The sequence below is a fragment of the Flavobacterium sp. 38-13 genome (assembly GCF_001899155.1).
GTDB lineage: Bacteria > Bacteroidota > Bacteroidia > Flavobacteriales > Flavobacteriaceae > Flavobacterium > Flavobacterium lindanitolerans.
In genome coordinates this window covers 115343-230685 of the sequence record NZ_MKVG01000007.1, presented here as the reverse complement: position 1 = coordinate 230685, position 115343 = coordinate 115343, and the positions used below count along the sequence as shown (strand labels likewise).

101 protein-coding genes, 5 tRNA genes and 1 pseudogene (2 of these 107 running past the window's edge) are annotated in these 115343 nt (G+C 37.8%); 56 read left to right on the top strand and 51 right to left on the bottom strand.

All coding sequences use genetic code 11. The annotated features are described in order from the left end of the window. On the bottom strand, positions 1 to 869 hold the 5' portion of the coding sequence (locus BGO88_RS03900) for a hypothetical protein (protein ID WP_286706032.1). It extends 124 nt beyond the left edge of the window; the window shows 869 of its 993 coding nt (coding positions 1-869); the start codon lies at positions 867 to 869; its stop codon lies beyond the left edge, outside the window. Between the two features lie 128 nt (positions 870 to 997). Between BGO88_RS03900 and BGO88_RS03895 the strand changes: the two genes are divergently transcribed. The 12 genes from BGO88_RS03895 to BGO88_RS03840 all read left to right on the top strand — a co-directional run bounded on the left by BGO88_RS03895 (position 998) and on the right by BGO88_RS03840 (position 21840). Next, positions 998 to 3751, top strand: coding sequence for a LuxR C-terminal-related transcriptional regulator (locus tag BGO88_RS03895; RefSeq protein ID WP_286706031.1), 2754 nt, complete (start codon positions 998 to 1000; stop codon positions 3749 to 3751). Positions 3752 to 4004: 253 nt separating this feature from the next. Next, positions 4005 to 7082 (top strand): SusC/RagA family TonB-linked outer membrane protein, encoded by a 3078-nt coding sequence (locus BGO88_RS03890; RefSeq protein WP_273238722.1) that lies wholly within the window; start codon positions 4005 to 4007, stop codon positions 7080 to 7082. A gap of 11 nt (positions 7083 to 7093) precedes the next feature. Next, a complete protein-coding gene (locus BGO88_RS03885; protein ID WP_286706030.1) occupies positions 7094 to 8518 on the top strand; it encodes a RagB/SusD family nutrient uptake outer membrane protein in 1425 nt (474 codons plus the stop codon). Between the two features lie 12 nt (positions 8519 to 8530). Next, positions 8531 to 9901, top strand: coding sequence for a glucoamylase family protein (locus BGO88_RS03880; RefSeq protein ID WP_286706029.1), 1371 nt, complete (start codon positions 8531 to 8533; stop codon positions 9899 to 9901). Position 9902: 1 nt separating this feature from the next. Then, positions 9903 to 10601: a carboxylesterase family protein gene (locus tag BGO88_RS03875; protein ID WP_056070840.1), complete on the top strand. Its 699-nt coding sequence runs from the start codon at positions 9903 to 9905 to the stop codon at positions 10599 to 10601. A 26-nt stretch (positions 10602 to 10627) separates the two neighbouring features. Next, complete coding sequence (gene bglX / locus BGO88_RS03870) at positions 10628 to 12871, top strand: beta-glucosidase BglX (RefSeq protein ID WP_056070843.1); 2244 nt, start codon at positions 10628 to 10630, stop codon at positions 12869 to 12871. Positions 12872 to 12962: 91 nt separating this feature from the next. Continuing rightward, positions 12963 to 15050 carry a glycoside hydrolase family 97 protein gene (locus BGO88_RS03865; RefSeq protein ID WP_286706028.1) on the top strand — a complete coding sequence of 696 codons (2088 nt, stop codon included), beginning with the start codon at positions 12963 to 12965 and terminating at the stop codon, positions 15048 to 15050. Positions 15051 to 15059: 9 nt separating this feature from the next. Continuing rightward, complete coding sequence (locus BGO88_RS03860) at positions 15060 to 16850, top strand: discoidin domain-containing protein (protein ID WP_286706027.1); 1791 nt, start codon at positions 15060 to 15062, stop codon at positions 16848 to 16850. Between the two features lie 193 nt (positions 16851 to 17043). Further along, entirely contained in the window at positions 17044 to 18879 is a 1836-nt protein-coding gene (locus tag BGO88_RS03855; protein ID WP_101471833.1) for an MFS transporter, read from the top strand. Positions 18880 to 18956: 77 nt separating this feature from the next. Continuing rightward, entirely contained in the window at positions 18957 to 19868 is a 912-nt protein-coding gene (locus tag BGO88_RS03850; protein ID WP_286706026.1) for an EamA family transporter, read from the top strand. Positions 19869 to 19895: 27 nt separating this feature from the next. Next, positions 19896 to 21020 carry a cysteine desulfurase family protein gene (locus BGO88_RS03845; RefSeq protein ID WP_286706025.1) on the top strand — a complete coding sequence of 375 codons (1125 nt, stop codon included), beginning with the start codon at positions 19896 to 19898 and terminating at the stop codon, positions 21018 to 21020. A gap of 184 nt (positions 21021 to 21204) precedes the next feature. Then, positions 21205 to 21840, top strand: a complete 636-nt coding sequence (locus BGO88_RS03840; RefSeq protein ID WP_286706024.1) for a porin family protein — start codon at positions 21205 to 21207, stop codon at positions 21838 to 21840. A gap of 169 nt (positions 21841 to 22009) precedes the next feature. On the opposite strand, the gene lpdA is transcribed toward BGO88_RS03840, so the two are convergent. The 4 genes from lpdA to truA all read right to left on the bottom strand — a co-directional run bounded on the left by lpdA (position 22010) and on the right by truA (position 26320). Then, complete coding sequence (lpdA, locus tag BGO88_RS03835) at positions 22010 to 23398, bottom strand: dihydrolipoyl dehydrogenase (RefSeq protein ID WP_286706023.1); 1389 nt, start codon at positions 23396 to 23398, stop codon at positions 22010 to 22012. Positions 23399 to 23500: 102 nt separating this feature from the next. After that, positions 23501 to 23785, bottom strand: coding sequence for a hypothetical protein (locus BGO88_RS03830; protein ID WP_101471838.1), 285 nt, complete (start codon positions 23783 to 23785; stop codon positions 23501 to 23503). Positions 23786 to 23795: 10 nt separating this feature from the next. Next, the gene (locus BGO88_RS03825; protein ID WP_273238724.1) at positions 23796 to 25544 is read right to left on the bottom strand and encodes an ABC transporter ATP-binding protein; all 1749 of its coding nucleotides are present in this window, start codon (positions 25542 to 25544) and stop codon (positions 23796 to 23798) included. A 14-nt stretch (positions 25545 to 25558) separates the two neighbouring features. Next, the gene (gene truA, locus BGO88_RS03820; protein WP_286706022.1) at positions 25559 to 26320 is read right to left on the bottom strand and encodes a tRNA pseudouridine(38-40) synthase TruA; all 762 of its coding nucleotides are present in this window, start codon (positions 26318 to 26320) and stop codon (positions 25559 to 25561) included. Between the two features lie 168 nt (positions 26321 to 26488). Between truA and BGO88_RS03815 the strand changes: the two genes are divergently transcribed. Further along, positions 26489 to 26986 (top strand): metallophosphoesterase family protein, encoded by a 498-nt coding sequence (locus tag BGO88_RS03815; protein WP_286706021.1) that lies wholly within the window; start codon positions 26489 to 26491, stop codon positions 26984 to 26986. 17 nt (positions 26987 to 27003) lie between these two features. Here BGO88_RS03815 and BGO88_RS03810 read toward each other — a convergent pair whose 3' ends face one another. The 4 genes from BGO88_RS03810 to BGO88_RS03795 form a co-directional block, all read right to left on the bottom strand. After that, positions 27004 to 28782, bottom strand: a complete 1779-nt coding sequence (locus BGO88_RS03810; protein WP_286706020.1) for an ATP-binding protein — start codon at positions 28780 to 28782, stop codon at positions 27004 to 27006. After that, the gene (locus BGO88_RS03805; protein ID WP_056070883.1) at positions 28763 to 29077 is read right to left on the bottom strand and encodes a hypothetical protein; all 315 of its coding nucleotides are present in this window, start codon (positions 29075 to 29077) and stop codon (positions 28763 to 28765) included. Before BGO88_RS03805 ends, BGO88_RS03810 begins: the two co-directional genes overlap by 20 nt. Positions 29078 to 29094: 17 nt before the next feature. Then, positions 29095 to 29754, bottom strand: a complete 660-nt coding sequence (locus BGO88_RS03800) for a response regulator (RefSeq protein ID WP_286706019.1) — start codon at positions 29752 to 29754, stop codon at positions 29095 to 29097. Positions 29755 to 29916: 162 nt separating this feature from the next. Continuing rightward, a complete protein-coding gene (locus BGO88_RS03795; protein ID WP_286706018.1) occupies positions 29917 to 30327 on the bottom strand; it encodes a DUF4293 domain-containing protein in 411 nt (136 codons plus the stop codon). Positions 30328 to 30513: 186 nt separating this feature from the next. Here BGO88_RS03795 and rho point away from each other — a divergent pair, with 186 nt between their 5' ends. Further along, positions 30514 to 32340 carry a transcription termination factor Rho gene (gene rho / locus BGO88_RS03790; protein ID WP_286706017.1) on the top strand — a complete coding sequence of 609 codons (1827 nt, stop codon included), beginning with the start codon at positions 30514 to 30516 and terminating at the stop codon, positions 32338 to 32340. A 59-nt stretch (positions 32341 to 32399) separates the two neighbouring features. On the opposite strand, the gene BGO88_RS03785 is transcribed toward rho, so the two are convergent. The 8 genes from BGO88_RS03785 to BGO88_RS03750 all read right to left on the bottom strand — a co-directional run bounded on the left by BGO88_RS03785 (position 32400) and on the right by BGO88_RS03750 (position 40858). Further along, positions 32400 to 33194, bottom strand: coding sequence for a class I SAM-dependent methyltransferase (locus tag BGO88_RS03785; protein WP_286706016.1), 795 nt, complete (start codon positions 33192 to 33194; stop codon positions 32400 to 32402). Between the two features lie 176 nt (positions 33195 to 33370). Continuing rightward, positions 33371 to 34141 (bottom strand): alpha/beta hydrolase, encoded by a 771-nt coding sequence (locus BGO88_RS03780; protein WP_286706015.1) that lies wholly within the window; start codon positions 34139 to 34141, stop codon positions 33371 to 33373. Positions 34142 to 34224: 83 nt separating this feature from the next. Continuing rightward, positions 34225 to 34812 (bottom strand): Crp/Fnr family transcriptional regulator, encoded by a 588-nt coding sequence (locus BGO88_RS03775; protein ID WP_277015858.1) that lies wholly within the window; start codon positions 34810 to 34812, stop codon positions 34225 to 34227. 201 nt (positions 34813 to 35013) lie between these two features. Continuing rightward, the gene (locus BGO88_RS03770) at positions 35014 to 36105 is read right to left on the bottom strand and encodes an endonuclease (RefSeq protein ID WP_286706014.1); all 1092 of its coding nucleotides are present in this window, start codon (positions 36103 to 36105) and stop codon (positions 35014 to 35016) included. Positions 36106 to 36241: 136 nt separating this feature from the next. After that, entirely contained in the window at positions 36242 to 37330 is a 1089-nt protein-coding gene (locus BGO88_RS03765; RefSeq protein WP_273238339.1) for an endonuclease, read from the bottom strand. Between the two features lie 4 nt (positions 37331 to 37334). Beyond that, positions 37335 to 38558, bottom strand: coding sequence for an RsmB/NOP family class I SAM-dependent RNA methyltransferase (locus tag BGO88_RS03760; protein WP_056070901.1), 1224 nt, complete (start codon positions 38556 to 38558; stop codon positions 37335 to 37337). 115 nt (positions 38559 to 38673) lie between these two features. Next, positions 38674 to 39897 carry a hypothetical protein gene (locus BGO88_RS03755; RefSeq protein ID WP_286706013.1) on the bottom strand — a complete coding sequence of 408 codons (1224 nt, stop codon included), beginning with the start codon at positions 39895 to 39897 and terminating at the stop codon, positions 38674 to 38676. Positions 39898 to 39985: 88 nt separating this feature from the next. After that, positions 39986 to 40858 (bottom strand): helix-turn-helix domain-containing protein, encoded by an 873-nt coding sequence (locus BGO88_RS03750; RefSeq protein WP_286706012.1) that lies wholly within the window; start codon positions 40856 to 40858, stop codon positions 39986 to 39988. Between the two features lie 117 nt (positions 40859 to 40975). Here BGO88_RS03750 and BGO88_RS03745 point away from each other — a divergent pair, with 117 nt between their 5' ends. After that, positions 40976 to 41335, top strand: coding sequence for a DUF983 domain-containing protein (locus BGO88_RS03745; RefSeq protein WP_286706011.1), 360 nt, complete (start codon positions 40976 to 40978; stop codon positions 41333 to 41335). Positions 41336 to 41559: 224 nt separating this feature from the next. Here the strand turns inward: BGO88_RS03745 and BGO88_RS03740 are convergent, their stop codons facing one another. Genes BGO88_RS03740 through BGO88_RS03730 form a run of 3 tightly spaced genes read right to left on the bottom strand, consistent with a single transcriptional unit; the run spans position 41560 to position 46257 of the window. Further along, the gene (locus tag BGO88_RS03740) at positions 41560 to 42732 is read right to left on the bottom strand and encodes a PepSY-associated TM helix domain-containing protein (protein WP_286706010.1); all 1173 of its coding nucleotides are present in this window, start codon (positions 42730 to 42732) and stop codon (positions 41560 to 41562) included. Between the two features lie 3 nt (positions 42733 to 42735). Beyond that, complete coding sequence (locus BGO88_RS03735; RefSeq protein ID WP_286706009.1) at positions 42736 to 43836, bottom strand: PepSY-associated TM helix domain-containing protein; 1101 nt, start codon at positions 43834 to 43836, stop codon at positions 42736 to 42738. Next, positions 43837 to 46257, bottom strand: coding sequence for a TonB-dependent receptor (locus tag BGO88_RS03730; RefSeq protein ID WP_286706008.1), 2421 nt, complete (start codon positions 46255 to 46257; stop codon positions 43837 to 43839). A gap of 364 nt (positions 46258 to 46621) precedes the next feature. Between BGO88_RS03730 and BGO88_RS03725 the strand changes: the two genes are divergently transcribed. Further along, positions 46622 to 47677 carry a WD40/YVTN/BNR-like repeat-containing protein gene (locus BGO88_RS03725; RefSeq protein WP_286706007.1) on the top strand — a complete coding sequence of 352 codons (1056 nt, stop codon included), beginning with the start codon at positions 46622 to 46624 and terminating at the stop codon, positions 47675 to 47677. A gap of 4 nt (positions 47678 to 47681) precedes the next feature. Here BGO88_RS03725 and BGO88_RS03720 read toward each other — a convergent pair whose 3' ends face one another. The 4 genes from BGO88_RS03720 to BGO88_RS03705 all read right to left on the bottom strand — a co-directional run bounded on the left by BGO88_RS03720 (position 47682) and on the right by BGO88_RS03705 (position 50363). Then, positions 47682 to 48113, bottom strand: a complete 432-nt coding sequence (locus tag BGO88_RS03720) for a hypothetical protein (protein WP_056070920.1) — start codon at positions 48111 to 48113, stop codon at positions 47682 to 47684. A gap of 2 nt (positions 48114 to 48115) precedes the next feature. After that, positions 48116 to 48526: a hypothetical protein gene (locus tag BGO88_RS03715; protein ID WP_286706006.1), complete on the bottom strand. Its 411-nt coding sequence runs from the start codon at positions 48524 to 48526 to the stop codon at positions 48116 to 48118. A gap of 30 nt (positions 48527 to 48556) precedes the next feature. Then, a complete protein-coding gene (locus BGO88_RS03710) occupies positions 48557 to 49099 on the bottom strand; it encodes an RNA polymerase sigma factor (protein WP_286706005.1) in 543 nt (180 codons plus the stop codon). 112 nt (positions 49100 to 49211) lie between these two features. Beyond that, entirely contained in the window at positions 49212 to 50363 is a 1152-nt protein-coding gene (locus tag BGO88_RS03705) for an SRPBCC family protein (protein ID WP_286706004.1), read from the bottom strand. A gap of 131 nt (positions 50364 to 50494) precedes the next feature. On the opposite strand from BGO88_RS03705, the gene BGO88_RS03700 reads away from it, so the two are divergent. Further along, positions 50495 to 52528: a dipeptidyl-peptidase 3 family protein gene (locus tag BGO88_RS03700; RefSeq protein ID WP_286706003.1), complete on the top strand. Its 2034-nt coding sequence runs from the start codon at positions 50495 to 50497 to the stop codon at positions 52526 to 52528. Positions 52529 to 52577: 49 nt separating this feature from the next. On the opposite strand, the gene BGO88_RS03695 is transcribed toward BGO88_RS03700, so the two are convergent. Beyond that, entirely contained in the window at positions 52578 to 52766 is a 189-nt protein-coding gene (locus tag BGO88_RS03695; RefSeq protein WP_273238326.1) for a hypothetical protein, read from the bottom strand. A gap of 80 nt (positions 52767 to 52846) precedes the next feature. Here BGO88_RS03695 and BGO88_RS03690 point away from each other — a divergent pair, with 80 nt between their 5' ends. Then, complete coding sequence (locus BGO88_RS03690) at positions 52847 to 53230, top strand: pyrophosphohydrolase domain-containing protein (RefSeq protein ID WP_101471860.1); 384 nt, start codon at positions 52847 to 52849, stop codon at positions 53228 to 53230. A 224-nt stretch (positions 53231 to 53454) separates the two neighbouring features. Here the strand turns inward: BGO88_RS03690 and BGO88_RS03685 are convergent, their stop codons facing one another. Continuing rightward, positions 53455 to 54522: a branched-chain amino acid aminotransferase gene (locus tag BGO88_RS03685; RefSeq protein WP_056070939.1), complete on the bottom strand. Its 1068-nt coding sequence runs from the start codon at positions 54520 to 54522 to the stop codon at positions 53455 to 53457. Between the two features lie 289 nt (positions 54523 to 54811). On the opposite strand from BGO88_RS03685, the gene BGO88_RS03680 reads away from it, so the two are divergent. The 4 genes from BGO88_RS03680 (at position 54812) to BGO88_RS03665 (ending at position 56934) form a co-directional block, all read left to right on the top strand. Further along, entirely contained in the window at positions 54812 to 55450 is a 639-nt protein-coding gene (locus BGO88_RS03680; RefSeq protein WP_082482207.1) for a DUF4920 domain-containing protein, read from the top strand. Beyond that, on the top strand, positions 55450 to 55905 hold the full coding sequence (locus BGO88_RS03675; RefSeq protein WP_273238325.1) for a hypothetical protein: 456 nt from the start codon (positions 55450 to 55452) through the stop codon (positions 55903 to 55905). The genes BGO88_RS03680 and BGO88_RS03675 overlap by 1 nt, the downstream gene beginning before the upstream one ends. An 18-nt stretch (positions 55906 to 55923) precedes the next feature. After that, on the top strand, positions 55924 to 56583 hold the full coding sequence (mnmC2, locus tag BGO88_RS03670; protein WP_286706002.1) for a tRNA (5-methylaminomethyl-2-thiouridine)(34)-methyltransferase MnmC2: 660 nt from the start codon (positions 55924 to 55926) through the stop codon (positions 56581 to 56583). Positions 56584 to 56736: 153 nt separating this feature from the next. Beyond that, positions 56737 to 56934, top strand: a complete 198-nt coding sequence (locus BGO88_RS03665) for a hypothetical protein (protein WP_056070947.1) — start codon at positions 56737 to 56739, stop codon at positions 56932 to 56934. Between the two features lie 40 nt (positions 56935 to 56974). On the opposite strand, the gene BGO88_RS03660 is transcribed toward BGO88_RS03665, so the two are convergent. Next, the gene (locus BGO88_RS03660; RefSeq protein WP_286706001.1) at positions 56975 to 57922 is read right to left on the bottom strand and encodes a hydrogen peroxide-inducible genes activator; all 948 of its coding nucleotides are present in this window, start codon (positions 57920 to 57922) and stop codon (positions 56975 to 56977) included. A 119-nt stretch (positions 57923 to 58041) separates the two neighbouring features. Here BGO88_RS03660 and BGO88_RS03655 point away from each other — a divergent pair, with 119 nt between their 5' ends. The 4 genes from BGO88_RS03655 to can all read left to right on the top strand — a co-directional run bounded on the left by BGO88_RS03655 (position 58042) and on the right by can (position 61423). Further along, a complete protein-coding gene (locus BGO88_RS03655; protein ID WP_056070953.1) occupies positions 58042 to 58521 on the top strand; it encodes a Dps family protein in 480 nt (159 codons plus the stop codon). A 154-nt stretch (positions 58522 to 58675) separates the two neighbouring features. Beyond that, positions 58676 to 58969 carry a hypothetical protein gene (locus BGO88_RS03650; RefSeq protein WP_056070956.1) on the top strand — a complete coding sequence of 98 codons (294 nt, stop codon included), beginning with the start codon at positions 58676 to 58678 and terminating at the stop codon, positions 58967 to 58969. An 84-nt stretch (positions 58970 to 59053) separates the two neighbouring features. Continuing rightward, a complete protein-coding gene (locus BGO88_RS03645) occupies positions 59054 to 60727 on the top strand; it encodes a SulP family inorganic anion transporter (RefSeq protein ID WP_286706000.1) in 1674 nt (557 codons plus the stop codon). 60 nt (positions 60728 to 60787) lie between these two features. Then, positions 60788 to 61423 carry a carbonate dehydratase gene (gene can, locus BGO88_RS03640; protein WP_101471866.1) on the top strand — a complete coding sequence of 212 codons (636 nt, stop codon included), beginning with the start codon at positions 60788 to 60790 and terminating at the stop codon, positions 61421 to 61423. A gap of 30 nt (positions 61424 to 61453) precedes the next feature. Here the strand turns inward: can and BGO88_RS03635 are convergent, their stop codons facing one another. Then, the gene (locus tag BGO88_RS03635) at positions 61454 to 62653 is read right to left on the bottom strand and encodes an LETM1-related biofilm-associated protein (protein ID WP_101471867.1); all 1200 of its coding nucleotides are present in this window, start codon (positions 62651 to 62653) and stop codon (positions 61454 to 61456) included. A 219-nt stretch (positions 62654 to 62872) separates the two neighbouring features. Here BGO88_RS03635 and BGO88_RS03630 point away from each other — a divergent pair, with 219 nt between their 5' ends. From BGO88_RS03630 to BGO88_RS03615, 4 genes are all read left to right on the top strand, one after another. Then, on the top strand, positions 62873 to 64075 hold the full coding sequence (locus BGO88_RS03630; protein ID WP_286705999.1) for an NAD(P)/FAD-dependent oxidoreductase: 1203 nt from the start codon (positions 62873 to 62875) through the stop codon (positions 64073 to 64075). Positions 64076 to 64202: 127 nt separating this feature from the next. Then, entirely contained in the window at positions 64203 to 64796 is a 594-nt protein-coding gene (locus tag BGO88_RS03625; protein WP_286705998.1) for a DUF4142 domain-containing protein, read from the top strand. A gap of 27 nt (positions 64797 to 64823) precedes the next feature. Continuing rightward, entirely contained in the window at positions 64824 to 64985 is a 162-nt protein-coding gene (locus BGO88_RS03620) for a lmo0937 family membrane protein (RefSeq protein ID WP_157486158.1), read from the top strand. Positions 64986 to 65031: 46 nt separating this feature from the next. Further along, on the top strand, positions 65032 to 65202 hold the full coding sequence (locus BGO88_RS03615; RefSeq protein ID WP_121366417.1) for a lmo0937 family membrane protein: 171 nt from the start codon (positions 65032 to 65034) through the stop codon (positions 65200 to 65202). A gap of 76 nt (positions 65203 to 65278) precedes the next feature. On the opposite strand, the gene BGO88_RS03610 is transcribed toward BGO88_RS03615, so the two are convergent. The 6 genes from BGO88_RS03610 to BGO88_RS03585 form a co-directional block, all read right to left on the bottom strand. Continuing rightward, positions 65279 to 67084, bottom strand: a complete 1806-nt coding sequence (locus BGO88_RS03610; protein ID WP_101471870.1) for an acyl-CoA dehydrogenase FadE — start codon at positions 67082 to 67084, stop codon at positions 65279 to 65281. 64 nt (positions 67085 to 67148) lie between these two features. Continuing rightward, complete coding sequence (locus BGO88_RS03605; protein ID WP_286705997.1) at positions 67149 to 67517, bottom strand: four helix bundle protein; 369 nt, start codon at positions 67515 to 67517, stop codon at positions 67149 to 67151. 53 nt (positions 67518 to 67570) lie between these two features. Next, entirely contained in the window at positions 67571 to 68752 is a 1182-nt protein-coding gene (locus BGO88_RS03600; protein ID WP_286705996.1) for an acetyl-CoA C-acyltransferase, read from the bottom strand. A 22-nt stretch (positions 68753 to 68774) separates the two neighbouring features. Beyond that, positions 68775 to 71165 carry a 3-hydroxyacyl-CoA dehydrogenase/enoyl-CoA hydratase family protein gene (locus tag BGO88_RS03595; RefSeq protein ID WP_056070980.1) on the bottom strand — a complete coding sequence of 797 codons (2391 nt, stop codon included), beginning with the start codon at positions 71163 to 71165 and terminating at the stop codon, positions 68775 to 68777. A gap of 9 nt (positions 71166 to 71174) precedes the next feature. Further along, positions 71175 to 71648 carry a MarR family winged helix-turn-helix transcriptional regulator gene (locus BGO88_RS03590; RefSeq protein WP_056070982.1) on the bottom strand — a complete coding sequence of 158 codons (474 nt, stop codon included), beginning with the start codon at positions 71646 to 71648 and terminating at the stop codon, positions 71175 to 71177. 215 nt (positions 71649 to 71863) lie between these two features. Continuing rightward, on the bottom strand, positions 71864 to 73435 hold the full coding sequence (locus BGO88_RS03585; protein WP_056070986.1) for a Na+/H+ antiporter: 1572 nt from the start codon (positions 73433 to 73435) through the stop codon (positions 71864 to 71866). A gap of 288 nt (positions 73436 to 73723) precedes the next feature. Here BGO88_RS03585 and BGO88_RS03580 point away from each other — a divergent pair, with 288 nt between their 5' ends. After that, positions 73724 to 74218 (top strand): SRPBCC family protein, encoded by a 495-nt coding sequence (locus tag BGO88_RS03580; protein ID WP_286705995.1) that lies wholly within the window; start codon positions 73724 to 73726, stop codon positions 74216 to 74218. Positions 74219 to 74309: 91 nt separating this feature from the next. Here BGO88_RS03580 and BGO88_RS03575 read toward each other — a convergent pair whose 3' ends face one another. From BGO88_RS03575 to BGO88_RS03560, 4 genes are all read right to left on the bottom strand, one after another. Then, positions 74310 to 75143 (bottom strand): helix-turn-helix domain-containing protein, encoded by an 834-nt coding sequence (locus BGO88_RS03575; protein ID WP_056070991.1) that lies wholly within the window; start codon positions 75141 to 75143, stop codon positions 74310 to 74312. A gap of 47 nt (positions 75144 to 75190) precedes the next feature. Further along, a complete protein-coding gene (locus BGO88_RS03570) occupies positions 75191 to 76213 on the bottom strand; it encodes a helix-turn-helix transcriptional regulator (RefSeq protein WP_286705994.1) in 1023 nt (340 codons plus the stop codon). Positions 76214 to 76596: 383 nt separating this feature from the next. Next, positions 76597 to 76959, bottom strand: coding sequence for a VOC family protein (locus tag BGO88_RS03565; RefSeq protein ID WP_200937034.1), 363 nt, complete (start codon positions 76957 to 76959; stop codon positions 76597 to 76599). A gap of 4 nt (positions 76960 to 76963) precedes the next feature. After that, positions 76964 to 77167, bottom strand: coding sequence for an ArsR family transcriptional regulator (locus BGO88_RS03560; protein ID WP_286705993.1), 204 nt, complete (start codon positions 77165 to 77167; stop codon positions 76964 to 76966). 227 nt (positions 77168 to 77394) lie between these two features. On the opposite strand from BGO88_RS03560, the gene BGO88_RS03555 reads away from it, so the two are divergent. Next, positions 77395 to 78816 carry an RtcB family protein gene (locus tag BGO88_RS03555; RefSeq protein ID WP_286705992.1) on the top strand — a complete coding sequence of 474 codons (1422 nt, stop codon included), beginning with the start codon at positions 77395 to 77397 and terminating at the stop codon, positions 78814 to 78816. A 22-nt stretch (positions 78817 to 78838) separates the two neighbouring features. Here BGO88_RS03555 and BGO88_RS03550 read toward each other — a convergent pair whose 3' ends face one another. Both BGO88_RS03550 and BGO88_RS03545 read right to left on the bottom strand, forming a co-directional pair. Beyond that, positions 78839 to 81166, bottom strand: coding sequence for a BspA family leucine-rich repeat surface protein (locus BGO88_RS03550; RefSeq protein WP_286705991.1), 2328 nt, complete (start codon positions 81164 to 81166; stop codon positions 78839 to 78841). A 41-nt stretch (positions 81167 to 81207) separates the two neighbouring features. Continuing rightward, positions 81208 to 82929, bottom strand: a complete 1722-nt coding sequence (locus tag BGO88_RS03545) for a choice-of-anchor tandem repeat GloVer-containing protein (protein WP_286705990.1) — start codon at positions 82927 to 82929, stop codon at positions 81208 to 81210. Between the two features lie 244 nt (positions 82930 to 83173). On the opposite strand from BGO88_RS03545, the gene BGO88_RS03540 reads away from it, so the two are divergent. The 9 genes and pseudogenes from BGO88_RS03540 (at position 83174) to BGO88_RS03500 (ending at position 88493) form a co-directional block, all read left to right on the top strand. After that, positions 83174 to 83920, top strand: coding sequence for a nucleotidyltransferase domain-containing protein (locus BGO88_RS03540; protein WP_286705989.1), 747 nt, complete (start codon positions 83174 to 83176; stop codon positions 83918 to 83920). Between the two features lie 53 nt (positions 83921 to 83973). Beyond that, a pseudogene (locus tag BGO88_RS03535) lies at positions 83974 to 85031 on the top strand (DNA polymerase beta superfamily protein). A 631-nt stretch (positions 85032 to 85662) separates the two neighbouring features. After that, positions 85663 to 85809: a hypothetical protein gene (locus BGO88_RS03530; protein ID WP_286705988.1), complete on the top strand. Its 147-nt coding sequence runs from the start codon at positions 85663 to 85665 to the stop codon at positions 85807 to 85809. Between the two features lie 95 nt (positions 85810 to 85904). Beyond that, positions 85905 to 85978 (top strand) — tRNA-Arg (locus tag BGO88_RS03525). Positions 85979 to 86077: 99 nt separating this feature from the next. After that, a tRNA-His gene (locus BGO88_RS03520) sits at positions 86078 to 86148 on the top strand. A 9-nt stretch (positions 86149 to 86157) separates the two neighbouring features. Beyond that, positions 86158 to 86229, top strand: a tRNA-Pro gene (locus tag BGO88_RS03515). A 10-nt stretch (positions 86230 to 86239) separates the two neighbouring features. After that, positions 86240 to 86312: transfer RNA gene (locus BGO88_RS03510), tRNA-Leu, on the top strand. Positions 86313 to 86417: 105 nt separating this feature from the next. After that, entirely contained in the window at positions 86418 to 86738 is a 321-nt protein-coding gene (locus BGO88_RS03505; RefSeq protein WP_056071011.1) for a hypothetical protein, read from the top strand. Between the two features lie 657 nt (positions 86739 to 87395). Continuing rightward, complete coding sequence (locus tag BGO88_RS03500) at positions 87396 to 88493, top strand: slipin family protein (RefSeq protein ID WP_286705987.1); 1098 nt, start codon at positions 87396 to 87398, stop codon at positions 88491 to 88493. A 45-nt stretch (positions 88494 to 88538) separates the two neighbouring features. On the opposite strand, the gene BGO88_RS03495 is transcribed toward BGO88_RS03500, so the two are convergent. From BGO88_RS03495 to BGO88_RS03485, 3 genes are all read right to left on the bottom strand, one after another. Further along, positions 88539 to 88988 carry a VOC family protein gene (locus BGO88_RS03495; protein WP_286705986.1) on the bottom strand — a complete coding sequence of 150 codons (450 nt, stop codon included), beginning with the start codon at positions 88986 to 88988 and terminating at the stop codon, positions 88539 to 88541. 105 nt (positions 88989 to 89093) lie between these two features. Next, positions 89094 to 90482, bottom strand: coding sequence for a S41 family peptidase (locus tag BGO88_RS03490; protein ID WP_286705985.1), 1389 nt, complete (start codon positions 90480 to 90482; stop codon positions 89094 to 89096). A gap of 110 nt (positions 90483 to 90592) precedes the next feature. Continuing rightward, on the bottom strand, positions 90593 to 92371 hold the full coding sequence (locus BGO88_RS03485; protein ID WP_286705984.1) for an AMP-dependent synthetase/ligase: 1779 nt from the start codon (positions 92369 to 92371) through the stop codon (positions 90593 to 90595). A gap of 222 nt (positions 92372 to 92593) precedes the next feature. Between BGO88_RS03485 and BGO88_RS03480 the strand changes: the two genes are divergently transcribed. The 3 genes from BGO88_RS03480 (at position 92594) to BGO88_RS03470 (ending at position 95651) form a co-directional block, all read left to right on the top strand. Further along, positions 92594 to 94099, top strand: a complete 1506-nt coding sequence (locus BGO88_RS03480; RefSeq protein ID WP_286705983.1) for an aldehyde dehydrogenase family protein — start codon at positions 92594 to 92596, stop codon at positions 94097 to 94099. A gap of 66 nt (positions 94100 to 94165) precedes the next feature. Beyond that, complete coding sequence (locus BGO88_RS03475) at positions 94166 to 95227, top strand: 2,3-butanediol dehydrogenase (protein ID WP_056071026.1); 1062 nt, start codon at positions 94166 to 94168, stop codon at positions 95225 to 95227. 49 nt (positions 95228 to 95276) lie between these two features. Continuing rightward, positions 95277 to 95651, top strand: a complete 375-nt coding sequence (locus tag BGO88_RS03470) for a DUF779 domain-containing protein (RefSeq protein ID WP_101471884.1) — start codon at positions 95277 to 95279, stop codon at positions 95649 to 95651. Here BGO88_RS03470 and BGO88_RS03465 read toward each other — a convergent pair. Both BGO88_RS03465 and BGO88_RS03460 read right to left on the bottom strand, forming a co-directional pair. Continuing rightward, on the bottom strand, positions 95644 to 96567 hold the full coding sequence (locus tag BGO88_RS03465) for an AraC family transcriptional regulator (RefSeq protein WP_286705982.1): 924 nt from the start codon (positions 96565 to 96567) through the stop codon (positions 95644 to 95646). The two genes, BGO88_RS03470 and BGO88_RS03465, sit on opposite strands and share 8 nt — an antisense overlap. Positions 96568 to 96660: 93 nt before the next feature. Further along, positions 96661 to 97050 carry a ribosomal maturation YjgA family protein gene (locus BGO88_RS03460; RefSeq protein WP_286705981.1) on the bottom strand — a complete coding sequence of 130 codons (390 nt, stop codon included), beginning with the start codon at positions 97048 to 97050 and terminating at the stop codon, positions 96661 to 96663. A gap of 148 nt (positions 97051 to 97198) precedes the next feature. On the opposite strand from BGO88_RS03460, the gene BGO88_RS03455 reads away from it, so the two are divergent. Continuing rightward, positions 97199 to 97486, top strand: a complete 288-nt coding sequence (locus BGO88_RS03455) for a hypothetical protein (protein WP_286705980.1) — start codon at positions 97199 to 97201, stop codon at positions 97484 to 97486. Between the two features lie 45 nt (positions 97487 to 97531). On the opposite strand, the gene purL is transcribed toward BGO88_RS03455, so the two are convergent. The 3 genes from purL to BGO88_RS03440 form a co-directional block, all read right to left on the bottom strand. Beyond that, positions 97532 to 101245: a phosphoribosylformylglycinamidine synthase gene (gene purL / locus BGO88_RS03450; protein ID WP_286705979.1), complete on the bottom strand. Its 3714-nt coding sequence runs from the start codon at positions 101243 to 101245 to the stop codon at positions 97532 to 97534. A gap of 145 nt (positions 101246 to 101390) precedes the next feature. Further along, on the bottom strand, positions 101391 to 102038 hold the full coding sequence (locus BGO88_RS03445; protein ID WP_286705978.1) for a DUF1579 domain-containing protein: 648 nt from the start codon (positions 102036 to 102038) through the stop codon (positions 101391 to 101393). Between the two features lie 85 nt (positions 102039 to 102123). Further along, on the bottom strand, positions 102124 to 103668 hold the full coding sequence (locus BGO88_RS03440) for a hypothetical protein (RefSeq protein ID WP_286705977.1): 1545 nt from the start codon (positions 103666 to 103668) through the stop codon (positions 102124 to 102126). A gap of 190 nt (positions 103669 to 103858) precedes the next feature. Here BGO88_RS03440 and BGO88_RS03435 point away from each other — a divergent pair, with 190 nt between their 5' ends. The 6 genes from BGO88_RS03435 (at position 103859) to BGO88_RS03410 (ending at position 107073) form a co-directional block, all read left to right on the top strand. Beyond that, positions 103859 to 104287 carry a hotdog fold thioesterase gene (locus tag BGO88_RS03435; protein WP_056071051.1) on the top strand — a complete coding sequence of 143 codons (429 nt, stop codon included), beginning with the start codon at positions 103859 to 103861 and terminating at the stop codon, positions 104285 to 104287. Next, positions 104284 to 105345, top strand: a complete 1062-nt coding sequence (locus BGO88_RS03430; RefSeq protein ID WP_353743391.1) for a chorismate-binding protein — start codon at positions 104284 to 104286, stop codon at positions 105343 to 105345. Before BGO88_RS03435 ends, BGO88_RS03430 begins: the two co-directional genes overlap by 4 nt. Positions 105346 to 105387: 42 nt before the next feature. After that, positions 105388 to 106104 (top strand): bacillithiol biosynthesis deacetylase BshB1, encoded by a 717-nt coding sequence (gene bshB1, locus BGO88_RS03425; protein ID WP_056071057.1) that lies wholly within the window; start codon positions 105388 to 105390, stop codon positions 106102 to 106104. 63 nt (positions 106105 to 106167) lie between these two features. Continuing rightward, positions 106168 to 106243: transfer RNA gene (locus BGO88_RS03420), tRNA-His, on the top strand. Between the two features lie 115 nt (positions 106244 to 106358). After that, positions 106359 to 106622 carry a hypothetical protein gene (locus BGO88_RS03415; protein ID WP_056071059.1) on the top strand — a complete coding sequence of 88 codons (264 nt, stop codon included), beginning with the start codon at positions 106359 to 106361 and terminating at the stop codon, positions 106620 to 106622. A 121-nt stretch (positions 106623 to 106743) separates the two neighbouring features. Continuing rightward, positions 106744 to 107073: a YegP family protein gene (locus BGO88_RS03410; RefSeq protein WP_056071062.1), complete on the top strand. Its 330-nt coding sequence runs from the start codon at positions 106744 to 106746 to the stop codon at positions 107071 to 107073. 50 nt (positions 107074 to 107123) lie between these two features. On the opposite strand, the gene BGO88_RS03405 is transcribed toward BGO88_RS03410, so the two are convergent. Beyond that, on the bottom strand, positions 107124 to 108125 hold the full coding sequence (locus BGO88_RS03405; RefSeq protein WP_273238291.1) for a M28 family metallopeptidase: 1002 nt from the start codon (positions 108123 to 108125) through the stop codon (positions 107124 to 107126). A 26-nt stretch (positions 108126 to 108151) separates the two neighbouring features. Then, positions 108152 to 109168, bottom strand: coding sequence for a DUF3667 domain-containing protein (locus BGO88_RS03400; RefSeq protein WP_286705976.1), 1017 nt, complete (start codon positions 109166 to 109168; stop codon positions 108152 to 108154). Between the two features lie 350 nt (positions 109169 to 109518). On the opposite strand from BGO88_RS03400, the gene BGO88_RS03395 reads away from it, so the two are divergent. The 5 genes from BGO88_RS03395 to BGO88_RS03375 all read left to right on the top strand — a co-directional run bounded on the left by BGO88_RS03395 (position 109519) and on the right by BGO88_RS03375 (position 114439). Further along, on the top strand, positions 109519 to 110211 hold the full coding sequence (locus BGO88_RS03395) for a DUF421 domain-containing protein (RefSeq protein WP_101471893.1): 693 nt from the start codon (positions 109519 to 109521) through the stop codon (positions 110209 to 110211). A 5-nt stretch (positions 110212 to 110216) separates the two neighbouring features. Beyond that, positions 110217 to 110708, top strand: a complete 492-nt coding sequence (locus BGO88_RS03390; RefSeq protein ID WP_286705975.1) for a GNAT family N-acetyltransferase — start codon at positions 110217 to 110219, stop codon at positions 110706 to 110708. 101 nt (positions 110709 to 110809) lie between these two features. Next, on the top strand, positions 110810 to 111187 hold the full coding sequence (locus BGO88_RS03385; RefSeq protein ID WP_286705974.1) for a SpoIIAA family protein: 378 nt from the start codon (positions 110810 to 110812) through the stop codon (positions 111185 to 111187). Between the two features lie 19 nt (positions 111188 to 111206). Beyond that, positions 111207 to 111713: a pyridoxamine 5'-phosphate oxidase family protein gene (locus tag BGO88_RS03380; RefSeq protein ID WP_056071076.1), complete on the top strand. Its 507-nt coding sequence runs from the start codon at positions 111207 to 111209 to the stop codon at positions 111711 to 111713. A gap of 224 nt (positions 111714 to 111937) precedes the next feature. Beyond that, entirely contained in the window at positions 111938 to 114439 is a 2502-nt protein-coding gene (locus BGO88_RS03375) for an AsmA family protein (RefSeq protein WP_286705973.1), read from the top strand. Positions 114440 to 114509: 70 nt separating this feature from the next. Here the strand turns inward: BGO88_RS03375 and tamL are convergent, their stop codons facing one another. Continuing rightward, positions 114510 to 115343: the final stretch of a translocation and assembly module lipoprotein TamL gene (tamL, locus tag BGO88_RS03370; protein ID WP_286705972.1), read on the bottom strand. 1476 nt of this gene lie beyond the right edge of the window; only the last 834 of its 2310 coding nucleotides appear in the window; its start codon lies beyond the right edge, outside the window; the stop codon is at positions 114510 to 114512.

The following is a 115343-nucleotide window of genomic DNA, read 5'->3' as shown; positions in this document are numbered from 1 at the left end:
ATAGCAGTATCAATTTTGATGACTCCTGTAGAATTCGCACCATTTGAAACCCCATCTTCAGCTTGCCATTCTTCATAGAGCGGCGGCAATCCTGTTTCTGAGCAAAGTGCAGTAGCAATAACATCACCACCATATAGTCTGTAAGTAATCTGATGGGAGTCGTCTACATAATAAGTTTCAGAACCGGCCGCTTGTTGAAAAACAGAAGGAGGTAAATCAAGAATTATAACTTCATTGAGATTTTGCCTGTTCTCAACATTTCCAACATTGGAATCAAATATTTTAATCAGTTTGCGTTCCGAACATTTTTGGATAGGCACAGAACTAAAAGAAAATTTAATATTCGATTTGGTTTGGTATTTTCCGAAAATATATTCTGTGTAGGTTACAGTTCCCCCAGTCGAATTGGATAAGGTAATTCCTTTAAAAATGATAGTATGGTCGTATTTTGCGTCCAGTATTTCTGTAGTATTATTTACAGGGGTAGTTTTAATTTCAATAGAACCGCTGGATTGGTCGGCCGTACTCCATTCGTCAATAACAACAGGAGTGACAGGAGGAATTACAGAGCAGAAATAAGTTGGGGTAACCTGTCCGTTAAAAACGCGATAGATAATTTTATTTTCGGCAGAAATTGATAAGGTGCTTGTTCCTTCTATATTTCTGAAAGGAAAAACGTTTGTTGGAAATTTGATAACCAGGGCTTCATTGTTGTTTAGCTTAAAAACAGAGTTTAAGACCTCAGGGTTGTTATTTTCACAGTCTGCCGCAGTAACATTGCTAAAATCAAATGAATCAAAAGTCAGGTCACCATCATCGCAGGCGCTCAACAAAAACAAACAAGACATTATTCCTAAGTATTTTTTCATTTCAATAGAATTTAGAGCAAAAATAGTTTTTTTTATTATTTGGAGCAGCAGCATTAATTTTTATTTAAGTTTCCTGCCAATTCAAACATAATATGTTTCTTATATTTGGAAATAAATCCCCTTAAATTGTGAAGCTAAGATTTTTTCAATTTCTATTCTTTTATTCTTTTTCATTGTGTGTCCAGGCGCAGGAATTACTACCTTTTGTAGAGAATTTCACCAAATCGGATTACAATGGAGATAATCAGGTGTGGAATGTAACCCAGGGAGGTGATAATGCCATGTATTTTGCAAATAATCATTATTTCCTTAGATACAATGGTGTGATATGGGAAAAATATGCCCTTCCTAACAAAACGGTTATCCGTTCCATATTTATTGATGATGACAAGATTTATTCCGGTTCCTATAAAGAATTTGGCTACTGGAAAAGAATGAATGGCAAGATGGAATATTTTTCGCTTACCAGAGGTAAGAATATTTTTCAAGGCGGGTCTGATAACGAAGAAATCTGGAAAATTTTTAAATATAAGGACAGGCTGTACTTTCAGACTTTTAATGAAGTCTTTATTTATGATGGAAAAGCGATTAAGAAAATAGAATTCCCTTCCCAAATTTCATATTGCTACCTCATTGACAATGAAATTTATGTGGCGACTGTCCGCGAAGGAATTTATATGATGGAAGGGGAAAAATTTGTTAAGAGAAAGAACTGGAAGATTTTAGAAGAAAATGTCATTCATCATATTGAAAAATACCAGGGCAAGGTTTATATTTTTACAAAAAATAACGGGGTTTTTGTAGTAATAGATGGTAATCTTGTGCCCTGGAGCCATCCGTTGAATGAAGTCATTAAAAAAGAAGTTCTTGTAACGGCCAAGTTTGTTGACGATAATACGCTGGTTATTGGTAGCGGATTACAGGGATTGTATATTATTAATCTTAAAAACGGAACCTACCAGAATCTTAACAGGCAGAATGCACTTAAAAACAATGCCATCCTGTCTATTGGTGTTGACAAGGAAAAAGATTTGTGGTTAGGACTGGACAACGGAATCTGTCATGTTGAAATCAATTCTCCTGTTCAGGTTTTTTCAGACAGTTCCGGTATTTTGGGTTCGGTCTATTCGCTTTCTACTATAGACAACGGCTACCTTTTTGTAACCAATCACGGAATTTTTACGAGTAAAAATAAAATACTGGAGGTACTCCCCAATTCACAGGGACAGGTTTGGGATATATACAAAAGAGGTAACGAATTTATTATAGGCCATAATGACGGAACATTTTTGTATGATGGAAGAACAGCACGATTGCAAAAAGTCAGCCCGATAAATGGCGGATGGAAATTCTTAAAAGGAGAATTTGAAAATGTATATTTTCAGGGCAATTATGCAGGTATTGTAGTCTATGAAGATATCAATGATCTCTCGAAGTACAAACTTTTAGCCGGACTGAAAAAACCTATCAAGAATCTGGCCCAGAACAAACGTGGAGAATTATGGGCGGCAGACAATTACAGAAGTCTTTACAGGATTTTATATGATAAAAATTTCAATGTCAAAAAAATTGAAAATGTTTCACTGCAAAACGGTATAAAGAATGATTATGGCGTGAAGCTTTTTAGCTATAAAAATGAAATCCTGTTCCTGATCGATAATAATTGGTATGTCTATAATTCCATTTCGGGGAAATTAGAAAAGGATAAGATTTTTAATGCTTCTTTTAAAAACACTTCAGATATCATACCTATTAATGATGAAAATTTTATAGTATTAAAAAACGGATTACTCTATGTAGTGTCTCAGGTTAAAGACCGGTTTATTTGGGAACTTATCCCTGAAAAGTATTATGAAGGAAGAATCATTATGGAAAACATTAAGGTTTATCAGGATGGAGACCATTACCTGATGAATCTGGACGACGGATTTATTGCTTTCAAAATCAATAATAAGAAACTCAAAATACGAGGTGTCTATGCCGAAGCCTTCTATCAGGATAAATTGATTGATAAGGATACCCGGGTGAAGTATAATCAGTCGGTTGAAGTGAATGTAATAACAGAATATTTTGGCTACAACCGTCCGGACCTGTTTTATAAGCTGAATGATTCCAATGACTTTGTACCCATAAAAAAAGGAAAGCTGATTTTGAATAACCTAAGCAGCGGTCTTCAGGAACTGGAATTTTATTATAATGACGGAACCAAATACACCAAAGTGGCCACCTATACATTTACGGTCAGCAAGCCATGGTATTTTTCGTTCTGGATGATACTATTCTATATTTTGGTTATTTCGGGTAGTTTCTTCCTGTATTACCGTTGGAACAAAATCCGGTACATTGAAAAAATCAAATTGAAAGAAGAAGAGCTCAAACACCAGAAAGAAATTCTTGAATTGGAACTCAATGCGGAAAACAAACTGAAACTGCAGGAATATGAAAAGCACATTCTTGAAATAGAAGTCCAGAATAAGGCTTATGAAGTTGCCGGGAAATCACTTTCAATAGCCAAACAAAGTGAAATGATTGACAGTATTCAGGAAATTCTTGAAACAGAAAAAGATATCAACCAGATTAAGAGCAAGATTAGAAAATCAATAAAAATTAATGCGCTTAACAAAAATGAATGGGAGAGCTTTGAACACAACCTCATGCAGAGCCATGAAGAATTTGTACATAAGCTGTCGAATAAATTTCCAATGCTTACTTCAAAAGATATCAAGCTATGTATTTATCTTAAAATGAATTTATCATCCAAAGAAATTGCCCCGTTGATGAATATTTCATTCCGTGGGGTAGAGCTACATCGTTATCGTTTGAGAAAAAAATTAGGCCTGACTTCAGATGATAATCTTTCCAAGTTTATGATTAATATATAAATTCGGATTCTTTTTTAATAATAATTAAATATTTTCATAACATTTTTATCAAATAACAATACATCAACACTACATCATCGGCTAATTTAGAGGGTACTCTAAATGTAGTTGTTGTTTTTATAAGTTATTTAAAATCAGGTTTTTATTTTGTATTTATTTTAAAATGATGTGTTTGTGTAGTGAGTTCATTAAGTTTACTACAACGTTGTAATTCGTAATTTGGTAACACTAACTTTTAACAAAATATAAACAAATGAAAAACTTTATTTTCGGAGTATTTGTACTCCTTTTTTTCCATGGGCATCTCTACGCTCAGGATATAAAAGGTAAGGTACTGGATGAAAATGGACTCCCACTCCCTGGAGTCAACATTTTGAGTTCCACATCAAGCTCAGTATCAGATTTTGATGGAAATTTTTCAATTAATGCAAAAGTAGACGAGCCTATTACGTTTACATTTCTGGGGTATGTGACTCTCACGATAAATGCCGCAGAAAACATGAGCGTGACCATGAAAATGTCAAGCACAGACCTTACGGAAGTTGTAGTCGTAGGGTATGGTACTCAAAAAAGGACAGACCTTACGAGTGCCATTTCAACAATCAAATCAGATCAGATTACTAAACAGCCGGCATTTAATGCCCTGCAATCCTTACAAGGTAAGGCGGCAGGTGTAAACATTATTGCCAATGATGCACCAGGTGCAACACCTACAATTATTATCAGAGGTTTGGGAACTGCAGAATCGGGAAGGTCGCCTATGTTTGTGGTAGATGGTGTTATTACCGGAAGTATTGCTAACCTGAACCCAAACGACATCGAATCTTTTGATGTCATGAAAGATGCGGCTTCGGCTGCCATCTATGGTTCTAATGCTGCTAATGGAGTTGTGTTTATTACAACAAAAAAAGGAAAGCTTGGAAAAACCAGCATTAAGATAAACTCTTTTTATGGTGCAAAATCAATACTGAATCCGGTAGAGATGGCCAATTCAAGCCAGTTCGTGACCTACTTTAATGAAAGCCGTGCAGCTATTGGAAATCCGGACAGATTAGCACTTAATCAACCGTATAACACGGATTGGTATGATGCATTGGCAGGAACAAGCTTCTCACAAGGAAATGATGTTTCCTTTTCCGGAGGTTCAGAAAACGTAACTTATTATTTTAGCTTCAACAACTACAAAGAAGACGGACTTTTAGAAGGTCATGAAGTAGCAAGAAATGTTTTAAGGTCTAATAACACATTTAAGGCATTTGACGGGAAATTAAAAATTACTCAAAATGCCAGTGTTGCTTTCACTAAGTCTACACCAAAACCATACAGTTCATTTACAGAAGCTTACAAACAGGCTCCTATAATTCCGGTTTACTATCCTGACGGAAGATATGGTATGTCTTATTGGAACAAGACTACGGGATTGCCTGATTACATCATTGGAGCCGGACAACAGGGAGGCCGATTGAATTCTATTGGAAACCCGGTTGCCAACGTAAACTTCCAGAATGAAAAGAATAAAATGATGGAGCTTCAGGGATTGCTTCAGGCTGATTATACCGTTACAGATTGGCTGACGGCTACAACCCGTTTTGGAGCGACAAAATCGTATTCAAAGACCAGAATTTATAATGATATCCGTGGTCGCTATTTGGCAGCAGACCCGCTCAGAACGCTTACAGATTTTCAAAATGCTCAAAATGGAGCGCCTACTTCTACAGAATTTGCTAACAACTCCTTATCCTATAAAGATGTTGAAAGTTTCAGATACAACTGGGATACCTATTTAACAGCAAGCAAATCCTTTGATAAGCATAATTTTAATGCTACAGTAGGTGTTACAAAAGAAAGAAGAAATGACGTATATGAATCTTTCATAGAAGGTTATGGTGTTCCGGAACAGGAAAATTACTGGAACCTGGATATGGCATCATTAAACTATACTAAAGTAGTGAAGCAATTTTTTCAAACTCCTACCAATGTCCTTTCTTATTTTGGAAGGCTTCAGTATAATTTCGACGAGAAATACTATATTTCCGGAACTATCAGAAGAGACGGGAACAGTAATTTTAAAAAGAATGCAGAGTACTGGGGAACATTCCCTTCCGTTAGCGTAGGTTGGGTATTGACCAACGAAAGCTTCTTAAGCGAAGTTAACAATCTGGATTTCCTTAAGCTAAGAGCAGGCTACGGTGAAGTAGGTAACGCAAACGTACCTTTTAATGCAACTTCTATTATTACAAACCCGGGTAGCGCGAATACGAATTACGTTTTTGGACCAAATCAAGATTTAGTATTTGGAGGTGCAGTAGGGTCACCAGCCACAAACTTGACTTGGGAAGTTACTAAGGAAATTAATGCGGGTGTTGATTTTGAATTACTGGACAGAAGATTGTCAGGTAGTTTCGATTACTATAACAGAATAAATACCAATGCAATATTAAATGTAAAGCCAATTCTAAATTCACCTGCGTCTCAAAATTACTTTGACCATGGAGGAGAGGTAAGAAACCAGGGATATGAAATTGCTTTAAACTGGAAAGATAATATTACTGAAGATTTCTCCTATAGCATAGGTGTTAATTATGCCCACAATAAAAACACCCTGGAGAATGTAAAACCTGCCTACGATGGAATGACAGGAGGTAGTCTTGGTGACGGTCAAATTACAAAAAGATTACAGGAAGGTCAGCCAATATATTCATGGTGGCTGTTAGAAGCTGACGGTGTTTGGCAAACTCAGGCAGAGATTGATGCGAATCCGCACATCGGAACGCCTCAGCCTGGTCAGTTGCGTTATAAAGACCAGAATGGAGATGGTGTAATTGATGACAGAGACAAGAAATTCTATGGTTCTTATATACCAAAATTCTCTTATGGAATCAATGTAAATCTGGCTTACAAAAATTTCGATTTATCTGTTGACGGATTCGGAGCAGGTGGCAACAAAGTGTATAACGGACTTAAAGGAACCCGTGTAGATGCAGGTGAAAATATTGCTGCAGAAACATTCAATAACCGTTGGACAGGACCTGGAACTTCAAATACAAATCCTGGAGCAAACAGAGATGCCCTGTCTTCAAGTTATTATTTAGAAGATGGAGACTACTTCAGAATTAACAACATTACTTTAGGATATACTTTTAAAGATATGTTTAATATTTCCAGACTTAGAATTTACGGAACAGCTCAAAACCCTTTCCTGTTCACTAAATATTCAGGATTCACTCCGGAGTTGAATAATAGTGGAGCACCAAACGAGACTGCCGGTATTGAATTAGCGGCTTATCCGAATATCAAAACTTTCATTTTTGGTGTAAACCTTGAATTTTAAAAAAAAATAGTATGAAAATAAATTATAAAAAAATTGTTTGTCTTTCATTCGCTCTCGGCGTATTAGTTGGATGCGACGATTTTCTTGATGTTGATTCAAGAGAAAAGATTACAGAAGAAGACAGTGGGGAAAATTTAGAACCGATTGCTTTTGTGAATGGAATCTATGGAATGATGACAGAGTGGGATTATGCCTTCTCCTATCTTGGAATTACTGAAATTATTTCTGATAATGCAGACAAAGGAAGTTCGCCTGGTGATCCGGGAGGTGATAAAGGATTACTTGATGGATTGACATTCACAGCTACAGCAGGTTCTGTTGAAGCCATGTGGACTAACTGGTACAAAGCCATTGGACGCGCTACTTATTCTATAGGTTATACAGAAAATTACGAACTTACAGACGAGGCTTACAAAAACAGATTAATTGGAGAAGCCAAATTTCTTAGAGCCTATCACTACTTTTTCTTAGTTAGGGCTTTTGGCGATGTGCCTTTACAACATGTTGACCTAACTGTAAGAGTTCCAAAAGAACAAGTTTATGATTTTATTGAGCAGGATTTGCTGGATGCCATTCAGGTATTGCCGGAAAAGAGTCAATACGCATCTGCTGATTTGGGAAGGGCTACAAAAGGTGCTGCACAAGCGTTGTTAGCAAAGGTTTATCTGTATCAAAAAGATTGGCAGAATGCTTATGATTATGCAGATGATGTAATCACTTCCGGACAATACGGTCTTGAGCCTGATTATGCTCAGATATGGAGAGTCAATACAGAAAATGGTGTGGAATCTATATTTGAAGTTCAGGCCCGAGGAGAATCTATTGCTCACGGTGTACAGCAATATTCAGAAACGCAAGGTGCAAGAGGACCAAGCGGTTGGGGATGGGGATTCAATACGCCATCACAGAATCTTTTAGATGCTTATAATGCTGAAGGCGATGTTATCAGAAGAGACGCGACTATCATCTTCAGAGGTGAAACAATGTATGATGGACGTGTAGTAAGCACTGCCGTAGAAAACCCAATGTATAATGAAAAAGCTTATTCCAGTGCCAATGCAGGTGCAGGAGATGGTGATAAAAACATCAGGGTATTGCGACTTGCAGAAATTTATTTAATTCGTGCAGAAGCTGCAAATGAACTGGGGAACTCAAGCGTAGCATTGTCTTCGTTGAAAGAAGTTCGTGACAGAGTAAACCTTGGAGAAATAACTACAACAGACCAGACTTTATTAAGAAATCTGATTTGGAAAGAAAGAAGGCTGGAACTGGCTTTTGAACATGACAGATGGTTTGACCTGGTTAGAACCGGACAGGCAGCACAAGCCATGCAAGCCAATGGAAAACCTTTTGAAGTAGGCAAACACGAGCTTTTCCCAATCCCGAATGGTCAATTAATACAAACACCAGGTTTGGGCCAAAACCCGAACTGGTAATAAACTCTATTGATGAAATACCTATTTTTTATATTTCTAATATTTGCAAGTTGTGGTTCAAACGAATCGTCTCCAAAAGGAGACGATTCGTCCACACCTGCAACCCCAACACCGTTGACTGATGAACAATTAGTAGATGCGGTTGAAAAACAGACATTTAAATATTTCTGGGATTTTGCCGAGCCAAACTCAAAATTGGCAAGGGAAAGATACCATCCGGATGGTAATTATCCGGAAAATGATTCCAATATTGTTACCACAGGAGGTTCAGGTTTTGGGCTGATGTCAATAATTGCAGCAACTTCCAGAAACTATGTTTCCAGAAGTGAAGCCGTATCCCGATTGAATACAATTGCAGATTTTCTTGCCAGTGCCGACCGTTTTCACGGAGCATGGCCTCATTGGATGGATGGAACTACGGGCAGAGTAAAGCCTTTTGGACAAAAAGACAATGGTGGTGATTTGGTAGAAACGGCTTTTTTATGTCAGGGAATGATTTGCGTACGCGAATTTTTCAAAGATGGTACCGCCGAAGAAAAAGCCCTGGCACAGAAATTCGACAATTTATGGAAAGGTGTTGATTGGAATTGGTACAGAAACAACCAGAATGTTTTGTATTGGCACTGGTCGCCTGATTATGCCTGGGAAATGAACTTTCCTTTGGAAGGCTATAATGAATGCCTGATTACTTATGTTCTTGCAAGCGCGTCGCCAACACATGGCATAACTCCGGAGGCTTATCATAAAGGATGGGCAAGAAACGGAGGAATCGTTTCGTCTGCAACAAAATACGGAATTCCTTTATTACTAAAACATAATGGTGCTGAACAGGCCGGAGGACCTTTGTTCTGGGCACACTATTCTTATTTGGGCTTAGACCCAAGACAGCTAACAGACCAATATGCTAATTATTGGGATGTCAATGTCAATCATTCAAAAATCAATTATAAATATTGTGTTGAAAATCCTGGGAATTTTGCAGGATATGGCCCGAATTATTGGGGATTAACAGCTTCCTATTCCAGAAATCCCGATGGAAGTATTGGCTATAACGCACATATGCCAAGCAACGATTTAGGAATCGTATCGCCTACGGCAGCTATAAGTTCTATAGTATATACTCCAACAGAATCATTAGCAGCGATGCGCAATTTTTATGAAAACTACAGCGGACAGTTATGGGGTCCGGCAGGTTTTTACGATGCCCACAGCAAGCATTACGGATGGACAGCTAACAGATATCTGGCAATTGACCAGGGACCAATGGTGGTCATGCTGGAGAACTACCGTTCAGGATTGCTTTGGAATTTATTTATGAATGCACCGGAAGTGCGACAAGGTTTGGTAAATCTTGGATTCCATTCCGGACAACACGGATTTTAAAATGAAAATAAAACTGGCTTTATTGGGGTTATTGGTGTCCGGTATCTCTTTTGCTCAAAAAGACATTACCGGAGCAATTTCTGTCGAAATTACCCAAAAAAGCGAATTAAATTATGCCCTGCATATCCCCAAAAATACAAAAGGAAAGAAACCGCTCATGGTCTTTCTCCACGGTTCAGGAGAACGAGGTTCAGATATTGAAAAGGTTAAAATACACGGCCCTTTCAAATACCTGAAAAATAATGAATTGGATAGTTACGTTCTCGCGCCACAATGTCCTGACAATGAATATTGGAACGCAGAAGTCTTATATAAATTGATACAAAAAATCCAAAAAGAAAACAATATAGATTCCAACAGAATTTATCTTACAGGTTTGAGTATGGGAGCCTGGGGAGCCTGGAATCTGGCCTTTGCTCATCCCGAAATGTTTGCCGCACTGGTGCCCATTGCAGGATTTGTTGACAGGGTGCCTATGATGGAAAATTGCAAGATTAAGGATATTCCAACACGTATTTTCCATGGACTGGTAGATGATGTTGTAGATGTGAATTATTCGATAGCCATCTACAAAAAACTAAAAACATGTAGCAAAGATATTCATCTGACCATTTTCGATGATGCCAATCACGACAGTTGGAGCAGAGTATATGACAACAAAGAAATTTATGACTGGATGCTGGAACAGCAGAAGCAATAAACAAATTTCCCTAAATAAATATCATAATGAAATTTAAAACAGTAGTACTATTATTATTAGCAGGTTCGCTTACAGCTAATGCCCAAAAGGACAAAAAGAAGAGCGCAATTAAGCCCAAAAAAGAATTTGTTTCAGAGCTGATGGCTAAAATGACAATTGATGAAAAAATTGGCCAGCTTGTACAGTTTACGGCAGACGGAACCATAACCGGACCAGCCGCTGGAGATAATTTTATCGAACAGATCAAAAAAGGGAATGTAGGTTCTATATTGAATGCGACTACCGTAAAATATACAGCCGAACTTCAAAAGATGAATCTCGATAATTCAAGATTGAAAATTCCGTTACTTTTTGGATATGATGTTATCCATGGCTATAAAACTATTTTCCCAATTACTCTGGGTGAATCAGCTACTTGGGATTTGAATGCCGTGGAATTGGCAGCCAAAATTTCTGCTGCAGAAGCTGCCGCAGGAGGCGTTCACTGGACTTTTTCACCAATGGTAGATATTTCCCGTGACCCACGTTGGGGTAGGGTATCAGAAGGTGCCGGAGAAGATACCTATCTGGGTTCTAAATTAGCGATGGCTCGTGTAAGAGGTTATCAGGGAAATGACCTTTCAGCCATCAACACTATTTTGGCATGTACAAAACACTTTGCGGCTTATGGAGCTGCAGAGGCAGGACGTGATTACAATACGGTTGATATGTCAGAAAGAATGCTAAGAGAAGTTTATCTGCCGCCATTCAAGGCTACGGTTGATGCAGGAGTAAGAACTTTTATGACCTCTTTTAATGAAATTTCTGGAGTTCCGGCTACGGGAAATAAATTTTTGGTTAACGGAATACTGAAAGACGAATGGAAATTTGACGGTTTTGTGGTAACCGATTATACCGGAATGAACGAAATGATACCTCATGGTTATGCAAAAGATGAAAAACATGCGGGCGAATTGGCATTAAACGCGGGTGTTGACATGGATATGGTTGGAGGAATCTACATGAAGAACCTTAAAAAATCATTGTCTGAAGGAAAAGTTACCGAGGCGCAGATAAATGATGCCTGCCGAAGAATTTTAGAAGCAAAATACGATTTAGGCCTGTTTGAAGACCCTTACCGATATAATGATGCCAAAAGAGAGAAAGAAGTCACCTATAAAAAAGAATATCTGGAGGCCGCTTTAGATGTGGCGAACAAATCATTGGTACTGCTCAAAAACAGCAATCATACGCTACCGCTGAAAAAAGAACAGAAAGTAGCCTTTGTTGGGCCGCTAATCAGCGATGAATATAATATTATTGGTTCCTGGGCAGCATCAGGCGACAGACACGGATTTGCTGTTAGTGTTGAAGAAGGAGTAAATAAAATTATCACAGACAAAAGCAAAATCAGTTTTGCAAAAGGAGTGGAAATTCTGGATAAGAAAAGAGACATGATGCAGGCTGCCATTGACAATGCTAAAAAAGCAGATGTTATCGTTGCGGTAATGGGAGAATTCGAAAACATGACAGGAGAAGCCGCTTCACGTACCAATATAGACCTGCCTGGAATACAGAAAGAATTTTTGGCAGAATTGAAAAAACTGGGTAAACCTATCGTTTTAGTATTGCTGAATGGAAGACCGCTAACATTAGAATGGGAAGACCAAAACATGGATGCGATTCTTGAAGCCTGGTGGCCTGGAACAAGAGGAGGTGATGCTATTGCACAGACGCTTTACGGTATCAATAACCCAAGCGGGAAATTGCCAATGACTTTTCCTAGAAATGTAGGACAGATTCCATTGTATTACAATCATAAAAACACCGGACGCCCTTATTTAGGAAAAGCAGACAATGAGCAAAAATATAAATCACGCTATATTGATGTTGACAATTCACCTTTGTATGAATTTGGTTATGGACTAAGCTATACAAAATTTACCTATTCTAATTTTAAGCTATCTGCTACCAAAATCAACTTCAATCAAAAATTAAAAGCTACGGTTGAAGTTGCCAATACAGGAAATTATGATGGAGAAGAAGTAGTTCAGCTCTATATCCGGGATAAAGTCGGGTCTGTAACCAGACCGGTAAAAGAACTAAAAGGTTTCCAGAAAATTCTCTTGAAAAAAGGAGAGAAGAAGACTGTTGAATTCGAAATTTCTTCCGAAGATTTGAAGTTCTACGGAATAGATATGCAGTTTGCCGCAGAGCCGGGAGATTTTGAAATCTTTGTTGGCGGTACATCAGCGACAGACATGAAATTGGAGTTTGAGTTAGTTAAATAATTTTTTTTGTGAGTTTTAAAAGGCCCTTTAGGTTTCTCTAAAGGGCTTTTTTCTAAATCCGATTAGCTACCTTTAGCGAAATTTATATAATATGAAAAACATCTTTACCCTGTGCCTTCTCGTATTGACGGGATTTTTAAACGCTCAGACAGTTCAATCTCCATCCAAAGAAATTACTGTAACCTTTAAATTAACTGCCGAAGGTCGTCCTTCCTATTCCGTAAATTATAAAAATAAACCTGTCATAAAAGAAAGTTTGTTAGGGATTGCTTTAAAAGAGACAGAAGCATTGGAAACAGGATTTGAAATAACAAATACACAAAACAAAAGCGTTGATGAAAGTTGGAAACCGGTATTAGGAGAACAATCTGTTATCCGCAATACATACAATCAGGCTGTTTTTTCACTCCTACAGAAAGCTACGGGAAGAAAGCTGGATATCGTTTTTAAAGTATACGACGAAGGTGTTGCTTTCAGGTATGAATTTCCAAAACAGGACAAGCTGAATTATTTTATCATTTCTGATGAAAAAACAGAATTTAATCTGGCAGGAAACCATAAGACATTTTGGATTCCGGGCGATTATGACAGCCAGGAATACGTATACAACGAGACAAAATTATCAGAAATTGATAACGACAAATTAAACCTGAACAATGGTATTGCCGTAAAATCTATTGGTGGCCGCTATGTAGTACAGTCGCCTTTGATGATGAAATCGGCAGAAGGTCTTTATCTTAATATTTTTGAAGCCGCTGTAGTGAATTATCCGGTAATGCACCTGGATGTCAATACTTCAAACTTTAAAATAAAATCACATTTAGTACCTAACGCCATAGGCGATAAGGCATATCTCCAGGCTCCGGCTGTTTCTCCATGGCGTACGATTATGGTAAGCGATGATGCCAGAGATATTGTAGGCTCTAAAATGATTCTAAACCTGAACGAACCGTCCAGAATAGAAGACACCTCATGGATTAAACCTATGAAATATGTAGGGGTTTGGTGGGAAATGCACGTTGGTGTTTCAACCTGGGATTTGAGCGGTACACAAGATGCATCTCAAAAAAGCGTAGGCAAAAAGCCGCACGGAGCAACCACAGAAAACACAAAACGCTATATTGATTTTGCTGCTAAACACGGTTTTGATGGCGTATTGGTTGAAGGCTGGAATGTAGGTTGGGAAGACTGGTTTGGAAACTGGAAAGAAGAAGTTTTTGACTTTGTGACCCCCTATCCTGATTTTGATATACAGCAAATCAGTGACTATGCAAAGTCGAAAAATGTAAAGATGATTATGCATCATGAAACTTCAGGTTCTGTTGCCAATTATGAAAGACGTCTGGACAGAGCATTGAACGTAATGAAAAAATACGGTTATCCGGCAGTAAAAACAGGCTATGTCGGGAAAATTATTCCAAGAGGAGAATTTCACGACGGTCAGAGTATGGTCAACCATTTCAATTATGTTCCGCAAAGAGCGGCAGAATATAAAATTATGGTCAATTCTCACGAATCATCACGTCCAACAGGTGTAAGCAGAACATGGCCAAACTATATTGCTGCCGAAGCAGCAAGAGGAAACGAATTCAACGGATGGAGTAACGGAAATCCGCCAACACATGAAACCATTCTTCCTTTTACACGACTTTTAGGAGGACCGATGGATTATACGCCGGGTGTTTTCGAAATCAAGATGAGCCATTACGATGCCAGTAAGACAGAACAGGTACATACTACACTTGCCAAACAACTGGCCCTGTATGTTACGATGTATTCACCATTGCAAATGGCTTGTGACCTGCCTGAGAATTATGAAAGATATGCTGACGCTTTCCAATTCATTAAAGATGTTGTGGCAGATTGGGATGAAAGCAAATATCTGGAAGCAGAACCGGGCGATTATTTAACGGTTGCCAGAAAAGCCAAAGGAAGTGAAAACTGGTTCGTTGGTGCAATTACCGACGAAAATCCTAGAAACACCACAATTTCACTCGATTTTTTAACTCCGGGAAAAAAATATAAAGCCATTATTTATCAGGACGGAAAGACAGCACACTGGGAGAAAAACCCAATCAATTATGAAATCAAGACAATTGAGGTGACTTCAAAAAGTAAGTTAAAGCTAAATCTGGCTGCTGGTGGCGGAACAGCTATCAGCATTTTTCCGGTAAAGTAAACAATAACAATGATTTTTTTTAAAAGACAAAATTTAAAGAAAGTAACAAAAATAGTAAGTCTTGCAGGAATCTTGCTCTTTTCGGGGAAAGGTTTCTCGCAACAAAAAACCTATTGCAATCCAATTAATATTGATTACGGATATTGCCCGATTCCAAATTTTGTAACACAAGGAAAACATCGCGCAACAGCAGACCCGGTAATCACCAACTTTAAAGGCGAATATTATCTGTTTTCGACCAATCAATGGGGCTATTGGCATAGTTCCGATATGCTCAACTGGAAATTCATATCCAGAAAATTCCTCCGCCCGGAACATAAGGTTTATGACGAACTCTGTGCGCCATCGCTATCATTTGTAAATGATACGCTATTAGTAATCGGTTCGACGCATACTAAGGATTTTCCGCTATGGATGAGCAAAAATCCAAAAACAGACGATTGGAAAGAACTCGTTCATAAATCGGAAGCAGCAGCATGGGACCCGCAAATTTTCTGGGACAAAGAAAAAGATGAAGTCTATATGTATTACGGTTCCAGTAATTTGTATCCGCTGTATGGTGTGAAGTTAAACCGTAAAACCTTTCAACCCGAAGGCGAACGTATTCCGGTTTTGGCACTCAATGACGACGAACATGGCTGGGAACGGTTTGGCGAACACAACGACAATACTTTCCTACAGCCTTTTACTGAAGGTGCTTTTATGACCAAATACAAAAACAAATACTATCTGCAATACGGAGCACCGGGAACTGAATTCAGTGGCTATGCAGATGGCGTTTATGTAGGGTCAAATCCGTTAGGGCCTTTTGAATACCAATCCCATAATCCGTTTTCCTATAAACCCGGAGGATTTGCAAGAGGAGCAGGGCACGGAGCTACCTATCAGGACACCAATAATGACTATTGGCATGTATCTACAATTGTAATTTCAACAAAGAATAATTTTGAAAGACGAATAGGAATCTGGCCCGCCGGTTTTGATGAAGATGGAATACTATATTCCAATACGGCTTATGGCGATTATCCGACTTTTCTTCCTTCACAGAAAAAGAACCATTTACAGGAAAGCTTTTCAGGATGGATGCTTTTAAATTACAATAAGCCGGTTCAGGTTTCTTCTACCCTGGGAGGTTTTCAGCCTAATTTTAGTAATGACGAAGACATTAAGACGTATTGGTCTGCTAAAACGGGAGCTAAAGGCGAATACCTGATTTCTGATTTGGGAGAAAAATCGACAATTCATGCCATACAAATCAACTTTGCAGACCAGGATGTGGAACTGATGGGCAAACCGGAAACTACAACAGGGCATAAGTACATTATCTATTCTTCAAATGATGGTAAAAACTGGAAAATAGCTGTCGATAAAAGCAAAAATACTAAAGACGTGCCTCATGATTATATGGAATTGGAAAAGCCAATTACTGCAAGGTATTTAAAAGTAGAAAACATCCAAATGCCAACAGGGAAATTTGCCATCAGCGGTTTCAGGATATTTGGAAAAGGAACAGGGCAGAAGCCTGATGCGGTACAAAACTTTGCTCCGTTACGTGCCGAAGCCAGAAAAAAAGGAGAGCGAAGAAGTGTCTGGTTCAAATGGCAACAGGAACCTAATGCAGATGGATATGTCATCTATTTCGGAAAATCGCCTGAAAAACTATACGGTTCAATAATGGTATATGGCAAAAATGAATATTATTTCAGCGGATTAGACCGTTCTGATACCTATTATTTTCAGATTGAAGCTTTCAACAGTAACGGGATAGGTCCTAAATCCGAAATAAAAAAATCAGAATAAAAAAAACTTTGTGAAAAAGATTACGCAAACGTTGTATTTTGATTAAAAAACGACTTAAGAAATCGTTTTCGTTAATAACTAAATCGTAATCTGTTGCAAGGTGTTTTCATATAAATGTATATTTATCAAAAATTAATTGTTTTTATTAAATAGAATCCTATTTTTTATTGCTTTAACTAAACTATCTTAATAAATGAGTTCAGAAACTAAAACAAATTATCCTGCGCTGTATACGCTGATTACAGTATTTTTCTTCTGGGGATTTATTGCTGCCGGAAACAGCATTTTTATTCCTTTCTGTAAAAACTATTTTTCGTTAGACCAGTTTCAATCACAGCTGATTGATTTTGCTTTCTATACTGCATATTATCTGGGAGCGTTGCTGCTTTTTATTTTCGGAGCCGTGAACGGGAAAGACCTGGTTGGCAAATGGGGATATAAGAGAAGTATTGTTTACGGATTGCTATTTTCTGCCTTAGGAGCCGGAGCCATGATTGTTGCGGTAGAGGCGAATGTATATGCAGGAATGTTGGTAGGTTTGTTTATAGTTGCCTTAGGATTCTCATTGCAGCAAACAGCAGCAAACCCATTTGCTGTTTTATTGGGTGACCCGAAAACGGGTACCAGCCGTCAAAACCTTGCAGGTGGTATTAACTCTTTCGGAACGACAATCGGGCCAATTGTTGTTGGTTTTGCTTTGTTTGGTACGGCAGCAGCAGTAAGTGATGAACAGATTAAAGGATTAGGTTTGGATAAAGTAATCCTGTTATATGTAGGAGTAGGAATCTTATTCTTGATAGCAGCAAGTGTTTTCTTCTTCTCTAAAAAACTTCCATCCGGAATTTCGGACGAGCCAATGGAAAAAGCAAATAAAGCGATGACTACTCTAATTGTCATGACGGGTCTTTTGGCCATAATGTTTGCGCCCGTTTTCAACAGCTATAATTCACCGGAAGCAAAAAAGATAGTTGAAATTGAAAAGTCAATCGAACCTATAACGAAAGACATCAAAAAATTAAGCGATAATCTGGTAAAGATTAAAAAAGATAAAGTGCTTACTGAAGAAGAAAAAAATACAGCTTCCGAATCAATCAAAAGCGAAATCAAAGTATTGGAATTGAGTGTTGAACCACAGCATAAAGAAATTCAGGAAATCAGACACCCGCTTGAAAAATACAGAATGTATTGGCTGTCTGGCGCTTTATTGGTAATCGTGGGCGGGCTTTTATTCGCAAACCGAAGCGCACAAAAGAAAAACGAAGGCTGGGGTGCCATGAAATACCCGCAGTTGGTTTTAGGAATGTTGGCTATTTTCACCTATGTAGGAGTTGAGGTTGCTGTAGGAAGTAACCTTGGAGAACTATTGAAACTGCCTGAATTTGGAAGTTTCCAATCATCGGAAATCGCACCTTATATCTCAATGTACTGGGGAAGTTTGATGATTGGCCGTTGGGCAGGAGCTATCAGTGTTTTTAACCTGTCTGCAAGCAAAAGAAAACTAGCCCTTATTATTGTTCCATTGATAGCCTTTTCGGTTATTATTGGCGTAAATACATTGGCGCAGCAAGATATGACATCATTATACTATTATGTAATCTGTGTGTTATTGCAGGTTTTGGTTTTCTTCCTAAGCAAGAACAAACCGGCCAGAACATTAATCTTATTTGGACTAATGGGTGTTACTGCCATGCTGATTGGATTATTCTCTACGGGAACCGTTGCAATCTACGCTTTCCTTGCCGGAGGTTTGGCTTGTAGTATTATGTGGCCGTCTATCTTTACATTATCAATTACTGGTCTTGGAAAATACACAGCTCAAGGGTCGGCTTTCCTGGTAATGATGATTTTAGGAGGAGGAATTATCCCGCCAATTCAAGGAAAATTATCAGATATTATCGGAATACACGCTTCGTATGTAATACCGGTAATCTGTTTCTCCTACCTTACATTCTTTGCGATAGCCGTAAAAGGAATACTGAAAAGGCAGAATATTGACGTCGACGCCATTGAAGCCGAAGGAGCCCATTAATTTATTCTTAATGAATTCATAATAACGAATCCGAAGCAGATTGTATTTCCTACATTTGCTTCGGATTTTTACTTCTCATGAGACTTTCAAAATATTATCTGGCAGCCATTACAGCTTTTGTAATCTGGGGATTCTTTAGTTTGGCTTTAAAGCCGTTACACCTATATCCATCACTGGACATTTTATTTTACAGGGTATTCCTATGTGTCGTTCTCATGATGGGAATCAATCTCCTTTTTAGAAAAAAGACTTTAAAGGAAACAAAGGAAAATTTCAGGCTGATGTCTGCAACCCAAAAGAGAAATGTCGTACTCCTGACTTTGGGAGGTTCTTTGCTGTTATCTGCCAACTGGTTTTTCTTTATCTATGTCATGAACCACGTGAGTGTCAAGGCTGCATCTTTTGCCTATCTGGTTTGTCCGATACTCACCACCGTTTTTGCTTATTTTATACTGAAGGAAAAACTAAACAAATGGCAATGGACAGCAGTAGGCTTGAGTATTTTTAGCTGTGTTCTGTTGTCGTTTAATCATTTTATGGATATTTTTTACAGCCTGATAGTAGCTGCTACCTATGCTTTGTATCTGGTTTCGCAACGAAAAAATACAGCAATTGACAAATTTTTATTGCTTACATTACAACTGACAACCACAGCAATTATCCTATTGCCTTTTTATCCGTTTTATAGTTCAGAAGTACCAACGGCCTTTAATTTTTATTTTTATCTGGTTATCATAGTGGTTTTGTTTACTATTATTCCGCTATTCCTGAATTTATACGCACTGAAAGGAGTCAATTCGTCAACAGTCGGAATATTGCTTTATATCAATCCGCTGATTAATTTTTTCCTTGCCATTTTTTATTACAAGGAAGATATTACGACGTTCCAGATTATTGCCTATTCCTTAATCCTGCTGTCGATTATTATTTTTAACAGCAAGCACATCTTTAAACCGAAAACAAAAGAACCACAGCCTAAAGATGTATAATTCATTTTATATCCCGATTTTTGCATCATGAAAAAAGTTTACCTTGATAATGCTTCTACAACAGCGCTACGACCTGAAGTTATTCAGGAAATAACGCATGTCCTGCAGGAAGAATATGGAAATCCGTCTTCGACACACAGTTTTGGTAGGTCGGCTAAAAACATATTGGAATCGTCAAGAAAATTGATTGCAAAGCAATTGAACGCATCAGCACAGGAAATAATTTTTACTTCCGGAGGTACAGAAGCCAATAACTGGATTCTCCGTTCGGCAATAAAAGATTTAAAAGTAAAAAGAATTATCACGAGCAAGATTGAGCATCATGCAGTACTTAATACGGTTTTGGCCTTACAGGCAGAATATGGGGTTGAAGTAGACTTTGTCAATCTGAATTCAAAAGGAGAGGCAGACATCAATCATTTGGTTGAATTGCTTTCTCAGGACAAGCCCACGTTGGTTGCCTTGATGCATGTAAACAATGAAACAGGAACCGTTTTAGATATAGAAAAAGTAGCCCGGTTGTGTAAGCAATACAATGCACTTTTTCATTCAGATACGGTACAGTCTGTTGGCAAGACAGAAATTGACCTTCAAAAAACTGAAGTTGATTTTATTGTTGCCAGCGCCCATAAATTTCATGGGCCAAAAGGTATAGGCTTTGCTTTTATAAGAAAAAATCCGGGCATAAACCCAATGATTTTTGGAGGCGAACAGGAAAAAGGACTTCGCGCCGGAACAGAAGGCGTACATAATATTGCCGGTATGGCAAAAGCACTGGAGATTTCCTATGTAAATTTAGAGGCAGAAAGAAGGCAAATCCAAGACCTAAAAGATTATTTTGTAGAGAAACTGCAAACTAATTTTCCGGATTTTAAAATAAATGGAAACCCGGAAGGTTTCTACAACATCATCAATGTTTTATTGCCATTTTCTGATGAAAAGACCGCTATGATTCTTTTTAATCTTGATATGAAAGGGATAGCTGTTTCCAGAGGTAGTGCCTGTCAATCGGGAAGTATCAAACCATCACATGTATTAAAAGAAATGCTTTCTGAAGAAGATTTGAAAAAACCTAGCCTAAGAATTTCATTTAGTCATTTTAATACGCAGGAAGACATAGACTTACTGATTGAAGCCTTAAAAACGGTTTAATATTGTTAAAAACCAAATCTGAAATCTTATTTTTTACCACAGATTACAGGATTATAAAATTTTTTATTTACGAAGTCCAAAATCTTCAATCTGAAATCTTCAATCTCAAATCTAAAATCCAAAATCTCAAATCTTTAACACCAGATTCTAATTATTTCTCTAAGTTTGTGTAAAAACAAACTTTATGAAACGAGTACTAATTACTTCGATGGCCATTTTGGGCTTTATCGTTACTTCCTCCGCACAAAATAAAGGAAAAATAGAAATTGGACTTAACGCTGGCTTGAATTCATCTAATGCGAGTACAGGATATGATTCTGCTGACCCGAGCATAGGTTTTAATTTTGGAGCTTCAGCCGATTATTACTTTTCTAATAGATGGAGTCTTAAAGCAAAATTAATATACGACAGAAAAGGATGGGATAATGACCTTGTTCGGGTTTCTGACCAATTTGACCCTGTAGTTCGTTATGCAAGTACAGATATTAATTTAGATTATCTTACGGTTCCTTTAATGGCCAGCTGGCATTTTGGTAACAGAAAGAACTGGTACCTGAACTTTGGCCCTTACATAGGCTTTTTAATGAATGCCAAAGAAACAAGGTTTGATTCTGACATCAAGGAAAGTTTTAATAAGGTAGATGGCGGACTTGCTTTTGGACTTGGCGTAAAAATCCCGGTATCAGACAAGTTTAAGGTTTTTATCGAATATGAAGGACAGGGTGGTATGGCAGAGCTATTTAAATATAATGATTATGATGATACTATTATGAACGCCAGAAGCTCCCTTAATGTGGGTATAAACTTTTTGCTTTATTAAGTGAAGCAGTAGGCAGTAAGCAGTAGGCAGTACTCAGAAATCAGAAAACAAATTCATAAAAAAAACCGTTTTGAAATCCAAAACGGTTTTTTTATTATCTAAAATCTGAAATCTAAAATCTAAAATCTGCAACCTGCAATCTTAATTCTAAAATCTCAAATCAAAAATCCTACAAATGTATCACTTCACCATAAGCATCAGCAGCCGCTTCCATAATTGCCTCGCTCATAGTTGGGTGAGGGTGGATAGACTTGATGATTTCATGGCCTGTAGTTTCTAATTTTCTGGCAACAACTGCTTCAGCAATCATATCAGTTACACCGGAACCAATCATGTGGCATCCTAACCATTCTCCATATTTAGCATCAAAAATAACTTTTACGAAACCATCGGGAGTTCCGGCAGCTTTTGCCTTACCTGAAGCAGAGAAAGGAAACTTACCAATTTTCAATTCGTAACCTTTTTCACGTGCCTGTTTTTCTGTTAAACCAACAGAAGCGATTTCAGGTGTAGCATACGTACAACCAGGAACATTTCCATAATCGATTGGCTCTACGTGAAGGCCGGCAATTTTTTCAACACAAAGAATTCCTTCAGCCGAAGCTACGTGTGCCAATGCCTGACCAGGAACTACATCACCAATAGCATAATAGCCAGGAATGTTGGTTTGGTAGTATGGGTTCACTACAATTTTATCTCTGTCTGTTGCGATTCCAACTTCTTCAAGTCCTATGTTTTCAATGTTTGATTTAATTCCAACAGCAGAAAGCACGATATCAGCCTCAAGGATTTCTTCTCCTTTTGAAGTTTTTACGGTAGCTTTTACGCCATTTCCGGAAGTATCCACTTTTTCAACAGAAGCATTTGTCATAATCTTGATACCGGCTTTTTTCAAAGAACGCTCAAATTGTTTTGAGATATCTTCGTCCTCAACCGGAACAATGTTTGACATAAACTCAACAATGGTAACTTCAGTTCCCATAGCATTGTAGAAATGTGCAAACTCAACTCCAATAGCTCCTGAACCAACAACAATCATTGATTTTGGTTGCTCAGACAATGACATAGCCTGACGGTAGCCAATTACTTTTTTACCATCTTGAGGAAGGTTTGGCAATTCGCGGGAACGTGCTCCGGTAGCAATGATAATATGGTCTGCAGAATATTCTGTTGTTTTTCCGTCTTTTCCAACAACATCAATCTTTTTTCCAGGTTTTACTTTTCCGGTACCTTCAATAACATCAATCTTGTTTTTCTTCATCAGGAACTGGATGCCTTTGCTCATTCCGTCAGCAACACCACGCGAACGTGAAATGACAGCATTAAAATCCTTGTCAAATTTTTCAACAGTCAAACCGTAGTCAGAAGCATGTTTTAGGTAATCAAAAACCTGTGCTGATTTTAATAATGCCTTAGTTGGAATACATCCCCAGTTCAAGCAGATACCGCCAAGGTTTTCTTTTTCGATAATGGCAACTTTAAAGCCTAATTGCGCTGCTCTGATGGCTGTTACATAACCTCCGGGACCGCTTCCTAAAACAATGATATCGTATTTCATTAGAGTATAATTTTTTCTTGTTATTTAAGAGTACGAAAATAATTAATTATTTGGTTATGGAAAAGTTTCGCTCTTGCAAAGTTTCCACAACTGCTGTTAGTATCAATTTTTCTTTTTTGTCACAATTCTTATAAAAGCATACAAAGCCAGAGTTTGTAGCGTAACATTTATGAACACGAGCATAAACCCGAAACCCTCGGAGCCAACAGCATAAAACGGATAGGTTTTGTCAATCAGATAAATCGGAAAACTGAGAAAAATAATAATCAGATTGGAGAGATTGACTAAGAACCTGCTTGAAGACTCCTGAATGATATAAGTACAGGAAATACCAATAACTATTTCAAGAATAATGACAATAAAAAGAAGTTTGAAGAATAATTTCATGAGTTGGGTATTAGCTCTCTACTGCAAACTGTGAGTAGTATAGGTTTTTGTAATAACCTTCTGCCTTGTTAATCAGCTCGTAATGTGTTCCCTGTTCTACTACTTTTCCTTTTTCCATGACAATAATCTTATCGGCATTCACAATAGTTGCCAATCGGTGGGCAATCACAATTGAAGTTCTGCCTTTCGTAATGGTTTCCGTAGCCTTTTGAATCAATTCTTCAGAATAGGAATCAATAGACGAAGTAGCCTCATCAAGAATCAGTATACTCGGATTGCTTACAAAAGCCCTTAAGAAAGCAATAAGCTGTCGCTGTCCGGAAGAAAGCATTACACCACGTTCTTTTACATTATAATCATAACCATGCGGCAATGTCATTATAAAATCATGCACGCCAATTTCTTTTGCAGCACGGATGACATCTTCTCTTGAAATATCCGGATGCTCAAGGGTAATATTGTTGTGAATCGTATCGGCAAAAAGAAATACATCCTGAAGCACCACGGCAATCTGGTTTCTAAGGCTTTTTAAAGTAAAATCTTTTATATTGGTACCATCAATCAGTATTTCACCTCCGTTAATTTCATAAAAACGGTTCAGCAGGTTTATAATTGTCGATTTTCCTGCTCCGGTAGCTCCAACTATGGCAATAGTTTCTCCTTCTTTGACATGAATATTGATGCCTTTCAGGACTTCTTCTTTACCGGTATAGCTGAAATGTACATTTTTAAAATCGATGTTGCCTTTAAAAGTAGGAGCCGTAACTTTTCCTTTATCCTGAATATGTCCTTCCATATCCAAAACTTCAAAAACACGGTTCGCAGCAATCATACCCATCTGCATTTCATTGAATTTATCCGCAATCTGGCGTAAAGGATTGTAAAGCATCCCGATAAACATAGTATAAGAGAATAAATCTCCAAAGGTTGTCGTTCCGTTTCCTGCTACGATGTTCATTCCACCATACCAAACAACCAGGCCAAGAGAAATAGACGAAACAATATCTGCAATAGGGAAAAATATAGAGTTGTACCAAACGTTTTTAATCCAGGCTTTTTTATGCTTGTCGTTGATTACTTTGAATTTTTCATATTCGATATCTTCTCTCGAAAATAGCTGTACGATTTTCATTCCGGTAACACGTTCCTGTACAAAAGTGTTGAGGTTAGCAATCTGCGTTCTCACTTCTTCAAAAGCCACCTGCATTTTTTTCTGGAAAACGCGTGTAGCATAAACCAGTACCGGCATAGCGCACATTACAATGATAGTAAGCTTCCAGTTCATATAGAACATAAAAAGCAATACGACTACCATTTTCAGCAGGTCACTTATAATCATAAACAACCCCTGACTAAAGATTTTTGAGATGGATTCAATATCAAAAACGGAACGCGTTACCAGTTTTCCAACCGGCTCATTGTCAAAATATTTCATTTTGAAACTCATCATATGGCCGAAGAGTTTTACACGGATATCTCTGATAATATCTTGTCCGAGCCAATTGGCAAGGAAAACGAAATAAAATTGCGAAACGACCTCAATAATCAAGGCGCCTCCCATTAATAAGATAAAGTATAATAATCCGGTAGCGTCTTCCGGCTGTATGTAACTGTCAACAGTCTGTTTTAGCAAATAAGGGCGGAGTGCAGCAAAAACCGATAAAGTAACCGCAAAGAAAATAACCCAGTAATACCGGGTTTTGTACGGTTTGGTGTACTCCATTATTCGTTTAAATATTTTAGTATCAGATGCTTTCATTTCTTTTTTCGAGGCTAATTTTTGTCAATCGGCTGAGTGCCACAAATATAAGGATATTCCACTTTGGTTAGAAACAGACCCTGGGCCGGGGCAGAAGCTCCGGCTTCATTTCGGTTTTTACTTTCGATTATTTTTCTGAAATCTTCCAGGCTTATCTTGCCCATGCCAACAGCGACTAATGTTCCTACAATGGCACGTACCATATTTCGCAGGAAACGGTCGGCAGCAATTGTAAAGACCAGTTTATGCCCGTCTTGTTTCCAATAGGCTTCCATGATTTTGCATTGGAAAGTTTTTACATCGGTATTCACTTTTGAAAAACACTGAAAATCGCTGAATTCGAAAAGAATTTTTGCGGCCTGGTTCATTTTTTCCATATCAAGAGCCTGATGGCAGTACCAGCTTAAAGGTTCTTCAAAGACATCCTTTACGGTTGTAACATGATATTCGTAAGTTCTTTTCACTGCATCAAACCGGGCATGGGCATCATCCGCAACAGTAAGGATTTTAAGAATGGCAATATCTTTGGGCAGATAAGAATTGAGCCTGTTCTTTAAAATTGTTGCCTCAAAAGAAATTTCCGTATCAAAATGGGCAAACATTTGTTTGGCATGAACGCCGGTATCTGTTCTTCCCGCACCAGTAATTTCAATATCGCTCCGAAGCAGGACAGCAATAGCCTTGCCCAGCGTTTCCTGCACAGAAGGAGCGTTAGGTTGTTGTTGCCAGCCGTGGTAATTTTTGCCGTTATAGGCAAATTCGATGAAATATCTCAAGGTGAAGTAAATCCAAAGTTTTGAAAAACAAAGATAGTCATAAGTTTTATAGGAGTAAGAATGCAGGGTTTCAAATTTTTCTTAAAGTTATGAACTAAAAGAGTTTTGTTTTTTAGATTCAGGACTCCGGAAACTTTGTAATTTTATCCGGCCTAATTTTTAAGACAGATGAAAAAAATTCTTTTACTTTCCGATACTCATGGGCATATAGATGACACGATTTTAAAATATGTCGATCAGGCAGATGAAGTGTGGCATGCGGGAGATATTGGCGACCTGATTGTAACAGATACTTTAAAAAAACACAAACCATTACGGGCTGTTTTCGGAAATATTGACGGTGATAAGGCAAGAATGGAATTCCCGTTGAACAACCGGTTTATGTGTGAAGACGTAGATGTCTGGATTACACATATTGGTGGCTATCCCGGAAAATATAGTCCGGCTGTTAAAAGTGAAATTGCTTTAAATCCGCCAAAACTTTTCATCACAGGACACTCGCACATTCTAAAAGTAATGTTTGATAAAAAACTAAACCTGCTCCATATGAATCCCGGAGCCTGTGGTATTTCCGGTTTCCATCAGGTGAGAACTATGCTTCGTTTTGTTATTGATGGCGATAAAATTAAAGATTTGGAAGTAATTGAAATAGGGAAGAGGCCATAGAGGATTGGTATCTGATTTTATTTCGGAATTTGGAGTTTGATGTAAATCAAGGTTCCGGCATTAATTTTTGAATTGATGGAAATAGTGCCTTTTAAGTGCTTGATTCTGGATTTGATTTGTGTAAGCCCAAAACCGTCACTCAATAATTCCTTGCTGGTGTCAAAGCCTTTACCATCGTCTTCAATAGTAAGCAGAAGCTGTTTGTTATTCTCTTCCAGCGTAATATAGGCTTTAGAAGCTTTACTGTGCTTTATGATATTGTTGAAAAGTTCTGCAGTAATAAAATACACACGCATTTCAAACTCTTCGTTGTAACGTCTTCCTTGTGGAACATAACTGGAATATTCAAATTGAAGTATGGAGTTTGAGTTTTTTTCACAAAGGTCCTGCAAAGCATGAAAGAGTCCAAACTTGGCCAATAATGGCGGAATCAGTTCATGCGATAAATCCCTGACATTATCGTGTGCTTCCTTAAGAATAGCCCGGGTCTTTTGGATTTCTTCAGAATTTTCTGTGGGATTTTTAGCAGCATAGGCTGAAAGATGGAGTCCGGCAGAAGATAATAAAGCACTAATACTATCGTGAAGTATGGTGGCAATGTTTTTTCGTTCAATTTCCTGTCCGTCGATGGTTGCATTGATGATATTTTGCTTAATCTGCCTGTCCAGTTCTATAAATCTGTTTTTTTGTTTCAGCTTTAAGTTCTGGTAGAAGAAATAGAACAGGATAGTACTGAAAGCGAAAAGCGCAATAAAAATCAGGATTATTTTTTGGTTGTTTTTTTGCTTTTCTTCCAGCAGTCGTTGCTTTTCTTTATTCTCGTTCTCGATTTTTTCAATCTTGTATTTTGTCTCTACATCCGAAATGGCTCGTTTGATATTATCTTCATAAATTGTTTCGTTAACATGAAAATATTTATTCATGTAGGTAATGGCATTTTTATAGTCGCCCATCATTTCATAGCCATATGACAGGTTGAGATAAGTATCCCCAACTTCCTGTGAAATGGTGTCTTTTGGGTTTGTTTTTAAAGATTTGAGATATTGCTCAACTCCTTTTTTATAGTTTTTTTCGACTACGAGATAATAATAACCAAGATTACTCAAAGCCGTACAGATTTGTCGGATATTATTTGCCTTTTCTGCATAAAACATGGAAGAATCAAGATATTTTCTAGCCAGAGTAGGTTTTTTGTTCATGATATAATAACTATAGTAGTTGTTATAGCTGAACGCCAATTCATTCGGGTCATCTAATTCTCTTGCACCTTTCATGATTTTTTCCATATAATAGAAAGCACTATCAGAATCGGTCAGGATATGGACTTTAAAAAGCCTTTGGTAGATAAATGAATTTGAATTTAGAAGTTTGTGCTTTCTTCCCAGGGAAAGAGAACGGTAGTAATAATTTTTTGCCCTGTCATAATTCCGGATAGAAGCATACCGGTGCCCGATATCTTCCATAATTTCCATACGTGAGGCAATAATATTATGCTTTTCTGCAATTTTAAGAGCCTTGAATAAAGTCTCGAAGGATTTTTGATTATCATTAAGCATAAAATAGATGTCAGCCTTTTTGAGGCTGACATCGCAATACTTTTTATAATCTTTGTTTTCCAGATAAAATTTTGACTTTTCTCTCGAATATTTCAAACCTTTCAGGTAGTCTTTATTCTCAATATAATAGGATATAGAGTCTGTGGTTTTATCTTGAGCCGTAGCAAATCCGGAAAATAAAATGAATAGTAATAGTATTGTCCAAAATGGCAATTTGAAATTAGTCCATTTTAAGGTCATCTATTCTCAATCTTGGTTTTTTTGTTACAGGGTCTCCATCACCAATTCCACCACTATTTCCATCAGGAAGTTCAAAATCTACATTGATAACATTCTCTATACAAGAAAAGTATTCGTAGTATTCTACAAACTCAGTTGATGGGTCTTTCTCGTACGGTTTTAAAGTAACGGCAATAATATTAACGTCATAAGGGTCTACAAAGGTGGTGTACTCGCAATTGATGGGGATTTGAAAAGCTACTCTAAAAGTATCATCTTCTTTTCCGATACTGTAGTTTTTTAAGAATAATGACATAGTTTCTGATTTATAGATTAATTAATTAAGTTATGTTTTAAGGCGTATTTGACCAATCCGATGGTTGTTTTTACATTAAGTTTTTTGATTAGGTTCTTGCGGTGGGTTTCTACAGTATTGGTACTGATATTCAGCTCTTCGCTAATTTGCGTTCCGCTGTATTCCATTGTGATGAGTTTGAGTACTTCCAGTTCTCTTTCCGTAATTGAGGAAAGCGGCATGGCTTCATTAATGTAACTCTGTTGTGGTATTTTGGAAAATGATTCAAAAATCCGGTCGCGTATGGATTGTGAAAAATATTCTTCTCCATTTGCGACTACATTGATGGCCTCAATGATATTTTCACCGGCGCTTTGCTTGCTAAGATATCCGTTAGCTCCTAGTTTTAGTACTTCTTTTATGATTTTTACATCATCATAGCTGGAAAGTATGATGACCTTACAGCTAAAACCTTTTGTTGCAAATTCACGAAGCACCTCAATACCGTCTTTTATGGGCATATTAATATCCATGACAAGGACATCGGCTTTGCTTTTTTCGACATCTTCGACCAGATTTTCACCATTTAGTGAGTATCCGGCGACTTCAAATTTAGGGTTGGTCTTCAGCATTGAAAGCATGCCGTCAATGAGAACCTGGTGATCGTCAGCGAGATATATTCTAATTTTTGTGTCCATTTATGGGGTAATTGGCTTAACCAAATTTAACTTTTTTTTTGAAGTAATACCACAACAAATTAATTTAACCTTGCGAAATGCGATAAAAATCGATGAACTACAAAAAAAGCCCGAACAAAGTTCGGGCTTTCTCACGCACTAAATAAAACTAAGTTTATAGGTTTATCTCAATCGGTCCACAGATTTTACGAGATCTTCATCCTTTTTTATGGCTTTGTTTGCAAGCACTAGAAAAACGATAGAAAAAATAGGTAGAAACATCCCAATACCCTTCTCAGAGGTCGCCACCTCTCCGGATACGCTTAGTGAATGATATACAAATAATCCTAATAAAATTAAATTTAATATGATATTCAATCTGCCAAGGACAAATTGCAATTGTCTATTCTTAAACAAAAAAATGGCAATCAGTGAAAGAGCAGCACTTAATCCAAACAAAATCATATCCGCAAGATGGTCTGCCGCAAAAGTTTTTATACCGGTTGAAGAAGTTTCCAACGGAAAAACAAAAGGCAGTATGCCCATAATAATAAAGGCAATCAGTAGATAGATGGTCTGGATTCTCTGAATCATTTATTTGTTGATTTGTCCCACAAAAATATATTTTCTTTTTCATAAATACTATTGCATGATTAAAATTTATTCGTATTATTGCATAAGAAATCCGTAAGCACTTCATTTAGCGGATTATCCATTTTCAAAAAAAATAGAATCACATCTACTCTTTCAAAGATTCCAACAATTAATTCAAAAACATTCATGTTTGATATTTCTGTATTAAAAGAAATGAAGCTGTCTGAGCTTCAGGATATTGCTAAAGCAACTAAAAAAATAAAGATTAACGGAGTAAAAAAAGAAGCCCTGATTTATCAAATTTTGGATTATCAGGCAGCAAATCCTGAAGTTATTCCTGCTCCGGCCGCTGAAACTGAAGCCAAACCTAAAAGGGCAAGGATAATCCCGGAGAAAAAACCTAAAGTTGCTGTAGAAAATACAAATACCCTTTTTTCTGAACCGGAACCAACAGCTGTAAGCGAACAGCCAATCCAGGAAAAAAAGAAACCCGTTGCAAAACAACCCGTAAATCCTGCTAAAACGGCAGAAACCAAAAGCCCGGATGCAGTTGCAGCACCAACACAAAAAGATAAAAAGCAACGATTCAATAAAAATAATTTCGAGAAACCTCAGGCTGCCAAAGAAGAAACAGCAGAAAAAAATACAAATGAGGTAGTGGCTCCACAACCGGTTGAAGTAGAATCGGTTTCTTCTCAAAAAGGGCTAGAAAAAACGGCTAAACAACAGCAGCCACAGCAAAATCAGAAGCAGAACCCAAACCAAAAACAGAATCAAAATCAAAACGGTAACGGAAACCAAAATCCGAATCAAAACCAAAACCAAAACAATAATCCCAACGCAAACCCGAATTTCAAAAACAATAAAAAAGCCAATTTCAGAGATGCTGATTTTGAATTTGACGGTATAATTGAAAGTGAGGGTGTTTTAGAAATGATGCCTGACGGTTATGGATTCTTGCGTTCTTCTGATTATAACTATTTAGCATCTCCTGACGATATTTATCTTTCTACATCTCAAATACGACTATTCGGATTAAAGACCGGTGATACTGTAAAAGGAGTTGTACGTCCGCCAAAAGAAGGGGAGAAATATTTTCCTTTGGTAAGAGTATTAAAAATTAACGGACATGACCCGCAGGTTGTGAGAGACCGTGTTTCTTTTGAACACCTGACGCCACTTTTTCCAGATGAAAAATTTAATCTGGCCGGAAAACAAAGCTCTATTTCTACAAGAATTATCGACTTGTTCTCTCCAATAGGAAAAGGACAAAGAGGAATGATTGTGGCACAGCCAAAAACAGGTAAAACGATGCTTTTAAAAGATATCGCCAATACCATAGCAGCAAACCATCCGGAAGTATATCTTATTGTTTTGCTTATTGATGAAAGACCTGAAGAGGTAACAGACATGCAGCGAAGCGTTAGGGGAGAAGTAATTGCCTCAACTTTTGATGAACCTGCAGACAGACACGTAAAAGTAGCCAACATTGTTTTGGAAAAAGCAAAAAGATTGGTAGAATGCGGTCACGACGTGGTTATCCTTCTGGATTCAATTACCCGTTTGGCAAGAGCTTACAATACAGTTCAGCCCGCATCAGGAAAAGTATTGAGTGGTGGTGTGGATGCGAATGCCTTGCAAAAACCAAAACGTTTCTTTGGAGCGGCAAGAAATATTGAAAATGGCGGTTCTTTGAGTATTATCGCAACTGCCCTGACAGAAACAGGTTCTAAAATGGATGAGGTTATTTTTGAAGAGTTTAAAGGAACCGGAAACATGGAATTGCAGCTGGACAGAAAGATTGCCAATAAGCGTATTTTTCCGGCTATCGACCTTACTTCATCAAGTACCCGAAGAGACGACTTGCTTTTAGACGAAGGAACGATACAAAGAATGTGGATTATGAGAAAATACCTGTCTGATATGAATCCGGTTGAAGCCATGGATTTTATTAATGACCGTTTCAAGAAGACCAGAAATAATGAGGAATTCCTGATTTCTATGAACGACTAATCAAACAGAAATAAAAAAAACTCCAATTACTATTACTGAAATTGGAGTTTTTTTATGCCTTATTTTTTTGTTGCAACAATAGAATAGACCATCGGAATTTTATTACCCAGATGCATTATACGGTATTTCCCAGGTTCGAATTCTTCGGTTTTATTAAAGCAATCATAGGGCGAATAGTCATATTCATTAAAAGAATTCAATTCCAGACCATTTATGATAAGGCTGTTAAGGATTTCGCTGGTAGCGTGATTCCAGCTTACTGTTTTTAAAGAAACGGGTGCCTCTTTATCTGCGTAGGTGCCGTTTCCAGTCTCAATAATAGGAGCATCCTTGAAATAATTATAACCGATTCCTTCAAAGTTATCATCGAACATCCAGACAACCGGATGAAAATCTGCCATGATAAATTTACCGCCGGGTTTTAAAAATCGTTGGATAACCTTTGCCCATTTATCCAAATCAGGCAACCAGCCAATTGTTCCGTAACTGGTAAATACAATATCAAATTCTTCGTTAAGATGTTCCGGCAGGCTATATACATCACAATTAATAAAATGGGTATCAAGGTTTAATTGCTGTGCCGTTTCACGTGCCTTATTGATTGCTTTATCAGACAGGTCGACTCCGGTAGTTTTTGCCCCCAGTCGGGACAACGACATCGTATCCTGCCCGAAATGACATTGCAGGTGAAGTATTTTTTTGCCACTGATGTCACCAAGCAAATCCAATTCAATTGGTTTTAGCGTATTGTTTCCTTCCAAAAAACCTTTCTGGTCATAAAATTCAGAATCTACATGGACTTCCGTCTTTTTGTTCCAGGTTTCCCGGTTTATTTCTAAGTAATTATCTTCCATTGTTTTAGATGTTAGCAATAAATTTAGTGACGTTACCCGGATGGATTATATTCCTCTCATTTTGCAACGTTGTGTAAAACTACAGATAAAAATCATACAATTATGAAATTGGTATACTGAGATTGAATTGCTATATGTTTATGGAAGAAACACTACTGCTACTGATTTTTTACGGATTATAATTTTTCATACCAATCCAAAATATCGTCTGCCACTTTTTCCCAGCCCGGTTCGCCGGCTATAAAATGACTTTTACCATCATAGATTTTCAAATCGACTCTACTGTTTTTGTCTTTGTATTTTCCGGCAATGGTTGTGGTCAAAGAGGCGGGAAAAATATGGTCGTTTCCGCCACCAATAAATAAAAGTGGCGTATGGGCTTTTTTGAAATTGATATTAGAATAGGAGTCCAAAACCAACTGTCTGCTTACTGCATAACTTTCAGGAACAGCATATAGGTCAAACATTTTTTCTTTTTCTTTCTCTGGCAAAGTATTGAAAAAGGCATAATCATACCATTTGCGGGAGCCCATAAAATTTTTCTTTCCTGAAAAAAATCCAAAAGCAGGCAAAGCGGTTTTTAATGTTTGGAATGGAGGAAATACGTTTTTAGGAGGAGCACCATCAATGCTAACGGCTGCCGCTACTTTATTTAGGTCCGTTAATTTTAGTACAGCCATTCCTGCCATAGAATGTCCAATTACCAACGGTTTTTCAGGTAATGAATCAATCAGTTTGACAATATTATCTACCACTGCCTTGAAATTGGTTTTTGCCAAATCAGGGTGTTCCGTTTTTCTCAATTCAGCAGGATTGCCTTCATGTCCAGGATTAACAGGAGTATGGACTGTGTAACCTTTTTGTTCATAATAGTTTTTCCAGGCTGTCCAGGTCTGGTTGTTTACGAAATTTCCGTGTATGAGCACGATTGTTTTTGACTTATTCATAATTTGATTATTTAGTTGTTAAATGATGAAGCAAAGTTCCATCATTGCTATGCCAAAAACTTTAACCTGGGTTAAAATCGTAATTATTTGCCAGAAATTCTTTTTCGGATACGGCTGAGAGAAGGTCCCTGAATGCCGAGATAAGAAGAAATCTGGTACAATGGAACAGTATTAAAAATATCGGGATGGTGTTTGATTAAGTCCAAATAACGTTCCTCCGGGGTTTGGAAAAGAAAACTTTCAGTACGGGCAATGGTTATATTGAAAGCTTCCTGAGCCAGTAATCTGCCAAACCGTTCCCAGGCATGTGACTGTCGGTACAATCCTTGCAAATCATTGATATGGATGCATAAAACCTGCGAATCGGTCATGGATTGGGTGTGGTAATCACAAGGACTCTGATTGATAAAGCTTTTAAAAGAAACTACAAACTGGTTGCCGGAATACAAGAATACATTTTTTTCATCGCCTGTTTTAGAATCAACGATATACGACCTGAAAACGCCTTCCGTTACAAAGCCGAGATACTTGCAAACATTTTTGTATTCATTAAAAAAATCCCATTTTTTATAGCTCATTTCCTGCCATAATGGTTCTGACAGCTCAAAATCTTCGTCTGTTAATCCGGCAAATTCTTTTAATGCAAACGATAGGTGTTTGAGTTTATCCATGATTTATCTTAAAAGTTCCGATTTTTCAAAGTAAATATAGATAATTTACAGAAAGCTTTACTATTTAAAAGAGATGATTTTATAGCGCCGACTATACTTTTTAAAATTCTACTTCTAAGATTACCAGTTTGTTAGAAAGCGATAAATACAAAAAAGCCTTTCTGATTTCAGAAAGGCTTTCGCTGACTTTTATCAATAAAATTAGTTCACGATTACTTTTTTAGTAGCCGTTTGGTTTTGTGAACCCAATTTCAGGAAATAAAATCCTGAAGGAAGATTCTCCAAAGTATAAGTATTGTTTTGTGAAGCAGGATTTTTAATTTCCTGAACGATTTGTCCGTTGATATTAATCAATTGGATTTCATCCAAAACGATATCAGACGCAATATTGATTTTACCATTGCTTGCCGGGTTCGGATATACTGAAACAGCAGAAAGCGGATTGACTTCTTGTGTTGAAAGCGACGGCCAACGGTTTTCAGCAGCCGGACCTCCCCAAATCAAAGTGGCCAGGTATGGGTTGTCAATAAAAGGATTTCTGTTTCCTTGTCCGTAAGCATTGTTTGCATTACCTAAATAGGTGTTTCTGTTATCTTCATATTGTGACACCGGATCTTCAGCATTCCACTGAAGGAATAAATCAATCATGTTAGTATCTGACGCTACTGCTGTACCAACCCCAACATTTTTTGGAAGGCATCTGTTACCATATCTAAGGTACATATACATCATCATTCGGGCAACATCGCCTTTCCACTCATCACCAGGATACCAGGTTGATGAAGTAATGTCACGTGAATTTCCGGAACCGGCAGTAAATTTTTCGCTTCCTCTATCACCATTTCTCTGAACATCGGCAGCTCTTAAGTGATGAGCATCAGCACCAGGTCCTGAAGTTCCTAAGTCTGGAGTTCCCAAAGATTTTGCATAGGTATGTTCTCTGTTCCATTGGCAGGTAGCACCTCCACCATCGCTGTTTTTGTTTCTGCGTCTGTGGTCGTTATCGTCTGCCTGAGATGACGGACAGATTGAATTGCTGAAGCCATACAAAAGCAGGACATTCGTGTTTGTAGCATCAGCCGGGTCAAGATCGATAATTTTGATGGCTTCTTCTGCACCATCATAACTTAAATTTCGGGTATGCGTTGATGTAATTTTTTGCGCAAGGGCTGTTTTTAAAGCCATTCCTGTTTGGCTGAAGTCAAATCCGTTGTAATAAGGAGCGGGCGCACCAGCTTGAGCAAAGGCAAAAGATGCACTAAACACCATTGCCAGAGTGTAAAATTTCTTCATTAAATTATAATTAAGGGATGGCAAATGTAATTGGTTTTACCAATAGGATTTTAAAATTTAACGTATTAAATGATGAAAAAATGCCTGATTTTTAAAAATCAGGCATTTTTTGTAAGAATTATATGTAAATGTAACGTTAATTCACTATTACTTTTTTGGTGGCTGACTGGCTGTCAGAAGTCAGTTTTAAGAAATAGAAACCGGATGGTAGATTTTCCAGAGTATAAGTCTTACCTTGTGATGCCGGATTCTTGATTTGTTGCATGATTTGCCCGTTGATGTTAATCAGCTGTATTTCATCCAACTGCAACTCTGTATCGATATTGATTTTGTGGTTGGTGGATGGGTTTGGATATACATTAACAGCGGCAAGCGATTCGTATACCGGAACAGCAAGCGGCGTACCCCAAACCATAGTTACATAAGCATTATTATCAATGTATGGGTTTCTGTTATTCTGACGGGCATAAATAGCATTGTTTCGTGCTATTTCTTTGGCACTTACAGGGTCTTGTTGGTTCCAGGTAAGCAGAATGTTTAAGAAAGTAGGAGAGAACGCTCTGTCGCTCGAACCATCAAACATAGCTTTAGAAGTCGATGAAGACGAAGTGTAAAAACCGGCAAGCAAATTTTCATAACGTGTAGCAAAGTAAAAAAGAAGCCTTGCAAAGTCACCTTTATATTCATCGATAGGTTCAAAAACAGTAGAAGAGTATCCTGCAGAATATCCTGAGTTAAGATTGTTTCCTAATTTAGAACCGTTTTGCGAAGTCCATGTAGCATTTTGCACCACGCCAAAAGGATAATCGTCTCTTCTGGCATTAACTACTTTGTCTGTAGGCAATACGAAGTGTGCATCAGAATACATTGGTGTGGCTCCGTTGCCAAAATAACTTTGTGGAACCGTGTGTTCACGGTTAAAGAAAACACATTCTGTTGCTGCATTGGTTCCGTTATCCTGATTACCGCCTTCTGCCACTGTACCAAAAGTAAAATCGCAATTGGAGTACATATCCCAAACTTTTCCATTGGCTTTTTTATCAGATGTCTGGTAAGTAGTATAAAGACCTGCATAACTTCGGTCATTATGATTTCTGATAATATTATAAAGCTGGGTTTTTAAAGTATATCCCGTACCTGTAGCAGAATTATAATAACCCGCAGGGGCCTGGGCATATCCTATTGTCGCAATAAGCAATAATAGGAAAGAGTAGTTTTTTTTCATTTGATTATTCTTTTTTGTCTTTTCGTTCAAATAACGCCATATAAAATCCATCAAATCCTGATTCTGAAGCCAGGATTTTAACATCTTTTACAAAGGTAAAGTTTTTTCCCGTCTCTGTTGTTAAGAAACGTTTAACTTGCTCCTGATTTTCAGAGGGTAAGATAGAGCAGGTAGCATATACCAATTTTCCTCCCGGCTTTACTATTTTGGAATAGTTCTCCAAAACTTCGGCCTGTACTTTTCGGATATTGTCGATGAATTCTGGTTGCAGTTTCCATTTGGCATCGGGATTTCTTTTGAGTACACCCAAACCACTACATGGGGCATCAATTAATACCCTGTCAGCCTTTTCATGTAATTTTTTAATAACTTTAGTGGTATCGATAATTCGGTATTCAATATTGAAAGCACCATTTCTTTTAGCTCTCAGCTTTAATTGCTTTAATTTGCTTTCATACAAATCCATTGCAATCAGCTGTCCTTTGTTTTCCATCAAAGATGCCAAATGAAGCGTTTTTCCACCGGCACCAGCACAGGTATCAACCACTCTCATTCCCGGTTTTACATCCAGGAACGGAGCAACTAATTGTGAACTGGCGTCCTGAACTTCGAAAAAACCTTCTTTAAAAGCGTCCGTTAAAAATACGTTGGCTCTTTCTTTAAGCACCAAAGCATCCGGTTGGTCTTTTAAAAATTCGGTTTCGATATCCTGGTCCATCAAAATGGCACGAAGTTTTTCTTTGGTAATCTTCAGGGTATTGACTCTTAAAATAACTTTAGCCGGTTGGTTTTGGGCAATGATTTCTTTTGACCAAAGTTCTTCACCCAATTCTTCTATACCTAATTCGTCCATCCAATCCGGTATGGATTCCTTATATTTTCTAATTTTTGAAAGTTCGGCAAAACGGCCTTTTATTTTTCTTTCTGGAGTTCCTTCCAATTGTCTCCAGTCCGGAATAGGGTAGCCTCTTAAAACAGCCCAAACAGCAAAAATTCTCCAAAGATTATCTCTGTCAAAAGGTTCTCTTACTTCTGCAATTTCCATGTAGAGTCTTTTCCAACGAACAATGTCGTAAATGGTTTCTGCTACAAATTTTCTGTCATTGCTTCCCCAACGCTTATCTTTCTTTAAAGCTCTTGCTACAACCTTATCGGCATATTCTCCTTCATTAAAAATAGCATGGAGCGAATCAATGGTCGTATAAACTAAATTTCTGTGTAATCTCATTTTATGTAATTGAGGGGCAAAGGTATCATATTTTTTGCTTGTTTGCCAACAGACATGACTACAATGAAAAAGGCGGTCTGAAAATGACCGCCTTTCTTAAAAATTATATTTTGTTTTAGCCTCTGGAACCGCCGCCTCTTGAGCCTGAATTGCCTCTTGAACCGCCACCGTCATTACCTCTTGACTGTTGTGGAGCACTTTGTCTTGGAGCGGAATTCCCTCTGCTGATGTTTGCGTTGGAAGGAGCACTGCTTCTTGTAGATGATTCAACTCTTGGAGTACTGGCTCTGTTAGGTGTTTCATAACTTCTTGTTGGCGTATTTCGTGTATTTTCTACTCTGGTAGGAGTCTCAATACGGCTGCTTGTAGTTCTTGTAGAATTTGCCCTAACCGTTGTTCCTTCAGAACGTGTTGTGTTTCTTGTGGAAGAAGTAAAGCTACGGTCTGGAGTTCTGGTTCCGGTTGTTCTGGTTTCAGTTATTGTAGGGTCAGAATTTCTATTTGCCGTTACTGAATTCCGTGTTCCTGTAGTTGTGCTTCGGGTTACATTTGAATTTCTGGAACCTGTTGTAGCAGATTGATTTCTTGTTGAACCGCCTCTTGTTTGAACCAATTCATATCGATTGCTGACGTTGTTGTTTCTTTGTGCAAATGACCTGTCAGGATGCTGTCTTTCGTATCCGTTTGAACGTCTTGTGTTATACATTGCCACAGCTCTTGAGCTTCTTCTCGTATTTACATAATAGTAGTTGTTATGCACATTGATATGATTGTGGACATGTCTGTGGTATCTGTAAATAGGATACGGATTCCAGGTATAGTAGTAAGATGGATAGTAACTCCAGTACCATGGAGAGTAATAAGGTCTGTAATAGTTAGTCCAGAAAACATTGAATATTACAGGTCTTGTTACATATATGGGTTCATAGATGTAGTTGGTACCATACATATAAACATCACCTACTACCTGAACCTGCACGTTGTTATTGCTGTCTCGCTCCACTTCAATTGTTGCAACGTCCTGATAGATATCACGTTCCAAAACAGATTGGATGATAATCAGGTGGGTATTGTTTTCTACAGTTTCGATAACCCGTAGATAGTCTACTTTATTATCACCATTCAGGTCAAGATTCGAAATCTGCGTTTTAGGGTCGTTTAACCTTCTTTCAAAGTCTGCCAAATCCTGTGAGTCTCCAAAGATGGAAGCTACGGCTCTAAGGTCGAGGTTGTCACTGATATCACTGCTGTTGGCTGTGACGGTCGTCCTGTCTTGTGCCTGGATTTGTGTCGCAAATAAAAATGCGAATAGGGCAGATGTTATAAATTTTGCTTTCATGATTTCTACTTATTTTAAGTGTTCTTGACTGATAATTTTTTCTTTACAAGCTATTATCCAATATCCGTGCCAAGATTTTACACTACGCTTAGTAGAGTTTAAGAAACCCAGTAGGAGTAAGGCCTGAACTCTTCTTAAATAATTTCGAAAAGTAAGCATAGTCATCATAACCTAAAGATTCGGCTATAGCCGAAAAATTATTTTTGGTATGTAAAAATCGTCTTTTTGCTTCCAGTATAATCCTGTCCGTGATGACCTCAGATGCTGTTTTTCCAATTATAGTTTTTGTAATCCGATTTAGATGTTTCGGACTGATGTTCATCCAGTCTGCATATTGTGAAGGTGATTTTTCTGAGATGTAATTCTTTTCAATCAGGTCTTCAAATTGCTGGAATTTCTCCGAATAAGCACCAGATTTTATGATTTTTGGAGCATTTTCTATCAGATATAACCGCGACAGTTCAATATAAATAATGTCGATATAGCTTATAATAAGCTGTTGCTGAAAATTTTTGGCACTTTCGTATTCATCCAAAAGTTTACGGAATAAGTGTTCTGTTTTTTTGCTGTTTTCACTGTCTAAAGCCAGAAAAGGCGTATTCTGGATGGAATAGAAAAAAGGAAACTGATGCAGTCTGTTGTGGGAATAATGCAAATCGTAAAAATTGGCCGTGTGTGAAAAAATATAACCGTCAATATCTTCAGAAAGTTCCCAGTGGTGCGTTTTTCCGGGAGCAAGAACAAATAGGCTTCCGGGTTTGATTTCATAAGAATTAAAATCAATTTCATGCCTTCCGGAACCTTTCGTAAATAGAATTGTCAGATAGGAATTGTGTTTGTGAGGACGGGTTATCTTGCTGTGATTCTCCGCTATATGTGGAGGAATCCTGTTGACATAAAAATCCTTTTGGCCCTCGCCAAATTTCAACTGACTGATGTCTAAAACGCTAATCATTTCCATAGCATAAAGGTAGGGGAAAAAAATTAAAATGTCCTAATAATACAAATTTTAGCGTAATTAGCCTATTTTTGGAGGGTGTTTTGTTTCGGAACTTTGTCCTAATAAAACAATAGAGTTATGTCATTCTTAAAAAATGTAATTCAGAATAAGTGTCCTCACTGTGGAAAAGGAAAAGTATTTAAAACAAACGGCAATCCATTTTTATTCCAGATGCCCGAAATGCACCCGGAATGTTCAGAATGCGGACATAAGTTTGTAAAAGAACCTGGTTTTTTCTTTGGGGCAATGTATGTGAGCTATGCGCTGGCTGTTGGAGAAATGGTAGCTACTTTTTTTATTTCCAGATTGTTTGTTACAAGTTTAGTACACAGCCTTTTGTTTATCGTTGCGGCAGCATTTCTGTTATGCACGATTAATTTCAGATATTCAAGGCTGTTATGGATTTATATGTTTGACAGCAAGGCTAAAGTCAATTAGTGTAGAATACCAGTAATTTGTAAGGGGTTTTCGCTACAGATTAAAATAATTTTCACAGATTGGATTAGCGGCTTTGCGAGAGAATAGTTGCTCGTAAAGCCGCAAAGTCGCAAAACACTATAGTTTACTAGAATCTTTTTGATGCAAAGTTTCTCATAATTTTTAGAATCATCCTAATCTGTGTAATCTGTGGCATTGAATACCAACAGATTTTAGAAATCACACTAATTAGCCCTCTTGGTTTTTTTCTTGAATTTTCTGCCATACCAGATTAAAAATCCTGTTACAGGTAACATGCCGCAGATAAAGCTTGCGATGAAAGCGATTATTTTTCCGGGAATTCCTAGAATAGCACCAACATGCAGGTCATAGTTGGCCGTAATTAATTTTTCTCCGAAATTTTTTTGGGAATGGTTTCTGTTCAATAGAATCTCTCCGGATTTTTGGTCAAAACGCATTTCATGTGAAACATAATAAGTGTTTTCGTTTTGCTGGACATAAACATCCATAGTTGCTAAAGAATCGGCAGGTTTTCTTAAGCTGAAAGCATCGGCATCGGGATAAGCCAGTTTTGTTTTTTCCAGAATGGCCTCCATTGCATTGGAAATTTTCGGAAGATTTTTATCCGCTTCTTTTGTTACGACTTCCGGCCGTTCAGTTGTGCCGGAACCGGCTACATAAACGGCAGCCTGGAACCATGAAAATGCCCATACCATTCCGGTAAAGGCTATGATCAATGCGATTGTAGCGATATAGAAACCGAAAATATTGTGGATGTCATAATTTTTTCTTCTCCAATTTGTGGTTTCTTTCCATTGGAATTTAAAACGCTGCTTGCGTGCGGCTTTGTTTTTGGGCCACCATAAAATAATTCCGGTAATGAGCATGATGACAAAAATGAATGTGGACCAGCCCACAATCTGTTGTCCAAGACCTACCTCCAGCAAAAGACTCCAATGGATAAATTTCACAATATTGAAAAAGTCCATTTCTTCATCGTAAACCGCCAGAATTTCTCCGGAATAGGGATTTACATAAACCGACTTATAATAGTCAATTGCTCCAAAATAGGTAATTGCATTTTCATTTTTCTTATAGCAGCCAAAAACCCATGTTTTTTCAGGATTGTTAGAAACCTTTACTCTGGAAATTTTAAGATTGTTTCCGATTTTTTTTTGTGTATCGTCCCAAAGCTTTGAAATGGGAATGGGCGCGGATTCCGTTTTGGAAACATACATAACGTCTTTGCGTAGTGCTTCCGTAATCTCGACGCTAAAAACATAAATACAGCCGGTAACGGAAAGCAACAGTACAACCGAGCCTGAAGCCATTCCAAGCCAAAGATGTATTTTTCCAATCCAATGCTTAAAGCCGTATTTGTTTTTCTTCTTTGCCACAGATTATTTTTTTGCCTTTTTGTTTCTTCTTCCCCAGAAAATTATAAATCCGGTAACTGGCAGGGCAGCCGCAAGCAAGCTGAGTATAAAAGCAATTATTTTTCCGGTCAGGCCAAAGTATTGCCCGGTATGTAATCCGTAATTCATTTCCTGTAACTGTGTTCCGGGACTTTTATTTTCGTATAAATCCGTATTCAGGAGTTCTCCGGTTTTTGGATGAAAATACAGATTGGACTGATGGTCAAAATCCAGAGCATCCGGATAAGAACCTGTTATGATTGCTGATTTTTCACCCTGATACCATACAAAAAACATTTCGTCGTTTGGTTTGGCTTTATAAGCTTGTGAAAGGGCAATATCCATTGGATTGGCTTTTGTATTTGGTACCAATGTAGAATCGATTGCCGGTGAAAAGTCATCATTTGGATATTCCTGTCCAAGGTTTCCAACAAAATACATCGTTTTATGCATCCACTCATAAGAAAATGTCAGTCCTGTCAGCGCAATTACCAATACGAATAGCGAGACGTAGAATCCGGTTACATTATGCCAGTCATAATTCACGCGTCGCCATTTGGCTTTCCATTTAATCCTGATTCTGTTTTTTAAGTCCTTACGTTTTTTGGGCCACCATAAAATAATTCCTGAAATAAGCATGATAATAAATACAATTGTCGCTATTCCAACAACATGCTTTCCAATTTCCGGCGGTAGCCAGAGATGCATATGGAGGTCTTCTATAATGGCAAAAAAATCATCTTCTATGCTTTCCTGTTTTAAAAAAGCACCGGAATAAGGATTAAAATATAAATTATAAGGTTTGTTGCCAATAGATGAATAAACAATGGCGGGTCTGTCTTTTCCGTAAAAAACAACCATGTCGGCTGTGGCTTCCGGAAACATTGTTTTGGCTTTCGACTGTAATTCTGAAGCTAAAATATAAGATTTGTCCTCAATGTTTACTTTTCTGTAATCTCTTGTCAGATCTTTGATTTCATCGTGAAAACAGAAAATAGAACCAGTGATACTCACTATAAACACAATAAGCCCGGAGGTGAGTCCGAGCCATTTGTGTAAGAATCTTATATTTTTTTTAAAACCCATTTAGAATTTATACGAAACGCTTCCCATGAAGGTTCTTGGAGCCTGTACGTTGATTGTAGTATAACCGTTAAAATACAATTCATCTGTCAGGTTGTTTATTTTTAGGGAAAGCCTGTATTTTGGCTGGTCATAATACAATGCTGCATTAATAACCGCGTAGGATGGCAAAGAGAATGTCTGTACGTCGGCACTATTTCCTGAACCCGTAGGATTTCTGTTATAAATAAACGTCTTATCCGCATAATTACCTCCAAAACCAAAGCCCAGACCTTTCATTTTGGTTGTCTGCAAACTGTAGCTAATCCAATAGTTAATCATGTTTTCCGGACCTGCAGTTTCTGGTCTAAGGCCGTTTACATTAGGAGCAGCATTGTTGATTTTGCTGTTGTTGAACGCATAGCCAATGATAAAGTTCAATCCCGGAATTGGGTTGGCAGTAATTTCTGCTTCAAAACCTTTGCTGGTCTGGTTACCGTCCTGAACGCTGGTATTGGCTAATTGTCCGGCTCTAAGAATGTCTTTAACTTCAATATTATAATAGCTGAAAGAAGCACTTAGCTTATTTTGGAACGTATTGATTTTTACTCCGGCTTCAAACTGGTTGGCCTGTTCCGGGTCAAAAGCTTTTAGTTGCGGAGTTCCGTTTACATCAGCCAATTGGTAACCAATGTTTTTAAAACTGTTCTGGTAGTTTCCGAAAACAGAAACCTGGTCTTTTACGATTTGATATACGGCACCAAATTTTGGAGACAGTGCATTTTGGGAGAAAGCACCGGATGTTGTATTGGCAGCCGGGTCAAAATTTCCATCGTTGTTATAATGGTCAAAACGTAAGGCTGCTGAAAGAATCAATCTGTCGGTAACATTAATTACATCAGAAATATAGGCACTGTATGTTGTTAGTGAGTTATGGGTCTTGTAATGCGTTCCCTGCGCAAACAAAGCTTCTGTGGCTTGTGGTGTGAAGTTGTAATAATTGTCGTTAGGTCCTGCATAATTTACCGTGTCAAAGTAAAAGAAGGTAGGAAGGTATCCATAACCTACTTTGCTTTCCATACGGTAGATGTCGCCACCAAGCAGGAATCTGTGTTTCATTCCAAAAAGGTCAAATTCTCCGTTGAAGTTCTGTTGGAATTCGATGATGTTGTCTCTACCATCAATATTCCATACGTTTCTTGACATTTCATTATTACCCAACAGGTAGAACCAGGTTTGTGGTCCTACAGACTGATTGGAACTGGTGCTGAATACAGACTGTGATTTCCAGTTGTCAGACATTTGGTAGTTAGCCTCAGCAAAAATATTGGCTGTTTTGGTATTCATCATAAATTCATCGCCTACAAATGAACGTTTCCAGTTCATTTTAATATCAGTGGCACTGTGAAGACCTAAACTGTTTGGAGTTTTGTCAAATGGAATGTAAATTAAAGGCATTGATGAAGCATCAACATTCGATAATTCTGCATCAATAGAGATGGAAAGTTTTTCATTGACCTGGTAAGAGAATGATGGCGCAAAAAAGTAGCTTCTTGTATGGCCATAATCCTGAAAAGTATTGGCATTATTATAAGCTGCATTTACTCTTAGCAAAGCAGTATTGTCATCATTGATTGGTGTATTGACATCCGCAGTAATCCGGTTTAATCCAAAACTTCCTGCCTGGTATGAAATCTCACCGCCAAAGTTGTCATAAGGTTTTTTAGTGACACGGTTAATCAAACCTCCGTAAGAAGTAAGTAAACTACCAAAAAGAGTGGCAGACGGCCCTTTGATACTTTCCAATCTTTCCAGGTTTGAAGCATCGACGTTATTTGTGATTTTTCCGGCAATACCATTTCTTAATAAACTTTGGGTAATGAATCCGCGGGATGAAAAGTAAGAACCTCCATCGCCAACACGGCCGGTTGAAGCCCATAATTGGTATAATCCCGGAATGTTTTTTAGAGCTTCATCCTGATTAACCACCAGCTGGTCTTTCATCAGCTCTTTGGTAACCACACTATACACTTGTGCGTTTTCCAGATTTTTGATTGGCATTTTGGAGACATAATTGCTTTCTGCTTTGGTATATCTGTTAATGTTGCCGGTAATTACCACTTCTGCCAATGTTTCATTCTTGCTGTTCAGTGAAATGTTTTCTAAAGTTGTGGTTGCATTTTCTGTGATAGTGAAAGCTACTTCTTTAGAGGTATATCCAACAAAGGCAATTTTTAAGGTATAATCGCCTGGCTTTATGTTCTGTATTTCGAACTTACCATCAGTACCGGTCTGGGTTCCGAATCTTGTGCCATTTACAGTAACTGTTACAGATTCAAGTGGGGTATTGTCTGTAGAAACAACCCGTCCATTTAATGTTCCGTTTTGCGCAAAGGTTATGGCGCTAAATAAAACAATGGTGAGCGTTATTATAAGCTTATTCATTGTAGTGAGATTTGTTTGAGTTTAAAATTTGGTGCAAAAGTAATTCTCAAAAAACAAGCAAACAAGATTTATTTAGAACAATTAAAAATAAATTTGAAGTTTTATAGTTTATCTAAAATATAAAGAGTATAATTGTGTTACTATTTTTTTTATTCTTTATATGATGCGATTTTTTCAACAATTGTTTTTCTTTCGTGAATAATTGATTTTTACTGTTTTTTATTCTAAAATTTTACAGCATTCTTTCGTTTTGTGTTATAAATGCATTTCAACGAATTTTTTTGCTTTTTGCTGATTGTAAGTGATGATTTTGAGTTTGTTATGAGTTCTTTCGTTTCTTTGCAGCCTATAACCAAAAACAACCATGAAAAAAGTACTGTGTATTTTTTTACTATCCGTTGCATTTACCCAATGCAAGCATGAAATAAAACCTGAAAAAAACCATTATTTTTCAGATGTTATTATTGATACGCTTTGGCAGGATAATTTTAGTATCAGGGCAATTCTGATAGAAAATGATAAGCTATGGTATGCTGCCGATAAGGGAAAATATGGCTACTACGATTTAACTTCTAAAGAGAAATTTCAAAAAACGATTTCAAAAGATACGGTCAATCCTGAGTTTAGAAGTATTGCAAAAAACAGCAGTGCTATTTTTGTGATGAGCGTTGGCACTCCCGGATTGCTTTACAAAATAGCGAAAGATGGCTCAGAAACGAAGCTGGTTTATAAAGACGACAACGAAAAAGCCTTTTATGATTCGATGCAATTTTGGAATGATAAAGAAGGTATAGCCGTGGGCGACCCTATTGGTGACTGCTTTTCTGTGATTATTACTAGAGATTCCGGAAATACATGGCAGAAAATACCTTGTGAGAAACTTCCAAAAATAACCGAAGGGGAAGCTGCTTTCGCAGCCAGCAATACAAACCTTATTGTGAGAAATAATGCGGCATGGATTGTTTCAGGAGGAAAGCGAGCCAGAATTTTTTATACTTCAGATAAAGGAAATTCATGGGAAGTTTCAACTACCCCAATTGTTCAGGGTGAAGCAATGACAGGCATTTTTTCAGCCGATTTCTATGATGAAAATATCGGATTTATTGTGGGTGGGAATTATGAAAAGCCCGAACTGAACTCAAAAAATAAAGCGTTGACCATAAATGGCGGTAAAACCTGGACATTGATAGGAGATAATACAGGGTTTGGTTATGCTTCCTGTGTGCAGTTTGTTCCCGAGTCGGGAGGGAAACAGCTGGTGACGGTTGGTTTTTCCGGATTGCAATATTCTTCAGACAATGGCGCAACCTGGAAGCAATTTTCTAAAGATAAAGATTTATATACGATTCGTTTTATAGACAATAACATGGCAATCGCTGCCGGAAAGAATAAGATTGTCAGGATAAAATTCAAAAAATAAGGTCCTATTTTCTAGGACCTTTGTCTTTGTACTGACGTAATAATTTTCGGTTGAAATCATCTTCCGCCTTTTTCAGTTTTAAGATTTTTACTGGCGAGAGTATTGTTTTCAGGCTGCTGACCAATTTTCTTCTGTTTTGAAACAATTCGTTTTCATAATCTTCCATCTGGTTGATAAGAGCCAAAGCCTCCTTGTCTGTCATCGCATCCATCGCATCCAGTTTTTTTCCTAAGGCACGCATTTTCTGATGTTTTAATTCGAATTGCTTCTCATCAAATGCATTATAGACAGGCCAGAATTTTGCAGCTTCATCAGAAGTAAGCGAAAGTTCAGTAGTAATAAAAGCCGTTTTTAAGGACTTGATTTGTTCTCTTTTATCGTCCTGGGCAGAAGCAGTTAATCCAAAAACGAGCAAAATAAGAAATAGATTTTTCATAATTATTCTGTTAAGTAGTTTTCTAAATTAGTATTGTCAGACAGGGCACTTTCTACAACGGCATCATCAATTTTAAGGTCAGATTCCAATGCTTCGATATCTTCCTTGTCCAGAAGATTAATCAGGTCGTATTGGCTTATAGTAGATTGGTAGGCCAGGTAATTTTCTAAACTTTCACCATCGATAGCAGCATTGTTGGCAGGTTTGTTTAGAAAAGGAATTGCAAATCCAATTATAAGCACAGCCGCTGCAGCCATAAACCAGTTTTTCCTTCTCTGGAAAATTGAGCTTACCGGTTTTTCATTGGAGTCAATCCTGGCTAGCATCTGTTCCGAAAAGTTTTCAAAATAGTTATCAGGAGTTTTGAATCCCGGCTTTATTTTTGGTCCGTTTTCTAAATTAAATGAGTTCATATTCTTTTGACTTTATAAATCTGAAAAGGTTTAATGTTTGAGCATATATTCTTCTACTTTCTTTACCGCATGATGGTATGAGGCTTTTAAGGCACCTACAGAAGTATCCAGGATTTCAGATAATTCTTCATATTTTAATTCTTCAAAATAGCGCATCTTAAAAACCAACTGCTGCTTTTCAGGAAGTGTTGCTATGGCTTTCTGTAACTTTAGCTGTATTTCATCGCCTTCGAAATAATCATCGGCTTTCAGGCTTTCAATTTGTTTTTGCTGGAAATTTTCACTGGTCATGCCATTCCGCTTGGCTTTTGCGTTCAGAAACGTTATGGCTTCATTGGTGGCAATCCGGTACAGCCAGGAAAATAATTTACTTTCGCCTTTAAAGTTTTTCAAATGTTGGAATACTTTTAAGAATGTATTTTGCAATACGTCGTCAGCGTCATCATGGTTTAGGACAATATTACGGATATGGCTGTATAAAGGTTTCTGATAGGAAGACAGCAATGTCTGAAACGCTTTATTCTGCGTTTTAGGGTCCAATAATTCTTTTATGAAAGCCTGTTCGTCCAGCAAAAGCAATTTCTTTTTTAAGTAAGACTAAAGATAACGGAAAAGGTTTAATACTGAATTAAACTATCCAATAAAAAAGCCGGACAATTGTCCGGCTTTTGGTATCTATTGGTTTTTATTCTATGACCTGATTTTCTTTAACAACCGGTGGTTTGGCTGGAGTTACAGTTTTTGTAGTGCTGTTGGCTGGTGTGGTTGTTTTTGCAGAAGTTCCGCTAACGGCAGAAGGTGTAACTGCTTCCGTTGGGGCAGATTGTCCAACCGGAACATAAATTTCTGTTATCCATTTCGAAGGATTCTTTACCTGTGCGGCAGAAGTTACATAAACCTCAATATAGCTTCCTGATTTATTTTCAGTCAGGTTGTTCTTTTTGATATGGGCCAGAGCTTTATCCCAGGCTTCTTTTCCGTGCGAATAGTCTCCTTTTAAGGTTGTTTTCAAAGCCTGGAAGGGTTCTAACTTACCGCTTGTATAATCGCTTCCTTCTGCCGTAAAAATCTCTTCGCGCATTGGAAGACATACGGAAAAACTTGCCTTATTGTTTGGAACGTCGTAGGTATTGTAAAGAATAAAAGGACTACCTGTTAGCGCAATATTATTATCTTTAAAAAAGCGAAGCATGCTCGGCAATATGATTCCAACATTTTTTTGGACTTCTGAAATTTTGCAGGTCACTTTTTGCTGGAAATAATAACCTCCTGATTTCTGTACAACACCATCCACCTGTATTGAGTAGGTGTTGATTTCATAAGAAATGACCTTATCCAGCTTGGCAAGAGTACGTTCCTGCATATCGCCTACCATCTTTTTTGCACCACCTTTAAATATTGCATAGGCTTTATCCATGAAACTCAACTTACCTTGAGAGTGCCATGTGACTTTCGTACCGCCAACGGTGTCTTTAAATGTAAGATAGGCTTTGCCTTCGTTACCTGAAAAAGTGGTTTTTTGTGCAATACTATCGTTTTCTTTTTCAAATACTGTTTCGGTTTTTCCTTCACCGGAACTGCCTTTCCATGTATAAAAAGCACCTTTCCCTATAGTTGTGTCAGAATAAGTAAACTGCATGTTAGGGTCATCATCTTTCCAGGAACCAAAATCTTCCCAGTTTTTATAATCGTTGACATAACTGAAGACAACAGATTTCTGCGCCTTGATTATTCTGCTTTGTTCCGATTCATATTCACCGGGCTGGGTTGCTATATAAACAGTCAATCCGATAACAGCAAGAAGAATAAGGAGCAATATGTATTTCAGTATTTTCATAAGGTTTTTTATTAGGCACTTTTCGCAATACAAAAGTAAGAAAAATAGTTTGATATCGATTGGTAGAATATCTCGCTTCAGTTCCGTTAGGAAATCATTATATTTGTTTTTTAGTAACTAAAACTGAGCATATGAAATTAAAAACCATTGCAGGAATGTTTCTTGCATCGGCATTTCTTGTCTCTTGCGGAAAAGACAAAGAAGAGCCGAAAGAAGTCGCGGCAAACACAGGAGATTTTCAATATGAAGTCGAGCAGTTTGCAGATATAAAAGTATTGCGTTATCAGGTTCCGGGTTGGGAAAAGCTTACCCTCAAAGAGCAAAAACTCGTTTATTATCTGACGCAGGCTGGTATGGCGGGCCGTGATATTCATTGGGATCAAAACTACAAGCATAATTTAAAAATCAGAAAAGCCTTAGAGAACATCTATGAGAATTATAAAGGAGATAAGGCTTCAGAAGATTGGAAAAACTTCGAAATCTATCTGAAAAGGGTTTGGTTTTCTAACGGAATCCACCACCATTATTCAAGCGATAAGATTAAACCTGCTTTTACAAAGGAGTATTTCCAAAAATTACTGTCGGAAACAAAAACGACACTTGCTCCGGAAATAGTAGAAATCCTCTTTAACAATCAGGATGCTAAAAAAGTAAACCTGGACGAATCAAAAGGATTGCTTGCCGGTTCTGCAGTAAACTTTTATGATAAGGGAATTACAGACAAAGAGGCTGAGGAATATTACAAGACAAAGAAAAGTCCGGATGCTAAAAGACCGTATTCTTTTGGACTGAACTCAAAATTAGTGCGTAATGCCAGTGGCCAGATTGAAGAAAAAGTATGGAAAAGCGGTGGTATGTACGGACCGGCTATCGATAAAATTATTTACTGGTTGGAAAAAGCACAGGGAGTTGCTGAGAATAAAAAACAAGGTGATGCGATTGGCCTCTTGATTAAATATTATAAAACCGGAGATTTAAAAACATGGGACGATTACAACATCGCCTGGACGGAAGCTACGGAAGGAAATATTGACTACATCAACGGATTTATTGAAGTATATAACGACCCGCTAGGTTACAGAGGTTCTTACGAATCGGTTGTACAGATTAAAGACTTCGATATGTCTAAAAAAATGGAAGTGATTTCTTCCAATGCACAATGGTTTGAAGACAATTCAACCCTAATGCCGGAGCATAAAAAGAAAAATGTTGTAGGCGTATCTTACAAGGTGGTTGTCGTAGCTGGCGAATCAGGTGATTCTTCACCTAGTACTCCAATTGGTGTCAATCTTCCAAATGCGGACTGGATTCGTGCTGAACATGGTTCTAAATCGGTTTCATTAGGAAATATTGTAGATTCTTATAACCATGCAGGTGGTTCTGACCGTTTGAAAGAATTTGCAAACGATAAGGAAGAAATTGAACTGGAAGAAAAATATGGTGAAGTTGCAGACAAATTGCATACGGCATTGCACGAAGTGGTAGGACATGCTTCCGGACAAATCAATCCGGGTGTAGGAACGCCAAAAGAAACTTTAAAAAGTTATGCTTCGACTTTGGAAGAAGGAAGAGCTGACCTGGTTGGTTTGTATTATCTGTACAATCCAAAACTACAAGAGCTAGGCCTGGTTGACGATTGGAAAAAAGTAGGTATGGCAGCTTATGACGGTTATATCAGAAACGGATTGATGACACAGTTGATTCGTTTGGAGCCGGGAGCTGACATTGAAGAAGCGCACATGAGAAACCGCCAGTGGGTGAGTGCCTGGGTTTTTGAAAAAGGTAAAAAAGATAATGTAATCGAGAAGATTACACGTGACGGCAAAACGTATTTTAATATTACAAACTACGAAAAACTTCACGAACTTTTTGGTCAGCTTTTAAGAGAAACCCAACGAATCAAATCGGAAGGTGATTTTGCAGCCGGAAAAGCATTAGTAGAAAACTATGGTGTAAAAGTAGACCAGAAATTGCATAAGGAAGTTTTGGAAAGAAACAAGAAATTCAAATCGGCACCTTACAGCGGATTTGTAAATCCGGTTTTGGTTCCTAAAACAGATGCCAAAGGAGAAATCATTTCTTTTGAAATCCAACAGCCTAAAACTTTTGCTGAGCAGATGCTTTATTATTCTAAAACATATGGTTTCTTGCCTGAAGAAAACTAGGATAAAAGATTTATAAATAAGAAACGCTTCGAGAAATCGAGGCGTTTTTTTAATGCTTCAAATACACCTTTATCACAAAAAGCAATCCGATAAAAGCTAAAAAGCCTAATAAAACCAGATAACTTCTTTTGTAGAATAGCTTGTGTAGTTTCAAATCTTTTCGGTAAGCATAAATCATTGCTATAATAAAAGCAACTACAAAGAAGCCGGCAAAAGTCCATTGACCTTGAGTAAACATAGTGGATAAGTTTTTGTGCAAAAGTAATTATTTGTATCCAAAAGTCAGTATTTTGCACTACCATTTAATTTTTGAAAATCATGCAGAAACAACTCAACGCAGTAAAAGAATTCCACCAGGCATTTGGTCTTGGCGTAAGCGAAACCCCAAAAGGAGATTTAGGTGAAAGCAAAAATAGGCTACGCTACAATTTGATGAAAGAAGAAAACGAGGAATATCTTGAGGCCGTTCAGAATGATGATAAAATTGAAATTGCTGATGCTTTAGGCGACATGCTTTATATTTTGTGCGGAACCATTATTGAGCACGGATTACAGCATAAGATTGAAGAGGTTTTCGATGAAATTCAACGCAGCAATATGAGCAAGCTGGGAGAGGACGGAAAGCCGATTTACCGCGAAGACGGAAAAGTGATGAAAGGGCCAAATTATTTTAAGCCTGATTTCTCCCTGATATTGAAATAAAAAAAATCCCGAAATAGTTCGGGATTTTTTTATGAAATTAACTAAAAACCAGAAAATATAAGCCCGCCCAAACTGAAATAAAAAACAATCCGGGATAAACGACTGTACTGATATTCTGTTTTAATTTTTTCGTTAGAGCTAAATATAAAACATAAACAATAAACACAATTAAAAAACCGATGGTCATAAATGGATATAGCATATTTTTATATTTTTAAAAGTTTCTAAATCTTAACCGTCCAGTCAAAAGGGTCTTCTGCCAGTTTGTACTGAATATTGGTCAGTTTTTCTTTCAATTGCAAAGCAATGGAGTCTTCTACTTTTGGAAGCTCGAAATATTCGCCTTTATAAGAGAACCCGACAATCGGATTAACTACAGCGGCGGTTCCTGCGCCAAAGATTTCTTTCAGAGTACCATTTTTAGCTGCTTCCACCAATTCCCAAACCAAAACGGAACGTACCTGTATGTCAATACCTTCTTTTTCAGCAAGAGTGATAAGGCTTTTTCGGGTTACACCGTCCAAAATCCTTTCGCTGGCTGGTGCCGTAAACAAGGTGTTGTTAATTCTGAAGAAAACGTTCATAGTTCCTGCTTCTTCCAGTTTTGTATGCGTGGCATCGTCTGTCCAGATAATCTGCTGGAAACCGTCTTTGTTTGCCAATTGTGTCGGATAGAACTGGGCAGAATAATTCCCGGCTGCTTTTGCTGCGCCAATACCGCCGTTAGCTGCACGGCTGTAATGTTCGGCGATGATTACTTTTACTTCTCCGGAATAATAGGATTTTGCAGGAGAAAGGATAATCATAAAACGATATTGTGATGACGGAGCAGCGACTACACCTGTACCCGTTGCAATCATAAACGGACGGATGTAAAGCGTATTGCCTTTACCTTTTTTAACCCAGTCTTTTTCTATTTTTAAAATTTCATGAAGCCCGCCTAAAAATACTTCTTCAGGAACCTCAGGCATGGCCATTCTTACTGCCGACTTATTAAATCGGTCAAAGTTTTCATCCGGTCTGAAAAGCCAGACGTCATCATTATTGTCTTTGTAGGCTTTCATACCTTCAAATATAGCTTGCCCGTAGTGGAAAACTTTTGCCGAAGGATCCAGAAGGAATGGCTCATAAGGCCTGATGACAGGCTTTTGCCATTTTCCATCTTTGTAATCACAAACCAGCATATGGTCAGTAAAGATGTTTCCGAAGACAAGATTTTCGAAATCAACATCATTAATCTTGGTCGATGATGCCCTGATAATGTCAATTTCGGGATTATTTTTTAGATTCATTGGTGTGAGGTTGGTTTAGGTTTTAAATAATTGAAAACCAGCTGTTTTTGTTAATGGTTTAATGCTGATTTTCAATAGTTATAATCAATGCTAAATTAATAAAAATTGGAAAGTTTTTGGATAAAAAGGCAATTATATTCCAACTTGTCTGTTGCTTTTTGTGAATTGATTGCATCAGATTCAAAATCTTGTATAATTAGCAATGAAACTTAAAATTTATTAATCAGGAGGGCATTACTTTTGAGGAAACTCTCTATTTTTGTAACGAATTAAAAAAATATACCTAATCATGAAAAATATATTTGTTTTGGCTTGTTCGCTGGCAATTTTTGCAAGCTGTGCCGATAAAAATAAAGAAACAGAAAAAACAGAAGAAACGATTCAGACACCGGCCGATAGTTTGCCTAAGACAGATTCAGTTGCCGTAGCACCTGTAGAAGCAACACAAACTCCTGAAGTTGATGCTAAAACTGCGGCTAAAGGAGATGAAGTAATTGAAGTGACTCCGGCTAAGGAAATAAAAGTTGAGTACGCATCATTTGGAGATAAGATTTTAGCTGACAAGGCTTTAAGTAAAGAACAGATGTTCCAGAAATACAAGTCTATGAAAAAAGGTGACACGATAGCGGTGAAATTCAAATCCAAAATTAACTCTGTCTGCAAGAAAAAAGGATGCTGGATGAAGATGGAATTACCGGGTCAGGCAGAATCTTTTGTGCGTTTCAAAGATTACGGTTTTTTTGTTCCATTAAATGCTGACAGCCAGGAGGCAATCGTTAGCGGAAGAGCTTTTGTTGACGAAATCTCTGTTGCCGAGTTAAAGCATTACGCAAAAGATGGCGGAAAATCTCAGGAAGAAATAGATAAAATTACTCAGCCTAAAATTACGTATGCTTTCCAGGCTGACGGAGTTTTAATCAGCAAATAATGAAGAAATATCTTTTGATTTCCGGAATTATTATGGCCTTTTCAAGCTGTAATAAGAAAGAAGAAGCGCAGCCCGTTGTTAAAAAAGAAGTTCCTGAAAAAACTACAGGAGCAAAAGAGTTTGAGATGTATGAGATGTCTGAAATGGCGGCTCTTATGGAACAGATGTATGTGGACAATCAGCGTTTGAAAGAACGTATCAAGAATGGCGATACCATTGGCAAGTTTCCTTCTCATTTCTTAGAAATTCATAAAAGAGCCATGACGGATGAGGCTGAAAACGATGCTTTTTTTAAAGAACAGGCTGCCGTTTTCATTAAGGCCCAGGAGCAGATTTATGAAGATCCTAAAAATGCCAAAGCTCATTTCAACAAAGCGGTATCGGCTTGTGTTACCTGCCATGAAGTGAAATGTAGCGGACCGATTCCGAGAATCAAAAAATTGTTTATAGAATAATAAATTCATGCGGCTATAATGAAAAGAGAAATTATCCAGACTTCGGATGGTTCTACATCAATTCTGCTTCCTGAATGGAACGAAACCTACCATTCAAAACACGGAGCAATACAAGAGGCCAAACATGTATTCATACAAAACGGACTTTCCTTATTTCAAGGTCAGTCCGTTTCCATTTTAGAAATAGGTTTTGGTACCGGACTCAATGCTTTTATAACCTATCTGGAAGGACAAAAGCTCCAACAGAAGATTAAATATACAGGAATTGAAGCTTATCCGGTTGGAGCCGAAGATGTGCTTAAAATGAATTATGTGACTGAATTGGATGCAGAAAGTGAAAAAGACATTTTTTTAAAGATGCACGAATCCGATTGGAACCAAAGTGAAATATTGTCTCCTGATTTTTCATTAGAGAAACAAAACATCAAGTTTCAGGAAATAACCGACACCAATCAATACGACCTGATTTATTTTGATGCTTTCGGATTTAGGGTACAGCCCGAACTATGGAGCCTGGAAATTTTCCAAAAGATGTATGCGGCATTAAAATCTAACGGTATTTTGGTTACTTATGCCTGTCGGAGTCCTATAAAAAATGCAATGACAGAAGCAGGTTTTTTAACCGAAAAGCTGCCCGGGCCTCCCGGAAAAAGGGAAATGCTGAGGGCGAGGAAGTAAGCTTGATTGTAATATTTAGAAATCAAGAATTAAATGTTAATTAATACAATACTTTTTGTGAATTAACGTTTTTTTAGGGAATTGAGTATTTAATTTCAGTAAATTTACCAAACGTTCTTACAAAAGCATTAACCTCCAAATTAAATTTTGACTATGACAAGACCTATGTTTGCTTATACGAAATCTATTCTTGAAAGAGTGAGTTTCGACCCCTTGTTGTTCTGCAAAGAGCTTGAAAAAGCGATAAGATCGTTACTTCCATATGAAATTGAGCAATTAACGGAATGGCTTTTAAGCTACACAGTCGAAAAACCGGAATTGAAACAATGTCTATTAATTGTTAACAAATAAGAAAAGGAGCCATTCGGCTCCTTTTTTATTTAATTCCTTTTTATTGATTCTTTTTGGATAGCGGACTTATAATCTGTACGTTTTGAAAAACGATTGCTCCTTTTACAACACCGGCAATAACCTGGCGTAAAGCGTCAATAATATGTATTTTTAACTCACTTTTCGGAAATATAAGGCTGACTTCACGCGCCGGTTTTGGTTCCTTAAAATGGCGTAATTTCAGCTTGTCCTTTTCTTTTAAATCCAAAGTGTGCAAATAGGGAAGAAGTGTGGTGCCGAGTCCTTCATCTGCCAGCTTAATCAGGGTTTCAAAACTTCCGCTTTCAATCTGGAAGGGCGATGTTTCAGAATTGTTTACGTTTTTGCACAAGTTTAGAATTCCGTCGCGGAAACAATGTCCATCCTGCAAAAGCAATAGCGAATCCACATCAATATCTTCGACTTCAATTTCTTCTTTATGGAAGCTGTGATGGCTTTCAGGAAAATAAGCTACAAAAGGTTCATAATACAAGACGATTTCTTTGATTTTCTCATCTTCCAAAGGAGTAGCCGCAATTGCCGCATCCAAATGGCCGTTTTTAAGGCGTGTGATAATTTCCTCTGTATTATGTTCTTCGATAATCAGTTTTATTTTTGGGTATTTTTTAATGAAATTATTCAGGAACATCGGCAACAGCGTAGGCATGATGGTAGGAATAATTCCTAATTTGAATTCGCCTCCAATAAATCCCTTCTGCTGGTCAACAATATCCTGGATTCTGTCAGACTCATTAACTATGTTTTTGGCCTGCGTTACTATTTTCTGCCCTATTTCGGTAAGTTGTATCGGTTTTTTACTCCTGTCGAAAATTAAAACCCCGAGTTCATCTTCGAGTTTTTGAATTTGCATACTCAACGTGGGCTGAGTAACAAAGCATTTTTCTGCGGCAAGTGTAAAGTTCTTATTCTCGGCTACTGCCAGAACATAATATAATTGAGTGATTGTCATTGTTATAATATTTTGTGATGCAAATATAAAAAACTATAATATTTATTTATTATTTGTATTGCCTTATTTTTTGTAATTTTATAGTAGATAAATTTTACGAACCAATAAAAATAACAAAAATGAAAACGAATATTTTAGGACTGCCAGTTAAAGAAACCGAAGAAATATCAAACGATTTAAACATATTGTTATCCAGCTTTCAGGTGTATTATCAAAACCTTAGAGGAATACATTGGAATATCAGAGGGAAACGTTTTTTTGACCTCCACGTGAAGTTTGAAGAATTATATAATGATGCCCAGCTAAAAATTGATATGATAGCAGAAAGAGTGCTTACAATTGGCGGAAGACCACTTCATACTTTCGAAGATTATATGAAGAACAACAAGCTAAAAGTAGGGAAGAATATTTCTGTAGATGAAGAAGCAGTACATCTGATTGTTACTTCGCTGTCTGACCTCTTAAAGATTGAAAGAGACCTTTTGTCGAAATCTGCAGATGCAAATGACGAAGGTACCAATTCTATGATGAGTGACTTTATTAAAGAACAGGAAAAAACAATCTGGATGATGAAAGCCTGGCTGGAAGAAAAAATATAAGCCGGTCAGTTTTTCAGCAAATTATTTTGATGATTTCTAAGAAAAGAAGCAACAGCTAAGCGACTTTAGCTGTTGCTTCTTTTTTGTTGTTAAAATTTGATTAAATTAATTTATCATGTTTTTAAATAAGAATTAAATCTCTAATTTCGCGCATATGAAACTGGCTGTTAAAATAGTATTGTTAATGTTTATGACTTTTATTGTTACTCCTACCATTGTAGGATTGATAAAAAAAGACGTTGACACATCTATGGTTTATAGCATGTCGGAAGAAGAACAGCACAATCACAATAGCTGTAAAGAATTAAAAGCCGACTTTAAAGTTGCAGATTACCTCACTTTCTCTCACTATACAGAAAGTTCTTCAAGCCTTATCATTTCACAGCACAGTTTGAAACATGATAATGCGGCTTCGACTATCTTTTCTCCACCGCCTGAACAGGTTTAATACAATTTAGGATTTTGAATACTTCAAAATCTGAGGTCGTATTTTTTAATGCGACTAAAATCCTTGTATTAAATTTTTTTAGGTATGACAAAAAAAATCAATCTTTTTGCTAACCTTAAATCAGATTTTGCTTCTGGTTTAGTGGTTTTCTTGGTAGCATTGCCATTGTGTTTGGGTATAGCCCTGGCTTCTGGAGCGCCACCATTATCAGGTATAATTGCTGGAATCGTTGGGGGTATAGTTGTCGGGTTTTTAAGCCGGTCACATATCAGCGTGTCCGGCCCTGCAGCCGGCCTGACTGCAATTGTTTTGACAGCTATTACTGATTTGGGTGCTTTCAATATATTCCTGACGGCAGGACTAATAGCCGGCTTGCTTCAATTAATATTAGGCTTTATCAAAGCGGGAAGTATTTCAAATTATTTCCCTACCAATGTTATTGAGGGTATGCTTGCGGGTATTGGTGTCATCATTATTTTAAAGCAAATTCCACATGCTGTTGGTTACGACAGTGATTTTGAAGGTGATGAAACTTTCGTGGAAAAAGGTGGCGGCAATGCTCTGGAATCTTTAATGGATTCATTAGGACACCTGCAACTGGGAGCCATTCTGATTACGCTAATATCTTTGACTATACTGATTTCATGGGACAAATTCAGTTTCTTAAAAAGAATGAAATTGGTACCGGGAGCTTTAGTGGCTGTTATAGTGGGTGTAGTGCTGAATGAAATTTTTACAGCTTCCGGCAGCTCACTGGCTATTTCTAAAGAGCATTTGGTTTCTTTACCGGTTCCGCAATCTTTTGATGATTTCAAAAATATCATTGTCACTCCTGACTTTGCCGGATTTATGAATCCCAAAGTTTGGGTTGTGGGTGCAACGATTGCTATTGTGGCTTCTATAGAAACACTTTTATGTATTGAAGCATCAGACAGGATGGATACGCAAAAACGCTATACAGATACTAACGTAGAGTTGAAAGCTCAGGGAATTGGAAATATGTTGAGTTCATTCCTGGGAGGATTGCCTATGACTTCGGTCGTAGTCCGTTCGTCAGCAAACGCAAATGCAGGAGCTAAATCCAAGATGTCTACCATTATTCACGGTGTCTTATTACTAATCAGTGTATTGTCGATTCCGGTTCTGTTGAACAAAATTCCTTTAGCAACCCTGGCAGCCGTTCTTTTGATGGTAGGATACAAATTAGCAAAACCTACCGTGCTTATGCATTTCTGGCATAAAGGCAAGTATCAGTTTGTTCCTTTCATTATAACCCTACTGGGAGTTGTTTTCCTGGATTTGCTAAAAGGTGTTGCTTTGGGTATCGCTATCAGTGTTGTGTTTATCTTGAGAGGAAACCTGAAAAGAGCCTACCGTTTCAGAAAAGAAAAATTTGAAGATGGTGATGTTATCAGAATAGACCTGGCACAAGAAGTATCCTTCCTGAATAAGGCAGCAATAAAGACGACTTTGGCTGAAATACCTGAAAATTCTAAAGTAGTAATCAATGCATCAGATACGGTTTATATCGCCCATGATGTATTGGATTTGATTCATGAGTTTGCCACCATCAGGGCAGCTGATGAAAACATTAAGGTGAAACTTAAAGGCTTTAAAAAGGCATATGAACTGAATGATATTGATGACAAAGCCAATCATGTTTTCTTTGAAAACTATGAAGAAGCCAGAGCCAGAAAGCAAGCCAAAGCAGATTATGACCGATGCATGGCATTAGTAGAAAAATCAAAAGAGAATTAAGAAAAACAAAAAAATGTCAGGAGAACTGACGAAAATTTAAAAACTATTAATAAAAAAACAATGAGCGATTTTTATAAAAAAATAATTGACGGAAACAGGAAATGGGTAGAATCTAAAATTAACCAGGACCCAAAATATTTTGAAAAACTAGCTGAAGGGCAGTCACCACCGTTATTATGGATTGGATGTTCAGACAGCCGCGTTCCTGCGAATGAAGTAATTGGAGCACAACCAGGAGAAGTTTTTGTACACAGAAACATTGCTAATATGGTGGTGCACTCTGATATGAACATGCTAAGCGTTTTGGACTATGCCGTAAACGTTTTGAAAGTGAAGCATGTCATTGTATGCGGACACTATGGATGTGGTGGGGTAAAAGCGGCTATGGGTAACGATTCTATCGGTTTGATTGACAACTGGATTCGTCACATTAAAGATGTTTACAGACACCATCACCATTACCTGGATTCAATTCTTGACGAAAAGGAACGTTTCGATGCTTTTGTTGAACTGAATGTTAAGGAGCAGGTTTATGATTTGGCTAAAACTTCAATTGTTCAGGGAGCCTGGAGAAATGGACAGGATTTATGCCTTCACGGATGGGTTTACAGATTAAATTCAGGAATCGTAAAAGACCTGGAAGTGAATCTATGTGGTAATGAAGATTTAGATCAGGTATACCAATTGAAATTCTAAATAAAAAGCCTCTTGAAAAAGAGGCTTTTTTTATTCTTCATCCAGATTTTCGTTGAATGTGGATGGCAATAGTTGCGGAATAAATTTTATCAAAATCGGTAAAAGCAGACTGCCGCCCGGCAAAAGGAAAATAGTCAATGACGGAATGGTCTTGCAGATTTCCAAAAGCTGCTTTTTTACCTTTTTCTTTTCTTTGGCATCCAGACTGCGATGTGTGGATTGTGTGAGCAGGAGCATAAGGTCGCCGTTGTTGGAGAGTTCTTTAACCAATCGGGTTTTGTTTCTTGTAATCAGTATTTTCACATTTTGTGTGGCCTGGTCATAAAAATGCCTGACCGGATTGGAATAATTGAAGTACGGAATCTGTTTTTTGTACTTGTTGATGAAATCATCCGTAGAGACAATACTTTCAGCAACAAAATTATCTGGAACATCCATGATTTTTGCCAGTTCATATAAAAAGTAGGCTTCATTGCTTTCCATCTCCATATCGCTCCAAAGTGCCATTCCGGCCATGTCAATCAGATATAGTTTTTCCAGCTGTTTTGTGAAAATGTCCAACCCTAATGCTTCCATATCCTGTACGTTGACTTTAGAAAATTTGGTATAGCGCACAGAGGCTTCAAACAGTTTTATCAGCAAATCATCATATTTCGATTTCTTTAGTTTTGTTTTTAAGGCTAAAGAAATAATGCTTACGATGGTTTCTTCCAGTTTTTTCAAATAATTATCCGGAATAGAATGGTTCATAAGATATTGCTGGAAAGCCAGCACATCCATAAATAGCAAAGCGTTGGTCAGGATATGTGAAAAGTTTTTACTGATGATATCCTCATTGGTTTGTATTCGTTCTGCTATAATCTTTTCCAGATTATGGGACGGTATGCTTTCGGGCAACATCTTATCCAGTAGGTTAAAGCCTTTTGGATGCATTTCCTTGTAAAAGGCAATAACTTTTGCGATAAAGTTTTTAGGGTCGGTGTCATGTGTAACCAGTCCGTAAACGCGATACAGCGTATTCAAAAGAGCAACTTTTGAAAATTCCTCAGAAATCCAACCTTTTGTATCAATAGGCTGTGGTGTATCAAATGACACTACATGCCCGTAGATAAAACCGGTATTGCGTGTGTTTTTGTAAAACTCCAACGGATTGTCCGCAACAGGAAATTGCAGGTACTTTTGTTCTGCAAAAAACTTGTCTATCCAGCCATGTGCCGAAGGGTTAATCATGATTCAAATTTCTGATGCAAAGCTATGTTTTTTATTATGAAGTCAAAAATAATTGATGACTGTTGTAAATTTTTCGCCTGAGCGTCTTTGCGAGTATTTTTTTACGCAAAGGGATAGAGCCGCAAATCATAATATTATGCTGAAAAAACTTAAATTACTTATAATGCTGAAGGTTTTTTGTGGCTTTATCCTTATATTTAATAGAATAAATAGCAATGTATGAATCTAAAATCAGGAATGCCTTTCTGGCTTATTAAAGATGGACTACCTCATACTTTTCCAAAACTGGATAAGGATATCGAGACAGATGTTATTATTATAGGAGCCGGTATTTCAGGCGCATTGGTACGTTATTATCTAATCAATGCAGGAATCCAATGCGTGATGATTGATGCCAGAACAATAGGTTTAGGGAGTACTTCTGCCAGTACCTCACTTTTGCAATATGAAATAGACACGCCGCTCCATGAACTAATCGATAAAATTGGAAAAGAAAAAGCAGAATGGGCCTATCATTTGTGTAATTATGCAATTGATAAACTGGAGAAGATTGCCAAAGAGCTAAAACTTGACGAATTCGAAAAGAAAAAAAGCCTTTTTTATGCTGCCTATAAAAAAGATGTTCCAATGTTGGAAAAGGAATTCCAGGCCAGAAAAGAAGCAGGTTTTGACGTGAGTCTCCTTGATGAAAAGCAAATTTATAAGCAGTTTGGGTTTAAGGCTCCCTTGGCTATACTTTCTGCTAATGCCGCTCAGACAAATGCCTATGCTTTTACGCATAAATTATTGCAGGTCAAAAAAGGCAGCCATCTTGATATTTATGACCGCAGCCCTATTGTAAAAATCGATACCCAAAAAAAAGGGGCAGTCCTTAAAACCGAATCAGGTTTTACCATCAAAGCAAAAAAGGTAGTGTATGCTACAGGCTATGAAGTTGTGGAATTTATTGATAAGAAAATTGTCGACCTCAAATCAACCTATGCGGTGGTGAGCGAACAGTATAATGAAAGGAAGTTTTGGAAAGACGAAGTCCTAATCTGGAATACAGCCAATCCTTATCTTTATGTGCGGACTACACCAGATGGAAGAGTGCTTGTAGGTGGCAGAGATGAAGATTTCTACAATCCGGATAAAAGAAATAAGCTGATTTCTAAAAAGACCAAACAGCTCACAAAAGACATTAACACGCTATTTCCACAATTGGATTTTAAACCTGAATTTAGTTGGACAGGGACTTTTGGAGCCACAAAAGACGGACTCCCGTTTATAGGTGTCTATGATAAACTACCCAACAGTTATTTTGCCCTTGGTTTTGGAGGCAATGGAATTACTTTCAGTCTGATTGCTGCAGAAATTATAAGAGACCTTTTGCTGGGAAAGGAAAATAAAGATGCTTCTATTTTCTCTTTTGACAGGGTATAATCCGAACTGGAATTACTTTATCTGAATCGTATAACATTATAGGTTAATTCTGTAAGTACGGTATTTTTTTTATTGGGTAATTTAGATAAACTCGAAAAAATTACGAACCAACTAAAATTTATATCGTATGAAAAAGCCAATAATTTTTGGAAAAGCAATCTTAAGTCTGGGTGTTTTGACATTGTCTTTAGGAACAGTTTCCTGTAAGAATGAACCTAAAGCAGAAGACCCGAAAGAGGTTGCTGAAGACGAAAACGAAGCAAAATTTGACAATACTAAAGAAGCAGAAAAAGATGCTGAGATTCTTGTGGATGCCGCTGATTTTGATTTGGAACAAAGAGAATTGGGCAAATTGGCCCAATCCAGAGGTGTTTCGGCAGCGGTTAAGGATTTAGGTAAAATGATGGAAAAACATCATAACGAGGCTTTTACCCAGCTTTCTGCTTTGGCTAAGGAAAAACAGATTTCTATCCCTACAGCAATTACCGAAGATGGTCAGAAAGAATATGACAGACTAAGTAAGGTTGATGTCAAAAACTTTGACAAAGAGTATCTTGACCGTGTGTACAAAGAACATCATGATGCCATAGATGATTTTACACAGGATGCACAAGCTACAAAGAGTGTTGAAATCAAAGCTTATCTGGAAAGCATGATTAGTACTTTGAAAAACCATCATGACGAAGTGGAAAAGTTGCAATCGACATTAGTTAAGAAATAATAATAATCCAATTTAATATTTACAGTCATGGGAAATTTACTTTATACAATTGCCGTAATTCTTGTTATTGTCTGGGCCATCGGTTTTTTAGGCGGAATGGTTACCAGTAGTCTTATTCATGTTTTGTTGGTAATTGCCATCATTGTCGTGCTTTTAAGAGTAATTCAGGGAAGAAAGCCTTTAGAGTAGTCTCTTTCATAAAAAACAAATAGTCTAACCAATAAAAAACACTATCATGGGAAATTTACTTTATACAATTGCAGTAATTTTAGTAATTATCTGGGCATTAGGATTCTTCGGAATTCTTGGTGAAGGAATTGCAACAAATGGGTTGATACATATTTTGTTAGTGATTGCGGTCATTATCGTATTGCTTAGAATTATTCAAGGAAGAAAACCGCTATAAGTTTTGAATCTGCCAAAAACAAAAAAAGCCCTGGCATTTGCCAGGGCTTTTTCATTAACCAACTATTAAAACGTAACTAAAAGCAATATTGATTTTCCTGTATTAGTTTGGAAGCGATAGTTTCCCGCAACGCTACTACATTAGGAAGGTTAGTGTATTTGGTAAAACGTTTCAGTCCCATCATCATCATTCGCTGTTCATCACCTTCGGCAAAGGAAGCAATACCTTCTTTTCCTTTGGTATTGATGATGTCAACGGCTTTGTATAAGTATAATTGTGCCATGGCAATCTGCTCTTTTACATTTTCAGCACCTTTTGATTTTGCCAGTTTTTCTGTTCTTAAAATAGTAGATTCTGCCATATAGATTTCGATAAGAATATCGGCAGCAGCCATCAACAATTGTTGATGGGCATCTAAATCCGGACCGTATTTCTGTACAGCGCTTCCGGCTACCATTAGGAATGCTTTTTTCAATTTGCCAATCAGTTCTTTTTCTTCGGCGAATAATTCAGAATAATCAGGAGTATTAAAATCAGGAATTCCCATTAATTCTTCTGCTACTTTCATAGCAGGTCCTAATAAATCTACGTGACCTTTCATGGCTTTTTTAACCAACATTCCAACAGAAAGCATTCTGTTGATTTCGTTTGTTCCTTCATAGATTCTGGCAATTCTGGCATCTCTCCAGGCACTTTCCATTGGTGTGTCTTCAGAGAATCCCATACCACCTAAAATTTGGATTCCTTCATCAGAACAGTTTTGTATGTCTTCAGAAATAGCCACTTTTAGAATAGAACATTCGATTGCAAATTCTTCTACACCTTTCAGTTCTGCCTCCTGATGTGAAGAACCTTCTGCTACTCGTGCATTGATTCGGTCTTCAATGGATTTTGCTGCACGGTAAGAAGCGCTTTCTCCCGCATAGCAGGATGTTGCCATTTCAGCAATTTTGGAACGGATAGCGCCAAAATTAGAAATAGGTGTATTGAATTGTATTCTTTCATTAGCATATTTTATAGCTCCGGATGTAACTCTTCTTTGTGCATCAAGGCAGGCAGCACCTAGTTTGATACGACCAACGTTAAGAGCGTTCATGGCAATCTTAAAGCCGTTTCCTCTTTCAGAAAGCATATTTTCAACCGGAACTTTTGTTTCGTTGAAGAATACCTGACGGGTAGAGGAGGCGCGGATTCCTAATTTGTGTTCTTCCTCATTCATTGAAATTCCGTTGGACGGGTCGTTTTCAACGATGAATCCGGTAATATTTTTGTCGTCTCCAATTCTCGCAAATACAATAAAGAGACTACAGAACCCGGCATTCGAAATCCACATTTTTTGTCCTGTGATTTTATAATGCGTACCGTCATCAGACAATACTGCTTTGGTTTTGCCTGAATTGGCATCAGAACCGGCACCAGGCTCAGTAAGGCAGTATGCGCCAAACCATTCGCCGGAAGCTAATTTTGGGACGTATTTTTTCTTTTGTTCTTCGGTACCGTATAAGGTAATAGGCATAGTTCCAATTCCGGTGTGGGCACCAAAAGCAGTGGAGAATGACCCGGTTGCTCCGGAAATATAGTCACAAACCAGCATGGTAGAAACAAATCCCATTCCCAGTCCGCCATATTCTTCAGGAACTGCAACGCCTAATAGTCCTAACTCACCTGCTTTACGCATGCATTCTTCCGTAAAGGCATAGTCTTTATTTTCGAAACGGTTTTTGTTCGGCCAGATTTCCTTATCCACGAATTCTTTTACCGTCTGCTTCATCATTAATTGTTCTTCCGAAAAATCTTCCGGAGTAAAAATGTCCTCACATTTTGTTTCTTTTACCAAAAACTGCCCGCCACGGGTAACGTCTTTTTCGATAGTATCTGCCATTGTATTTTTTGTTTTTTGTTAGACTTTTTTAGATGAATAGAAAATAGATGAGAGAGAATAGACTTTATTGGGATTGCAGGGAATTTTGAAACCCCATTGTCATTTTCTGAAATTCTTCAATTCTATTTTCTAACTCTGTTGTTACTTCATCAGTAATATATTTTCTATGATTTGCAAGCAATAATTGTGTATGTAATTCGAAAGAAGAACCTAGAGAAATGTCTAAGAAATGACTGAACGATTTTGATGATCTGCTTGAACCTTCGGCAATATTAGAAGGAAGCGAAACACTACATCTGTCCATTTGGTTTTTCAATCCAAATTTTTCACTCTCAGGAAATGTATCCGTCAAGTCAAGAATCATTTTTGTAATGTCCATCGCCATCTGCCAAATTTTAAGCTTTTTAAAATTATGTCTCTTAAATTCAGCCATACTTTTATCTTTCGTCTAATCTTCTATTATCTATCCTCTATTATCTATCTTCTTTACAATAATTCATAAATTCCGGCAGCACCTTGTCCGGTACCTACACACATAGTGACAATACCATATTTGTTGCCTCTTCGTTTCATTTCGTCAAAAAGCTGAACGGAAAGCTTAGCTCCGGTACAACCTAGCGGATGGCCTAATGCAATAGCACCACCGTTTACGTTAACGATATCAGGATTGATTCCCAACTCACGAATAACGGCTAATGATTGTGATGCAAAGGCTTCGTTTAATTCAATCAATGCGATGTCATTTAATGACATTCCAGCCTGCTGTAATGCTTTTGGAATAGCTTTGACAGGCCCGATTCCCATAATTCTCGGTTCCACTCCGGCAGCAGCGTAGCTTACCAATCTTGCAATGGGCTGCAGGTTCAATTCTTTTACAAGTTCTTCAGACATGACCATTACAAATGCGGCACCATCACTCATTTGAGAAGAAGTACCGGCAGTAACACTACCATCTGCGGCAAAGACCGGTTTCAGTTTGCCCAAAGCTTCTAATGAAGTGTCGGCTCTTGGACCTTCATCTTTGGTAACGGTATAAGATTTGGTTGCTTTTTTTCCGTTCTCATCAATGTAGGTCTGGTCAACAGTAATTGGCACTATTTGTTTGTCGAATTTGCCTTCTGCCTGTGCTTTTAATGCTTTTTGGTGGGAATTGTAGCCAAACAAATCCTGGTCTTCTCTGGAAACCTTGAACTGTTTTGCAACAGCTTCTGCTGTGAGTCCCATTCCCCAGTAATAATCTTCATGGCCTTCTTTTGCCACAGCGTAATCCGGTGTTGGTTTATAACCTCCCATTGGAATAAAACTCATGCTTTCGGCACCACCTGCAATGATACAGTCTGCCATTCCGGATTGAATTTTAGCCGTTGCCATTCCAATAGTTTCCAAACCAGAAGCGCAGTAACGATTGACGGTTACTCCCGGAACGTCGTCTATCTTTAATCCCATAAGAGAAATCAGTCGGGCAACATTTAATCCCTGTTCTGCTTCTGGCATGGCGTTACCTACCATAACGTCGTCGATTCTTTTTTTATCTAAGTCTGGCAGCTCATTCATCATATACTGAATGGTTTCTGCGGCAAGCTCGTCAGGACGCTTAAAACGGAATACTCCTTTTGGCGCTTTTCCAACGGCTGTGCGGTATGCTTTTACGATATATGCTGTTTTCATTTTCTAGTCTCTTTAATCTCGATTAGTTTCTCAATGGTTTCCCTTTGGTCAGCATGTACTGGATTCTTTCCAAAGTTTTTCTTTCGGTACATAATGATAAAAAGGCTTCTCTTTCAATATCCAAAAGATATTGTTCAGTAACCAATGTTGGTTCAGACAAATCACCTCCAGCCATAACATAGGCCAGTTTGTTGGCAATTTTCTTATCGTGTTCAGAAATGTAATGCCCGGCTTCCATACTGTCTGTTCCAACCAAGAACATTCCCAGTGCCTGTTTTCCCAAAACTTTTACATCCTTGCGTCTTACAGGCTGTGTATATCCGGCTTCTGCCATAATCAGGGCGTGTTTCTTGGCTTCCGCAATCTGGCGGTCTTTATTCACGACTACCACATCTTTTCCATGTTGCAGAATGCCTAAATCATAAGCTTCATAAGCCGAAGTTGAAACTTTAGCCATAGCAACCGTTAAGAAATATTCCTGAAGTACATTTAATTCCACATCATTTTTTCGGAAAAGATCTGAGGCTCTCAAAGCCATTTCTTTAGAACCACCTCCGCCAGGAATAACACCTACTCCAAATTCTACCAAACCAATGTAGGTTTCTGCCGCTGCCACAACCTTGTCTGCGTGCATGCTCATTTCACAGCCGCCACCTAAAGTCATTCCGTGTGGTGCTACCACTACAGGAACACCGGAATAACGAACACGCATCATAGTGTCCTGGAACAGTTTGATAGCCATATTCAGCTCGTCATATTCCTGCTCAACAGCCATCATGAAAATCATTCCAATATTGGCACCTACAGAGAAATTAGCCCCCTGGTTTCCAATAACTAATCCGTTATATTCTTTTTCAGCAAGGTCGATGGCTTTATTAATTCCCTGAAGTACGTCACCACCAATAGTATTCATTTTGGACTGGAATTCCAGATTCAGGATTCCATCGCCCAAATCATGAATAACGGCTCCGCTGTTGCTCCATACTTTTTTGCTTTCGCGGATGTTGTTCAGTAGTATAAAAGCATCCTGTCCCGGAACTTTTTTCTGAGATTTGGAAGCCCTGTCATAAAAATAAGTCGCGCCATCTTTGATGGTATAGAACGATTTATTTCCGGATGCCAGCATTTCTGTAACCCAGGCTGCCGGTTCGTGTCCTTCGGCTTTCATCAGTTCGATTCCTTTTTCAACACCAATAGCATCCCAGATTTCGAATGGGCCATTTTCCCAACCAAAACCGGCTTTCATGGCATCGTCTATTTTATAGAAATCTTCAGTAATTTCAGGAACTCTGTTGGCTACATAGGCAAACATTCCGGCAAAATTCTTTCTGTAAAATTCTCCTGCCTTGTCTGTTCCTTTTACCAGAACCTTAAAGCGGTCAATTGGTTTGTCAATTGTTTTTGTGAGTTCCAGAGTTGCAAAAGATGCTTTTTTAGGCGCTCTGTATTCTAAAGTATCTAAGTCAAGCGATAAGATGTCTTTGTCTACTTTCTTATAAAAACCTTGTCCGGTCTTGCTTCCCAACCATTTGTTTTCCATCATTTTGCTGATGAATTCCGGTAGTTTGAAGAGTTCGTGGGCTTCATCATTCGGAACTCCTTCATAAAGTCCGTTGGCTACATGCACCAATGTGTCAAGCCCTACAACATCTACGGTTCTGAACGTAGCTGATTTTGGTCGGCCAATAACCGGTCCGGTCAATTTGTCTACTTCTTCTATGGTAAGGCCAAGCTCCTTGACCTGATGGAAAAGGCTCATGATACCGAAAATTCCGATACGGTTTCCAATAAATGCCGGGGTGTCTTTGGCTATGACCGATGTTTTACCTAAGAATTGTTCTCCATAATTATTCAGGAAATCCAATACTTCTGTTGAGGTTTTTGGACCTGGTATGATTTCAAAAAGTTTAAGATATCGTGCCGGATTAAAGAAATGTGTTCCACAGAAATGTTTCTGGAAATCTTCGCTTCTTCCTTCGCTCATAAAATGAATCGGGATTCCGGAGGTGTTTGAAGTAATTAAGGTGCCTGGTTTTCTATATTTTTCAATTTGTTCGAAAACCTGTTTTTTGATATCAAGTCGTTCTACAACAACCTCGATAATCCAGTCGGCTTCTGCTATTTTTGACAGGTCGTCTGTAGTATTTCCGGTAGTTATCCTGTCAGCAAATTTTATATTGTAAATAGGCGAGGGCTTCGATTTCAAGGCATTCGCCAAGTGTTCGTTTACGATTCGGTTTCGGACTACTTTGCTTTCAAGCGTGAGTCCTTTTTTTTGTTCTGCTTCGGTTAATTCTCGAGGAACAATATCAAGTAAAAGTACTTCTACTCCGATATTAGCGAAATGACAGGCAATACCTGACCCCATGATTCCTGACCCTATGACAGCAACTTTTTTAATCAGTCGTTTCATTCCTTACTATTATTTGTTTGTTGTTTGCATCTGTTTTTCTTCGGGTATGTCCGAGAAGATATTTTTGTCTGCGATTAGTGTATTGATTGTTTCAGCCACTTCAATAAAATGCAGCAATTTTTCTTCCGGTATATGTTCCCTTATTTTTTCATTAAATTTAAGTACGGTGTTCTTAGAAAGCTCTCTTTTTTCTTTTCCGAACTTTGTAAGATGAATCAATACGCCACGTCCATCAACAGGATTTTTCTTTCGGGTTATCAATCCTTTTTCTTCCATCGATTTCAGGGTTCGGGTAAGGCTTGTAGGCTCCATACCCATTTTAGGACCTAAGGTTGTTGATGGTGAACCTTTATCTTTGTCAAGGCTTAGCAAGGCAAATCCTGTGGCCATAGTGGCCCCATATTTTGCGGCTTCTTCATTATACATTCTTGAGACGGCTTGCCAGGTCGCTCTTAGTATATAGTCTATAGTTTTATCTTTCATAAAGTATTAGGTTATTTCAAATATACAAAATAAAATATTATGCATGCATAGTAAATGAGTTTATTTTTATTTTTTAACAGAAAAAAAATGATTTTAAACTTTTTCTAACTTTTACGCAATGTTCAATAAAGCTCATCAGGCATGAGGTTTGATTTGGATAAAAGCATAAAAAAGCCAGGCTACCCTGGCTGATTTATTTCTTTTATTGATACAAATTATTGAAATGACATTTTTTCTTCTTCAATGTCTAATCGACGTAAATGCCTGCGCACGACTTCTTCGTTGATATGATGGTCCTGATTCCAGTCACGAAGCCATTGCCGTTGCTGGTCGAGTATAGAAAGATACACCGTTTTACATTCGACTACCATTGAAGCATCGTCCGGCAGATAGTTAGCGTCTTCCCATTTGCGGGCCATTTGTTGTAAAACAGCCTGTTCTTCGAGTTCTTTTGAAAAGTTACTTTTTAAATGTTCCAGACTTTGCTGCGTAAGCTTTTTATACATCTGATGGTAGGATTCTTCATCGCTTAGCGGATGGTCGTATTCCGGGAGATTGAATTTCCGGATAATAAAAGGCAGTGTAAGTCCTTGCAATACCAAAGTAAGCAGGATGACTACAAAAGTGATAAACAGTATAAGGTGACGTTGCGGAAAAGGCATACCGTTATCCAGATGAACCGGAATCGACAAGGCAGCTGCTAATGACACCACGCCTCGCATGCCCGCCCATCCTAAAACGAAGGGACCTTTTATGCCAGGATTTCTTGTTTCGGCTACGGTAATAAAATTACGGGCAATCAATGTGACAATAACAGCGCCATAAGCACAGAGAATCCGTACAACAATCAATACTCCTGTAATCAGCACTCCATATCCTATGGCGGTTGAAAGGCCAATAGCACCCAAACCGTCCACAATTTCAGGAAGTTCAAGCCCGATAAACATGAATACCAGTCCGTTGAGCACAAATACTAAGGATTCCCAAAAATTTACGGCCCGTAATCGGCTGCTGCTGGATAAAAACTGGTGACTTCTTTTAGAAAGAAATAAGCCACCACTAACAACAGATAATACACCGGAACTATGCAGTTCTTCCGCAAGCATATACATAATATAAGGAGCCACTAGTGTCAGTACTATATCCATATTGACATCTGTTGGCAGGAGTTTATGTACTTTGAAGAATACAAAAGCTATAGACACGCCAATAGCTACTCCACCAAATACCATCCAGCTAAAATTGATGGCGGCTTCCTGTAATACGAACTGTCCCGTCCCGATAGCTATCAGGGCAAAACGGAAAACAATTAAGCTGGATGCATCATTGAGCAGACTTTCGCCTTCAAGCATGGAGGCCAATCGTTTGGGTACTTTTACAAATTTCAGAATGGCGCCAACACTCACGGCATCCGGAGGTGAAACAATACCTCCCAAAAGAAAACCAAGCGCCAGGGAAAATCCGGGAATAAAATGATTGGAAACAACTGCAACAACAAGAGCCGTAAGAAAAACAATCAGAAAGGCGAAACTGCCAATAATCCTGCGCCATCGCCAAAGCTCTTTCCATGAAGTAGACCATGCCGCTTCATATAAAAGCGGTGGCAAAAAGATAATAAAGATTAATTCGGGGTCAATTTTGACTAATGGAATACCCGGAATAAAACTGATGGCAAGGCCTGCCAATACCAATAGGATAGGATAAGCAACTTTGATTTTGTTGGCCAGCATTACCAAAAAAATAATGGCCAGGATAACAGCAAGATAAAAAGGAAATTCGTGCAGCATTGGGTTTGTTTTGGTACAAATATATAAATTTTGATAAGCCGTTAACAATTACGATTCACAACTGTTTTTTTTAAAGAAATCAATGTCGGTTCAAGTATTTTTTTGATTGTTTTTGTGCTCTTAAATCTAATTGTCTAAAAAAATATTCAAAATATTTTGCGCAACCAAAAAGTTGCTTATATTTGCAACTGAATGGTTGCTAATAAATAATATAATAAAGCAATTTTCTAAATTTTGTATAAAGTGTTTTGCTAACTGGATAATATTGAATAACTTAAATCAAAAAAAATGAGACACAATCTTTTAATGAATTTTACCGTTGATAAGGAAAATAACAAAATCAGGGTAGAAAGAGAATTTGCAGCAACCCGTGACAGAGTATGGGCTGCCTGGACCAAAAGTGAACTTTTAGACCAATGGTGGGCACCAAAACCATGGAAAGCGGAAACGAAGACCATGGATTTCAGTGACGGAGGATTTTGGCTTTATGCTATGGTTGGTCCAGATGGTTCAAAACATTGGGCAAGGGCAGACTTTGAAAAAATCAGGGAATTGGAAAGTTTTTCTACGTTTGATGCTTTCTGTGATGAAAACGGAACCGTAGATACCAGTTTCGAAAGGTCGTTCTGGACTAATACATTTAAGGAACAATCCGGCTCAACGATTGTGAATATCGAAATCGTGTATAAAAGTTTGGAGGACCTTGAAAAGATAATAGCAATGGGCTTCAAAGAAGGATTTACTGCCGGATTGGAAAATCTGGATGCGCTTTTGGCATCGTAATACGATTTTTTATAAAGCATATCATAGGCTGCCAATACCAACCGGCAGCCTTTTTTATATGGTTCTAAGTTTAGTAAAAAACTTTTGCTCCTTATAGAAACAGCCAGTTTATCGTGGCATTTTCCTGTAAAGAAACCGACTTAAAAAATGCTTTGGGAGCTAATCCCGTAAAGGCTTTAAAATCTTTGATAAGGTGTGACTGGTCATAAAAAGAGCTGTCGTAATTCAAGGTTCCTTTGTTTTTATCGTTATTGGCAAGCCCGGTATTTTTAGCCATCGTTTCCCTGAATCGTTGGATTTTTCTAAATTCTGAAGGTGTCTTGCCTAAATGGATATGGAACTGTCTTGCAATATTTTGCCGGCTCGTGTGGTGTTTTGCTGCAAGCTGTTCAATAGAAGCTGCTTCAGCATTTTGTGTCAGTTCCAGCGCCACATCCTGTATTAAAGGATTTTCAAAACCGATTAGTTTGGACAGCCAGTATTTTTCAATCTGGTTTCGCTGTTCTTCCATGTTACTCTCATTTAAGATTGATTTAAAGGTCGTTTCATAATCTTCGAAAGGAATAAAAGAACTGGAATAGTTTTCAAGATAATATTTCAACTGTTTTGGAATAAAGGCATTCAGTCCTAATGGCTTGAAGTAAAAAGTAATTTCTCTGATTTTACCTTCATAATGTATTTTGAAAGGTTTTTTATAATGGCAGATAAGTGTAGAAATAAAAGGAACTCCTTTTTTTTCTTTGGCAAAAGCACCATTATTATCCATCACTAATCGGGTATCGTCAAGCACGGATACGATACTAAAATTGTTTGGGAAAGTAAAATACTCCACAGTAGGTTCATTTCTTTCTTTTTCTAAGAAATAATAACCTTCGAGATATTGGGAAAGGAGTTTACTTTTGGGCTTAAAATACTGTAGCTGCATAATGCTAAGTTCTGTTTTTATCTGATATGGACGATAGGTGTTGGGATTTATTTAACGGGCAAATCGTATTTTCTCAATGCCTTTTTATGTTTGTCCCTGATTCGCTGTCTTAGGCTTTCGGGTGCCAGTACTTCAATTCCTTCCCCAAATCCCATAATCAGTCTTTCGAATTCGTAATTGATTTTTAACATCAAGCTGATTACAATGCTTCTGTCTTCCCGATGTTCTTCTATCTTTTGGGAGTGGTGGAATGGTTTTGTTATTACATAAGGCGCATTATCGGCATCTATCCATAAACGAATAGTTCTGACCCGCTGTCCCTGGTTGACCGTAACACCAATGACATCTTTATAAAAATTTTCGGCATTGAAATTTTCTTCCGCATACGGATGGCCAAAATCAAAATCTACTGCCTCAATGCGGTCTAATGCCAGGTTAACAATAGGCTGGGATACTTTTTTCTTACCAACCAGAAACCAGCGGTTGTTGAATTCCTTTAATATATACGGATGGAAGATAAATTGCTGTGGTTCTCTGGATTTGAACGATTTATAATTAAGTACTACTACAACTTTCTTAATAATGGCCTGATAGAGTATGTCGAGAAAATGCAATCCTTTTAGGTTTTCGTTTTTGTCCAGATAAATAACGGGTTGCGTATGCGATTTCTCCGCATAAATCTTATCTTCAAGACGCTGTAATATATCGGATACATCGCTGAACAAAGAAAAATCTTTAAACTGTTTGAGCATGGAAACGGTTTCGGTCAATACATTGATATCTGTTTCAGTTAATGGGATGTCGGTAATAGTATATTCTTCATCTTCATATTTGTAATACTTTTTGTCATAGACGACAATAGGCGCATTGTAGCCCAGTTTTTCACTTCGCATAAGCTGGATGTCGAGTTGTGTTGTCCTCTTGCTTACGGAACTTTCTTTGCCTTCATATTCAAATAATGCTTCAGAACAGGCTTCCATTAAATCTTCCAGAGTCCATTTCCTGTACTGGTTTTGCAGGCATTTGTCAATGGTTTTATAACGGATAAGAGCATTTTTGTTTTGAGACATTTTTTCTGATTTTAAATAGAAAGTGAAAGAGATATTTATTGGTTTAATCAAAAATAAAAATTCCTTTTTACTGCGCAAAATAATTGCGTAGGAATACTGTCATCTTTGTACCATCAAAATGGCCTTGTAGCTTAAAGGGAAAAGCCTGTGGCAAAATTTACTGGCCATTGAGTTTACGGATATTCCGGTTAGACCTGCGCGGACTAATGGGTAGAATTTACAGAAGCACCGAAATCTTGAGGGAAAGTAGGGAAGCGTATTTGCAGCCCTAATGCCCGAGAGGGAATGTGAGTTCGAATCTCATCAAGGTTACATTCAGAAACCAATCAGAATCATTTTGATTGGTTTCGTCTTTTAAGTGGTATTGTTTCGGATTTATTTTTTCATTCCTTTTTGTTTAGCTTGGAATAATCGGTTAATCCTAGTTTATTGCCAAACGGGTCATTAAATTCTACGGCCAAGCCGGTCATTATTTCAAAGGGTTCGCTCAAAAATGTTATTCCTTTCTGCTTTAGAATCTCGTAGGCTTCCTGTACGTTATCTACAGTAAACCAAATAGCCGGTTTTGCATTTTGCATAGTACTTACAATAATTGCCGGCTCATTTTGACCTACTTTAAAGGCTGTCATACCTTTATCTGAAAAATCAAACTTAATCTCAAGTCCGAGTTTGTCTTTATAGAATTCCTTTGCCTCGTCAAGATTTTTGGCAGGAAGGAAAAAATTATCGAAGTCATTTATATTCATAAAATCAAGATTTAATTTGTGATAGGTCAATGCCTAATTTTGTAAACTCAAGTATTCCTATATCAGTGATATAAAAATTTTTGTCATCCGGTTTTTCCTTTGCTAACCAGCCTTTTGTTATAAACTGTTCTAATAAAAGCATTCCAAGCTTTCCTCCAATATGTTCGTAACATTTCTTGGCTGGCTTTCTGTCTAATGTTTTGTCCATTTTCTTATTTTTAATTTATTTTCAACTGTTTTTTCTCTTTAATATTAGGATTGTTATAATCAAAATTAAATAAAGTTTAAAATAGAAAAGTGATATTAGTCATACTTTTTCATATCCTTTTATTTTGAATAGAATCAACAATTTAAGCAGTAAGATAACAAAAAAATAACTGCGCAAAATAATTGCGTACTTTGATTTCAGCTTTGTACCATCAAAAAATGAGAAACATGAAAACACCAATCAACGGAACTGATTTGCTGGAATTAGGATACCCTCAGGGAAGCGTCATCGGGATTGCTTTAAAAGTAAACAAAAAGAGAACCGGGCATACAAAAGAGCAGATGCTGGAATTGTATAAAAAAGTACTGGAGACCTCGGAGGAATATATAGACGATGCGCTTTTTGGGAAACTGGCTACGGCATTAATCGAAAAGTTAGCAGAAAAACCAGAAGATTTTATTGCCCTTAATCCAAACCCAAAAGCTTTTTCATCTTATGGATTAGACCATATTGAAGCAGGCGCTATTGACCAGATGAAAACCGCCATGCAACTTCCTGTTACGGTTGCCGGTGCCCTGATGCCGGATGCACACCAAGGCTACGGACTACCAATTGGAGGAGTATTGGCTACGCAGAATGCCATTATTCCTTATGGAGTAGGTGTAGATATTGGTTGTAGAATGGCCTTGTCGGTTTATGATATTCCGGAAGCATATTATTATGAGAACGAACATACATTTAAGAGAGAGCTGATTGCGCATTCTAAATTTGGTGCCGGACACGGTTTCCATGGGCAATACAGAGCAGACCATGCCGTATTGGAGAATCCTAATTTTGAAAGCAATCCTTTTATCAAAAATTTAAAAGATAAGGCCTGGTCACAATTGGGTTCTTCCGGAGGAGGAAACCATTTCGTAGAATTTGGTATTTTAGAATTTGAATCGGATGATGCCGTTTTAGGTATTTCCAAAGGAAAATATGTTGCTTTACTGACGCATTCCGGTTCCAGAGGTTTTGGGGCTACTGTTGCCGGGCACTATACCAAATTAGCAAAAGAACTATGCCCGTTACCGGAAGTGGCGAGAAACCTGGCTTATCTGGATATGAATTCAGAGATAGGACAAGAATATTGGATAGCTATGAATCTGGCAGGAGATTATGCTTCGGCCTGTCATGAAATCATCCACAACAAGATGCAGCAGGCATTAGGTGCTGAGGTATTAGCGAAAGTGGAGAACCATCATAATTTTGCATGGAAAGAAATCTGGAATGGGGAAGAAGTTATCGTTCATAGAAAAGGAGCGACTCCGGCCGGAAAAGGCGTGATGGGAATCATACCGGGAAGTATGACCGCACCGGGTTTTTTGGTTAGAGGAAAAGGAGAAGAAAATGCCATCAATTCGGCTTCGCATGGTGCAGGACGACAGATGAGCAGAGGTCAGGCTTTTAGGACGATTACCAAAAATGAGATGCAGGCCGTCCTAAATCATCATGGCGTAACGCTAATTGGTGCCGGACTGGACGAAGCGCCTATGGCCTATAAAGATATCAATCAGGTCATGGCATCACAACAGGAACTGGTGGATGTAGTAGCGAAATTTACCCCTAAAATGGTACGTATGGCAGATGACGGAAGCAGGGAAGATTAAAAATAGCAGGCTGAATTGCCTGCTATTCTTTTATAAATTTACCATTCCAATTACCCCGGTCTGTGGCAACCAAAATTTGGTATATCCCCGAAGGGAGTAATGAAACGTCTATAGATTTTTGGTTTTCGGCAATGGTGTAAATTGTCTGTCCCAACATATTCGTAATGGCAATTTTTTGTATTTCCGGATTTTGAGGTTCGGTAAATTCCAAATGCAGTTGATTTTTAGCAGGATTCGGATACATCTTTACAGCTAAAGATTTTGACCTATCCGGAACAGATAATTCAGGTGCCAGTGAACCTTCCTGTGTTTTTGCATACAACCCGATAGTACCGGTTTTGGACAGGCGAAATTCTACAAAGGCAATACCATTTTCAGAGCCTGAATTAAAAGGAATAATTTTTTCTGCATTAGGTAGAACATAAGTACCGGCAGACATAGTGCTGATTACTGCTGCTGCGGTATTGCTATCTGAACGAAACCATCCGGCATCGACGATATCTCCCGCAGGAGGTGTATTTACAACCAGATTGGTATATTCAGATATAGAATAATAAACCCGCACAATAATACCATCATTTACAGTATGGTTTCCACTATCAGTAATAGAAACAAGACGATTGCTGACTCTGGTACTGTGAGTACCATTGCTGATTTGGTAATAGCCATCTGTAGAAGTAATCCCACTTGGAAGTGTACCTATGTTATTGTTGTTGATTTGTACATTGGCAGGCGAAAAAGTATTCCCATTTGGATTGACGGTCAGCATTTTTCTGGCACGGTTTGTCGGATTTGACCAATCATAATTGCATCCTGAATAAGCCAGTGTAGTTGTGGTTCCCGTCGCTGCCAAAAGCGGAGTTGAAGCCGCCAGGGAAATGTCACCGGTAATGTTCCAGCCTTTTCCTCCGTTGGCAACAGGCAATAGAAGATTAGCATGGGCTACTGCTCCGGCATTGCAATAATACAATCCGGAAGCACCTAAGGTTCTGCCGTTAGGACCATTGGCATTAAATCCGATTAGAGTAGCATCATAATTGGCTATGCTCATACCGCAATTATCAAGCATACCGCCAAAGAAACCTCCTAAGGCCGCATTCGGATTAAGACGAGATCCCCATGGTCCCAGATTTTGGTTAAATGCTGTGGCATCCTTAAACATGGCTTCCATAGAAGTTGCTGAAGAAATATTCCAATTGCTGATATCCTGATTAAAAGAAGTCGCCTGCAGAAACATATTCAGCATAATGGTAACTGATGAAACATTCCAATTGGCAATGTTTTGATTAAAAGCAGTTGCTCCTTTAAACATGGCATTCATTCCTGTAACTGCACTAACATTCCAATTACCAATGTTCTGGTTGAAGGCAGTAGCTCCAGAAAACATAGTTGACATATCGGTAACTCTTGTCGTGTTCCAATTAGCAATATTTTGATTGAAAGCCGTAGCTTCGTTAAACATACCGTACATTGTTGTAACAGCTCCTGTATTCCAGTTTCCGATAGATTGGTTAAAGGCACTAGCTGCTGTAAACATACTACGCATATTGGTAACAGCTCCCGTATTCCAATTATTGATATTTTGGTTAAAAGCAGAAGCTTGAGAAAACATACTATTCATAGTAGTAACACTTGCCGTATTCCAATTTCCAATTGGCTGATTGAAAGTCCTTGCCGCATAAAACATATTTTCCATGTCAGTAACGGCTCCTGTACTCCAGTTCCCAATATTTTGGTTAAAAGCAGTAGCATTGACAAACATACTATTCATGGTTGTAACTGAAGCCGTATTCCATGCTCCGATATTCTGATTAAAAATTGTTGCACCGCTAAATAAATAGCTCATATTAGTTACGGTAGCTGTATTCCAGCTTCCAATATTGGCAGGACCATTCAAAGCGATACAAAATTGAAACATTTGACTCATATTCGTCACGCCGGAAAGTATAGGAACATCGGTTGCCGTAATGTTCATCGTGGTACAGCCGTAAAAAGCACTGGCAAAGCTGGTCCAGGCAATGTTTCCCCATTGTGCAATGTTTTTCAGTTTTAGCTTGTCGCCAGAGTTATTGAAATAGATTCTTGGAAAAGTTCCGGTAATTTTAATCTGGTAATTGGTGTTGATTGCCAAGCCGGTAAATTGAGCATTTCCAGTAACATTATTCAATGTTGTAATGATGGTTGCAGGAGTATCTAGTCGTGCAATCGTAGCGGTATAGTTATATCCTGTTCCGGTTGTTGGAACCGTAATTGTTGTGCTGGCACCCGTATTCCATTCCGTTATAAACTGTCCGAAACAGGGAAAAGCAGCCATTAAGAAGAATGTAAAAAAAAGTAATTTTATTTTCATAGGTGTTGTTTTGCGGTATTAGGTGGGTTTTTGTATAAATATTATTCTTTTACGAATTTGCCTTTCCATTCGCCTTTATTGGTAACAAGCTGTAATTGGTACACTCCGGTTGCCAAAAAGTTAATATCGACAGACGGATTTTTATAGGCTTCGTTGTAGATAGTTTGTCCCAACATATTGCTTATCAGAATCTGTTTTGTTTCAAAATCAGGCATATTCGGAAGCTGAATGTTCAGGACATTAGCCCCAGGGTTTGGGTAGAGTTTTATAGCATTTTTCCAAACCAACTCGTCTGTACCCAGACAGCCATCTACAGTAATCTGTAAAGGCATGGTTATGGTGGTACCACAAGAATTGGTCATTGTACAGGTATAAATACCGCTGTCTGATAAGGCAAGATTGGAAATAGAGAGTATGCCTGTAGTTTGGGAGGGCAATACAGTAGAACCTTTTTTCCATACATAGCTAGTGGCATTAGTATTTTGCACATCAAATGTGAAAGGATTGTTCTGGCACACGACAAAAGAGGCAGTATCAAAAAAACGATAAGATGGCTTGCGGCAGATTTCAATAAGGTCTTTAGGCTCATAGGTATTATTGGCAATTATCTTTCGGTTGACAGTGTTGGTCGTCAGGTCAAGTTTGAAATTTCCCTGAGGACTACTGCCATAAATAGCACCATCGCTGGCTTTCAGCAAGGTTCCATATGGCGCCCTGACCATATCGTCCGCAACATAAGAAAAAGCATGTACTATAGACATCATTTCCGTTGCAGGATTATACTCAAATACCAAACCGTCTGAATTAGGATAACTGCTGTTATTGTTTCCTCCCAGCGTACCATAGAGTTTATTGTCGACACTTTTGATAAGAGGACTAGGATTGGCACCGTTGACTGCATAATTGAAATCAAACTTTTTGACCATGGTATTGGTTGCAATCGTAAATTCAAACAGCGTACCGCTTCCTAAAGGAGCAACACCCTGAGGACCTATATTAGCTCCGCCCAATGCTGTGCCATATAATTTTCCTGGTAAAGCTTCTACCAGTTTGGTTTCATAAATAGTGTGCATAACATCGGAACCTGGACCCAGAGTTCCAAAAACATGAACTTTGGTCAGTTGGTTGTTTGAAAGATTGAGCCTGTAAATACCACCGGGATATGGAACATTTTGTGAAGATGGCGCCATAGAAGTTACACCATATAAATTCCCATCGGATGCTTTCATAAGCTCTCCCAAAAATTTAGGGTATTGGTTGCTATTGTTATAAGAAAAAGGAGGAATGGTCGCTACGATGCTCATTTCTTCCGTATTGATGTTGTATTTGAAGATGGAAGAACCGCTATTAGTGATGCCATATAGTATATTAGGCTGAGGTTCAATAACACCATGCATGGTACCTATTAATGCTGTAGAAAGTACTTTATATTGATCAAGTATAAGGTCATATTCAAACAGAACTCCCAAAGGTACTCCGGGACCGGGTGTATTGCCATCATAACCTGTCACACCATATAATTTTCCGTTGGATGCCTGAAATAGTCGGCCTCTTGGAAACTTTCCCAACATACCGTTAGGGTCAAACTCATGTATAGTTTCAGCAACTGAACTATCACCAGCTAGGGCCGTTTTGATGATAATACCATTATTGCTGCCGGGAGTTCCGGGAGCAGTCATCCTATAGCCCCAAAGTTCTTTTTGGCTGTAGGCAGAAGAAAAAATAAAAAACAGACAGGCTGAAAATTGGGTAATTTTTTTCATGGTTTCTTTGTGTTGGTAGATTGCTAATACTCCGAATACAAGCTATATGGCGAGATTTAATATAAAGGCATAATCGTGAAGGTATTAGTTTGGTTTTAAGGGTACTACTGCAAACTTAGGCTAATAAATTAAATTTTATGTTTCTGAGAGATAAATTTTTGAAGGAGGGGATTCTTTCAGAGCATAAAAAGGGTTGAAAGTGAATTTATTTTAAAATATTTTTAAATTTGAGAAATTGCTTACTATGATAGACAAAATACTAGATAAATTAAAAACAGTAGAAAAAGAAAAAGGCGTAGAAATTCTTTTTGCCTGCGAATCAGGAAGTCGCGCATGGGGATTTGCATCTCCAGATAGTGATTATGATATACGTTTTATTTACAAACATAACCTTGACTATTACCTGTCACTTTGGGAACAACCTGATGTGATTGAATTTATGACTGAAGAGGATTTGGATGGCTCGGGTTGGGATTTGAGAAAAGCTATAAAATTATTGGCAAAATCGAATGCACCTTTGTTGGAGTGGCTAAATTCACCCGTAATATATTACAAGAATGCGGCTTTTATGAAAGAAATATTGCCTTTAGCAGAAGTTTGCTTTTCACCTTTGGCTTGTCTGCATCATTATTTGGGTACTACAAAAAATTTCATGGAAGTATGCTCAGCAGAAGAAGTAAAGCTAAAAAGTTATTTCTATGCATTGCGTACGGCATTAGCGGGCAAGTGGATTATAGAAAAGAATACTTTCCCGCCAGTTGCCTTTTCTGAATTATTACCAATAGCACCTTTAGAAATACAAGAAAAGATAATGGAATTGTTAGACATCAAAGCACAACAAGATGAAGGTTATCTACATCCGAAAGAAGTTTTGATTACAGACTTTTTGATAGAAACGATTGAGTTTAATCAGGAGAATACCGGCAGTTTGGCTAGCGGAAAGAAGATAAGTAGTGAATTGGATAGTTTTTTTAAGAACTGTATAGAGTAGAATAACTACAATAGTTGTAGATACTTTTATTATAAAATAATTTACAAAGAAACATGACCATCCAAGACCTCAAATCAAAAGATTTAATTCTCCTTGAAGTCATTTCAGGTAGCAAGTCTTTTGGATTAGACACACCTACATCCGATACCGATATCAAAGGAGTATTTTACCTGCCCAAAGAAAAGTTTTATGGACTGGAATATATTTCGCAAATAGCTAATGAAACCAATGATGAAGTATATTATGAGTTAGGTCGTTTTGTTGAATTACTGCTTAAAATAATCCAAATATCTTAGAAATCCTGGCTTCACCCGAGGATTGTATTCTTTACAAACATCCATTAATAGAACGTATACGGTTAGAAGATTTTCTGTCGAAGTTATGTAAAGATACTTTTGCAGGCTATGCCATAACGCAGATTAAAAAAGCAAGAGGACTGAAAAAGAAAATCGTGAATCCGATTGCTAAGGAAAAGAAAAGCCTTTTGGATTTCTGTTATATACTTCAAGGTTATGCAACTGTACCGCTACTACAATGGCTGGAGGAACGGAACTATCAACAAGAGCGATGCGGTTTAATTAATCTGCCAAATTCCAGAGACATGTTTGCGTTGTTTTATGATGCGGAAGGAAACCTGGGCTATAAAGGAATTATCCAAAAAGAAAATTCTAATGAAGTTTCACTTTCATCTATTCCGAAAGAAGAGATACTTGTTGCTTATCTTTCGTGTAATAAAGATGGTTATTCTAAATATTGCAAAGAATATTCAGAATATTGGAACTGGATTGATAAACGAAATGAAGACCGATACCAGACCAATCAGCAGCACGGAAAAAATTATGACAGCAAAAACATGATGCATACAATCCGGTTGTTGCAAACAGCCGAGCAGATTCTTTCTACCGGAAAGCTGAATATTCGTGTTCCAAATCGTCTAGAATTGCTGGCTATCAAATCAGGAGAAAAAGAATATGATGAGTTGTTGGAATTGGCAGACCAACTGATTCTTTCGATTGAAAATTATTATAATACATCAACTCTACCAGATTATCCGGATGAGCAAAAAGCATTAGAAAATTTGATTGAGATGAGGAAGAGCTTGTATTCCTAAAATTGTATATTTTCTTACTAAATAATATGGCCTTGGTTACTATTCCAAAAAAATAATTACATTTGCCCTCGAAATGAATACAATACACCAACATAGTGCACCGTCATTCAGACTTGTAAGCGATCGCAATGGAGCTAAACTTCAGGCGAGACGGCAGGGATGTGGTATGTATTGTAAAGATTTCAAGTACAATTTGTAATTGATAAATCCAAAACTATATAGAAAAGCGTCCTGATATCAGGACGCTTTTTTGTTTTACAGCCATTTTGAGAACAGCTATGACAGATTAAAACAGATTTTGAAAATGAAAAAACAATAGAAATGATATAAAAAACAAGTGTCTTTCAAGACATAGTCAAAAAAAGTAAAAAATGTTTCATGCCTGATATAAAAAATAGAAAATAAGAATTGGAAACTAACCAAATGAGAGACAGTCATTTGAATATTTCGAAATATCTGCTTCAACGCGGACAGAGTTTCTTTTGCCTAAAATTCAGTTTAACTAATTGATTTTCAATAAAATAAATGTAAAAATAATTTGGAAGTTTGATTTTTTCGACTTTATCTTTGCCGAAGAAAGAATTAAGAATTAAGAATTAAGAATTAAGAATTAAGAATTAAGAATTAAGATATGACAACTATAGACTATCAACTAACAACTATCAACTATAAAGAAGTGTTTGCTTTTAGACGACATAATACAGATATAGCTTTCCCGAGTCTGGATAGCCGATTTTATAAAACACAGGTGTATAATCATTACAGGCTGATTGGATAATCTTATCCTGATAGTATGATATGAAGCACCTTTAACGAGGTGCTTTTTTTATGCCTAAAAGGGAATGAGAATTCAATTCTCTTGCTCTCCGTAATGACCCTGTAGCTCAATTGAATAGAGCAACTGCTTACGAAGCAGAAGGTTACAGGTTTGAATCCTGTCAGGGTCACATAAGTTCTGGAAAGGAACTGGCTCATTGGGGTTACTGGCTAACCTTCCCGACTGTCTCTTGGAGAAAGTTGCAAGTAATTTGATATGAGCCGAAATGGTGCTTTTAGTTTATTAGGTAAAACCTCAGATTGTGGTTCTGAAGAACAGGGTTCGATTCCCGAAAGCACCCTAAAAAAACTGGGAAGATAACGGAGGTTGTTTGCCCGCCTTGGACGCGGGAGGTCGCAGGTTCGAATCCTGCTTCCCAGACATATTAATTGCAGGAATGGCGGAATGGTATACGCGGCAGATTTAGGATCTGTTCTTTGAGAGTTCGAATCTCTCTTCCTGTACAAAAGGAATAGTAGTGTATGTGGTATGCACGTTAGTTTGAAGCACTAAAGGTATTCGTTCAACTCGAATCTGTTCCACAATGTTTAATTTAAAGAATGGTAATTATGAGACAAGACATCTTGAAAAGGTTTTTGACCAATACGGACGAAACAGGGCGTTTCCTGATGAAATCGAGGATAACCGGTATTATTTATTTTGTTGAGCCTATCTATAACGGAAAAACACCGGAATGGGGTGACCTGGATCCGGCTACAAAAAAGCTCACAGGCAATTATGGTTCCAAATACACAGGAGCGGTTACCAAAAAAGAGTCACTCATAACTGAAGAAAATGGCTTTGTTAATATAGGCTATTTCAAAGGAAGTCCTTTTGGAGCAATCGAACAAAGAGACCGGGAACATCAGAAAAGACTGGGACTTTTATAAATTAAATTCACTGCGCAGAATAATTGCGCAGTGGTTTTGAAATCTTTGTAAAGAAATAAGAAAGTTCCTTGAAATTAAAATATCAAACAAGTCCTGTTGCGTGTTTCTGAATAGCACCATTGTAGGAAATGTTGCCTTAGGGTATTATGTTTTTCTATGCAACTTGATTTGGAGGTTAGGGCAGTTTTCCAAAAAACGGTCACACATCTAAGGGTTGTGGGTTCGAATCCCACTCTGTTTAGGCAGATAGTTCAATCTGGATAGAACAATAGAAGTTACGTAGGTTCGAATCCTACACCGAATTCGATCGGTTTGACAGCGGTTGTCCCTTCGCAGGCTCAAAATCTGCAAGAAAGAGAGGCATCACTCTTAAAAAGATGCTCAAAAAAGAAAGAGAGCCTGTCTCTATCAGCAATGACTAAATGCAAATGTCTGGTCTTTTGCACTTTTGACAGGACCTGTGAGCGCAGTAGCGGCTTTGGAATATTGGTTTTTCTTTTAGGCTTGATAAACAATATCGTCATGGTACTTTTTTGTTTAAAAATAGCCGGAAACAAATTCCGATTAGAAAAAGACAAACCAGTGCTCCCGTTCAGAAGAAAGGATGGAAAAAGGTTCTCTTTTTATTAGATGTTGAATATTAAAAAATATAAAAAAATGATTAGAAAAGTACGTATCAATGCCTACCAGGTTGGTTTGGTATTTGAAAACAAGAAATTGGTAGATGTTTTGGAAGAAGGCAGCTCCTGGCTGTTTGGAAACAAAGAGTTGATGGTTTTTGAAAAAAAGCAATCTTTTGTAGCTCCAGTTGAATTGAACATCTTGTTGCAAAATGAAGCTTTAGCTTCTTTGTTGGAAATTGTCGAAGTTGCTGATAATGAAATTGCGTTGTATTATGTAAACGGCATCTTTAAGGAAGTTTTGCTTACTGGAAGATATGCTTTCTGGAAAGGCTATGCCAAAAACGAATTCGTAAAAGCAGATTTGTCAAAGGTGTATATTACAGAACAGATTCCATTGGCTTTACTGGATAATGTGAAGTTGAGAACCTATGTAAGACGTTTTAACGTAGCCAGTTATGAAAAAGGACTGTTATTCGTTAATGGTACTTTTGTCAAAGAAGTGACAGCGGGAGCATATTATTTCTGGAGCAATGCTGTTGCGGTCGAAATTAAGACTATTGATACAAGACAGCAACAATTGGAAATTTCCGGACAAGAGTTACTGACAAAAGACAAAGCCGGCTTACGAATCAATTTCTTTGTGAGCTACCAAATAGCTGATATTTACAAGGCTTTGATTAACAATAAAGATTTTGAAAAGCAATTGTATGTACTGATGCAACTGGCATTAAGAGCTTTTGTCGGCAAATTGACCTTAGATGAGTTGTTGAACAGAAAAGACACAATTGCTAAAGAAATCCTGGAACATGTCGAAGCAAAGATTAAAAACTTAGGTTTGATCGTTTCAGATGCAGGCATCAGAGATGTTATTTTACCAGGAGATATGAAGGAAATCATGAATCAGGTATTGGTTGCTGAGAAAAAAGCGCAGGCCAACAGTATTATGAGACGTGAGGAAACGGCTTCTACCAGAAGTTTGCTGAATACGGCAAAATTAATGGAAGAAAATGAAATGTTATGGAAATTGAAAGAGATGGAATATGTCGAAAAAATCGCAGATAGAATTGGTGAGATTACTATTTCTGGTGGTGGCAACGTCATCAATCAATTGAAAGATATTTTCTTGAAATAAGCAACAGCCACAGATGTAAGAATCTGCGGCTGTTTTTGCTTATTATTATTTCTTCAATTCCAGCCATCTATCATACGACAAAACCCCTAATTCAGGTTGTCCGTTTCCTTCCAGAAGCGATATGAATTCCAATTGGTTTCCGTCAGGGTCATTGAAATAAATAGCCAGTGCCGGCATCCAGGCAAAAACCATAGGTTCTGATGAGTCGTTTTTAAGGAAATTATAAGGCTGGAGCTGGTTGTTCTTTAAAAAGCCCTCAGACTGTTGTAATATAAATTCAATATCACAGGTAAAAGCAAAATGTCGTGTTTGTAAAGATTCCTTTTGCTCCCAAAGTCCCAGCATGGCTTTTTTTCCTTCACCAATCCAAAGGAAGGCTATGGGTCTGGTTTCATCATAATGAGCCAATTGTAATCCCAGTGTTTCGGTATAAAATTGGACTGCTTTTGTCAGGTCACTGACTTGAATATGGGTTTCGTATAGTCCGGTTATCATAAGAATAGTAATTTTCAGATAACCAAAATTAGCCATTCTTCAGGGCGTAGAATGAGCTTTGCTATAATAAAAGTTTATAGGGCTATTGACATTAAATAATTAAAATTATTGGTTTTGGATTATTTTTAAAGCTCCATCCAGTGCTTTACCGGCAGGTATTTTAATATCCGGAATAACACCATGCCAATCGTCTGTTTTTGTTCCGACATTGTAATATAATTTACTTGAAATGGTAATGGGTAGTTGGGTATTAGGAAGCTGATGTGATACTATATCACCATAGCTGACGACCAATCCACCGGTTTCTTCTCCAATAATCTTCCCTCTTTTATAATTGCTGAAACATTGGGCAAAATCGGCGGCAGATGAAAAGGTCTGGGCGCTGGTCAACAGATACATTTTGCCGTTAAATCGCAACGAATTTTCACGGATTGGAATTTCTTCATATACAATTGTATCGTAAATTCCTTCTGCCTTTTTTAAGATGGCTAAATCTTCTGATGTAAGGATTTTTCCATTTCTTTCATGTGTGCGAATTCGTTCTTTGATTAATCGGCTATTTTTTCCGATTACGCGATCATATTGCTTATAAGGTTGGTTCATGAAAAATTGAAACAGTTCGTCGCCTACATCCGAATCGCCTCCAAGATTGTTTCGGATATCAATAATCAGGTTTTCAATTTTTTTATCTTTTATTTCTGTAAAAGCCTGTTTGCAGAATTCTGAAAAACCATCCCAATCAAAAATCTGAAAACTGATGATAGCTGTACTTTTTTCAGGAATTAGTTTCAAAGTATAATTTTCAGTATCCGTAGTGTCTTCATTTCCACTATTTTCTTGTTTCAGGTTTCTCTGTTTTTCATAATCCTGATAAGGAACGCCCTTTACGGTTATTTTTTGCTTTTTTCCATTGAGCTTATAGGTAATGTTATAAATTCCTTTGGCATGATAAAGATAATCGAGATAGAAAAAGAATGAATTGGCACCGTATTCGGCTTTAAACTCATCACGCTCTCCAGTATTTAACGCTATAATATCTTTTATGATTTTTTCAGATGAAATACTATTAATACTGATAATCTCTGAGTCCTTAGGAATTTCGTTTTTTATTGTAGTATAGGGTTTTCCCGTAATGATATATGGTTTTTGTGGTGATAGAGTAAATTCATAGAGCAGAAGCGAAGGATTTTTTTTAAGGTATGAATTCAAAGGAATATCTATTCCTGTATGTCCATCATCTAACCTGGAAATAATCTTCATGAAGGCTAGATAAAAGTCTACTTCATTAAGATTGGTATTTAGCTCATTTTTTAGTTGTTGAATGTCTTTTTGAAATTTCTTTTTCGGATACCTGTAATAAGGATTAGGGTGTGTTTCTTCAATATATTGTACCAATGAATCAACATCGGCTTTCATTTGCTGAGGAGTATATGTTTTTTGGCTACATACACTCAGACAATGCAGCAATAGTAGCAGTAAAGTTAATTTCTTCATTTAAAAATAGTTGGGCATGTTTAGGCGACTGCAGAGTGACACAACAATAGGCTAAGATAAATTATTTAAAACAAAAAACCGCAAACTGGAAATTTGCGGTTGTATTATTTTTAAGCATCTCTGTATATTTTATCATACAAATCCTGGTATTTTTCCTTGACGTTTTTACGTTTTAATTTTAAAGTAGGAGTAAGTTCTCCTCCGTCAATGGACCAAACTTCCGGTGTCAGTTCAAATCGCTTTATCATTTCCCAGTGTCCGAATTTTTTGTTGATGTCATCCACTTCTTCCTGAAAACGTTTCTTGACTTCTTCGTTGGCAACAATCTCTTTGTTTGTGGAGCCAATAGACAATCCTTTTTTAGCAGCCCATTGTTTTACGAATTCAAAATCAGGCTGTATGAAAGCGCCCGGCATTTTTTCACCATCGCCAATAACCATAATTTCACCAATAAAGCGGGACTGTTTCATTGCATTTTCAATTAATTGGGGTGCGATGTATTTTCCTCCTGAGGTCTTGAACATTTCTTTTTTCCTGTCGGTAATTTTCAGGAAACCGTCTTTATCAATCAATCCAATATCGCCTGTATAGAAGTAGCCGTCTTTGACTGCTTCGGCAGTTTTCTCCGGGTCTTTATAATAGCCCATCATTACGTTTGGACCTTTACAAAGGATTTCACCGTCTTCTGCAATCTTGACTTCCACATTGTCAATCACTTTACCTACGGTTCCTATTTTGAATCCGTGGTTACGCATATCGTTTACAGCAATTACAGGAGAAGTTTCGGTTAGTCCATAACCTTCCATAACAGGAATTTGTGCAGCAGCAAAAACTCTTGCCAGCCTTGGTTGTAATGCAGCACTACCGGAAACCATCAGTTCAAGATTGTTACCCAGACCTTCTTTCCACTTGCTGAAAATCAGTTTTCTGGCAATTCCCAATTGGAATTCATACCACCAGCCATTTTTTCCGTAAGGTTCAAATTTCAGTCCAAGCTCAATCGCCCAGAAAAATAGCTTTTTCTTGATTCCGGTAAGTTCGGCACCTTTGGCATAAATCTTATCATATACTTTTTCTAAAAGTCTTGGGACAGCTGTCATAACATGCGGTCTCGTTTCTTTCAGGTTATCGCTTAATTTGTCAATCGATTCGGCAAAATAAATTCCCACACCATAATACTGGTAGAGATATACAACCATTCTTTCAAAAATATGACAGATAGGAAGGAAGCTCAACGCTTTACTTTTTCCGGCTTGAAACGGAATTCTTTTTTCGCTTCCCAATACGTTGGAAACAATATTTTTATGAGATAGCATTACACCTTTCGGTTTTCCGGTAGTTCCTGAAGTATAGATGATTGTTGCCAGGTCTTCAGTGGTTACGGTTTCTTTTCTGGCTTCGACTTCACTCTGATTGCTTTCGTCTTTACCTAATTCCAGTAATTCTGTCCAGTTTTTGCATCCGGAGATGGTATTAAAGCAGAAAACTTCTTTTAGATTGGGAACGTTATTTTTAATAGCATTTACTTTCTTTAGAACTTCTTCATCAGAAACGATGCAGTAAATAGAACCGGAATGATTCAGGATATACTCATAATCTTCTTCAGAAATAGTAGGATATATAGGAACATTTTGCGCTCCGGTTTGCAGAATCCCAATGTCTACAATATGCCACTCGGTTCTGTTGTTTGATGAAATGACCGCAATCTTATCATCTTTTTGTACTCCCATTCTCAAAAGGGCTCTTGAAATGGCGTTTGCTTTTGAAATATATTCGTCAGTAGAAGTCTTCACCCATTCTCCATCATACTTTGTAACCAACGAATCGGGAATGCTGTATTTTTCCTGTTGATGGTAAGGAAAATCAAACAAGCGTGTTATTTTGTTCATTGAGGTAAATTTTATCTGCAAATTATAAAAAATATATTAAGAATGCCAATATTTTCAAATAGTGATATACTATTTTAATATAAGTTTAGTAATATGTCTTTATTGGATGTCTTATTTACTTATTTTCTTCTTAAAATTAGAATTGTGCTATTTTTTGATAGAATAATGCTATAATTCGTAATTAGTAATACTCAAATTTGATAAAACTAAAAATATTAAATTATGAGCGATATTCTAAAAAGACCCCAGTTTAAAGAAAGATATGATAATTATATAGGAGGAAAATTTGTACCTCCTGTGCATGGAAAATATTTCGACAATGTTTCCCCGATTGATGGAAAAGTATTTGCACAGGCAGCACGCTCCAGCAAAGAAGATGTTGAATTGGCTTTGGACGCGGCCCATGAAGCGTTTAAGTCGTGGAGCAAGACTTCGCCTACCTACAGAAGCAATCTGCTTATGAAAATTGCCCAGGTTATAGAAGACAATTTAGAATATCTGGCTATTGTTGAAACAATTGATAATGGAAAAGCTGTCAGAGAAACATTAGCGGCAGATTTGCCTTTGGTTGTGGACCATTTCAGATACTTTGCAGGAGTAATCAGAGGAGATGAAGGTACGATTGCAGAACATGATGAAAATACTGTTAGTATTGTACTGCATGAGCCTATTGGTGTCGTGGGACAGATTATTCCGTGGAATTTTCCGCTTTTGATGGCAACCTGGAAAATAGCTCCGGCTCTCGCTGCTGGTTGTTGTACGGTTGTAAAACCGGCAGAACAGACTCCGGTTTCAATTATGGTTTTAATGGAACTGATAGGTGATATTTTACCTCCCGGCGTATTGAATATTGTTAACGGCTACGGAATCGAAGTCGGAAAACCATTGGCAACATCTTCAAGGATTTCTAAAGTAGCCTTTACGGGAAGTACCACTTCGGGAAGATTGATCATGCAATATGCAGCTGAAAACATTATTCCTTCCACTATGGAATTAGGAGGGAAATCGCCTAATATTTTCTTTAAATCGGTAGCTGATGCAGACGACGAGTTTTTTGACAAAGCCATCGAAGGCGCCGTTTTATTTGCCTTAAATCAGGGTGAAGTATGTACCTGTCCGTCAAGAATGCTAATCCACGAAGACATTTATGACAAATTCATTGCTAAAGTAATTGAACGTACCAAAGCAATTAAAACCCTGCATCCTTTGGATAAGTCTTGTATGATGGGAGCGCAGACTTCCAACGAGCAATACCAAAAAATACAGTCCTATCTGAAAATAGGAAAAGATGAAGGAGCCGAAGTACTGTTAGGAGGTGAAATAAATCGTTTGGAAGGTGATTTGGAAGGTGGATTTTATATTGAGCCTACAATTTTCAAAGGACATAACAAGATGCGTATTTTTCAGGAAGAAATTTTTGGTCCGGTAGTTTGCGTGACTACATTCAAGACGGTTGAAGAAGCCATAGAAATAGCAAACGATACCTTGTATGGATTAGGAGCAGGAGTCTGGACCCGCGATGCCCATGAGTTGTATCAGGTTCCGAGGGCTATTCAGGCAGGGCGTGTATGGGTGAACCAATATCATTCTTATCCGGCTCATGCTCCGTTTGGCGGTTATAAAAAATCAGGCTTCGGACGCGAGAACCATAAAATGATGCTCGACCATTACAGAAGCACTAAAAACATGCTGATTTCTTACGACAAAAAGAAATTAGGATTCTTTTAATATTTAATTGTTGGCACCGCATTTTAAATGCGGTGTTTTTATTCTCCAAAAAATAAAATATATACTATGGCAAATATGAAAGCAGCCCGCTGGCATGCGGCTAAAGATATCCGGGTAGAAGAAACAACAGTGCCATCACCCGGAAAGAATCAGGTACAGATAGAAGTACAATTTGCGGGAATTTGTGGTTCAGACCTCCATGAATATACACACGGACCAATGTTGATTCCTTTTGATAAGCCTTATCCGCTTAACGGACATCAGGGAGTGACAACATTGGGGCATGAGTTTGCGGGAATCGTAAACGAAGTGGGCGAAAATGTGAAGAACATAAAAAAAGGTGACAGGGTTGTAGTCGAACCTATTTTTAAAAATCCCGAAAGTCCTTTTATAGCGAATGGACAGTATAATCTTTCAGAACCACTCGGATTTGTTGGATTGACTTCTAATGGAGGTTTTGCAAAATATACGGTTGTCGAGGATTATATGGTGCATAAAATTCCGGATTCTATGAGTTTTGAGCAGGGAGCATTAGTAGAACCTGCGGCCGTGGCGGTTTATGCGGTTTTGCAAAGCGGTCTTAAAATAGGGCAGTCCTGTGTTATTTTTGGGGCGGGACCAATTGGACTTTTATGCGTACAGGCGGCTATTGCTGCCGGAGCAACAACAGTTGTGGTGGTTGACGTGGCTGAAAAACGTTTGGAAAAAGCACTTTCTATAGGAGCCAGTTACGTTATTAATGGAAAAAGCGAAAATATTCCGCAGCAAGTAAGAGACCTGACAAATGGAGGTGCCGATATTTTTCTGGATGCGGCAGGTGTACAGGCAACATTTGACGCCGGACTGGCCAGTTTGAAAAACGGGGGAACGGCTGTTTTGGTTGCTTTGTTTGGAAAACCGGTAAGCCATGATGCCTTTACGCAGGTTGTCCGAGAAATTACTATTAAAGGAATTATTGCCTACAGAAATATTTTCCCGGAAGTAATAAATCTTATTGCTACTGGAAGGATGCCGGTTGAAAAATTAGTAACCAGTAAAATAAAACTCGACAATATAGTGAAAGATGGTTTTGAAGCTCTTGTGACCAATCCATCCGAAGTAAAAATATTAGTTGACATTAATAATTAACTTAGTAAATGAGCTTTCCTGTTTTTGGGAGCTCATTTCTTAATCAGTTATGGCTACAAAAAGAGTACTGGCTACCGAAAAAGCCAAAGAAGTAATAGCACGGCTAAAAGCAGAATATGGTGAATTGATTTTTCATCAAAGCGGAGGCTGCTGCGAAGGTTCCTATCCGCATTGTTTTGAAAAAGGCGGTTTTTTGATTGGTTCCAACGATGTGTGCATTGGAGAAATTGAAGGTTGTAAGTTTTATATGGCTGGCGACCAGTTTGAATATTGGAAGCATACCCAACTTACTTTGGATGCTATGGAAGGCAGGGCTGCCAGTTTTTCCCTTGAATCCGTTTTGGATGTCGGCTTTTTTATCCATTCCCGATTGTATACAGAAGAAGAAGCCAAAGATTTGGAACCCGTAGAACGGTTTAATTAACGGTAAGTTTTTGATATTGTTTTGGGGTAATTCCTTCGTGTTTTTTGAACAGGCGTATGAAGTAATTGCTGTCTTCAAAACCCAGTTCATACGAAACTTCATTTACATGGATATTCTGCCCGCTTAAAAGGGCTTTTGCCATTTTTATTTTTTCCTGGAGGATAAATTCAATAGGAGTGATTCCCAGTTCTCTTTTGAAAAAACGATGGAAGGCAGTTGTACTCATACAGGCTACATCCGATAGTTTTTTCATATTGATATTGTTATTGATATTTGCCTTGATGTAGGCTATAATGGGAGAAAGTGTCGGATTGGAATCTGTAAGAGTGTTGTCCTGGGCTCCTTTTTGGGTCTGTAGCTGTATGATTTGAATCAGCATTTCCTGTAAGGTCAAATCGGCTATAATGTCTTTGGTTACAGAATTGCTAAGGCAAACTTTAATCAGTTTTTGTATGGAAGCTGCCAATTCTATATTGTTATAGAAAAAATAATTATTGGCATTTAGCTGCCAGTATTCATCCTGACCTTTAGGATATTTTTCATTAAGCAGATTTAATATTTCGCTGATTTTGGAATGGTCTAAAGCGAGGGCAAGGCATTGGGTTGGATTTTGTTTGGAAGCTTCAGGGAAGTCAATCTTCATTTCTACATTGGAGGGAACAATAACGGTTTCACCCGGAAGATAATCAAATCCTTCCTTATCAAACAGATGCATTACCTTTTTGCCTCTCAACATGCTGGTCACAACCAAATCATTAAATTTTAAAGGAACCAGCTGTGCTTCCTGATAAGTTTCAAACAGGTTCAGTTCACAATGATTCAAAGTATGTATTGTCCGGTTTTCAACCAGTGTCTTTAAAGAATTTTCTTTGGAAAGTTCGGGAGCATTGAGAATTATTCCATTTTTTAAAGCCATAACCATCAAAAAGTTTTAAAAAGTAATGACTTCGCTTTATAAGAAAAGTCATTCCTATAAAAGTAAAGATTTTTTTTCTTCGGGCAATGAATATTAACGTTTTTGCTGACGGTTGCGTGAACTTTTTAAAATATTTTCAATCATAAAAACAATCCCGATTCCAAAAGTATAGGCAAGAATATCGCTCCATAAAAATCCTTGCCCTAATATAAGACGACCTAAAGTGGTATCACGGATACTGACTATCCAATCGGCCTGATACAATTGCAACGTCTCTATAATATAACAAACCAAAAGTGAAATTAAAACCGTTGTTTTGGTTTTGGCTTTTGGAAAAAGAAACCGTACCAGAAAGTATATCATGATGGCATAAAGCATGTCACCTATAAACAGTGGAATCGTTTTTATGAATCGGGATAACAGTCCCAGAACGATTGTTCCTGACAAGAGTAAAAAGTATAATAACCGGGACTGTCTTTTCATACTGTAATTTCTGCCCTCTAAAATACAGTGTTTTTACTTAATAAAAACAGGGAATGGCCTTATAATCAATAAAATAACTGTTTCTACATTTGGTTAATGCGTAAGCCGAAAAGCAAAAAGAGTAGGCATTATATAAAATAGAATCAGTATGGGAATGTTATTTTACTTAGCAATGGGCTGGTGTGGTACAAAGTTTCCGGGTTGGTGGCGTTTTCCAGTGCCTCCGCATCCAGACCCTGAACCTTGGAGAGATTTTTCTGTTTTGTCAGTAATCGGAATAATTGCAGGCGGAGCAGGTGGGTCATTGTTCCATGATGCAATTACACAAAATGCACTGTTTGCCGGTCAGGAAATGATTGCTTCAGGAATGTTTGCCTTTGCCGCTTCTGGTATAGTTACCGGAATCGGGTCTGTAATGATGAAAGGGAAACGATAAAAACAAAGAATCCTTTCCACTGGGAAAGGATTCTTCTGTTTAAAATCAGATTTTATTTTCAATCCATTTTCTTGCATTCACAAAAGCTTCATGCCAAGGCGAAACTTCATCGTTTCTGCCTTCCGGATAATTAGCCCAGTTCCATTGGAAAGTAGAACGCTCAATATGCGGCATCATAGCCAGGTGTCTTCCGGTTTTGTCACATAGCATGGCAATATTAAAGAAAGAACCGTTAGGATTAGCCGGATAATTATCATAACCATATTTTCCAACAACATTGTATTTGTCTTCCGTATAAGGCAAATCAAATTTTCCTTCTCCATGCGAAATCCAAACTCCTAAAGTGCTTCCGGCTAATGTGCTTAACATTACGGAATTATTTTCTAAAACACTCACAGATGTAAAGGCGCTTTCGTGCTTGTGAGAGTCGTTATGTCTTAATTTTCCATGTACTTCATGTTCTGGGTTGATTAATTCCAATTCCATAAACAATTGAGCCCCGTTACAGATTCCAACAGACAGCGTATCTTCTCTTTTAAAGAAATTATCCAAAGCTGTTTTTGCCTTTTCATTGTATAAAAATGCACCGGCCCAACCTTTGGCAGAACCTAAAACATCGGAGTTGGAAAAACCTCCAACAGCCCCAATGAATTGGATGTCTTCCAGGGTTTCACGGCCCGAAATCAAGTCGGTCATATGGACATCTTTTACATCAAAACCAGCTAAATACATAGCATTGGCCATTTCACGCTCAGAATTACTTCCTTTTTCGCGTATGATAGCGGCTTTTGGTCTTGGTTTTGAAGCGTCAATTACCGGTTTTTTTCCTGTAAAATGTTCAGGGAACTTAAATTGCAAAGGCTGTTTTTTATAGTTTTCAAAACGTTCTTTTGCTTTCAGTTCTCCCGACTGTTTTTTGTCTAACAGATATGAAGTCTTGTACCATGTGTCACGTGCTTCAGCCACATCTACAGATAGATTTTGGTTTCCGTTTTTGATGGTTACGGTGTTGCCATCTTTTACTTTTCCAATATTGAAGAAAGAAATATTATTTTGCGCCAATACAGTTTCAACAGAAGCATCTGCCTGGAAAACAATTCCAATGTTTTCAGAGAATAGAACTTTTACAGTATCATTTTCATTCAGTTTACTCAGGTCGAAATCAGCTGCCAGATTCACATCTGCAAAACACATTTCCAATAAAGTAGTAATTAATCCACCACTTCCAATATCGTGTCCGGCCTGGATTTTTCCTTCCTTAATCAGGTCTTGCAAGACATTAAAAGTAGTCTTGAAATTGGCTGCATTTTTGATGGTAGGAACATCGTTTCCTATTCTGTTTAAAACCTGTGCAAAAGATGAACCTCCCAATTTGAAAGTATCTTCTGAAAGGTTGATATAATAGATATTGCCACCGTCTTTTTTCAGAACTGGCTCGACTACTTTTCGGATATCGGTACAATTACCTGCCGCCGAAATAATTACCGTTCCGGGAGCAATAACATCTCCGTTAGGGTATTTCTGCTTCATTGAAAGGGAGTCTTTTCCTGTAGGGATGTTGATACCCAATTCTATTGCAAAATCAGAACACCCTTGAACGGCTTCATATAATCTTGCATCTTCACCTTCATTTTTACAGGCCCACATCCAGTTGGCAGAAAGTGAAACTCCTTTTAAGCCGTCTTTTATTGGTGCCCAGATAATGTTAGACAATGCTTCTGCAATTGCCGTGCGGCTTCCTGCAGCAGGGTCAATTAAGGAGGCAACAGGAGAATGGCCTACGGTGGTTGCGATTCCTTCTTTTCCTAAATAATCCAGAGCCATAACCCCAACATTATTCAGAGGCAATTGCAATGGTCCGGCACATTGTTGTTTGGCAACTTTTCCGCCAACACAACGGTCTACTTTATTGGTAAGCCAGTCTTTACAAGCCACAGCTTCCAATTGCAAGACCTGGTTCAGATAATTTTTAAAATTTTCCTGAGTATACTCTAATTCGGTATAGTTTCGATTTACAGTAGTGTCGGTCATTATCATCTTAGGTGAACTTCCAAACATATCTTCCAAAGCAAAATCCATCGGTTTTGCTCCTGTCGTTTTTGACTCAAAAGTAAATCTGTGGTTTCCGGTTACATCACCTACCTGATACATAGGAGAACGCTCACGGTCTGCTATTCTTTGTAAAGTATCGATATCTTTTTGGCCAATAACCAATCCCATTCTTTCCTGAGATTCGTTTCCAATGATTTCCTTGGCAGAAAGTGTAGGGTCGCCTACAGGAAGTTTATCCAAATCAATCAGGCCTCCTGTCTCTTCAACCAATTCCGAAAGACAGTTTAAATGGCCTCCGGCTCCATGGTCATGGATGGAAACTATAGGATTCGCATCACTTTCTACAAGGCCACGGATAGCATTTGCAGCACGTTTTTGCATTTCCGGATTGGAACGTTGTATAGCATTCAACTCGATTCCGGAACTGAAAGCACCGGTATCTGCAGAAGAAACTGCAGCACCGCCCATACCAATTCTGTAATTTTCACCACCCAGTATAACGATTTTATCGCCGGTTTTTGGCTTTTGCTTGATAGCCTGGTCTTGTTTTCCATAACCAATTCCTCCGGCTAGCATGATGACTTTGTCGTAGCCAAGTTTTCGGTTTTCTTCAACTTCTTCAACCCTGCCAGAGTTCAAAACTCTGGCAGGGTTTGTTTCTTCTTCGTGTTCAAATGTCAGGACTGAACCCGTAATTAACGGCTGTCCGAATTTATTCCCAAAATCAGAAGCTCCGTTTGAAGCCTTGATTAGGATATCCATTGGCGTTTGGTACAGCCATTTTCTTTCTTCCATTGCTTTTTCCCATGGACGGTTTTCTTCCAGTCGGGAATAGGAGGTCATGTATACTGCTGTTCCTGCCAAAGGCAAAGAACCCTGCCCGCCAGCCAGACGGTCACGGATTTCTCCTCCGGAACCGGTTGCCGCGCCGTTGAAAGGCTCAACAGTTGTCGGGAAGTTATGTGTTTCCGCTTTAAGCGAAATAACAGAATCAAAATCTTTTGTTTCGTAAAAATCAGGCTTGTCTGCGGATTTAGGTGCGAATTGTTGCACTTTTGGTCCTTTTAAGAAAGCTACATTGTCTTTATAGGCCGAAACAATATCATTCGGATTTTCAGCAGATGTTTTCTTAATCAGCTTGAATAGGGAAGAAGGCTTTTCTTCTCCATCAATGATAAAGGTTCCGTTGAATATTTTATGGCGGCAGTGTTCTGAATTCACTTGTGAGAATCCAAATACTTCAGAGTCGGTTAGTTTTCTGCCTAGTTTTTTGGATAAATTTTCCAAATAGTCAACTTCTTCTTTGCTTAATGCCAGTCCTTCTTTTGTATTGAAGCCTGCAATATCTTCAATTTCAAGGATAGGTTCCGGTTGTATATTTATGCTATATATTTCTTGTCCTAATTGGGAATACTTCTGAGAAAGCATCGGATCAAAATCAGAAAAATCAGTAGTGACTTTTTTAAATTCCTCAATACGGATAATACCTTCAATTCCCATATTTTGAGTAATCTCTACTGCATTTGTGCTCCAGGGAGTAATCATTGCAGCCCGTGGCCCAACAAAAAAATCCGCTAGTACGGATTTTTCTATTTTATGGGTGTTGCCAAAAAGCCAGTTTAATTTTGAAATGTCTTGAGCAGAAAGTTCGTTTTGCGTCTGAACGGCAAAAACGGTATTGCTTTCGTTTCCGAAGAAATGAATCATTAGTTCTTATATTTAGTTGTTGTTGTGGCGCAAATTTAGTTCAAAAAGTCCTAAAGTCAAAAGCCTTACGCTAAAAGTTCGTAAACAATCTCTGTTAATAAAAAAGACTGTCTTCCGACAGCCTTTTTCGCATTGTTTTTAGGTGTTATTTCTTTCTTTTCAGCATGATTTCCATACTTTTAAATTCTTTTCCGTCCGGTGTCATGTCATACATTTCCACTTTTTGAGTGTTAGGGTCGACAACGGTAATAACTTCACGAACTTTTTTAATTTTTTTTGTCATCGGGTCCGTAACTTCACCTTCCATTTTAATTGTTTTTGAAGCCTCGTCATAATTTCCTCTCATAACCATAATTCCCGTTCCCATATTGTCAATCCATGTTGAAACGAATTGTTTGGCAGCATTATCATAAGCTAAAGTACTGCGCCCTTCGAAAGGCTGTCCCATCATGTTTCCGGTATGCACCGATTCCTGATAAAGACCGTTTAATATCATTTTGGTATTGGCAGTAGTATTGCTTTTGTGTGGCAACCTATCGTCAGGTCCCATCCAGAAGGTAATTTCTTCGTCCCAGGTTCCTACGTCAGCAGCCATTTTTTTGTGCATTTCGCCCGGTGTCATGTATTCCTGCCAGGCTTTTTGCATGGCAATCGAATCCATTGGTTCAGACTTTACGGTTTCTGTTGGAACAGAATCTTTTGGTACTGTTGTTGTCGTTTCAACCTTGACTTCTTTTTTACAGGCCGTCAGGCACAGAAGCAAAGCACCCAGATAAATGTAGTTTGTTTTCATAATTGTATTGATTTTGTTTGATTCGCATAAAATTATGAAAAAAAATAATTTAATCGTATTTTTAATAGTGATTTTTCAGAAATGATTAGCGTTCTTCAAAAGTAATAGATTCATAAGCGCCAAGGTCTGGACTTGCCGTATTTCTTGCTGTTCCTTTGATGTCGTTAGGAACCTGAGCAGCAACACCAGGGTCTCCAAAACCATTTGCACTCGAGTCTTCACCAATCATCAGCTTGTTTTTGTTGATGTCCAGGAAGTTCGGATTTCCATTTCGGATGATATTTGTATTATCATTCACAAAAGAATAGATATTATTGGTCGTATTGATAGAATTGCTAAGCTTGATTTGGCACTTCGTAAATGTCGCATTGAAATTATCCGAACCTTCTTTTTTATTGAGAAGCAATCCGGATTGGTTGGAACTGAAAATAATGCAGTTCTTAAAGCTGGCTTCCAATGGTTGTACTTCCGGTGTTGCTCCCTGTATGTAATTGTCAAGTGCAACAGCATACTTTCTGGAACCCGACCAGTTGTTATTGAATGTACAATGTTTGAAGTCATATTTCCCACCATAGCTGCCTACAAAGCTTGAAGAGCCACCCCAATTGATAACTACATTTTCACCCTCAACATATCCTGTTTGTGCCAGAATTCCCGCATTGGATGAGTTGTAAATCTGTACATTCTTTAATTTTAAGTCAGGAGTAGGGTTGTTTATTCCTGAATTTCCGGAAACCAGAATCCCCACAGTTGCATTTTTGATAGTAAGGTTAGTAAATTCATGTCCGGTGCTTCCGTTCGTAAGCCAGACAGCCAGCCATTGTCCCGGTGAATCAGAAAAGGCAGGTTCTAACCGGTCACCTTCAAAAATAACTTCATTTTCCAGTTGGTCTGTAAACGATTGGCTTCCGTTTATTTTGATTGAACTGCCGTTATAAGCAATTAGGGCTGAGCCGGAGTGAAAATGCACCCGTGTGCCCGCATCAATTGTAAGTGTTTCATTGGCTGGAACACCTGCATAGCCATAAATAACATAAGGTTTGTCTTTAGTCCAGTGCCTTTCAGTATCATCGAGGAAAAAACCTCTTCCGGTTATAGGATTTCCTTCTTCATCCACTCCTATAGGAATCTGTTCGTAATTGCCTTCATTATCACGGTTAGGATAGAGAAAAATGGCATCTTTTACCAAAGTAACCAATTGAACTTTTTGCTGTTTAGTTCCGTTGTCAAATAGAATTTGGTCTGTATAAAGATATTCTGCATCCGGATTGGCAAAGTCATTGTAGTCTATGGTCGTCTCTATGAAAATAAACAAACTGTCTTTAGCCAGAAGTTCTACATTATTGAAAATTTTACCTCCGGTTCCCTGCATTCCGTCTACCATCATTCGGTATTTTGAATTCATTCCTTTTGCAAGCTGTATGGTTGGGATGCTAATGTCTTTATCACTGCGGTTGTATACTTTTAAGGTATAAGTACTGGAGCCGATGTTCGTAAAAACAGTATCGAGAAAAACCGTATCTTTTGAAAATCCAAGATTACCGCTGCTAGGCTCAAAATCAAAATCTTTTCGACAAGAAGTCAGTGAAATAACAGCAATTATGAATAAAAATATAAAGGTATTGCGCATCGGTTTGAATTTTGGTAAAAATAGTAAAAATCTGATTTGTCAGACAGGTTAATTTTTTAAATTGAGTTATGTCTTGCATCAGTAAACTCAAAAATGTTAAAATTAGTATGTGTCTTTTAACTTTTCTGACAATAATCGACTGCTGTGTTCCGTATTAATTTCCTTAATTTTGGAAAAACAAATTTTAATAATGGCTTTCGATAGAAATACAATGCTTGAAAACTGCAAGAAATGGTGTGAAAATACCCTGATGCAGACTTTAGAAATAGAATTTATTGATGCCGGAGAAGGTTATTTAAAAGCCCAGATGCCGGTTAATCCAAGAGTCCACCAGCCAATGGGACTACTTCACGGCGGTGCTTCTGTTGCCCTTGCGGAAAGTGTAGGAAGTGCGGCTTCACTTATGTTTATTAATCCGGAAACTCATGAAGTTCGCGGTATTGAAATTTCAGCAAACCATGTCAAAAGTAAACGGGCGGGTATGGTATACGGAACGGCAAAAATTATCCATAAAGGACGTATGGTACATCTTTGGGAAATCAGGATAACTGATGAAAATGATATGCTGATATCACTATGCAAGATTACCAATATTGTTTTGGAAAGAACAAAGAAATGATGTCCGGATTATACCAAAAAGCGGAAGAGCAGTTTAAAAACAGACTTCCTTTCGTATTGTACTCCAAGCCCGGAGAAACTGATGTTATCGGGATCTTTCAAAAGGATGCTTCTTTACACTTTACAACCGATTTTAAGGAAGAAGGATTTGTACTTGCCCCATTTCATGGTGAGCAATTTGTACTGTTACCAAAAGAGAAATCGGATGTCTTTACGGAAGCATATACCCGAATTGCAATTGAAAATAACAATACAGTTTTTGGAGCAGATGTTGCAGCCAAAGAAAACTTTGAACAGTTGGTTCAGAATGGGGTAGATGCTATCTGCAAAGGCAATTTCAAAAAGGTTGTTCTGTCACGTAAAGAAACGGTTTCTTTAGAAAATGTCACTCCTTTTGAGTTGTTTAAAAAACTGCTTTCGGCATATCCGACAGCTTTTAAATATTGTTTTTTCCATCCGGAGATAGGGATGTGGCTTGGAGCAACTCCGGAGCAGTTATTAAAAGCTTCGGGAGACCGTATTAAAACTGTGGCGCTTGCCGGAACACAGGTGTATCATGAAGGAGAAATAAAATGGGAAATTAAAGAACAGGAAGAACAGGAATTTGTTACGGAATTTATTCTGGAGGGACTTGAAGATTATGCAGCCGAAAAAAACAGTTTCAAACCTTATACTTTCAGGGCAGGAAATATTGTACATATCAAAACTGATATAGAAGCACGTTTGCATGACAGGCAGGATTTAGAAAAAATAATAAAAATGCTGCATCCAACTCCGGCTGTATGCGGACTTCCAAAAGAAGCTTCCAAAAAATTTATACTCGAAAACGAAGGTTACGACCGCGAATATTATTCAGGGTTTTTAGGAGAACTGAATCGGGATTTCGCAAAAGATAAACCGGAGAATTCCGACTTATTCGTCAATCTCCGTTGTATGAAGCTACAAAATGGAAAAGCCAATTTATACATAGGCTGCGGAATTACAAAAGATAGTATTCCGGAGAAGGAGTTTATAGAAACTGTGAATAAGTCATTAACGCTGAAGAATATCCTTGGGTAATAATTATTCTTCGTATTTTTAAAAAACAAACAAACACAAACAATGAAATTAGACATACTTTTTTTTGGTGCGCATCCGGATGATGTTGAATTGGGCTGCGGTGCCACTATTGCTAAAGAAGTCTCGTTAGGAAAGAAGGTTGGTATTGTCGACCTGACCAGAGGAGAATTGGGAACACGGGGCACTGCTGAAATTCGTGATGAAGAGGCAAAAAATGCCGCTGCTGTTTTAGGGGTTGAAATACGTGAAAACCTTAAGATGCGTGACGGTTTTTTTATCAATGATGAGGCCCATCAGATGCAAGTCATTAAAATGATTCGAAAATACAGGCCCGAAATCGTAATCTGTAATGCTATTGATGACAGGCATATTGACCATGGCAAAGGCAGCAAATTGGTTTCTGATGCCTGCTTTTTATCCGGGCTGATTAAGATTGAAACCGAAATTGATGGTATAGCCCAGGCTGCCTGGAGACCTAAACTGGTATATCATTACATTCAATGGAAAGACCTTAAACCGGATTTTGTGGTTGATGTCAGCGGTTTCATGGATAAGAAAGTAGCCTCTCTAATGGAGTACAAATCCCAGTTTTATGACCCGAATTCCAATGAGCCTTCCACGCCAATAGCTACAAAAAACTTTAAAGATAGCATCTTATACCGTGCCCAGGATTTAGGAAGATTGATAAACTCGGAATATGCAGAAGGATTTACCGTAGAAAGATATTTGGCTGTCAATAGCTTAGGGGATTTAGTTTAATTTTTTGAACTTTTTGTTTGCAGGAATCAACTTTTGCAGTATATTTGCACTCGTTAAACAAATGGTGGTTGTAGCTCAGCTGGTTAGAGTATCGGTTTGTGGTGCCGAGGGTCGCCGGTTCGAACCCGGTCTGCCACCCATTTTTAAAGCCCTGGATTTTTCCAGGGCTTTTTTTATTTCTTCCCTTTGCTAATTAAAACTTAAATTGGCTGTGTCTGTGGTCATTATTTTCTAAATTAGAGAGAAAAAAGACCATGTCACAGCAAATAATTATAGGAAATCCGATTTCTTTCAAGTCCATCCGTGATTATATTTTTAATCATAAAGTCAATAAAGGTGATTGTATTGTGCTGAATCCGCTCAATTATAAAAGTTTGATTGAAGAGATAAAACATTCACACGAAGAAACAATTGAAATTCCAATCAATGTTTTTGGAGTACTGCTTGTTCAGGATGAAACGGACAGTGTGGAATTGGGAAAAATCCAGATTGTAAAAAACGAGAATCTCAATTCGTGATTCTTTTAAGAAAAAATAATCCGGTATTGTTATAAAATTTGATAAAAATGTTATATTTTGGCTATTATTATTCTATGGAATTGCATAAGCTCAAATTAGTATAACTTTTAAATTAAATTTTATGGGGACATTCTTGATTTCAAAAAGAAAAAATGACGAGTTTCAATTTGTACTGAAAGCCGGAAACGGAGAAGTCATATTGACAAGTGAAGGCTATTCAAGCAAAGCCGGATGTACGAACGGTATCGAATCAGTACGAAAAAATTCACAGGACGATTCTAAATTCGATAAAAAGGAAGCTTCAAATGGCAAATTATATTTTAACCTAAAAGCTACAAACGGACAGATTATTGGGTCAAGCCAAATGTATGCTTCTGCTTCAGGACGCGATAACGGAATCGAGTCTGTAAAAAAGAATGCGCCAGACGCAGATGTGAAAGAAGATTTGTAGTTGTAAAACTTAATACATAAAAAAAGCTCCGATATCGGAGCTTTTTTTATTTATTTTCCATCCCTGTCAATAACAGGTCTTTCTTTTCGGTTTGCTAATTCCCAGGCGGTAACGAAAACGAGTTGGGCTCTTTTTTGTAGCAGGTCATACTCTATTTTGTCCGGCGTATCGGTTGCTTTGTGATAGTCTTCATGAACTCCGTTGAAATAGAATAGTGACGGAATTCCATTTTTTGCAAAGTTATAATGGTCGGAACGGTAATAGATTCGTTCCGGGTCATTCCTGTCGTTGTATTTATAGTCTAATTCCAGCTTGGTATATTCTTTATTTGCGTTTTCTGATATCTTATGCAAGTCTGTACTCAAACGGTCAGAACCTATCAGATAAACGTAATTTCCGTTGTCTTTATGTTTGTCATCACGACGGCCTATCATATCGATATTCAAATCGGCAATTGTATTTTTTAATGGAAACAGCGGATGCTCGACATAATATCTTGAACCGTGTAATCCATGCTCTTCACCGGTTACATGGAGAAATAGAATAGAGCGTTTTGGCCCGTGTCCGTCTTTCTTTGCCAACATAAATGCTTTGGCAATCTCCAGCAAGGCAACAGTTCCGGAACCGTCATCGTCAGCACCATTATACACCTGTCCGTTTTTCATTCCTACGTGGTCGTAATGCGCAGAGATGACCAAAATTTCATCCGGTTTTTCAGAACCTTCAATAAACGCCCAGATATTTTCGGAATCGTTTAGTTTAGGACTAAATGCCCGTGACATAAATGCCGCAGGAACTTTTTGGTAAAAGTCGGTGGCTCCTTTTGGATAGGAAACACCTATTTTTTCATATTGGGAAATCAGGTATTTTCCAGCCTTTTTTTGGCCGGGTTCACCTGTGTTTCGACCTTCCATTTCATCTCCTGCGATGACATAGAGATTAGTCTTTAGGTCAGAAGCAGATATGGCCTCCATATATTTTGTTGGCTTGACTGAAGAACAGCTAACCAGGAATAACGAAAGCATAAAACCAGAAACAAACATTTTTTTCATCTTCAAATTTTTATAAAAATACGAATTTAATGTAAATTCCATAGGCTGTAGAGAAATAGTATTGTTGAAAAAATACTGATAAGGAACATGTTTATGAAAAACAGTACAAAGCTCTTTAGTCTTGAAATGGCTTTGTGTTCTCCAAAAAAGTTGCTGTGGGCTCTAAAAAAGTAAAAAAACATATAGAACATGGCAGCAAGATTATAAAGGTTGGACAAGATGCTGCCATACGGGATCAGGTCCATGATCCAGTTAAAAAGCATTCCAATCGTTATAACAAGCAAAAGGAATGAGAAATAATGCAGGGTAAACACACCACTGTCGAAATAATACCACTTTTTCTTGTCGTGCATCAGCCAGAGGAAAAAAGCAAATATCGGCATATATAAAAACAAGACTTTTGGAAGTGTATGGACAAAGGATTCCATGGCCTTGTTCCAAAGTTCAGCCCTGTTTTTGCTCTTTAGAATTTTTATGATTTTTTTAGTGGCACTATATTCAAAGTCGGAGAGCTTTTCTGCTTTTTGAGAGTTTTTTTGAATGGAATCTAACTGTGTGAGGTTTTTGATGCGGGGTCTGTTAGGAAGGTCTATTCCGGAAAGTTCTTCTTCCACCTCGTCATTCATTTCTTTAAGTCCCTTTTCACTTTCTTTATTTACTTCCTCCTTTGTTGTTTTTACCTCTTGTTTTTCGACATCTTTCTTTTCATTAAACTTTATAAGCGATGGGCCAGGCAAAAGCGTAGGAAGGAAGAAGGTTACAAAACTGATGAAAATATAAAGCTTTACCGGAGGTACGAATTTTTTTCTTTTGCCTTCCAGATAAGTTTTTGTCAGATAGCCGGGCTTGAATAAGAGGCCTTTTATGGTTTTCCAGAAGCTGCCGTCATAGTGGGTAAGGTCTTCTATAAAATGTGTAAACAAATAATGAAACGACTGTCGTGTTTCGGTGTTTTCCTGTCCGCAATTAGGGCAGAACTTATTTTCAACTACATAATTGCAGTTCAGGCAGGTTTTGTTTTCCCGTAGTTTTTGGTGTCCCATTTTCTAAGATGAATGCTTCTGTTTTTTTATGGAAGCTAAAACTATAAAAAAATCCAAAACATTTGGGAAAGATTTTAAGAAACTTCAAAAAAAAGCAAGGCTTCAACATCTTCTCAATGCTAAAGCCTTGCACATGAATTACAAGCTACTCTAAATTAACGTGATTGCAATTCGTGTTATTTTCTATCAAAATGTATCGATAGCCAATTCAGAATATATATTCAGATGAATTGGACTATAAAATTACACTATAATTCGATTTTTTGTTTTTAAAAAACTATTAAATTTCTCTTAAAAATTCACTAAGAGCAAGGCAGAATTAGTAAATTCAAATAAAAAAGGGCTAAAAGATGTATTCTATTTTTGAATGGGAAAGGCTGCTTATAAACAATCATCCTTTCGAGTTTCTTTTCGAGGTAATTTTCAGGTCGGTAATTATGTTTATTGTCCTGTTGATTACATTGCGGTTTACCGGAAAAAGAGGAGTGAAGCAGCTTTCGATTTTTGAGACTGTTATCATTATTGCTTTGGGTTCTGCAGCCGGCGATCCCATGTTCTATGAAGATGTAGGATTGATTCCGGCCATCACGGTTTTTATCGTTATCATTTTGCTGTATCGGTTTGTGACCATGCTAACCGGTAAGTTTAAATGGTTTGAAAATCTGGTCGAAGGAAAAACGGAATGCCTGATTGAAAACGGGAAATTTTCTATAGCCAGTTTTGAAAGAGAGGGATTGGCGCAGGACGAATTTTTTTCGGAATTAAGACTTCGTTCAATTGAACATCTCGGACAGGTGAGGAATGCCTATCTTGAAACATCCGGAGAGGTCAGTATTTTTTTCTATGAAGACAAGGATGTAAAATACGGATTGCCTATCTTGCCGCAGTTATTTGAAAAAAAGAGCCAGACCATTCCCGGAGCAGGTTTCTATTCATGTACTTTTTGTGGACATACGAAAGAAGTCGAGGCAGGAAAAGCACATTGCGAGGTTTGCCATAAAACCGAATGGGTCGAAGCAATCAACACTATACGAAAAGCATAAAATAAATGATTACGATTACCAAAACTACCAATTATAATGCCATACGAAAGATTGCGGAACAAACCTGGCCTAAAACCTATGGGCATATTCTTTCACCAGAACAGATTGACTATATGTTTGCTATGATGTATAGCATTGATGCGCTAAAAGAACAGGCAGACAGTAAAGGACACCATTTTATTCTTGCAGAAGAGGACGGAATACCTTTGGGTTTTGCTTCTTATGAATTTAACTATAAAGGAGAGCCAAAGACCAAAATCCATAAAATTTATATCCTTCCCGAAACACAGGGCAAAGGAATTGGAAAAAAACTGCTTGATTACATAGTAGAAATAGCCAAAGAAAATGAAAATACGATACTTTCCTTAAATGTGAATCGTTACAATTCTGCCTATCAGTTTTATGTCAAAATCGGATTTGAGAAAAAAGGGGAAGAAGATATAAATATTGGAAATGGCTACCTGATGGAAGATTATATCATGGAAAAACAACTATAGTTATTTAGGATTTTGTTGGCAAACATTATGATATCAATAACATAGCTCCCGTTTTATATGGCGTAACTTTGAGTAAGACCCTAACCAAAATACTCACTGTTATGATAGAACAAATCCACAACCTGCCACAAAATATGGTCGGTTTTCGCTCCAGTGGCGAGGTTACACAGGACGATTTTAAACTCGTAAATAAAAAAGTTTCTGATCTTGTCGAAACAACAGGCAAGCTCAATTATTTGCTTTTTTTAGATAATTCTCCGGCCGATTTTACTTTTGGGGCCTGGATACAGGATGCCTTGCTGGGTATCAAAAATATTACCAAATGGAACCGGGCCGCTATTATTTCCGATTCCGAAACAGTCGATAAATTCACTTCTTTTTTCAGCAAAATTATGCCCGGAGAATTTAAGGTTTTCCGAAAGGACGATATGGCACGTGCTGTTGACTGGACTTCGGAAAAAATTGATATCAAAGAATAACCAACTAAAAAATAACGTCATGGGAGATTATAAAAACTTAAGCAGCGAAGATGCTGTCTCGAAATTGAAAAAACTGGCAGAAGATATCAGAGTTTGTATGTTTTGCACGGATTTGACGCATGCGCCGTTTTCAACACGGCCAATGAGCGTACAGGAAGTAGATGAATCAGGAAACATATGGTTTTTGAGCGGTGCCGATAGCGATAAGAATTTCGAGATAAAACAAGACGAAAATGTACAATTGCTTTTTGCAAAGAATTCAAGTTCGGAGTATCTGAATGTATACGGAAAAGCATTTATCTACCGGGATAAATCGACCATCGAAGACAAATGGAGTCCCATTGCAAAAGCATGGTTTTCAAAAGGTAAAGATGACCCGAATGTTACCGTAATCCGCGTTCAGCCTGATTATGTTTATTATTGGGATACCAAAAGCGGCAAGATGGTATCGCTATTGAAAATAGCTGTAGGTGCCATTATTGGAAAACCACTAGACGACAGTATAGAAGGAAAACTTTCGGTATAATTGATTTTCAGCAATTACCGGAATATGCATTTGAATATTCAATGCTTTGCGTCTTTGCGTGAAATTATTGCTCGCAAAGGCGCAGAGCCGCAAAGTTTCTGACATTTAATCTTACCACGAAAAAGCAAAGGCTTCTAAAAACGGAAGCTTTTTTTATTTTTAGGTCAATCTTCAATGATTTATTGTAAATTTAGATGTTATTGCCTGCCAATAGATGATAGCCCATGCAAATAAAAGCTGTAATTTCCAGATTCCTTGAAAAAATAAGCGGCCTACCTCGTTGGGTTAGGATTTCATTTAGGGTTTTCTCAGGGGTATTTCTGCTTATCATTATACTGTACATAGGACTTGCTTTTTATGTCAATACCCATAAGGAAGAAATCTTAGCCTCAATCAATCAAAAAATCAACGAAAATATCAATGGTAAATTTACAGCAGAAAGTATGGAGCCTACTTTTTTGCAAGGATTTCCGCGTGTTTCATTAAGGATAAAAAATGCGGTTTTAAAAGACAGCCTTTGGAACTCCCATAAAAATATACTGCTGCAGGCCGAAGATTTTAATGTTTCGATTAATGTGCTGGCTTTCCTAAGAGGAACATTAGAGATTAAGAAGATAGCTATCAATGAGGCAAAGATTCATTTGTTTGTTACCGAAGACGGTTATAGTAATACGGCGATTTTTAAACCAAAGCAAGAAAAGGAAGCTTCTGATGAAGGCAGCTCTTTTGCAGAAATAAAGGCTTTTGAATTGCACAATGTTGTTTTTATCTCTGAAAATCTCAAAGGGAAAAAACTTTTTAAATTTTCAATCAAAGACCTGAAAGGAAGATTGGATTATAACTCGGAAGGCTGGAAAGCGGCTGTAAAATTAGATGCTTCTGCCCAAAGTCTGGCTTTTAATACGGTGCACGGAAGTTTTATTAAGGACAAAACATTAAATGGCAAATTTGATATTGCTTATAATGAAAAAGCAGAAACGATTGTTTTTGACCCCAATGATTTGGAAATAGGCAGTGATGTCTTCAATATTGGAGGAAAATTTAATGTTGGTAAAAACAATTCCGGTTTTTCACTGCATATCAGGGCAGATAATATTTTATGGAAAAATGCTTCCAATCTGCTTTCAAACAATATCAGCCGGCAATTGAACCGGTTTGATTTGGAAAAACCCATCGATGTCAACTGTGATATTATTGGTGATCTGAATGCTGAAGGCGACCCGTTATTTTTGGTAAAAGCGGTTGTCAAAAATAATCGCCTTCATATTCCTGACGGAATTATTGATAATTGCAGCTTCAACGGAATGTATACCAATGAATTGGTTAAAGGCAAAGGATTTAACGACCCTAATTCTGTCGTTAAGCTTATGGGATTCAAAGGCGATTATAAAGAGATTCCTTTTGTGATGGATTCTGCCATAATTAATGATTTCAGCAAGCCTATTGCCTCGGGTGTTTTTAAGGCGAAATTTCCCCTTGAAAAATTAAATAATGCTGTTGACAGGAATCTGATGGTCTTTTCCAAAGGCAATGCAGATGTTGAATTTCAATTTAAAGCCGATATTGTTGATTTTGAAATTACGAAGCCTTTTGTTTCAGGGCTGGTTACCATTAAAAACGGAGATATGCGTTATGTGCCAAGAAATCTGGCATTCAAAAATACGAATGTAGCTCTGAATTTTACAGATAAGGATTTATTTATCAGCAATATCAGATTACAAAGTGGTAAAAGTATTGTCAATATGGAAGGAAGCATTCAAAATTTCCTTAACCTTTATTATACGGAGCCTGAAAAACTGGTGTTGAATTGGAAAGTAACAAGTCCTCAACTGTATTTGGGAGAATTTCTAGGTTTTTTGGATAATCGTAAAGTGGTGAAGCGTGCTCCGGTAAAAACAAAAAAAGGGAATGTGAACGATAAATTGGATTTTCTTTTTGAAAAGAGCAATGTCGCTCTGAATGTCCAGATAGACAAATTCTACTATAATAAATTTACCGCGACCAATACAAAAGCGGCCATATTGCTTTCTGACTCCGGAATTACAATACAAAATGCAGTTGTACATCACGCAGGAGGTCAGGTAAATCTCAGCGGTTCTGTACAGCAGGGAAAAACAAAAAATAATTTTTCGATGAAGGCCAATGTGTCTAATGTGGCGATAGAAAAATTTTTCTATGCGTTTAATGATTTTGATATGCAATCTCTGAAATCAAAAAACCTGAAAGGTTATCTGACGACTTCCGCAACCATTTCCGGAACTATTTCAAATGAAGGTAAGCTGGTGCCTAATTCTATGAACGGAACGGTTGGTTTTGCCCTTAAAAATGGTGCCCTCATTAGCTTTCAACCGATTAAAAGTGCCGGAAAATTTGCCTTTCCTTTTCGCGATTTGGATAATATTACATTCAGCAACCTGAAAGGTAATTTCGACATAAGTGGAGAAAAGGTAACGATTCACCCAATGCAGATTAATTCAAGCGTACTGAATATGGATATTGCCGGAATCTATTCTTTTGGGAAAGGCACGAATATAGCGCTTGACGTACCACTCCGGAATCCTAAAAATGATAAGGATATAACCGATAAGGAAAAGCTGGAAGAAAGGAGAAACAGGGGGATTGTACTGCATCTTCTGGCATCTGACGGTGATGACGGGAAAATAAAAATCAGGCTTGTTAGTAAGAAAAGGCGAAATGAGGAAGTCGATTTAGGCGATAAGCAATAGGCAATAAAGCTTTACGCTCTTGCGCCTTTGCGTAAAATAATTGCTCACAAAGGCGTAAGGGCGCAAAGTATTAGAATGGATAGCCAATGGCTAAGTTAAAGACCAGATTTTCTTTTCTCCAATCTGGGTCACCAAATCGGACTTTATCAATTACCCAGCGGTCGCCTTCAGGAAGATAAGGCTTGCGGAGAGGGAAAGCCAAATCCAAACGTAAAACCAAAAATGAAAGGTCAAATCGCAGACCGGCTCCTGCACCAACAGCGAGCTCATCTATAAACTTACTCGAAAAACGGGCACCTGCTTTATTTTCATTGTCGTTCATCAGCCAGATATTTCCGGCATCTACAAATAAGGCACCATGAACAATGCTAAATAATTTGGCCCGGTATTCTGTATTCAGTTCCAGTTTCAAATCTCCGGATTGGTCGGGCAGGAAGGAGCTTTCTTCTACATTCGGGTTATAGGTTCCGGGACCAATAGAGCGCGCCCTGAATGCCCTGATACTGTTAGTTCCGCCTATGAAAAATTGCTTGATAAAAGGAAGTTCTTTTGAGTTTCCGTAAGGTATTCCTACACCGACAATAATTCTGCTTGCCAGTTGTGAATCGCTTCCAAGTTTTAGGTAATGGCGGAATTCATTTTCCAATTTTACAAACTGGCTGAACGGAACACCCAAAATCTGTTTCGGATTGTCTGAATTGCCTCCCATAATTAATCCCGTTGCCGTAGCTGAAAGGTCTATGCTTCCTTTGTAATAGAAAGTGTTTGTGCGTCTTCTTCGCATCGTATTGGTATAGGTATAGGAATAAGTAGGACCAAAAATCAGCTGCTTTTCAATAACGCGTGCTAAGGAAGGATTTCCGGGCGTTTCCTCTGTTCCGTCAATTTGTGCCTGGTATTCTGC

Coding starts and splice junctions, on each gene's coding strand:
- BGO88_RS03555 (WP_286705992.1), top strand. CDS start 77,395: ATGAAAACACCAATCAACGGAACTGATTTGCTGGAATTAGGATACCCT.
- BGO88_RS03445 (WP_286705978.1), bottom strand. CDS start 102,038: ATGAAAACAAACTACATTTATCTGGGTGCTTTGCTTCTGTGCCTGACG.
- BGO88_RS03875 (WP_056070840.1), top strand. CDS start 9,903: ATGAAAATAAAACTGGCTTTATTGGGGTTATTGGTGTCCGGTATCTCT.
- BGO88_RS03540 (WP_286705989.1), top strand. CDS start 83,174: ATGATAGACAAAATACTAGATAAATTAAAAACAGTAGAAAAAGAAAAA.
- BGO88_RS03620 (WP_157486158.1), top strand. CDS start 64,824: ATGGGAAATTTACTTTATACAATTGCCGTAATTCTTGTTATTGTCTGG.
- BGO88_RS03385 (WP_286705974.1), top strand. CDS start 110,810: ATGATAGAACAAATCCACAACCTGCCACAAAATATGGTCGGTTTTCGC.
- BGO88_RS03570 (WP_286705994.1), bottom strand. CDS start 76,213: ATGTCTCAAAACAAAAATGCTCTTATCCGTTATAAAACCATTGACAAA.
- BGO88_RS03775 (WP_277015858.1), bottom strand. CDS start 34,812: ATGGATAAACTCAAACACCTATCGTTTGCATTAAAAGAATTTGCCGGA.
- BGO88_RS03725 (WP_286706007.1), top strand. CDS start 46,622: ATGAAAAAAGTACTGTGTATTTTTTTACTATCCGTTGCATTTACCCAA.
- BGO88_RS03580 (WP_286705995.1), top strand. CDS start 73,724: ATGAGACACAATCTTTTAATGAATTTTACCGTTGATAAGGAAAATAAC.
- BGO88_RS03810 (WP_286706020.1), bottom strand. CDS start 28,782: ATGACCTTAAAATGGACTAATTTCAAATTGCCATTTTGGACAATACTA.
- BGO88_RS03720 (WP_056070920.1), bottom strand. CDS start 48,113: ATGAAAAATCTATTTCTTATTTTGCTCGTTTTTGGATTAACTGCTTCT.
- BGO88_RS03490 (WP_286705985.1), bottom strand. CDS start 90,482: ATGAAGAAATTAACTTTACTGCTACTATTGCTGCATTGTCTGAGTGTA.
- bshB1 (WP_056071057.1), top strand. CDS start 105,388: ATGAAATTAGACATACTTTTTTTTGGTGCGCATCCGGATGATGTTGAA.
- BGO88_RS03615 (WP_121366417.1), top strand. CDS start 65,032: ATGGGAAATTTACTTTATACAATTGCAGTAATTTTAGTAATTATCTGG.
- BGO88_RS03560 (WP_286705993.1), bottom strand. CDS start 77,167: ATGGACAAAACATTAGACAGAAAGCCAGCCAAGAAATGTTACGAACAT.
- BGO88_RS03865 (WP_286706028.1), top strand. CDS start 12,963: ATGAAAAACATCTTTACCCTGTGCCTTCTCGTATTGACGGGATTTTTA.
- BGO88_RS03600 (WP_286705996.1), bottom strand. CDS start 68,752: ATGAAAACAGCATATATCGTAAAAGCATACCGCACAGCCGTTGGAAAA.
- BGO88_RS03465 (WP_286705982.1), bottom strand. CDS start 96,567: ATGGCTTTAAAAAATGGAATAATTCTCAATGCTCCCGAACTTTCCAAA.
- BGO88_RS03685 (WP_056070939.1), bottom strand. CDS start 54,522: ATGAATCTAAAAAATAATCCCGAAATTGACATTATCAGGGCATCATCG.
- BGO88_RS03400 (WP_286705976.1), bottom strand. CDS start 109,168: ATGGGACACCAAAAACTACGGGAAAACAAAACCTGCCTGAACTGCAAT.
- BGO88_RS03500 (WP_286705987.1), top strand. CDS start 87,396: ATGATTAGAAAAGTACGTATCAATGCCTACCAGGTTGGTTTGGTATTT.
- BGO88_RS03700 (WP_286706003.1), top strand. CDS start 50,495: ATGAAATTAAAAACCATTGCAGGAATGTTTCTTGCATCGGCATTTCTT.
- BGO88_RS03415 (WP_056071059.1), top strand. CDS start 106,359: ATGTCACAGCAAATAATTATAGGAAATCCGATTTCTTTCAAGTCCATC.
- BGO88_RS03380 (WP_056071076.1), top strand. CDS start 111,207: ATGGGAGATTATAAAAACTTAAGCAGCGAAGATGCTGTCTCGAAATTG.
- BGO88_RS03475 (WP_056071026.1), top strand. CDS start 94,166: ATGGCAAATATGAAAGCAGCCCGCTGGCATGCGGCTAAAGATATCCGG.
- BGO88_RS03585 (WP_056070986.1), bottom strand. CDS start 73,435: ATGCTGCACGAATTTCCTTTTTATCTTGCTGTTATCCTGGCCATTATT.
- BGO88_RS03480 (WP_286705983.1), top strand. CDS start 92,594: ATGAGCGATATTCTAAAAAGACCCCAGTTTAAAGAAAGATATGATAAT.
- BGO88_RS03410 (WP_056071062.1), top strand. CDS start 106,744: ATGGGGACATTCTTGATTTCAAAAAGAAAAAATGACGAGTTTCAATTT.
- BGO88_RS03655 (WP_056070953.1), top strand. CDS start 58,042: ATGAAAACGAATATTTTAGGACTGCCAGTTAAAGAAACCGAAGAAATA.
- BGO88_RS03610 (WP_101471870.1), bottom strand. CDS start 67,084: ATGGCAGATACTATCGAAAAAGACGTTACCCGTGGCGGGCAGTTTTTG.
- BGO88_RS03840 (WP_286706024.1), top strand. CDS start 21,205: ATGAAACGAGTACTAATTACTTCGATGGCCATTTTGGGCTTTATCGTT.
- BGO88_RS03825 (WP_273238724.1), bottom strand. CDS start 25,544: ATGAAAGCATCTGATACTAAAATATTTAAACGAATAATGGAGTACACC.
- BGO88_RS03635 (WP_101471867.1), bottom strand. CDS start 62,653: ATGATTAACCCTTCGGCACATGGCTGGATAGACAAGTTTTTTGCAGAA.
- BGO88_RS03735 (WP_286706009.1), bottom strand. CDS start 43,836: ATGGGTTTTAAAAAAAATATAAGATTCTTACACAAATGGCTCGGACTC.
- BGO88_RS03795 (WP_286706018.1), bottom strand. CDS start 30,327: ATGATTCAGAGAATCCAGACCATCTATCTACTGATTGCCTTTATTATT.
- BGO88_RS03755 (WP_286706013.1), bottom strand. CDS start 39,897: ATGAAAGCAAAATTTATAACATCTGCCCTATTCGCATTTTTATTTGCG.
- BGO88_RS03715 (WP_286706006.1), bottom strand. CDS start 48,526: ATGAACTCATTTAATTTAGAAAACGGACCAAAAATAAAGCCGGGATTC.
- BGO88_RS03440 (WP_286705977.1), bottom strand. CDS start 103,668: ATGCGCAATACCTTTATATTTTTATTCATAATTGCTGTTATTTCACTG.
- BGO88_RS03590 (WP_056070982.1), bottom strand. CDS start 71,648: ATGAAAGATAAAACTATAGACTATATACTAAGAGCGACCTGGCAAGCC.
- BGO88_RS03435 (WP_056071051.1), top strand. CDS start 103,859: ATGGCTTTCGATAGAAATACAATGCTTGAAAACTGCAAGAAATGGTGT.
- BGO88_RS03830 (WP_101471838.1), bottom strand. CDS start 23,785: ATGAAATTATTCTTCAAACTTCTTTTTATTGTCATTATTCTTGAAATA.
- purL (WP_286705979.1), bottom strand. CDS start 101,245: ATGATTCATTTCTTCGGAAACGAAAGCAATACCGTTTTTGCCGTTCAG.
- BGO88_RS03890 (WP_273238722.1), top strand. CDS start 4,005: ATGAAAAACTTTATTTTCGGAGTATTTGTACTCCTTTTTTTCCATGGG.
- BGO88_RS03675 (WP_273238325.1), top strand. CDS start 55,450: ATGAAGAAATATCTTTTGATTTCCGGAATTATTATGGCCTTTTCAAGC.
- BGO88_RS03730 (WP_286706008.1), bottom strand. CDS start 46,257: ATGAATAAGCTTATAATAACGCTCACCATTGTTTTATTTAGCGCCATA.
- BGO88_RS03565 (WP_200937034.1), bottom strand. CDS start 76,959: ATGAATATAAATGACTTCGATAATTTTTTCCTTCCTGCCAAAAATCTT.
- BGO88_RS03375 (WP_286705973.1), top strand. CDS start 111,938: ATGCAAATAAAAGCTGTAATTTCCAGATTCCTTGAAAAAATAAGCGGC.
- BGO88_RS03690 (WP_101471860.1), top strand. CDS start 52,847: ATGCAGAAACAACTCAACGCAGTAAAAGAATTCCACCAGGCATTTGGT.
- BGO88_RS03780 (WP_286706015.1), bottom strand. CDS start 34,141: ATGAATAAGTCAAAAACAATCGTGCTCATACACGGAAATTTCGTAAAC.
- BGO88_RS03680 (WP_082482207.1), top strand. CDS start 54,812: ATGAAAAATATATTTGTTTTGGCTTGTTCGCTGGCAATTTTTGCAAGC.
- bglX (WP_056070843.1), top strand. CDS start 10,628: ATGAAATTTAAAACAGTAGTACTATTATTATTAGCAGGTTCGCTTACA.
- BGO88_RS03750 (WP_286706012.1), bottom strand. CDS start 40,858: ATGGAAATGATTAGCGTTTTAGACATCAGTCAGTTGAAATTTGGCGAG.
- BGO88_RS03800 (WP_286706019.1), bottom strand. CDS start 29,754: ATGGACACAAAAATTAGAATATATCTCGCTGACGATCACCAGGTTCTC.
- BGO88_RS03630 (WP_286705999.1), top strand. CDS start 62,873: ATGAATCTAAAATCAGGAATGCCTTTCTGGCTTATTAAAGATGGACTA.
- BGO88_RS03765 (WP_273238339.1), bottom strand. CDS start 37,330: ATGAAAAAAAACTACTCTTTCCTATTATTGCTTATTGCGACAATAGGA.
- BGO88_RS03505 (WP_056071011.1), top strand. CDS start 86,418: ATGAGACAAGACATCTTGAAAAGGTTTTTGACCAATACGGACGAAACA.
- BGO88_RS03455 (WP_286705980.1), top strand. CDS start 97,199: ATGGGAATGTTATTTTACTTAGCAATGGGCTGGTGTGGTACAAAGTTT.
- can (WP_101471866.1), top strand. CDS start 60,788: ATGAGCGATTTTTATAAAAAAATAATTGACGGAAACAGGAAATGGGTA.
- BGO88_RS03665 (WP_056070947.1), top strand. CDS start 56,737: ATGACAAGACCTATGTTTGCTTATACGAAATCTATTCTTGAAAGAGTG.
- BGO88_RS03760 (WP_056070901.1), bottom strand. CDS start 38,558: ATGAGATTACACAGAAATTTAGTTTATACGACCATTGATTCGCTCCAT.
- BGO88_RS03460 (WP_286705981.1), bottom strand. CDS start 97,050: ATGAAAAGACAGTCCCGGTTATTATACTTTTTACTCTTGTCAGGAACA.
- BGO88_RS03545 (WP_286705990.1), bottom strand. CDS start 82,929: ATGAAAAAAATTACCCAATTTTCAGCCTGTCTGTTTTTTATTTTTTCT.
- BGO88_RS03595 (WP_056070980.1), bottom strand. CDS start 71,165: ATGAAACGACTGATTAAAAAAGTTGCTGTCATAGGGTCAGGAATCATG.
- BGO88_RS03850 (WP_286706026.1), top strand. CDS start 18,957: ATGAGACTTTCAAAATATTATCTGGCAGCCATTACAGCTTTTGTAATC.
- mnmC2 (WP_286706002.1), top strand. CDS start 55,924: ATGAAAAGAGAAATTATCCAGACTTCGGATGGTTCTACATCAATTCTG.
- BGO88_RS03405 (WP_273238291.1), bottom strand. CDS start 108,125: ATGAAAAAAATGTTTGTTTCTGGTTTTATGCTTTCGTTATTCCTGGTT.
- BGO88_RS03885 (WP_286706030.1), top strand. CDS start 7,094: ATGAAAATAAATTATAAAAAAATTGTTTGTCTTTCATTCGCTCTCGGC.
- BGO88_RS03770 (WP_286706014.1), bottom strand. CDS start 36,105: ATGAAGAAATTTTACACTCTGGCAATGGTGTTTAGTGCATCTTTTGCC.
- BGO88_RS03860 (WP_286706027.1), top strand. CDS start 15,060: ATGATTTTTTTTAAAAGACAAAATTTAAAGAAAGTAACAAAAATAGTA.
- BGO88_RS03695 (WP_273238326.1), bottom strand. CDS start 52,766: ATGTTTACTCAAGGTCAATGGACTTTTGCCGGCTTCTTTGTAGTTGCT.
- BGO88_RS03530 (WP_286705988.1), top strand. CDS start 85,663: ATGACAACTATAGACTATCAACTAACAACTATCAACTATAAAGAAGTG.
- BGO88_RS03645 (WP_286706000.1), top strand. CDS start 59,054: ATGACAAAAAAAATCAATCTTTTTGCTAACCTTAAATCAGATTTTGCT.
- BGO88_RS03395 (WP_101471893.1), top strand. CDS start 109,519: ATGTATTCTATTTTTGAATGGGAAAGGCTGCTTATAAACAATCATCCT.
- BGO88_RS03660 (WP_286706001.1), bottom strand. CDS start 57,922: ATGACAATCACTCAATTATATTATGTTCTGGCAGTAGCCGAGAATAAG.
- BGO88_RS03625 (WP_286705998.1), top strand. CDS start 64,203: ATGAAAAAGCCAATAATTTTTGGAAAAGCAATCTTAAGTCTGGGTGTT.
- BGO88_RS03430 (WP_353743391.1), top strand. CDS start 104,284: ATGATGTCCGGATTATACCAAAAAGCGGAAGAGCAGTTTAAAAACAGA.
- rho (WP_286706017.1), top strand. CDS start 30,514: ATGTTTGATATTTCTGTATTAAAAGAAATGAAGCTGTCTGAGCTTCAG.
- BGO88_RS03785 (WP_286706016.1), bottom strand. CDS start 33,194: ATGGAAGATAATTACTTAGAAATAAACCGGGAAACCTGGAACAAAAAG.
- lpdA (WP_286706023.1), bottom strand. CDS start 23,398: ATGAAATACGATATCATTGTTTTAGGAAGCGGTCCCGGAGGTTATGTA.
- BGO88_RS03470 (WP_101471884.1), top strand. CDS start 95,277: ATGGCTACAAAAAGAGTACTGGCTACCGAAAAAGCCAAAGAAGTAATA.
- BGO88_RS03705 (WP_286706004.1), bottom strand. CDS start 50,363: ATGAAAATACTGAAATACATATTGCTCCTTATTCTTCTTGCTGTTATC.
- BGO88_RS03880 (WP_286706029.1), top strand. CDS start 8,531: ATGAAATACCTATTTTTTATATTTCTAATATTTGCAAGTTGTGGTTCA.
- BGO88_RS03605 (WP_286705997.1), bottom strand. CDS start 67,517: ATGGCTGAATTTAAGAGACATAATTTTAAAAAGCTTAAAATTTGGCAG.
- BGO88_RS03845 (WP_286706025.1), top strand. CDS start 19,896: ATGAAAAAAGTTTACCTTGATAATGCTTCTACAACAGCGCTACGACCT.
- BGO88_RS03815 (WP_286706021.1), top strand. CDS start 26,489: ATGAAAAAAATTCTTTTACTTTCCGATACTCATGGGCATATAGATGAC.
- BGO88_RS03855 (WP_101471833.1), top strand. CDS start 17,044: ATGAGTTCAGAAACTAAAACAAATTATCCTGCGCTGTATACGCTGATT.
- BGO88_RS03485 (WP_286705984.1), bottom strand. CDS start 92,371: ATGAACAAAATAACACGCTTGTTTGATTTTCCTTACCATCAACAGGAA.
- BGO88_RS03495 (WP_286705986.1), bottom strand. CDS start 88,988: ATGATAACCGGACTATACGAAACCCATATTCAAGTCAGTGACCTGACA.
- BGO88_RS03390 (WP_286705975.1), top strand. CDS start 110,217: ATGATTACGATTACCAAAACTACCAATTATAATGCCATACGAAAGATT.
- BGO88_RS03550 (WP_286705991.1), bottom strand. CDS start 81,166: ATGAAAATAAAATTACTTTTTTTTACATTCTTCTTAATGGCTGCTTTT.
- BGO88_RS03575 (WP_056070991.1), bottom strand. CDS start 75,143: ATGCAGCTACAGTATTTTAAGCCCAAAAGTAAACTCCTTTCCCAATAT.
- BGO88_RS03805 (WP_056070883.1), bottom strand. CDS start 29,077: ATGTCATTATTCTTAAAAAACTACAGTATCGGAAAAGAAGATGATACT.
- BGO88_RS03650 (WP_056070956.1), top strand. CDS start 58,676: ATGAAACTGGCTGTTAAAATAGTATTGTTAATGTTTATGACTTTTATT.
- BGO88_RS03745 (WP_286706011.1), top strand. CDS start 40,976: ATGTCATTCTTAAAAAATGTAATTCAGAATAAGTGTCCTCACTGTGGA.